The organism is Nocardiopsis sp. NPDC006139 (genome assembly GCF_040614155.1).
In the GTDB taxonomy this organism is placed as follows: Bacteria; Actinomycetota; Actinomycetes; order Streptosporangiales; family Streptosporangiaceae; genus Nocardiopsis; species Nocardiopsis changdeensis.
Genome location: NZ_JBEXTT010000005.1, coordinates 1 through 112,185 on the forward strand (window position 1 = coordinate 1; position 112,185 = coordinate 112,185).

98 protein-coding genes and 1 pseudogene (1 of these 99 only partly in view) are annotated in these 112,185 nt (G+C 74.5%); 51 read left to right on the forward strand and 48 right to left on the reverse strand.

Annotated features, from left to right (window positions below):
- Positions 1-109: 109 nt before the first annotated feature.
- A complete protein-coding gene (locus ABZ249_RS07805; RefSeq protein ID WP_355258785.1) occupies positions 110-2,413 on the reverse strand; it encodes an FdhF/YdeP family oxidoreductase in 2,304 nt (767 codons plus the stop codon).
- A 559-nt stretch (positions 2,414-2,972) separates the two neighbouring features.
- On the reverse strand, positions 2,973-3,917 hold the full coding sequence (locus ABZ249_RS07810; RefSeq protein WP_220561911.1) for a ribose-phosphate pyrophosphokinase: 945 nt from the start codon (positions 3,915-3,917) through the stop codon (positions 2,973-2,975).
- Between the two features lie 166 nt (positions 3,918-4,083).
- Here ABZ249_RS07810 and ABZ249_RS07815 point away from each other — a divergent pair, with 166 nt between their 5' ends.
- A complete protein-coding gene (locus ABZ249_RS07815; RefSeq protein WP_355258788.1) occupies positions 4,084-4,803 on the forward strand; it encodes a TetR/AcrR family transcriptional regulator in 720 nt (239 codons plus the stop codon).
- A 62-nt stretch (positions 4,804-4,865) separates the two neighbouring features.
- Here the strand turns inward: ABZ249_RS07815 and ABZ249_RS07820 are convergent, their stop codons facing one another.
- A complete protein-coding gene (locus ABZ249_RS07820) occupies positions 4,866-5,657 on the reverse strand; it encodes a DUF4097 family beta strand repeat-containing protein (protein WP_355258790.1) in 792 nt (263 codons plus the stop codon).
- Positions 5,658-5,790: 133 nt separating this feature from the next.
- Positions 5,791-6,795 carry an iron-siderophore ABC transporter substrate-binding protein gene (locus ABZ249_RS07825; RefSeq protein WP_355258793.1) on the reverse strand — a complete coding sequence of 335 codons (1,005 nt, stop codon included), beginning with the start codon at positions 6,793-6,795 and terminating at the stop codon, positions 5,791-5,793.
- Between the two features lie 373 nt (positions 6,796-7,168).
- On the opposite strand from ABZ249_RS07825, the gene ABZ249_RS07830 reads away from it, so the two are divergent.
- The 3 genes from ABZ249_RS07830 to ABZ249_RS07840 all read left to right on the forward strand — a co-directional run bounded on the left by ABZ249_RS07830 (position 7,169) and on the right by ABZ249_RS07840 (position 11,840).
- Positions 7,169-8,917, forward strand: a complete 1,749-nt coding sequence (locus ABZ249_RS07830) for an ABC transporter ATP-binding protein (protein WP_355258796.1) — start codon at positions 7,169-7,171, stop codon at positions 8,915-8,917.
- A gap of 232 nt (positions 8,918-9,149) precedes the next feature.
- Positions 9,150-10,916: an ABC transporter ATP-binding protein gene (locus ABZ249_RS07835; protein WP_355258799.1), complete on the forward strand. Its 1,767-nt coding sequence runs from the start codon at positions 9,150-9,152 to the stop codon at positions 10,914-10,916.
- A gap of 165 nt (positions 10,917-11,081) precedes the next feature.
- Positions 11,082-11,840, forward strand: a complete 759-nt coding sequence (locus tag ABZ249_RS07840) for a thioesterase domain-containing protein (RefSeq protein ID WP_355258802.1) — start codon at positions 11,082-11,084, stop codon at positions 11,838-11,840.
- A gap of 81 nt (positions 11,841-11,921) precedes the next feature.
- On the opposite strand, the gene ABZ249_RS07845 is transcribed toward ABZ249_RS07840, so the two are convergent.
- Both ABZ249_RS07845 and ABZ249_RS07850 read right to left on the reverse strand, forming a co-directional pair.
- Positions 11,922-13,529, reverse strand: a complete 1,608-nt coding sequence (locus ABZ249_RS07845) for a family 10 glycosylhydrolase (RefSeq protein WP_355258805.1) — start codon at positions 13,527-13,529, stop codon at positions 11,922-11,924.
- A 146-nt stretch (positions 13,530-13,675) separates the two neighbouring features.
- Positions 13,676-14,473, reverse strand: coding sequence for a siderophore-interacting protein (locus ABZ249_RS07850; RefSeq protein WP_355258808.1), 798 nt, complete (start codon positions 14,471-14,473; stop codon positions 13,676-13,678).
- 129 nt (positions 14,474-14,602) lie between these two features.
- On the opposite strand from ABZ249_RS07850, the gene ABZ249_RS07855 reads away from it, so the two are divergent.
- Together ABZ249_RS07855 and ABZ249_RS07860 are read left to right on the forward strand one after the other, a co-directional pair.
- A complete protein-coding gene (locus ABZ249_RS07855; protein WP_355258811.1) occupies positions 14,603-15,010 on the forward strand; it encodes a hypothetical protein in 408 nt (135 codons plus the stop codon).
- A gap of 28 nt (positions 15,011-15,038) precedes the next feature.
- Positions 15,039-15,527, forward strand: a complete 489-nt coding sequence (locus ABZ249_RS07860) for a hypothetical protein (protein ID WP_355258814.1) — start codon at positions 15,039-15,041, stop codon at positions 15,525-15,527.
- Between the two features lie 38 nt (positions 15,528-15,565).
- On the opposite strand, the gene ABZ249_RS07865 is transcribed toward ABZ249_RS07860, so the two are convergent.
- Both ABZ249_RS07865 and ABZ249_RS07870 read right to left on the reverse strand, forming a co-directional pair.
- Positions 15,566-17,002 carry a PLP-dependent aminotransferase family protein gene (locus ABZ249_RS07865; RefSeq protein ID WP_355258817.1) on the reverse strand — a complete coding sequence of 479 codons (1,437 nt, stop codon included), beginning with the start codon at positions 17,000-17,002 and terminating at the stop codon, positions 15,566-15,568.
- Positions 17,003-17,015: 13 nt separating this feature from the next.
- Complete coding sequence (locus ABZ249_RS07870) at positions 17,016-17,666, reverse strand: helix-turn-helix domain-containing protein (RefSeq protein ID WP_355258820.1); 651 nt, start codon at positions 17,664-17,666, stop codon at positions 17,016-17,018.
- A 122-nt stretch (positions 17,667-17,788) separates the two neighbouring features.
- Here ABZ249_RS07870 and ABZ249_RS07875 point away from each other — a divergent pair, with 122 nt between their 5' ends.
- The 3 genes from ABZ249_RS07875 (at position 17,789) to ABZ249_RS07885 (ending at position 20,462) form a co-directional block, all read left to right on the forward strand.
- Positions 17,789-18,742, forward strand: coding sequence for an NAD(P)-dependent alcohol dehydrogenase (locus ABZ249_RS07875; protein ID WP_355259579.1), 954 nt, complete (start codon positions 17,789-17,791; stop codon positions 18,740-18,742).
- Between the two features lie 74 nt (positions 18,743-18,816).
- Positions 18,817-19,530, forward strand: coding sequence for a pyridoxamine 5'-phosphate oxidase family protein (locus ABZ249_RS07880; RefSeq protein ID WP_355258823.1), 714 nt, complete (start codon positions 18,817-18,819; stop codon positions 19,528-19,530).
- Positions 19,531-19,643: 113 nt separating this feature from the next.
- On the forward strand, positions 19,644-20,462 hold the full coding sequence (locus ABZ249_RS07885; RefSeq protein ID WP_355258826.1) for an NAD(P)H-binding protein: 819 nt from the start codon (positions 19,644-19,646) through the stop codon (positions 20,460-20,462).
- Between the two features lie 33 nt (positions 20,463-20,495).
- Here the strand turns inward: ABZ249_RS07885 and ABZ249_RS07890 are convergent, their stop codons facing one another.
- The 3 genes from ABZ249_RS07890 to ABZ249_RS07900 form a co-directional block, all read right to left on the reverse strand.
- On the reverse strand, positions 20,496-21,530 hold the full coding sequence (locus ABZ249_RS07890) for a methyltransferase (protein ID WP_355258829.1): 1,035 nt from the start codon (positions 21,528-21,530) through the stop codon (positions 20,496-20,498).
- Between the two features lie 5 nt (positions 21,531-21,535).
- A complete protein-coding gene (locus ABZ249_RS07895) occupies positions 21,536-22,465 on the reverse strand; it encodes a universal stress protein (RefSeq protein ID WP_355258832.1) in 930 nt (309 codons plus the stop codon).
- Positions 22,466-22,594: 129 nt separating this feature from the next.
- Complete coding sequence (locus ABZ249_RS07900) at positions 22,595-22,960, reverse strand: helix-turn-helix domain-containing protein (RefSeq protein WP_355259582.1); 366 nt, start codon at positions 22,958-22,960, stop codon at positions 22,595-22,597.
- A 238-nt stretch (positions 22,961-23,198) separates the two neighbouring features.
- On the opposite strand from ABZ249_RS07900, the gene ABZ249_RS07905 reads away from it, so the two are divergent.
- Together ABZ249_RS07905 and ABZ249_RS07910 are read left to right on the forward strand one after the other, a co-directional pair.
- Complete coding sequence (locus ABZ249_RS07905) at positions 23,199-24,389, forward strand: AI-2E family transporter (RefSeq protein ID WP_355258835.1); 1,191 nt, start codon at positions 23,199-23,201, stop codon at positions 24,387-24,389.
- A 144-nt stretch (positions 24,390-24,533) separates the two neighbouring features.
- The gene (locus tag ABZ249_RS07910; protein WP_355258838.1) at positions 24,534-25,391 is read left to right on the forward strand and encodes an NAD(P)H-binding protein; all 858 of its coding nucleotides are present in this window, start codon (positions 24,534-24,536) and stop codon (positions 25,389-25,391) included.
- Between the two features lie 48 nt (positions 25,392-25,439).
- Here the strand turns inward: ABZ249_RS07910 and ABZ249_RS07915 are convergent, their stop codons facing one another.
- From ABZ249_RS07915 to pcaH, 5 genes are read right to left on the reverse strand one after another with little or no spacing between them, the layout of a single operon-like run.
- Positions 25,440-25,706, reverse strand: coding sequence for a hypothetical protein (locus ABZ249_RS07915; protein WP_355258841.1), 267 nt, complete (start codon positions 25,704-25,706; stop codon positions 25,440-25,442).
- Positions 25,707-25,746: 40 nt separating this feature from the next.
- Positions 25,747-26,940 (reverse strand): 4-carboxymuconolactone decarboxylase, encoded by a 1,194-nt coding sequence (gene pcaC / locus ABZ249_RS07920; protein ID WP_355258844.1) that lies wholly within the window; start codon positions 26,938-26,940, stop codon positions 25,747-25,749.
- Positions 26,937-28,166: a lyase family protein gene (locus ABZ249_RS07925; protein WP_355258847.1), complete on the reverse strand. Its 1,230-nt coding sequence runs from the start codon at positions 28,164-28,166 to the stop codon at positions 26,937-26,939. Before ABZ249_RS07925 ends, pcaC begins: the two co-directional genes overlap by 4 nt.
- Positions 28,163-28,753: a protocatechuate 3,4-dioxygenase subunit alpha gene (pcaG, locus tag ABZ249_RS07930; RefSeq protein WP_355258850.1), complete on the reverse strand. Its 591-nt coding sequence runs from the start codon at positions 28,751-28,753 to the stop codon at positions 28,163-28,165. The genes ABZ249_RS07925 and pcaG overlap by 4 nt, the downstream gene beginning before the upstream one ends.
- Positions 28,750-29,532 carry a protocatechuate 3,4-dioxygenase subunit beta gene (gene pcaH / locus ABZ249_RS07935; protein ID WP_355258853.1) on the reverse strand — a complete coding sequence of 261 codons (783 nt, stop codon included), beginning with the start codon at positions 29,530-29,532 and terminating at the stop codon, positions 28,750-28,752. Before pcaH ends, pcaG begins: the two co-directional genes overlap by 4 nt.
- 68 nt (positions 29,533-29,600) lie before the next feature.
- Here pcaH and ABZ249_RS07940 point away from each other — a divergent pair, with 68 nt between their 5' ends.
- The 4 genes from ABZ249_RS07940 to ABZ249_RS07955 all read left to right on the forward strand — a co-directional run bounded on the left by ABZ249_RS07940 (position 29,601) and on the right by ABZ249_RS07955 (position 34,256).
- On the forward strand, positions 29,601-30,341 hold the full coding sequence (locus tag ABZ249_RS07940; RefSeq protein ID WP_255646673.1) for an IclR family transcriptional regulator: 741 nt from the start codon (positions 29,601-29,603) through the stop codon (positions 30,339-30,341).
- 76 nt (positions 30,342-30,417) lie between these two features.
- On the forward strand, positions 30,418-31,602 hold the full coding sequence (locus ABZ249_RS07945) for a 4-hydroxybenzoate 3-monooxygenase (RefSeq protein ID WP_355258857.1): 1,185 nt from the start codon (positions 30,418-30,420) through the stop codon (positions 31,600-31,602).
- Positions 31,603-32,192: 590 nt separating this feature from the next.
- Positions 32,193-33,515, forward strand: coding sequence for an aspartate--tRNA(Asn) ligase (aspS, locus tag ABZ249_RS07950; protein ID WP_355258860.1), 1,323 nt, complete (start codon positions 32,193-32,195; stop codon positions 33,513-33,515).
- A gap of 210 nt (positions 33,516-33,725) precedes the next feature.
- On the forward strand, positions 33,726-34,256 hold the full coding sequence (locus ABZ249_RS07955) for a type I-E CRISPR-associated protein Cas6/Cse3/CasE (RefSeq protein ID WP_355258863.1): 531 nt from the start codon (positions 33,726-33,728) through the stop codon (positions 34,254-34,256).
- A 43-nt stretch (positions 34,257-34,299) separates the two neighbouring features.
- On the opposite strand, the gene ABZ249_RS07960 is transcribed toward ABZ249_RS07955, so the two are convergent.
- From ABZ249_RS07960 to ABZ249_RS08000, 9 genes are all read right to left on the reverse strand, one after another.
- Positions 34,300-34,755 carry a hypothetical protein gene (locus ABZ249_RS07960; protein ID WP_355258866.1) on the reverse strand — a complete coding sequence of 152 codons (456 nt, stop codon included), beginning with the start codon at positions 34,753-34,755 and terminating at the stop codon, positions 34,300-34,302.
- 89 nt (positions 34,756-34,844) lie between these two features.
- Entirely contained in the window at positions 34,845-36,629 is a 1,785-nt protein-coding gene (locus ABZ249_RS07965) for an FtsX-like permease family protein (protein ID WP_355258869.1), read from the reverse strand.
- Complete coding sequence (locus ABZ249_RS07970; protein WP_220561870.1) at positions 36,629-37,369, reverse strand: ABC transporter ATP-binding protein; 741 nt, start codon at positions 37,367-37,369, stop codon at positions 36,629-36,631. The genes ABZ249_RS07965 and ABZ249_RS07970 overlap by 1 nt, the downstream gene beginning before the upstream one ends.
- The gene (locus ABZ249_RS07975) at positions 37,366-37,902 is read right to left on the reverse strand and encodes a PadR family transcriptional regulator (RefSeq protein ID WP_355258873.1); all 537 of its coding nucleotides are present in this window, start codon (positions 37,900-37,902) and stop codon (positions 37,366-37,368) included. Before ABZ249_RS07975 ends, ABZ249_RS07970 begins: the two co-directional genes overlap by 4 nt.
- A gap of 242 nt (positions 37,903-38,144) precedes the next feature.
- On the reverse strand, positions 38,145-38,603 hold the full coding sequence (locus tag ABZ249_RS07980) for a carboxymuconolactone decarboxylase family protein (RefSeq protein ID WP_220561868.1): 459 nt from the start codon (positions 38,601-38,603) through the stop codon (positions 38,145-38,147).
- Positions 38,600-38,998, reverse strand: coding sequence for a GNAT family N-acetyltransferase (locus ABZ249_RS07985; RefSeq protein WP_220561867.1), 399 nt, complete (start codon positions 38,996-38,998; stop codon positions 38,600-38,602). The genes ABZ249_RS07980 and ABZ249_RS07985 overlap by 4 nt, the downstream gene beginning before the upstream one ends.
- A 157-nt stretch (positions 38,999-39,155) precedes the next feature.
- The gene (locus ABZ249_RS07990; RefSeq protein WP_355258877.1) at positions 39,156-40,208 is read right to left on the reverse strand and encodes a pirin family protein; all 1,053 of its coding nucleotides are present in this window, start codon (positions 40,206-40,208) and stop codon (positions 39,156-39,158) included.
- 242 nt (positions 40,209-40,450) lie between these two features.
- Positions 40,451-40,915: a MarR family winged helix-turn-helix transcriptional regulator gene (locus ABZ249_RS07995; protein ID WP_220561865.1), complete on the reverse strand. Its 465-nt coding sequence runs from the start codon at positions 40,913-40,915 to the stop codon at positions 40,451-40,453.
- Between the two features lie 167 nt (positions 40,916-41,082).
- The gene (locus ABZ249_RS08000) at positions 41,083-42,042 is read right to left on the reverse strand and encodes a DUF5996 family protein (protein ID WP_355258880.1); all 960 of its coding nucleotides are present in this window, start codon (positions 42,040-42,042) and stop codon (positions 41,083-41,085) included.
- Positions 42,043-42,412: 370 nt separating this feature from the next.
- Between ABZ249_RS08000 and ABZ249_RS08005 the strand changes: the two genes are divergently transcribed.
- Both ABZ249_RS08005 and ABZ249_RS08010 read left to right on the forward strand, forming a co-directional pair.
- Positions 42,413-42,721, forward strand: coding sequence for a GNAT family N-acetyltransferase (locus tag ABZ249_RS08005; protein ID WP_355258883.1), 309 nt, complete (start codon positions 42,413-42,415; stop codon positions 42,719-42,721).
- Positions 42,722-42,789: 68 nt separating this feature from the next.
- Positions 42,790-43,737: a VOC family protein gene (locus ABZ249_RS08010; RefSeq protein WP_355258886.1), complete on the forward strand. Its 948-nt coding sequence runs from the start codon at positions 42,790-42,792 to the stop codon at positions 43,735-43,737.
- Between the two features lie 18 nt (positions 43,738-43,755).
- Here ABZ249_RS08010 and ABZ249_RS08015 read toward each other — a convergent pair whose 3' ends face one another.
- Positions 43,756-45,639, reverse strand: a complete 1,884-nt coding sequence (locus ABZ249_RS08015; RefSeq protein ID WP_355258889.1) for a BTAD domain-containing putative transcriptional regulator — start codon at positions 45,637-45,639, stop codon at positions 43,756-43,758.
- Positions 45,640-45,743: 104 nt separating this feature from the next.
- On the opposite strand from ABZ249_RS08015, the gene ABZ249_RS08020 reads away from it, so the two are divergent.
- From ABZ249_RS08020 to ABZ249_RS08045, 6 genes are all read left to right on the forward strand, one after another.
- Positions 45,744-46,622: an alpha/beta fold hydrolase gene (locus ABZ249_RS08020; RefSeq protein WP_355258892.1), complete on the forward strand. Its 879-nt coding sequence runs from the start codon at positions 45,744-45,746 to the stop codon at positions 46,620-46,622.
- 231 nt (positions 46,623-46,853) lie between these two features.
- Positions 46,854-48,608: a SulP family inorganic anion transporter gene (locus ABZ249_RS08025; RefSeq protein ID WP_355258895.1), complete on the forward strand. Its 1,755-nt coding sequence runs from the start codon at positions 46,854-46,856 to the stop codon at positions 48,606-48,608.
- 11 nt (positions 48,609-48,619) lie between these two features.
- Complete coding sequence (locus tag ABZ249_RS08030) at positions 48,620-49,303, forward strand: GAP family protein (protein WP_355258898.1); 684 nt, start codon at positions 48,620-48,622, stop codon at positions 49,301-49,303.
- Between the two features lie 198 nt (positions 49,304-49,501).
- Entirely contained in the window at positions 49,502-49,660 is a 159-nt protein-coding gene (locus ABZ249_RS08035; RefSeq protein ID WP_220561860.1) for an LPXTG cell wall anchor domain-containing protein, read from the forward strand.
- Positions 49,657-51,063 (forward strand): glycosyltransferase family 2 protein, encoded by a 1,407-nt coding sequence (locus ABZ249_RS08040; protein WP_355258901.1) that lies wholly within the window; start codon positions 49,657-49,659, stop codon positions 51,061-51,063. Before ABZ249_RS08035 ends, ABZ249_RS08040 begins: the two co-directional genes overlap by 4 nt.
- Before the next feature lie 172 nt (positions 51,064-51,235).
- Positions 51,236-53,131: an alkyl sulfatase dimerization domain-containing protein gene (locus ABZ249_RS08045; RefSeq protein ID WP_355258904.1), complete on the forward strand. Its 1,896-nt coding sequence runs from the start codon at positions 51,236-51,238 to the stop codon at positions 53,129-53,131.
- A 120-nt stretch (positions 53,132-53,251) separates the two neighbouring features.
- Here ABZ249_RS08045 and ABZ249_RS08050 read toward each other — a convergent pair whose 3' ends face one another.
- The 6 genes from ABZ249_RS08050 to ABZ249_RS08075 form a co-directional block, all read right to left on the reverse strand.
- On the reverse strand, positions 53,252-54,250 hold the full coding sequence (locus ABZ249_RS08050; RefSeq protein ID WP_355258907.1) for a DUF389 domain-containing protein: 999 nt from the start codon (positions 54,248-54,250) through the stop codon (positions 53,252-53,254).
- A 144-nt stretch (positions 54,251-54,394) separates the two neighbouring features.
- Entirely contained in the window at positions 54,395-55,594 is a 1,200-nt protein-coding gene (locus ABZ249_RS08055) for a mandelate racemase/muconate lactonizing enzyme family protein (protein WP_355258910.1), read from the reverse strand.
- 26 nt (positions 55,595-55,620) lie between these two features.
- A complete protein-coding gene (locus ABZ249_RS08060) occupies positions 55,621-56,946 on the reverse strand; it encodes an enolase C-terminal domain-like protein (RefSeq protein ID WP_355258913.1) in 1,326 nt (441 codons plus the stop codon).
- Positions 56,946-58,574 carry an aldehyde dehydrogenase (NADP(+)) gene (locus ABZ249_RS08065; RefSeq protein WP_355258916.1) on the reverse strand — a complete coding sequence of 543 codons (1,629 nt, stop codon included), beginning with the start codon at positions 58,572-58,574 and terminating at the stop codon, positions 56,946-56,948. The genes ABZ249_RS08060 and ABZ249_RS08065 overlap by 1 nt, the downstream gene beginning before the upstream one ends.
- The gene (gene kdgD / locus ABZ249_RS08070; protein WP_255647260.1) at positions 58,575-59,480 is read right to left on the reverse strand and encodes a 5-dehydro-4-deoxyglucarate dehydratase; all 906 of its coding nucleotides are present in this window, start codon (positions 59,478-59,480) and stop codon (positions 58,575-58,577) included.
- Between the two features lie 189 nt (positions 59,481-59,669).
- Entirely contained in the window at positions 59,670-60,545 is an 876-nt protein-coding gene (locus tag ABZ249_RS08075) for a LysR family transcriptional regulator (protein ID WP_355258919.1), read from the reverse strand.
- 142 nt (positions 60,546-60,687) lie between these two features.
- Here ABZ249_RS08075 and ABZ249_RS08080 point away from each other — a divergent pair, with 142 nt between their 5' ends.
- From ABZ249_RS08080 to ABZ249_RS08090, 3 genes are read left to right on the forward strand one after another with little or no spacing between them, the layout of a single operon-like run.
- Entirely contained in the window at positions 60,688-61,704 is a 1,017-nt protein-coding gene (locus ABZ249_RS08080; protein WP_355258922.1) for a tripartite tricarboxylate transporter substrate binding protein, read from the forward strand.
- Positions 61,704-62,381, forward strand: a complete 678-nt coding sequence (locus ABZ249_RS08085; RefSeq protein WP_355258925.1) for a tripartite tricarboxylate transporter TctB family protein — start codon at positions 61,704-61,706, stop codon at positions 62,379-62,381. Before ABZ249_RS08080 ends, ABZ249_RS08085 begins: the two co-directional genes overlap by 1 nt.
- A 9-nt stretch (positions 62,382-62,390) precedes the next feature.
- Positions 62,391-63,917, forward strand: coding sequence for a tripartite tricarboxylate transporter permease (locus ABZ249_RS08090; RefSeq protein WP_355258928.1), 1,527 nt, complete (start codon positions 62,391-62,393; stop codon positions 63,915-63,917).
- A 108-nt stretch (positions 63,918-64,025) separates the two neighbouring features.
- On the opposite strand, the gene ABZ249_RS08095 is transcribed toward ABZ249_RS08090, so the two are convergent.
- Positions 64,026-65,051 carry a hypothetical protein gene (locus ABZ249_RS08095; protein ID WP_355258931.1) on the reverse strand — a complete coding sequence of 342 codons (1,026 nt, stop codon included), beginning with the start codon at positions 65,049-65,051 and terminating at the stop codon, positions 64,026-64,028.
- Between the two features lie 208 nt (positions 65,052-65,259).
- Here ABZ249_RS08095 and ABZ249_RS08100 point away from each other — a divergent pair, with 208 nt between their 5' ends.
- The 5 genes from ABZ249_RS08100 to ABZ249_RS08120 all read left to right on the forward strand — a co-directional run bounded on the left by ABZ249_RS08100 (position 65,260) and on the right by ABZ249_RS08120 (position 72,326).
- Positions 65,260-66,336 carry a LacI family DNA-binding transcriptional regulator gene (locus ABZ249_RS08100; RefSeq protein WP_355258934.1) on the forward strand — a complete coding sequence of 359 codons (1,077 nt, stop codon included), beginning with the start codon at positions 65,260-65,262 and terminating at the stop codon, positions 66,334-66,336.
- A gap of 122 nt (positions 66,337-66,458) precedes the next feature.
- A complete protein-coding gene (locus tag ABZ249_RS08105) occupies positions 66,459-68,081 on the forward strand; it encodes an FAD-dependent oxidoreductase (protein WP_355258937.1) in 1,623 nt (540 codons plus the stop codon).
- A gap of 50 nt (positions 68,082-68,131) precedes the next feature.
- The gene (locus tag ABZ249_RS08110; protein ID WP_355258940.1) at positions 68,132-70,315 is read left to right on the forward strand and encodes a hydantoinase/oxoprolinase family protein; all 2,184 of its coding nucleotides are present in this window, start codon (positions 68,132-68,134) and stop codon (positions 70,313-70,315) included.
- Positions 70,312-71,016, forward strand: a complete 705-nt coding sequence (locus ABZ249_RS08115) for a hypothetical protein (RefSeq protein WP_355258943.1) — start codon at positions 70,312-70,314, stop codon at positions 71,014-71,016. Before ABZ249_RS08110 ends, ABZ249_RS08115 begins: the two co-directional genes overlap by 4 nt.
- Complete coding sequence (locus ABZ249_RS08120) at positions 71,013-72,326, forward strand: transporter (RefSeq protein ID WP_220561835.1); 1,314 nt, start codon at positions 71,013-71,015, stop codon at positions 72,324-72,326. Before ABZ249_RS08115 ends, ABZ249_RS08120 begins: the two co-directional genes overlap by 4 nt.
- 87 nt (positions 72,327-72,413) lie before the next feature.
- Here the strand turns inward: ABZ249_RS08120 and ABZ249_RS08125 are convergent, their stop codons facing one another.
- Both ABZ249_RS08125 and ABZ249_RS08130 read right to left on the reverse strand, forming a co-directional pair.
- Positions 72,414-72,608, reverse strand: a complete 195-nt coding sequence (locus ABZ249_RS08125) for a hypothetical protein (protein ID WP_220561834.1) — start codon at positions 72,606-72,608, stop codon at positions 72,414-72,416.
- A gap of 403 nt (positions 72,609-73,011) precedes the next feature.
- Positions 73,012-74,214, reverse strand: a complete 1,203-nt coding sequence (locus ABZ249_RS08130) for an MFS transporter (protein ID WP_355258947.1) — start codon at positions 74,212-74,214, stop codon at positions 73,012-73,014.
- Between the two features lie 96 nt (positions 74,215-74,310).
- Between ABZ249_RS08130 and ABZ249_RS08135 the strand changes: the two genes are divergently transcribed.
- On the forward strand, positions 74,311-74,916 hold the full coding sequence (locus ABZ249_RS08135; protein ID WP_355258950.1) for a TetR/AcrR family transcriptional regulator: 606 nt from the start codon (positions 74,311-74,313) through the stop codon (positions 74,914-74,916).
- Positions 74,917-74,990: 74 nt separating this feature from the next.
- Here the strand turns inward: ABZ249_RS08135 and ABZ249_RS08140 are convergent, their stop codons facing one another.
- Complete coding sequence (locus ABZ249_RS08140) at positions 74,991-75,950, reverse strand: NAD(P)H-quinone oxidoreductase (protein WP_355258953.1); 960 nt, start codon at positions 75,948-75,950, stop codon at positions 74,991-74,993.
- Between the two features lie 188 nt (positions 75,951-76,138).
- Here ABZ249_RS08140 and ABZ249_RS08145 point away from each other — a divergent pair, with 188 nt between their 5' ends.
- Entirely contained in the window at positions 76,139-76,861 is a 723-nt protein-coding gene (locus tag ABZ249_RS08145) for a type 1 glutamine amidotransferase domain-containing protein (RefSeq protein ID WP_355258956.1), read from the forward strand.
- Between the two features lie 10 nt (positions 76,862-76,871).
- On the opposite strand, the gene ABZ249_RS08150 is transcribed toward ABZ249_RS08145, so the two are convergent.
- Positions 76,872-78,131, reverse strand: a complete 1,260-nt coding sequence (locus ABZ249_RS08150; RefSeq protein ID WP_355258959.1) for an NADH:flavin oxidoreductase/NADH oxidase family protein — start codon at positions 78,129-78,131, stop codon at positions 76,872-76,874.
- Between the two features lie 93 nt (positions 78,132-78,224).
- On the opposite strand from ABZ249_RS08150, the gene ABZ249_RS08155 reads away from it, so the two are divergent.
- The gene (locus ABZ249_RS08155; RefSeq protein WP_355258962.1) at positions 78,225-78,824 is read left to right on the forward strand and encodes a TetR/AcrR family transcriptional regulator; all 600 of its coding nucleotides are present in this window, start codon (positions 78,225-78,227) and stop codon (positions 78,822-78,824) included.
- A gap of 61 nt (positions 78,825-78,885) precedes the next feature.
- On the opposite strand, the gene ABZ249_RS08160 is transcribed toward ABZ249_RS08155, so the two are convergent.
- The 4 genes from ABZ249_RS08160 to ABZ249_RS08175 form a co-directional block, all read right to left on the reverse strand.
- Positions 78,886-80,619, reverse strand: coding sequence for a succinic semialdehyde dehydrogenase (locus ABZ249_RS08160; RefSeq protein WP_355258965.1), 1,734 nt, complete (start codon positions 80,617-80,619; stop codon positions 78,886-78,888).
- A complete protein-coding gene (locus tag ABZ249_RS08165) occupies positions 80,616-81,557 on the reverse strand; it encodes an acetoacetate decarboxylase family protein (protein WP_355258968.1) in 942 nt (313 codons plus the stop codon). Before ABZ249_RS08165 ends, ABZ249_RS08160 begins: the two co-directional genes overlap by 4 nt.
- Before the next feature lie 169 nt (positions 81,558-81,726).
- The gene (locus tag ABZ249_RS08170) at positions 81,727-82,440 is read right to left on the reverse strand and encodes a class F sortase (protein WP_355258971.1); all 714 of its coding nucleotides are present in this window, start codon (positions 82,438-82,440) and stop codon (positions 81,727-81,729) included.
- On the reverse strand, positions 82,440-82,943 hold the full coding sequence (locus ABZ249_RS08175) for a hypothetical protein (protein ID WP_355258974.1): 504 nt from the start codon (positions 82,941-82,943) through the stop codon (positions 82,440-82,442). The genes ABZ249_RS08170 and ABZ249_RS08175 overlap by 1 nt, the downstream gene beginning before the upstream one ends.
- Before the next feature lie 992 nt (positions 82,944-83,935).
- Between ABZ249_RS08175 and ABZ249_RS08180 the strand changes: the two genes are divergently transcribed.
- A complete protein-coding gene (locus ABZ249_RS08180) occupies positions 83,936-84,715 on the forward strand; it encodes a methyltransferase domain-containing protein (RefSeq protein WP_355258976.1) in 780 nt (259 codons plus the stop codon).
- Here ABZ249_RS08180 and ABZ249_RS08185 read toward each other — a convergent pair.
- Positions 84,649-85,188 carry a hypothetical protein gene (locus ABZ249_RS08185; RefSeq protein ID WP_355258978.1) on the reverse strand — a complete coding sequence of 180 codons (540 nt, stop codon included), beginning with the start codon at positions 85,186-85,188 and terminating at the stop codon, positions 84,649-84,651. The two genes, ABZ249_RS08180 and ABZ249_RS08185, sit on opposite strands and share 67 nt — an antisense overlap.
- A 202-nt stretch (positions 85,189-85,390) precedes the next feature.
- On the opposite strand from ABZ249_RS08185, the gene ABZ249_RS08190 reads away from it, so the two are divergent.
- Together ABZ249_RS08190 and ABZ249_RS08195 are read left to right on the forward strand one after the other, a co-directional pair.
- The gene (locus tag ABZ249_RS08190) at positions 85,391-85,519 is read left to right on the forward strand and encodes a hypothetical protein (RefSeq protein ID WP_355258981.1); all 129 of its coding nucleotides are present in this window, start codon (positions 85,391-85,393) and stop codon (positions 85,517-85,519) included.
- Between the two features lie 169 nt (positions 85,520-85,688).
- A complete protein-coding gene (locus ABZ249_RS08195; RefSeq protein WP_355258984.1) occupies positions 85,689-86,453 on the forward strand; it encodes a class I SAM-dependent methyltransferase in 765 nt (254 codons plus the stop codon).
- Positions 86,454-86,661: 208 nt separating this feature from the next.
- On the opposite strand, the gene ABZ249_RS08200 is transcribed toward ABZ249_RS08195, so the two are convergent.
- Entirely contained in the window at positions 86,662-86,865 is a 204-nt protein-coding gene (locus tag ABZ249_RS08200; protein WP_355258987.1) for a hypothetical protein, read from the reverse strand.
- Positions 86,866-87,063: 198 nt separating this feature from the next.
- Between ABZ249_RS08200 and ABZ249_RS08205 the strand changes: the two genes are divergently transcribed.
- From ABZ249_RS08205 to ABZ249_RS08215, 3 genes are all read left to right on the forward strand, one after another.
- A complete protein-coding gene (locus ABZ249_RS08205) occupies positions 87,064-87,561 on the forward strand; it encodes a hypothetical protein (protein WP_355258990.1) in 498 nt (165 codons plus the stop codon).
- Between the two features lie 292 nt (positions 87,562-87,853).
- On the forward strand, positions 87,854-87,988 hold the full coding sequence (locus tag ABZ249_RS08210) for a hypothetical protein (RefSeq protein ID WP_355258993.1): 135 nt from the start codon (positions 87,854-87,856) through the stop codon (positions 87,986-87,988).
- A 731-nt stretch (positions 87,989-88,719) separates the two neighbouring features.
- Positions 88,720-90,273 carry a serine/threonine protein kinase gene (locus tag ABZ249_RS08215; protein WP_355258996.1) on the forward strand — a complete coding sequence of 518 codons (1,554 nt, stop codon included), beginning with the start codon at positions 88,720-88,722 and terminating at the stop codon, positions 90,271-90,273.
- An 89-nt stretch (positions 90,274-90,362) separates the two neighbouring features.
- Here the strand turns inward: ABZ249_RS08215 and ABZ249_RS08220 are convergent.
- Positions 90,363-90,479 (reverse strand): annotated as a pseudogene (locus ABZ249_RS08220) (IS481 family transposase); the annotation flags it as partial.
- 130 nt (positions 90,480-90,609) lie between these two features.
- Between ABZ249_RS08220 and ABZ249_RS08225 the strand changes: the two are divergent.
- The 4 genes from ABZ249_RS08225 to ABZ249_RS08240 all read left to right on the forward strand — a co-directional run bounded on the left by ABZ249_RS08225 (position 90,610) and on the right by ABZ249_RS08240 (position 97,800).
- Complete coding sequence (locus tag ABZ249_RS08225) at positions 90,610-91,515, forward strand: hypothetical protein (RefSeq protein ID WP_355258998.1); 906 nt, start codon at positions 90,610-90,612, stop codon at positions 91,513-91,515.
- Between the two features lie 803 nt (positions 91,516-92,318).
- A complete protein-coding gene (locus tag ABZ249_RS08230) occupies positions 92,319-93,398 on the forward strand; it encodes a protein kinase family protein (RefSeq protein ID WP_355259001.1) in 1,080 nt (359 codons plus the stop codon).
- A gap of 102 nt (positions 93,399-93,500) precedes the next feature.
- Positions 93,501-94,295, forward strand: a complete 795-nt coding sequence (locus tag ABZ249_RS08235) for an SAM-dependent methyltransferase (RefSeq protein ID WP_355259004.1) — start codon at positions 93,501-93,503, stop codon at positions 94,293-94,295.
- 481 nt (positions 94,296-94,776) lie between these two features.
- Complete coding sequence (locus ABZ249_RS08240; RefSeq protein ID WP_355259007.1) at positions 94,777-97,800, forward strand: serine/threonine-protein kinase; 3,024 nt, start codon at positions 94,777-94,779, stop codon at positions 97,798-97,800.
- Between the two features lie 31 nt (positions 97,801-97,831).
- Here the strand turns inward: ABZ249_RS08240 and ABZ249_RS08245 are convergent, their stop codons facing one another.
- A complete protein-coding gene (locus ABZ249_RS08245) occupies positions 97,832-98,485 on the reverse strand; it encodes a TetR family transcriptional regulator (protein WP_355259010.1) in 654 nt (217 codons plus the stop codon).
- 612 nt (positions 98,486-99,097) lie between these two features.
- Between ABZ249_RS08245 and ABZ249_RS08250 the strand changes: the two genes are divergently transcribed.
- Both ABZ249_RS08250 and ABZ249_RS08255 read left to right on the forward strand, forming a co-directional pair.
- Entirely contained in the window at positions 99,098-100,891 is a 1,794-nt protein-coding gene (locus ABZ249_RS08250) for an NAD(P)/FAD-dependent oxidoreductase (RefSeq protein ID WP_355259013.1), read from the forward strand.
- A 182-nt stretch (positions 100,892-101,073) separates the two neighbouring features.
- Positions 101,074-102,129, forward strand: a complete 1,056-nt coding sequence (locus ABZ249_RS08255; RefSeq protein WP_355259016.1) for an SMP-30/gluconolactonase/LRE family protein — start codon at positions 101,074-101,076, stop codon at positions 102,127-102,129.
- A gap of 254 nt (positions 102,130-102,383) precedes the next feature.
- Here the strand turns inward: ABZ249_RS08255 and ABZ249_RS08260 are convergent, their stop codons facing one another.
- Positions 102,384-103,292: a LysR family transcriptional regulator gene (locus ABZ249_RS08260; protein WP_355259019.1), complete on the reverse strand. Its 909-nt coding sequence runs from the start codon at positions 103,290-103,292 to the stop codon at positions 102,384-102,386.
- A gap of 275 nt (positions 103,293-103,567) precedes the next feature.
- Here ABZ249_RS08260 and ABZ249_RS08265 point away from each other — a divergent pair, with 275 nt between their 5' ends.
- The 5 genes from ABZ249_RS08265 to ABZ249_RS08285 all read left to right on the forward strand — a co-directional run bounded on the left by ABZ249_RS08265 (position 103,568) and on the right by ABZ249_RS08285 (position 108,840).
- On the forward strand, positions 103,568-104,884 hold the full coding sequence (locus ABZ249_RS08265) for an MFS transporter (RefSeq protein ID WP_355259022.1): 1,317 nt from the start codon (positions 103,568-103,570) through the stop codon (positions 104,882-104,884).
- A 139-nt stretch (positions 104,885-105,023) separates the two neighbouring features.
- Positions 105,024-106,373 (forward strand): NAD(P)/FAD-dependent oxidoreductase, encoded by a 1,350-nt coding sequence (locus tag ABZ249_RS08270; protein ID WP_355259025.1) that lies wholly within the window; start codon positions 105,024-105,026, stop codon positions 106,371-106,373.
- Positions 106,374-106,380: 7 nt separating this feature from the next.
- Entirely contained in the window at positions 106,381-106,803 is a 423-nt protein-coding gene (locus tag ABZ249_RS08275) for a RidA family protein (RefSeq protein ID WP_355259028.1), read from the forward strand.
- A complete protein-coding gene (locus tag ABZ249_RS08280) occupies positions 106,800-107,468 on the forward strand; it encodes a DUF1028 domain-containing protein (RefSeq protein WP_355259031.1) in 669 nt (222 codons plus the stop codon). Before ABZ249_RS08275 ends, ABZ249_RS08280 begins: the two co-directional genes overlap by 4 nt.
- A gap of 277 nt (positions 107,469-107,745) precedes the next feature.
- Positions 107,746-108,840: a M20 family metallopeptidase gene (locus ABZ249_RS08285; protein WP_355259034.1), complete on the forward strand. Its 1,095-nt coding sequence runs from the start codon at positions 107,746-107,748 to the stop codon at positions 108,838-108,840.
- 342 nt (positions 108,841-109,182) lie between these two features.
- Here the strand turns inward: ABZ249_RS08285 and ABZ249_RS08290 are convergent, their stop codons facing one another.
- Together ABZ249_RS08290 and ABZ249_RS08295 are read right to left on the reverse strand one after the other, a co-directional pair.
- Positions 109,183-110,850, reverse strand: a complete 1,668-nt coding sequence (locus ABZ249_RS08290; protein WP_355259037.1) for an SLC13 family permease — start codon at positions 110,848-110,850, stop codon at positions 109,183-109,185.
- Between the two features lie 270 nt (positions 110,851-111,120).
- Positions 111,121-112,185, reverse strand: the 3' portion of a protein-coding gene (locus ABZ249_RS08295; protein ID WP_355259040.1) for a mandelate racemase/muconate lactonizing enzyme family protein. 102 nt of this gene lie beyond the right edge of the window; the window shows 1,065 of its 1,167 coding nt (coding positions 103-1,167); its start codon lies off the right edge, out of view; its stop codon occupies positions 111,121-111,123.

Consider the following 112,185-nt stretch of genomic DNA (forward strand, 5'->3'; position numbering starts at 1 on the left):
GGGGGGGCCGGGGGGGGTGGGGGGGGTTTTTGGGGGGGGTGGGGGGGGGGGGGGGTTTTTGGGGGTTTTGGGGGGGGGGGGGGGGGGGGGGGGGGCCCGCCGCGGCGGGTCACAGCCCGCTGTCGGGCTCGAAACGCACCACCACCGACTTGGAGGTGGGCGTGTTGCTGATGTCGGCGGTGGAGTCCAGGGGCACCAGGACGTTGGTCTCGGGGAAGTAGGAGGCGGCGCAGCCGCGGGCGGTCGGGTAGTGGACCACCCGGAAGTGCGGCGCGCGGCGTTCGCGCCCGTCGGACCACTCGCCCACCAGGTCGGTGTAGGAGCCGTCGGCCAGGCCGAGCTCGGCGGCGTCCTCGGGGTTGACCAGGACCACGCGGCGCCCGTCGGTGATGCCCCGGTACCGGTCGTCCAGGCCGTACACCGTGGTGTTGTACTGGTCGTGCGAGCGCAGGGTCTGCAGCAGCAGGCGCCCCTGCGGCACCCGGGGCGCGTAGGTGCCGTTGACGGTGAAGTTGGCCCTGCCGGTGGCGGTGGGGAAGCGCCGGTGGTCGCGCGGCGCGTGCGGCAGGGTGAACCCGTTGCGCTGCCGGGCCCTGGCGTTGAAGTCGTCGAAGCCGGGCACGACGGCGGCGATGTGGTCGCGGATCCGGTCGTAGTCGGCGAACGCGTCCCAGGCCACCGGGCTCTGGCCGAACAAGCGGGCGCCCAGGTCGCGGACGATGTCCACCTCCGAGCGCATGTCCTCCGACAGCGGCCGCAGCACGCCGTGCGAGGCGTGGACGCGGCTCATGGAGTCCTCGACGGTGACCCAGCGCTCCCGCCCGCCGTGGACGTCGCGGTCGCTGCGGGCCAGCGCGGGCAGGATGAGCGCGCGGGTGCCGGTGACCACGTGGGAGCGGTTGAGCTTGGTCGACACGTGGACGGTCAGCCCCACCCGGCGCATGGCGTCCTCGGTGACATGGGTGTCGGGGGTGGCGGCGACGAAGTTGCCGCCCATGGCGAAGAAGACGCGCACGTCGCCCCGGGCCATGGCGCGGATGGCGTTGACGGTGTCGTGGCCGTGCTCGCGGGGCGGCGAGAACCCGAACTCGGCGCCCAGGGCGTCCAGGAAGGCGTCGGAGGGCCGCTCGAAGATGCCCATGGTGCGGTCGCCCTGCACGTTGGAGTGGCCGCGCACCGGGCACACCCCGGCGCCGGGGCGGCCGACGTTGCCGCGCAGCAGCAGGAAGTTGACGACCTCGCGGATGGTGGGGACGGAGTGCTTGTGCTGGGTCAGGCCCATGGCCCAGCACACGACGGTGCGCTCGGAGGCGATGGCCATGGCGGCGATCTCCTCGATGAGCGGGCGCTCCAGGCCGGTGTCGCGCTCCACCCGGGCCCAGAAGGCGTCGGCGGGCTCGTCCAGGAGCTCCTTGGCGAACAGGTCGAAGCCGTGGGTGTGGGCGTCGATGAAGTCGTGGTCCAGGACGCGGGACCCGTCGCGGTCGGTCTCCAGCAGGATGCGGTTGACCGCGGAGAACAGGGCGAGGTCGCCGCCCAGGCGGATCTGCGCGAACACGTCGGTGAGCTGCGTTCCGCGGCCCAGCAGTCCGCCGGGGTGCTGGGGGTTGCGGAATTCGCGCATCCCGGCCTCGGGCAGGGGGTTGACCGTGACGATGCGGGCGCCGTTCCTCTTGGCGCGCTCCAGGGCGGTCAGCATGCGGGGGTGGTTGGTGCCGGGGTTCTGCCCGGCGACGATGATGAGGTCCGCCCGGTACAGGTCGTCCAGGGACACGCTGCCCTTGCCCACGCCCAGGGTCTCGGTGAGGGCGGACCCGGAGGACTCGTGGCACATGTTGGAGCAGTCGGGCAGGTTGTTGGTGCCCAGCTGGCGGGCCAGCAGCTGGTAGGCGAAGGCGGCCTCGTTGCCCGTGCGCCCGGAGGTGTAGAAAACGGCCTGGTCGGGGCCGTCCATGGCGCGCAGCTCGGCGGCGACGAGCTCCAGGGCGTCGTCCCAGCCGATGGGGGTGTAGTGGTCGGCGCCCTCGGCCAAGTGGAGGGGCTGCGTGAGGCGCCCCTGCTGACCCAGCCAGTACCCGGAGCGCTGCGCCAGGGCGCTCACGGAGTGCTCGGCGAAGAAGTCGGCGGTGAGGGGGCGGGTGGTGGCCTCCTCGGCGACGGCCTTGGCGCCGTTCTCGCAGAACTCCGCGCGGTGGCGCTTGTCGCCCTCGGGCCAGGCGCAGCCCGGGCAGTCGAAGCCGCGCTTCTGGTTGAGGGCGAGCATGGCGGGCAGTCCGCGCCGCACCCCGGCGTTCTCCCCGACCTGCCGGACGCTGTTGAGGACGGCGGGCAGTCCGGCGGCGGAGGTCTTGGGCGGGTCGATGCGCGGGGTGTCCTGCGCGGTGTCCGCGGGTACGGGGCGGTGGCGTCTCATGGCCGCATTGTCCCACCGTGCGGGGGCGCGCTTCAAAGGCGCCCCGGGGCGGATCATGTGCCTTCGTCTCGCCGGTCAAGGGATTGACCGTCGCGGCGGCGGATTCCCGTCGTGTATTCGGTTCCGCGATATCCCTTATGTTCCGCGGGCCCGCGGGATATCCCCTTTCGGCGGCGGCTCCGGGTCGCCGGGTGGGCGGGCGGCGGTGCGTGTGAGGTGGGAAGGCGGTGCCTTCTCCCGGCCGCCGGGCCGTGCCGCCCGCGGTTCTCGCGGCGCGCCCGCCCGTGGGCCGGGGCCGCGCGTCCGGTTTTCCCGGTCCGGCGGAGGGACATTTCGATCCGCCGTCAAAGGAGATCGACGCGGAGTCCGGCGCGGCCATTGTCGCCCCTGCCGCCCCGGCGTTTCCGCGGCCCCGACGGTCGGCGGGGTCGCGCGCCCGCACGGGTCGAGGGGGTCTGCACACGCCGGCGTACCGGGCCGGCGGGTCGCGCGCCCGTGTGGGCCGCCGACCCGTCCACCGGTGGGCGGGCCCGGCCGCGTCGGCCCGGGCCCGCGGGCGTCAGGACTGGTCGAACAGGGCGCTCACGGACTCGCCGTTGTGGATGCGGCGGATCGCCTCGGCCAGCGCCGGGGCGATCGACAGCGTCGTGAGCTTGGGCGTGACCTTCTCCGGGGCCATCGGCACCGTGTTGGTGCACACGATCTCGGTGACGTCGTCCATCGCGGTCAGGCGGTCCAGGGCGCCGTCGGTGAACAGGCCGTGGGTGCAGGCCACCCGGATGGAGCGGACCTTGTGCTCGCGCAGCCGCTCGATCAGCTCCACCACGGTGCTGCCCTTGGCGACCTCGTCGTCGAGGATGATCACGTCGCGGTCGGCGACGTCGCCGATGACCGAGGTGATGCTGACCTTGTCGTCGCTGAAGCGCTGCTTGGCCCCGGCGGCCACCGGGGTGTCCAGGCGGCGGGCGAACGCCGAGGCGGCCTTGGCGTTGCCGAAGTCGGGGGAGACGACCACGGTGTTGGACAGGTCGTCGCCGCGGAAGTGCGAGGCGAGCTCGCCCAGGGCGTGCAGGTGGTCGACGGGGACGCTGAAGAACCCGTGGACCTGGGGCGAGTGCATCGTCATGGTGAGCACGCGGTCGGCCCCCGCCGTGGCGAGCAGGTCCGCGACCAGGCGGGCGCCGATGGAGATGCGCGGCGCGTCCTTCTTGTCGGAGCGGGCGTAGGCGAAGTGCGGCATGACCACGGTGGTGCGGGCGGCGGAGGCCCCGCGGGCGGCGTCGAGCATCAGCAGCAGCTCCACCAGGTTCTCCTGGACCGGGGGCACGAGCGGCTGGATGATGAACACGTCGCGTTCGCGGCAGTTGTCCTGGAGCTGGACCTCCAGGCAGTCGTTGGCGAACCGCGAGACGCGGGTGGGGGAGAGCGGCTTGCCGAGGTCGGCACAGATCTCCTGGGCGATCTCCGGGTGGGCGCTGCCGGAGAAGATGACGATGTCGCGCACGGATGTCCCTGTTCGTGGGTGGGATGGGCCGCCACGAGGTTACTACCCGGGTTTTCGCAGGCCGCGGCGCGGGAGGCCGGTGAACGCCCCGGTCCCGCGGCCGGGGCGGGGACGCGGGCGCTAGAAGGGATAACGGGTTGCTGTTACCGCCGATACCCTGGGGTGCATGGGAGACAGGCAGGACACACGGCGGCGCGTGATCGACGCCGCGGCGGACATCCTCACCCGCCAAGGGCGCGAGGCCGTCACGACGCGTTCGGTGAGCGCCGCCGCCGGGGTGCAGCCGCCCACCCTCTACCGGCTGTTCGGGGACATGGCCGGGCTGTTCGACGCCGTGGCGGCCGACGGGTTCGACCGCTACCTGGCCGGGAAGCAGGCCCAGGTCGCCACCGGGGACCCGGTCCAGGACCTGCGGGCGGGCTGGGACCTGCACGTCCGCTTCGGGCTGGACAACCCCGCCCACTACGTGCTGATGTACGCGCCCGGCGCCTCCGGCGGCGGGGGAGGGGAGGCGGCGGCCCGGGCGCAGGAGATCCTGCGGGGGCTGGTCGGCCGGGTCGCCGAGGCCGGGCGGCTGGCGGTCGACGCCGAGACCGCGGCGGAGATGATCCACACCGCCGGCAGGGGTGTGGTGCTGCGCCTCATCGAGCGGGGCGCGGACGACCCGCGCCTGTCGGAGGCGGTGCGCGAGGCCGTGCTGGCCGCCGTGGTCACCGGTCCCGCGCGGGCGGAGGGCGCCGGCGACACCGGGGTGTCCGCCCACGCCAACGCGTTGCGGGTGCTGCTGTCCCGGGGCGGTGCCGACGGGTTGCTGACCCCGGGCGAGGCGGCCCTGGTGGACGAGCTGCTGGTCCGGCTGGCCTCCCACCGGCCCTCGCCCGCCTGAGCCGCGGCGGCGGTCCCGGGTGGGGCGTGCACCGCCCACGGCACGCGGTGGCCCCGATGGATTCAGACCGGGGCGGTGAGCAGGCGGATGCGGCCGCCGCCCGCGGTGGCGTCCACGCGGTGCGCGCTGCCGGGGTCGGTGTCGACCTCGGTGACCACCTCGCCCTCGCCGGAGGAGGCGTCCACGGCGTAGGCGGCCTCGGGCAGCGTGATGTCGGCGTCGCCGTCGCCGGTGCGCACCGTCACGGCGTCGGGGACGGCGGTGAGCTCCAGGTCGACGTCGCCGTCGGCGGTGACGGCCTCCACCTCGTCCGAGGCGAGCCCCCGGCCGATGAGGTCCCCGCCGTCGCTGGCCATGGTGAGGGGACCGATGGTGTCGGAGACCGAGACGCGGCCGTCGCCGCTGGTCGCGGTCAGGGGGCGGACGAAGCCGAAGGCCGTGATGTCGCCGCTGCCGCTCACCACGGTGAGGGTGGTGCCCTCCGGGACGATCACCTCGTACTCGGCCTCGCAGTCGGTGAGGGCCCCGCAGCGCACGCGCAGCCGGAGGGTGTCGCCGGTGAGGCCCCAGTCGGCCTCGGGGGAGCCCAGCAGGGAGCTGGAGGAGATCCAGCGGGTCACCTCGACCTCGTCGACGTCGCCGGGGGAGACGCGCAGGTTGCCGTTGTCGGCGTCGATGGTGAGCAGGTCGGAGGAGGGGGCGAAGCCCGCTTGCTCCGGTTCGGGGGCCCGGTCCGGGGCGCAGGCCGTGGCGGCCAGGAGTACCAGGACGCCTACCGCGGTCGCCGCGGCGGGGCGGCGCAGGGCCGCGCGGACCCTCCGGGTGCGGCGGGACGGGACGCGGGCGTTGCTCATGCCGCGACGTTAGTGCGCCCGCCGGCAGCGGACCCCCACGTGCGGGCACGTGTCGGGTCAAGCGCGGCCCCGGCCGGAACGCCGGGGGCCCCGGGGCGTCCGCCCCGGGGCCCTCGCGCGCTCGCGGAGGACGTCACTCCCGGCCGAGCGCCTCGTGGATGAGGGGGACGATGCCCTCCAGGGCGTAGGAGACGCCCAGGGTGGAGCCGCTGGAGAAGGCGTTGGCCAGCTCCGGGTCGTCCAGGATGATGAGGCGCCCGTCCTGCGCGGAGCCGATGCCCTGCAGGACCGGGTCCTCCTTCAGCGTCTCGGCGACGTCGCCGATCGGGAAGACGATGGTCAGGTCGGCGTCCAGGACCTCCACCAGCTCCGGGCTGAGGTCGACGTAGAACGCGCCGTCGGCCATGTCGGTGATCTCGGACTTGTACTCGAAGCCCAGGTCCTGGAGCACGTCGACGCGGCTGTCGCCGGGCACGTAGGCGCCGTACTGGCCGTCGAAGTAGGCGCCCACGGCGATGGTGACGTCGGCGAAGTCCGGGTTCTCCTCGCGCAGGGCCTCGAACTCCCCCTCCAGCTCGGAGACCAGCTCCTCGCCGCGCTCCTCCTCGTTCAGGGCCAGCGCGACCTGGCGGGTCTGCTCCTGCCAGGTGGTGCCGTAGGTGACCTCCACGCCGGGCGGCGGGCCGATCACCGGGGCGACCGGGGAGAGCAGGTCGTAGCGCTCCTGGCTGTTGTCGGAGCGGGTGTCGAGGATGACGTCGGGCTCCAGGGCCGCGATCTCCTCCAGGTTCGGCTCCAGGGTGGCCAGCTGGGCGGGCTCGGAGTCGAACAGGTCGGCGGCCCAGGGGCCGACGCCGGGGGAGCCGTAGGCCTGCCAGTCGGCGACGCCGACCGGCTGCACGCCCAGGGCGAGCGCGGTCTCGGCGTCGGACCAGCCCATGGCCACCACGTTCTCGGGGCGGTCCTCGACGGTGACGTCCCCGAAGAGGGTCGGGACGGTGACGGGGTAGCCCTCGGCGGCCCCGCCGGAGGGGGAGTCGGGCTCCTCGGCCGCCCCGCCGCCGCAGGCGGCGAGCATCAGGACGGAGAGCGCGCCGGCGGCGATCGCGCCGCCGCGGGTCAGCGGGCCACGGTTCATGGAGCCTCATCATTCTCGGGAAGGTCACGGTCAGCTTAGGCTTGCCTAAGGTGAATCATAGTGATGGACTCCGGGGTGGGTGCAAACCGGGATGAACGGCGCGCCGCGGGGCCGGCGGCGCGGTGAGCCCCCGCCCGCGGGCGGTTCCGGTGCGGCCGGTGCTCCGCACGCCGGTGCGCGTGTGACGTGGGTCATGTCCGGCGGGGCCGCTGCGGGCCGGGCCCGCGGAGCCCTCCCGTGCCCCGCGGGGGCGCGTTCGCGGCGGTGTCCGGGCCTGGCTAGCCTGTTCGCGGCACGACGACAGGGAATGGGACGATCGGATGACCACAGGTTCAAGGGCGGGCGTACGCCCCGGCCCGGACGGGACGGCCGCGTGAGCGCAACCGCCGACGCCCCCGCCGACGTGCGCACCCCCGACGGCGTCCCCGCCGACGTCCGCGCCCTGGGCCGGCGCACCCTGCGCCGCAACCGCCGCGACGCCGCCTGCGCCACCGCCCTGCACTCCCTGCACCAGCTCGCCGAGGCCCTGGTCCCCGTGGCCATCGGCGTCACCATCGACCGGGCCGTCTTCACCGGCGACGTCGGCGCCCTGGCCCTGTGCGTCCTGGGCATGGCCGCCCTGTTCACGGTGCTGGCCCTCGCCTACCGCATCGGCGCCCGGTTCTCCATGCGGGCCGCCGAGAACGAGGCCCACCTGCTGCGGGTGGAGGCCGCCCGCCGGGCCCTGGACCCGCGCGGGGAGCGCAGCGGACTGCGCGCCGGGGAGCTGCTGTCCGTGGCCACCTCCGACGCCGAGCAGGCGTCCCAGTACGTGCGCGCCTGGATCGGGCTCATCGCCATGGGCAGCGCGATCACCGTCACCACCGTCGCCCTGCTGGCCATCGACGTCCCCCTGGGGATCGGCGTCCTGGTCGGGGTGCCGCTGATGATGCTGCTGCTGCGCTTCCCCGCCGCCCGCATCACCCGGCGCAGCGAGGCCAAGCAGGCCACCGCCGCCGGGGCCACCGCCCTGGCCACCGACCTGGTCGGCGGCCTGCGCGTGCTCATGGGCATGGGCGCCCGCCGCGCCGCCGCCGACCGCTACCGCCGGGCCAGCGGCGTCGCCCTCACCGCCTCGGTGTCGGCCGCGGCCAGCAACGGCGTGTACCGCGGCATGGTGTCGGCCGCGGGCGTGCTGTTCCTGGCGTGCGTGGCCGCGGTCGCCGGCTGGATGGCGCTGGAGGGGCGGCTGACCATCGGTGAGCTCATCACCGTGGTGGGCCTGGCCCAGTTCCTGGCCGAACCCGTCCAGGGCCTGGGCATGGTCGGCCAGCTCTTCGCCACCTCCCGCGCCTCGGCCCGCCGCCTGGTCCGGTTGCTGACCGCTCCCGCCGCCGTCACCCCCGGCGAGCGGCCGGTCCCGGCCGAGCCCGTGGTGGAACTGGACGGGGTCGCCTACCGCACCCTGCGCGGGGTCGACCTGCGGCTGGCCCCGGGCGAGACCGTGGGTGTGCTGGCCACCGACCCGCGCGACGCCGAGGCGCTGCTGGAGCTGCTGTCGGGCCGGGCCGTCCCCGAGGACGTCGAGGAGGGCCGGGCCGCGGTGGGCGGGGTGCCCGTGCACGAGCTCGACCTGGCCGCGCTGCGCGTCGCCGTCCTGGTGGAGGAGCACGGGGCGACCCTGTTCGAGGGCACGCTGCGCACCAACCTGGCCACCGGCGGCGACCGCGACGAGGCGCACCTGCGCGAGGCGCTGCGCGCCGCCGGGGCCGAGGACCTGGTCACCGGGCACGCCCAGGGCCTGGACCGGCCCATCGCCGACCGGGCCGCGAACCTGTCCGGCGGGCAGCGCCAGCGCGCCGCCCTGGCGCGAGCCCTGGCCGCGGACCCGCCGGTGCTGGTCCTGCACGACCCCACCACCGCCGTGGACGCGGTCACCGAGGAGGCGATCGCCCGCGGACTGACCCGGGCCCGCGCCGACCGCGCCCCGGCGGGGGCCACCCTCGTGGTGGCCGCCAGCCCGGCGCTGCTCTCCCGCACCGACCGGGTGGTCGTCCTGGAGGAGGGGCGCGTCCGGACCGTGGGCACCCACGCCGAGCTGGTCGGCCGGGACCCCGCCTACGCCGAGGCGGTCCTGCGGTGACCCCCCTTCCCTCCCGCGCGGCCGGGGGCTCCCCCCGCCGTGCGGCGACGCGCCGCCGCGGTCCGGCGGCACGGCCCGGCCGCGGCGTGCCCCGGGGAGCGGCCGCACCACCCCGCGGCCCCGCCCTCCCGGGCACGGCGGCGGACGGCGTACCCGCCCGGGGCGGGGCGCCGGGCACAGAGGCAGGTTCCCCGGGCGCGGGCGCGCCGGGCACGGAAAGGACGGTGACCGCGTGAGCGCGATCGACGAACGCGCGGATCTGCTGCCCACCGCTTCGGCCCGGCGCACCTGGGCGGTGCTCGGCGACGGGGTGCGGCGCAGCGGCTGGGGCACGCCCCTGTCCCTGGTCGTGGTGCTGGCGGGCAGCGCGGTCGGCCTGGTCGCCCCCTGGACGCTGGGCACCATGGTCGACGACATCTCCGGCGGCGCCGGACTGGACGCGGTGCTGCGCGCGGCCGGGATCATCGCCGCGGCGGCACTGCTCGGGGGCCTGCTCACCGGGGCGGGCGCCTGGCTGGTGACACGGGCCGGGGAGCGGATCCTGGCGCGGCTGCGCGAGCGGGTCATGGACCGGGTGCTGCACATGCCCGCCGCGCAGGTGGAGCGGGTGCGCATCGGAGACCTGCTGTCCCGGGTGGGCGACGACGTCGCCGTGGTCACCACGGGCATCGCCCGCAACGGCCCCGACGTGGTGATCGCGCTGGCCATGGTGCTGTCGACGGCGGCCGGGATGACCGCCCTGGACTGGCGGCTGGGCCTGGCCGGGCTGTGCGCCCTGCCGGTCTACGTGTGGGCGGCCCGCTGGTACCTGCCGCTCTCGGGCCCCTACTACGCCCGCGAGCGGATCGCGATGGGCGAGCGGTCGCACGCCATGATGGGCGCGCTGCGCGGGCGGTCGGCGGTGCGCGCCTACCGGCGCGAGGAGGAGCACGAGGGGCGGGTCTCCGACCGGTCCCTGGCGGCCATGGACATCACGCTGTCGGTGTTCCGGCTGCTCACCCGGTTCGGGTCGCGGCTCAACGGCGCCGAGTGCGTGGGTCTGACGGCGGTGCTGGTCGCGGGGTTCTGGCTGGTGCGCGGCGAACTCGTGACGGTGGGCGCGGTCACCGCCGCGGCGCTGTACTTCCACCGGCTGTTCGGCCCGATGATGTTCCTGGTCATGAACTTCAACGAGGTGCAGTCGGCCGGGGCGAGCCTGGCCCGGCTCGCCGGGGTGGTGGACCTGCCCGAGGCCCCCGAGCCGGAACGGCCGCGCGAGCCGCAGGACGCGTCGGTGCGGGTCAAGGAGGTCGCGCACCGGTACGGCCCCGACACCCCGCCCGCCCTGGACGGGGTGTCGCTGGAGATCGCCCCCGGGGAGCGGGTGGCGCTGGTGGGCGCCAGCGGCGCGGGCAAGAGCACGCTGGCGGCGGTGATCACGGGCCTGCGCGTCCCCGACACGGGCGAGGTGTACCTGGGCGGAGTGCCGCTGGCCGACCTGGGCGAGCACCTGCTGCGCGGGCACGTGTACCTGGTCAGCCAGGAGACCCACGTGTTCGCCGGGACCCTGCTGGAGGACCTGCGGCTGGCCCGCCCCGGGGCGGGCGCCGCCGAGGCGGAGGCCGCGCTGGAGCGGGTGGACGCGCTCGGCTGGGTGCGGGCGCTGCCCGAGGGGCTGGACACCGTGGTCGGCGAGGGCGGCCACCCGCTCACCGCCGAACAGGCCCAGCACCTGGCGCTGGCCCGGATGGTGCTGGCCGACCCGCCGGTGGCGGTGCTGGACGAGGCCACCGCGGAGGCGGGCAGCGCGGGTGCGCGCCGCCTGGAGCGGGCCTCGCTGGCGGCCACCGAGGGCCGCACCACCCTGGTGGTGGCGCACCGGCTGACCCAGGCGCAGGCCGCCGACCGGGTGGTGGTGATGGACCGCGGCCGCGTCGTCGAGCAGGGCCCGCACGCCGACCTGGTGGCGGCCGGCGGCCGCTACGCCGACCTGTGGCGCAGCTGGCAGGGCACCGCCTGAGCCCCGGCCCGGCGGGCACCGCGCCGGCCGGCCGTGCGGGGCGCGGGCCCGGCGGAGTCCGGGCCGGGCGGCGGGCGGACGGTGCGGTCCGCGGCGGCGGACCGTCCGCGACAGGCGTCGACGTGACGGACATCGACGCGAAGGACGTTGAAGGGTGGGTGTGCGATGACCGTTCCCGACACGGGGACGCCCTGGCTGCGCCGTTTCCACGCCAGGCCCGGGGCCCGGCTGACGGTGGTGCTCTTCCCGCACGCGGGCGGGACGGCCAACTTCTACCGGGAGTGGTCGGCCGGCCTGCCGGAGGAGTTCGCGTCGGCCGTCGTGCAGTACCCCGGCCGGGAGACCCGGTTCGGCGAGCCCCTGCCCGCGCGGCTGGAGGACCTGGCGGCGGGGGCCGCGGCGGCCCTGGAGGGCCACCTGACCGGCCCCTACGCGCTGTTCGGCCACAGCATGGGCTCGCTGGTCGCCTACGAGGCGGCCCGCCGCCTGGCCGACGGCCCGCTGGGCCCGCCGGTGCGCCTGTTCACGTCGGCCCGGCGCGCCCCCGGCCGTGAGGGGCCCGCCTCCGGCGTCCACCTGCTGGACGACGACGGCCTGGTCGCCGTCCTCGAGAAGCTCGGCGGCACGCCCCCCGGCCTGCTGGACGACCCCGACCTGCGGTCCCTGGTACTGCCCCCGGTGCGCGGCGACTACCGGCTCGTCGACGCCTACCGGCCCGCCGCCCCCGAACCCCTGGACGTGCCGGTCACGGCGCTGGCCGGGGCCGACGACCCCTCCGTCTCACCCGCCGAGGTGGACCGCTGGGGCGATCTCACCACGCGCGGGCACGTCCTGGAGGTGCTGCCCGGCGGCCACTTCTTCCCCGTCCGGCACCGGGCCGAGGTGCTGCGCGTCCTCGTCCGCGACCTCGCCGGCGCGGTCTGACCGGGGCGGCCGCGGTGGGAGGGCCCCCGAGGGGACGGCCCTCCCGCTACGGCCGCGCTCCCGGTCACGGGCGGGGAGCCGTCACAGGCGCGGGTCCACCGGGTCCGCCGCGGGTCCCTCGATCCGGTACCGGTCCAGGGCGGTCACGACGTAGGCGCCCTCCCCGTCGGAGCGGTCGGTCCAGGAGGTGGTGCCGGTGACCCCGAGCAGGGCGTCGGCGGTCAGCGCCTCGCACACGTCCTCGATGTCCCCGGAGGCCACCGCCTCGGCCTGGTCGGCGCCGACGCGGTAGACCGCGTAGGAGCGGGCCCCGTCCAGCTCCTTCCAGGACAGCTCGGTGCCGTCCTCGCCGGTCTCGGCGCTCAGGCCGCGCACCTCGCCGACCTCGGGGTCGGTGTCGGGCGCCACGTCCGCCACGGGCGGCAGCGCCGGGTCGGAGTAGTACTCCTCGCGCAGGTGGCCGAACGCCTCCGCGGCCTCCTCGGTGAGCGACGTGAAGGAGAAGTACACGTCGCCGCCCACCTGCTCGACGCCATCGGAGTAGTCGAGCTGGTCGGACAGGGCGCTCTCGCCGCGCCAGCCGGGCTCGCCCGCCCGGTAGGCGGCCTGGCCGATGTACAGGTCCACGCCGGTGCCCTCCACCTGGTCGGCCCACCAGTCGGTGAGGACCTCGTAGTCGGCCGCGGCGAAACCGCGCTCCCAGTACAGCTGCGGGACCACGTAGTCGATGGTGCCGTCCTGGATCCAGGTGCGGGTGTCGGCGTGCTGGGCGGCGTAGGACTCCAGGCCGTCGGTGTCCGACCCGGCGGGGTCACTGCCCGCGTTGCGCCAGATCCCGAACGGGGAGATGCCGAACCGGACCCAGGGCTTCTCCTCCTCGATGCGCTCGTGGATCCCGGCGACGAACCGGTTGACGTTGTCGCGGCGCCAGTCGTCGCGGTCGTCGAAGTCCCCGCCGTGCGCCTCCCAGGAGGCGTCGTCGTCGAACTCCTCGCCGTCCTTGGGGTAGGGGTAGAAGAAGTCGTCGAAGTGGACGCCGTCGATGTCGTAGCGGTCCACGACGTCCATGATCACGTCGGTGACCCAGGCCCGCACCTCGGGGTTGCCGGGGTCGAGGAACCCCTCGCCGCCGTAGCGGACCATCCAGTCGGGGTGCTCCTTGACGGGGTGGTCGTCGGCGAGGGTCTCCAGGTCGGAGGAGATGCCGACGCGGTAGGGGTTGAACCAGGCGTGCAGCTCCAGGCCGCGTTCGTGGGCCCCTGCGACGGCGTACTCCAGCGGGTCGTAGCCGGGGTCGCCGCCCTGCTCCCCGGTGAGGTAGCGCGACCAGGGCTCCAGGTCGGACTCGTACACGGCGTCGGTGGTGGGCCGCACGTGCAGGAACACGGTGTTCAGGCCCAGCTCGGCGGCCTCGTCCAGGCGCGCGTCCAGCTCCGCCTGCTGCTCCTCGGCGGACAGGCCGGGCTCGGAGGGCCAGTCGATGTTGCCGACGGTGGTCAGCCAGGCGCCGCGCATCTCGCGCTTGTCGTCCGCCGCCCGGCACAGGGAGGCGCCGGGGCCGGGCGCGGGGGCGTCGGCGGCGCCCGCGACCGCGTAGCCGGCGGCGATCACCGCCGCGGCGGCGCCGAAGGCCGCCCACTTCCGGTAGGGGCGGGGAGCGGTGCGGGTGCTGTGTCGGCCGGATGCCACGTGACCTCCTCGGGGCCTGGCTCGGGGCGCCGTGCGGCGCACCAGGCATCAGAGTAGGTCATTGCATAACATTTCAGACACACAGGAGCCTCGAAGAGAATAATTTTACCTTCTCCGGGTAAACCAGTGCGGCTCTGTGCGTCCGGTCAGTCGGTCACCGCCTGGCCGTACTTCCAGTAGCCGATGAAGGTGATGTCGTCCTTGGCCACGCCCCGCTCGCGCACCAGGTGGCGGCGCAGCTCGGTGGGCAGCGCGTTCTCCCCGGCGACGAAGCAGTACAGGCGCTCCTGCGGCAGCTCGGCGGCGCGCACCGCCTCCAGCGCCAGGCGGCCGGGCACCGCGTGCGGGTCGGTGCGGGGCAGCCAGTGCACCTCGACCCCCGGCAGCGACCGCAGCGGGCGGACGTCGTCGGCCGAGGGCACCTCCAGGTACACGCGGGCCCTGAGGGTCTCGGGCGCCTGCTCCAGGATCGACACCAGCGCCGGGAGCGCGCTCTCGTCGCCCACCAGCAGCTGGAACCCGGCTCCGGGGGAGGGCAGGTAGTAGACGCCGTCGGTGAGCAGGCCGATCTCGTCGCCGGGCCGCGCCGCCCGCGCCCACGCCGAGGCCGGGCCGCCCTCGCCGTGGTCGACGAACTCGATGTCCATCTCCCGGGCCGGGGCGTCGAACCGGCGCACCGAGTAGTTGCGCACGTAGGGCTGGCGCTCCTTGGGCATGTCGTACAGCTGCGACACCCAGCGGCGGTCGGTGGCGGTGGGCAGGTGCAGGCGGTCCTGGCCGGGGCGGGGCAGGAACAGGCGCACGAACTGGTCGCGGCCCAGGAACTCGAAGTCCGCGAGCTCCTCCCCGCCCAGGGTGATGTTGATGAAGTGCTTGGTGACCCGCTCGGTGCGCACGACGCGGGCGCGCATGATCGCGCGGTGGGCGGGGTTCTCGACACGCACGGGGCACTCTTCTCGGATCGGACGAACGAGCACGAACGTCCCTGAGGTTAGCCTTACCAACCCGCCCCCGTCGAGCCGGGCCCGCCGACCGGCCCCTCTAGAATCGCTTCTTCCGACCTTGGAGGCCCCATGCCCCCCGACGGCTCCGGCCTGCCCCTGGCCATGTCCGGGCACGTGCGTCCCTGGACGTACGGCGCCAGCCACTCCGAGCTGCGGTTGCGCACCGTGCCTGGAGCGCTCCGCCCGGTGGAGCTGTTCTTCGTCGATGTGCGGGCGGTGCACCTGGCCTCCTCGTACGCCGACCCGACTCTGGACCTCGCGGATGTGCAGGAGAGCGCGCGCATGCTCGAATTCGCAGGGCTCACCCAACGGGCGGAAGGGGACGCCCTGGTGCTGCGGCCGTCCGGTGAGCGCGCACCGGGATACATCGTGTGCGGCGGGTTCACCGCCTGGCGGGTGGGACCCGACGGCGCCCGCCGGGAGGTCGTCGCCCGGGCAGGATCGCTCGTGAGGCCCCGCCGCGGGAAGGGGCGATGACGTGGGCCGGCAGGTGAGGCTGCACCTCATGCCACAGGACGCGCGGGAGATCACCGCGTTGTTGACAGAACGCCACCGGTGCGCGGTGTTCCCCCGGTGGACGGAAGATCCGGAGAGCCCGGCGCAACGGGCGTTCGACCCGCTGGAGCCGTGGTGGTGCATCGCCCGTGTGGACGATCTCGCCGAGCTGCGGCCACGTTCCCTTGGAGCGGGGGACCTGTGGGTCTTCGACGTGCAGGTCGATCCGCTGATCGAGTGGTCGCCCTCCTTGCTGCGCGATGGGCTGCTCCATCCCGGACGCCTCTACTACACGGAGCGCTTCGTGCACGGTGATCGGTTCTGCGACAAGGATCCGGATTTCGTGTCGGCGGCACGGCGGATCCTGGCGGCGGTCCGGCGACACACCACCGTTCTTCGTCACGACGGGCGGATGCTGCGGGTCGGGGCGGCGGCCCGGGAGGCCATCCTGTCCGGGGTGTTGCAGGCGCGGGTCAACCCTCCCGGGGCGCGGGGCTGACGGGCGCGCGGTCGGCGGACCGGCCGGGCCGGAGCGGGTCAGGCGGGGCCGAGGCGGCGGTCGAGGATGTCGGCGAGCACGGCGCAGCCGCGCCGCAGCTGCGGCGCGGACGCCGAGCCGTAGCCCAGGACCAGGCCGTGCACGGTCGGCTCGCCGTGGCTGGTGCGGCCGGTGTCGTCGACCACCACGCCGCGGGCGGCGGCCTCGGCGACCACCGGGGCCACCTCGCGGGCGGGCAGCGGCAGCATCGCGTGCAGCCCCGCGGTGTCCCCGGTCAGGCGCGGCCCCAGGTGCTCGATGAGCAGGGCGCGGCGGCGCGCGTACTCGGCGCGCATCCGCCGCAGGTGCCGGTCCAGGTCGCCGCGCTCCAGCAGCAGCGCCGTGGCGGCCTGCACCGGGCCCGGGGTGCGGTCGGTCAGGTTGCGGCGCACCCGCGCCAGGTGCTCCACCAGGTCGGGTTCGGCGACGATCCACCCGATGCCCAGGTCCGGGGTGAGGGTCTTGGACAGGGTCCCCAGCAGCACCACCCGCCCCGGGTCCATCCCGTACAGGGCGGGCAGCGGGGCCACGTCGTAGCGGAACTCGGCGTCGTAGTCGTCCTCGATGACCACCGCCCCCGTCGCCCGCGCCCACGAGATCAGCAGCTCGCGGCGGGGCACCGGCAGCCGGCCGCCCAGCGGGTACTGGTGGGCGGGGGTGGTGTACACCAGGCCCAGGCCGTCGGGGAGCGCGTCCACGACCAGCCCGTCGCGGTCCACCGGGCACGGGACGACGCGCGCCCCGCGGGCGGCCAGCACGGCGCGGGCCTTCCCGTACCCCGGCTCCTCCACCCCCACCCGGTCGCCCGGGGCGATCAGCGCCGCCCCCGCCAGGTCCAGCCCGTTGCCGGTGCCGCGGGTGACCAGGACGTTCTCCGGGCCCACGGCGATCCCGCGGTACCGGCGCAGGTGCTCGGCGAGCAGGGAGCGCAGCTCCGGCAGGCCGCGCGGGTCCGGGTCGTCGTCCTGGGGCAGGTCGGCGGCGGCGCGCCAGGCCCGCCGCCAGGCCGCCCGGTCCACCGACCCCACCCAGGGCGCGCCCGGGCGCAGGTCGATCAGGCCGCGTTCGCGCAGCTCGGCGCGGGTGGGCCGGTCCTCCGTCGCGGTGCGGCCGCTGCGGGCGGCGGCGGTGCGCCAGGCCGGTTCGATGGGGGCGGGCTCGGCGGGCGCGGGCGCGGCGCCCGGGGCGACGAAGGTGCCCGACCCGTGCCGGCCCTCCAGCCACCCCTCGGCGTACAGCTGCTGGTAGGCGTCGGTGACGACGGTGCGGCTGACCCCCAGTTGGGCGGCGAGGGTCCGGCTGGAGGGCAGGCGCTCGCCCGGGGTGAGGGACCCGCCGGTCACGGCCGCGCGCAGGGCGGCGGCCAGCTGGAGGGTGAGCGGTGCGTCGTCGGAGCGGTCCAGGCGCAGGGCCGGTTCGGCGTGCTGTCGGGGCACGGGCGCGGGCTTCCTAGAGTTCGAGGTGGTACAGGCCGACCGGCGCGGGCGGCGGCAGCGGCGGCGCGGAGCCGGGGTCGGTGCGGAAGGACCGCAGCAGGTGGCCGACCATGCGGCGGGCGGCGGCCAGCGCCGCCTCGGCGGTATCGGCGCGGATGCCGTCGACGGCCATGAGGACCAGGGTGAGGTCGGTGCGCTCGAAGTCGGCGCGCAGGGCCCCGGCCTGTTTGGCGCGCAGGATCAGCCGCGCGAACCCCTCCTCGGCCCGCGCGCGGCGCTCCTCCAGTTCGGGTGAGAGGGGGGAGGCGCTCAGGAACGCGGCGCCGAACCCCCGGTCGGCGACCTGCATGGCGGCGATGCGGTACAGCGAGGACGCGAACCCGCGCCAGGGGTCGGGGTCGGCCAGGGCGTGGTCGACGAGGTCGGCGCAGGCGGAGGCCTGGTCGGCGAAGGCCGCGGCGACCAGGTCGTCGCGCGTGGGGAAGCGCCGGTACAGGGTGGCGGTGCCCACCCCGGCGCGGCGGGCGATGGTGGCCATGGGCACGTCGATGCCGTGGGAGGCGAACGCCTCGCGGGCGGCGCGCAGGATGCGCTCGCGGTTGCGCAGGGCGTCGGCGCGCAGCGCGGGTCCGGCCGACGCCATCTGAGACGGATCTCCGGGCATGTGTCTCACATTACCGCTAAGTGGACGATGCCCTCCGTTTCCCTGGTTACCGTTCACGGGGCACGGGCCGGACGGCGGTCCGCACGCCCCACCGTGAACGGAGGAGACGGGTGGCACAGGAGATGCGCGCGGCGCTGTTCGACCGGTACGGGCCGCCGGAGGTGATCTACCAGGGGCGCCTGCCGGTGCCCGACCACGGCGACGACCGCGTCCTGGTACGGGTGCTGGCCACCAGCGTCAACGGCGGCGAGCTCTCGGGGCGCTCGGGCGCACTGGGCCCGCTGGGCGGCCTGGTCATGGGCGGGCCGCCCCGGCGGCTGGGCCTGGACTTCGTCGGCGACGTGGTCGCGGTGGGCGCGAACGTGCGCGGCGTCGGGGTCGGCGAACGCGTCTGGGGCCTGCTGCGCGCCTTCGGCGCCGCGGCCGAGTACGCGGCGGTGGCGCCCGACCGGATCGCCGCCGTCCCCCGGGGCATGGACCCGCTCCAGGCGGTGGCGATCCCGGTGGCCACCACCACCGTCACCGCCCTGCGCGACAAGGCGCGGCTGCGCCCGGGGGAGCGGCTGCTGGTGCGCGGCGCCACCGGCGGCGTCGGCGTGAGCGGGGTGCAGCTGGGCAGGGCCTACGGCGCGCACGTCACCGCCCTGGCCCGGGCCGAGCACCTGGACCTGGCCCGGGAGCTGGGCGCCGACGAGGCCTTCGACTACCGCACCACCGCCCCGGCCGACCTGGGCCGCTTCGACGTCGTCCTGGACACGGTGGGCACCGACCTGCCCGCCTACCGGGCCCTGCTGGCCCCGGGCGGGCGGATGGTCGCGGTGTCCTTCGACCTGGACCGCCCGCTCCGGTCCCTGGGGTACATCCTGGGCTCGGCGGTGCACGGCCGCGGCCGGGTGCGGTTCTTCAGCGGGAACCCGCGCCGGGACCTGCTGGAGGAGGTGGCCCGCCTGGTCGAGGCCGGCGACCTGCGGCCGGTGGTGGACCGGGTGTTCCCGCTCTCGGACCTGGCCGGGGCGCACCGTGCGCTGGAGGCGGGCGGCGTGCGCGGCAAGGTGGTCGTCGACACGACCGCCTGAGCACCGAAGTGGTCGTGCGTTTCGGGGCGGAAGTGGCCCTGTTCGGAGGGCCACCCGGCTCCTAACGTGAAGGCATGCACTCGACCACCGAAACCGTTCCCGGCCGGGGCCCGCAGGCCCCGGCCGCCCCGGACCCCGCGTCCGCGCCCCTGTCCGCCACCGACCGGACCCGGCTGCGCCGGGGCAGGCACAAGCAGCGCGAGGACCGCGCCGAGCTGTACGCCCTGCTCGACGAGGGCCTGTTCTGCCACCTGGGCGTGGTCGTGGACGGCGCCCCCCGCGTGATGCCCACCGCCTACGGCCGCATCGGCGACACCCTCTACCTGCACGGGTCCACCGGGGCGCGGTCGATGAACGCCGACGGCGAGGTGTGCGTGACGGTCACCCTCGTGGACGCCCTGGTGCTGGCCCGGTCGGCGTTCCACCACTCGGTGAACCACCGGTCGGCGATGGTCTACGGCCGCCCGCGGGTGGTGACCGACCCGGACGAGCGCACGGCCGGGCTGCGGGCCCTGACCGAGCAGATCGCCCCGGGCCGCTGGGAGGAGATCCGCGAGCCCGACCGCAAGGAGATGGCGGCCACCCGGGTGCTGGCGCTGTCCCTGGCCGAGGCGTCGGTGAAGGTCCGCACCGGGCCGCCGGGGGACGAGGAGGAGGACATGGACCTGGACGTGTGGGCCGGGATCGTCCCCGTCCGGCAGGTGTACGGCGAGCCGGAGCCGGACCCGCTGCTCAAGCCGGGCATCGGGGTCCCGCGCCACCTGCGGGAGCACCGCTCGCCCGCCTGACCCCGGGCGGGGCGGGAACCTCCCGGAATCCGTGCGAGTGGAGGACACCAAGTGGCCTCCACCCCCGCGAGAGTGGGGTCACCGAAGCGGAACGCGCGAGACGAGGGAGCGACATGACCGTTCTGGTGACCGGTGCGACGGGGACCGTGGGGCGCCACCTGGTGCGGTGGCTGGCCGACCGGGGGCACCCCGTCCGGGCGCTCACCCGCCGCCCCGACCGGGCCGACCTCGGCCCCGGGGTGGAGGTGGCGGGCGGCGACCTCACCGACCCCGCCACGCTGAAGGACGCCTTCGCCGGGGTGGACGGCGTCCACCTCATCACCTTCGGCGGCGACGACGGGGCCGAGCTGGCCGAGGCCGCCGGCATCGTCGAGCTGGCCGTCGCCTCCGGGGTGCGGCGCGCCACCGTCCTGGGCGCCTTCGGCGGCAGCCCGATGGAGGACGCCGTGCGCACCGACCGCCTGGAGTGGACGGTGCTGGCCCCGATGGAGTTCATGTCCGGCGCCCTGGAGTGGGCCCCCGACGTGCGGGAGGCGGGCGCGGTGCGGACCCTGGCCGCCTGGCCCAGCGCCGTGGTCCACGAGGCCGACATCGCCGCCGTCGCGGGCGCGGCCCTGACCGAGGGCGGCCAGGGCGGCCGCGACCTGGTCCTGACCGGCCCGCAGGCGCTCACCCCCGCCGAGCGGGCGCGCGACCTGGGGGAGGCGCTGGGCACGGAGGTCGGCTGGGTGCACCTGACCGAGGACCAGGAGCGCGAGCGCCTGCGCTCCCAGGGCTTCCCCGAGGATTACGTCGAGTTCGGCGTCGCCCTGGCCCTGGGCCCGCCCGAGGCGGCGGCCCGGGTGCTGCCCACGGTGCGGGAGGTCACCGGGCGCCCCGCGCTCACCTTCGCGCAGTGGGCGCGCGAGAACGCCGACGCCTTCCGGGCCTGAGCCGGTGCCGGGCGGCCTCAGGGCCGCCCGGCCTCACACCGGTACGGCCTCGACCAGCGTGTTCCCCGAGGGCGCGGGCAGCGTGCGCACCGACTCCAGCGCGAACCCGGTCCGGGCGCACAGGGCCTCGAAGTCGGCCCGGGTGCGCTCCCGGCCACCGGTGTTGACCAGCATGTTCAGGTCGCTCAGGAACGGCACCGGCGGACCGGCCGCGCCGGGGCCGTCCGGCAGCATCGGCTCCACCAGCAGCAGCCGGCCGCCGTCGGCGACCGCCTCCCGGCAGCGGGACAGGATCGTCGCCGCGCGCTCGTCGTCCCAGTCGTGGACGATGCTCTTGAGCAGCATCACGTCCCCGGCCGGCAGGGAGCGGAAGAAGTCCCCGGCCACCACCGAGCACCGGTCGGCGACCCCGGCCTTCTCCAGGACCGCCGGGGCGCGGGCGGCGCCGCCGGGCGCGTCGAACAGCACGCCGGCCAGGTGCGGGTGGCGGGCCAGCACCGCGGAGATCAGCGTGCCGTCGCCGCCGCCCACGTCCACCACCGTGGAGAACGGCGCGAAGTCGTAGGCGTCGGGCAGCACCCGGGCGGTGCCGCGGGTGCCGTCGGCCATGGCGGCGTGGAACATCTCCGCCCGGTCGGGGTGCCCGTCCAGGTGCTCGAAGAACGACGTGCCGTGCACGCGCTCGAACGCCACCGAGCCGTCGCGCACGCTCTGCGGCAGCTCCCGCCAGGAGTCCAGCAGCAGCGCGTCGGTGTAGAACCGGGCGATGGCCGCCCGGGAGTCGGGGTGGTCGGTGCGCAGCAGGTGCCCGGCCTGGGTGAGGGTGTACCGGCCCGGGCCGGTCTCGGCCACCAGCTCCACGGCCTCCAGCGCCCGCAGCAGGCGTTCGAGGGTGTCGGCGCGCGCGTCCAGGGCGCGCGCCAGCTCGGCCACGGTCGCCTCCCCCTCGCCCAGGGCGTCGGGCAGGCCCAGGCGGACGGCGCCGCCCACGAGGTGGGCGACCATGCCGCCGAACAGCATCCCGCCCAGGGTGCGGTGGGCGCGGGCTTCCTCGCTCGTGTCACCCAACGGGTTCACTCCTCGCTTCCGGTGTGGTGGGGGAGCACCGCGACCGGGACGGTGGCGGTGTGCAGGACGCCCTGGCTGACCGAGCCCAGGAACATGCCCTGGACGCTGCCGCGGCCCCGGGAGCCGACCACGATGAGGTCGGCCTGCGCCCCGGCCTCCACCAGGGCCTCCACCGGGTTCTTGCGGGTGCGCACCACGGACACGTCCACGTGCTCGACGGCCTCGTCCATGACCTCGGCCAGGACCCCGGCGACGATCTCCTCCGACTGCCGGTCCAGGAAGTCCTCGGGCGGGGTCCACCCCGAGGCGATCAGCGCCTGGGACGCGAACGGGGTGGGCGCCTCCCAGCTGTTGACCACGGTCACCTCGGAGTCCGCGATACGGGCCGCCTCGTGCAGGGCGAAGTCCAGGGCGTGCTGGGAGTCCAGGGACCCGTCGACGCCGACCACGATGCGCCGGGGCTCCAGGGGCACCGGGCGGCCCTCGGCGGGCCGGGGCACCACCACGACCGGGCAGGCGGCACGGGCGGCCAGGCGGATACCCGCCGACCCGGCCAGGGCCGCGCGGACCGGGCCGAAGCCGCGCGAGCCCACCACGACCAGGTCGCCGGGGCCGGACCGGTGCAGCAGCGCCGCCGGGGGCTCCTCCAGGGCGAGGTCGGTGAGGACCTCCACCCCGGGGCGCAGCCCGCGGGCGTGGTCCGCCTCCTTCTCCAGGATGCGCCGGCCCTGCTCGGAGATCTCCTCACTGGGAGGGAACCGGGTGCGCCCGGCGTAGACGCTCACCACGACCGGCATGGACAGGGCGTGCACCACCTTCAGCGGCCACCCTCTCCGCTCGGCCTCGGCGCAGGCCCACTCCAGGCCCGCCCGCGCCTCCGCGGAGCCGTCCACGCCCGTCACCACCGCCGGTGCGCGTCCCTGGTCGTCGGTCATCGCTGCCGCCTCCTTCGCCCCTGGCGCCCCGTTCCGCGCCCTGAGAGGAGTGTGCCCCACGGGCGGTACGGGAACCGGGACCGCGGCTGGTGTGGCGGAGAACTCGGGCGCCCGGGGGCGGGGCACGGGTCAGCCGTGCGCGCGGTCCCCGGTCCCGGAGGTCCGGATCGCGTGCTCCTCGGCCCAGGCGACCAGCGGGACGAGCCGGGCGGTGACCTCGTGCCCGGCCTCGGTGAGGCTGTACTCCACGTGCGGCGGCACCACCGGGCGGGCGTCGCGCAGCACCAGGCCCTCGGCCTCGAAGGAGCGCAGGGTGCGGGCGAGCATCTTCTCGCTGACGCCGCCGATGCGGCGCAGCAGCTCGCTCCAGCGCAGCGGCCCCTCGCGCAGCGCCACCAGGACCAGGACGCCCCACTTGGAGGTGACCTCGCCCAGCAGGCGGCGGGACGGGCAGTCGGCGCTGAACACCTCGCCCTTGGGAAGACCTCCGGTCATGCTCACCCCGCCAACCTACCCGCAGGCGGCCCCGGGCGCGCGGGAGGGACGGCGGGGGCGGACGACGGGGCCGGCGGCCGGGGCGCGCGCGAGCCCCGCGGACCCCTCGGGGCGGCTAGTGTCCGGTAGACGGGACGGGAACGGTCCCGGGCCCGGCAGGGCCAGCGAAGAGAAGGAAGCCCCGGCTTGCAGACGAACACCCCGGCCCCCCCGGGACCCGAGCACCGATCAGCGGACCATGCCCCCGTGGCTGCCCCGCGCGGTCCTGATGGTCATGTGGACCGTCACGGCCTTCGGCGTGGCCCTGTGGCTGTTCCTGGAGCTGCAGGGGCTCATCGTCCTGCTGCTGATCTCCCTGTTCCTGGCGCTGGCGCTGGAACCGGCCGTCAACTGGCTGCACCGGCGCCACTGGCCCCGCGGCCCGGCCACCGGCGCGGTCATGCTGCTGGTGGTGCTGGCGACCGGGGTGTTCCTGAGCATGCTCGGCTCCATGCTGATCGGGCAGGTGCTGTCCCTGGCGGCCGAGACGCCCCGGATGCTGCGCGCGACGCTGGTGTGGGCCAACGCCACCTTCGGCACCGACTACTCGCCGACCAACCTCATGGAGTCGGTCACCAGCGCCAGCGGGGTGGTCCAGCAGTACGCCTCCCGGATCGCCGACAACGCGCTGGGCGCGGGGTCGACCCTGCTGGGGCTGCTCTTCAACGGGCTGGCGGTCGCGCTGTTCACGTTCTACCTGTGCGCCGACGGCCCGCGCTTCCGCCGGGTGATCTGCTCGGTGCTGCCGCCGCGCACCCAGCGCGAGGTGCTGCGGGCCTGGGAGATCGCGATCGAGAAGACCGGCGGGTACCTGTACTCGCGGGCGCTGATGGCCCTGGTCTCGGCCATCGCGCACTACCTGGTCCTGGCGGCCCTGGACGTGCCGTTCGCGTTCGCGCTGGCGCTGTGGGTGGGAGTGCTGTCGCAGTTCATCCCCACGGTCGGCACCTACATCGGCGGGCTCGTCCCGGTGCTGGTGGCGCTGCCGCAGGGGCCCTGGACGGCGGTGTGGGTGCTGGTGTTCGTGGTCGTCTACCAGCAGTTCGAGAACTACGTGCTCCAGCCGCGCATCACCGCCAGGACGCTGGACATGCACCCCGCGGTGGCCTTCGGGTCGGTCCTGGCGGGCGTGGCGATCATGGGGGCGCCGGGCGCGCTGCTCGCCCTGCCGATGGGCGCCAGCCTCCAGGCGTTCCTGGGGTCCTACATCCGGCGCTACGAGGTGGAGGAGCACCCGCTGCTGAGCGCTTCGGAGGAGCCGGCGGAGACGGCGGACGGTGAGCGGGACGGAGCGCCGCCGGGCGGGGCGGAGGGGCCGGCGGAGGGCCCCGGCGGGGACGGCGGCGCTTCCGGGGCGACGGACGCCGCCTCGGGCCCGACACCCCACTGACGTCCTGACCTCCTGACTAACCTTGAGGTGGGTACCTGATAAAAAGGTGGGTACCGGAACCTTGGAATGTGCCTCCCACCTGCGCGGTTGTCCCAGGGCAGCGACCGGGGACGTCCCGGTCCGGCAAGGGAAGGACCATCGCTCATGTCCGTCGTCATCGTGGGTGCCACCGGCCACCTGGGCCGCCTCACCGTGGAGGAGCTGCTGGAGCGGGGGACCCCGGCCGAGGGGATCGTCGCGGCGGGCCGCGACGCCGGGCGCCTGGCCGCGCTCGCCGAACGCGGGGTGCGCACGGCGCGCGTCGACCTGGACGACCCGGCCACCCTGGCGCCCGCCTTCGCCGGGGCCGACACCCTGCTGCTGATCTCCACCAGCGAGCCGGGCCGCCGGGTGCCCCAGCACCGGGCCGCGATCGAGGCGGCGGCCGCCGCCGGGATCGGGCACATCGTCTACACCAGCGCGCCCCGGGCCGACGACACGGTGCTGGTGCTGGCCCCCGACCACAGGGCCACCGAGGAGCTGCTGGCCGCCTCGGGGATCGCCCACACCGTCCTGCGCAACAACTGGTACCACGAGAACTACGTGCCGCAGCTGCACGCCGCCCGCGACCACGGGGAGTTCGGCGGCAGCGCGGGGCAGGGACGGGTGCCCAGCGCCGCCCGACGCGACTTCGCGGCGGCCGCCGCCGCGGTGCTCGCCGACCCGGCGGCCCACGCGGGCGCGGTGTACGAGCTGACCGGCGACACCGCCTGGACCTACGCCGAGCTGGCCGACACGCTCTCGGCCGTGCTGGGCACCGAGGTCGTCTACAAGGACCTGTCGACCGAGGAGCACGTGGCGTCCCTGGTCGGCGCCGGTCTCGACGAGGGGACGGCCTCCTTCGTGGCCGCCCTGGACGGCAACATCCGCGACGGTGCCCTGGGAGAGCCCACCGGCGACCTGCGCCGCCTCATCGGCCGCCCGTCCACCCCGATCGCCGAGACCCTGCGCGACCTGCTCTGACGGATCGCGCGGCGGGGCCGGCCGGATTCCCGGCCGGCCCCTTCTGCCTCACCGCCGCTTCAGCAGGGCCCGCATGTGCTCCATGTACGCCTGGGCCTGCTCGCGGTCCGCGAACCGCGGCGGCGCCTCCGGGAGGTCCGGCCTGCGTTCCGCGGGCAGCAGGGCGTACGCCTCCACCAGGTCGGCGTGGATCCTGTCGCACTCGCGTTGCAGCGCCTCCAGCATGCGCTCCTCGGCCGCGGCGAGCTCCTGCCGGGTCCCGTAGGCCGGGGGCTCACCGCCGGACCTCTTCCCGAACCACCGTTTCAGTCCCATGGGCCGCCGCTCCCTTCCCGATGTCGCAGCGGCCCATTATTCACCCCTCGGCCAGGACGCGCTGGGCGATGCGGAACGCCGAGTTGGCGTCCGGGACGCCGCAGTAGATCGCGCTCTGCAGCACGACCTCCTTGATCTCCTGCTCGCTCAGCCCGTTGCGCAGGGCCGCGCGCACATGCATGGCGAACTCCTCGTGGTGGCCGCGGGCGATGAGCGCGGTCAGGGTGATCATCGACCGGCTGCGCCGGTCCAGGCCCGGGCGGGTCCACACGGTGCCCCAGGCGTAGCGGGTGATGAACTCCTGGAAGTCGGCGGTGAAGTCCGTGGTCGCGGCGACCGCCCGGTCCACGTGGGCGTCGCCCAGCACCTCGCGGCGCACCGCCATGCCCGCCGCGCGCACCTGCTCCTGGGTCGCGGAGCCCGGGTCGGCCGGGGCGGCGGAGGGTCCCGCGAAGTGTCCGCGCAGCAGGGCGGCGACCCGGTCCGGGGCCTCGGCCGGGGCCAGGTGGGCCACCCCGTCCAGGACCTCGACCCGGCCGCGGCGCACCCCGCGGGCGAGGGCCTCCAGCGAGGCGGGCGGGGTGGGGCCGTCCTCGGCGCCCGCGACCGCGAGCACCGGCGCGGTGACCTCCCCGAGCCGGTCGCGCACGTCGAACCCGGCCAGGGCCTCGCAGACCAGCGCGTAGCCCTCGGCGTCGGCGTCCTGGAGCACGTGCAGCAGCGAGGCGACGACCGCCGGCTCGCGCTCGGCGAACCCGGGGGCGAACCACCGCTTCGCCGACGCCTCCACCACGGCCGGGGTGCCCGAGGCGCGGACCGTCGCGGCCCGCTCGCGCCACCCCTCGGGCTCGCCGATGCGCGCCCCCGTGCACAGCAGCGCCGCCGAGCGCACCGCCTCGGGGGAGTCCAGTAGCAGGTGCAGGCCCACGGCCCCGCCCACGGAGTCGCCCGCGTAGCAGAAGGAGCGGTCGGCGTCCCCGCGCGCCGCGGTCACCCCCCGGGCGAACGCCAGCACCCCGTCGGCCAGTTCGGCCAGGGTGAACGGCGCGTCCGCGGCCGGGGCGCCGCCGTGCCCGGGCAGGTTCCAGCCCACCACGTGGAAGGCGTCGCCGAGCCGTTCGGCGGCCGCCGACCACAATGCCGCGGCCGAGGTGCCCAGCGAGGGGCCCACGAGCAGCAGCGGCCGGTCGGGCCCGCCGGCGAGTTCGACTCCGGTGATGTGCGGGATGGTCATGTGTCGGTCTCCATGAAGCGGTCGGCGCGGACCAGGACGGCGTCGACGAGCGCGTCGGCGGCGCCCGCCGTCCCCTCCGCGGGTTCGGTGCCGGCGCCGGTGAACGCGGCGACGGCGCGGGCCTCGGCGGCCAGCCCCTCGCGGGCCCCCTCGGCGGTGGCCGCCATCCGGTCGGCGTCCACCCGCAGGCCCGCCAGCAGCTCCCCGGTCTGGGAGGCCGCCACGGCGGTGCGCCGGGCCAGGGTGCGCAGGGCCGCCCACTCGGCGTGCCAGGCCCCGTCCGGGCGCTCGTCCACGGCCAGCGCCGAGGCCAGGTGCAGGGTCGAGGCCAGCGGGGGAGCGGCCAGGGCCGCCCGCCGGACGAGCACCGACAGCACCGGGTTGCGCTTGTGCGGCATGGTCGAGGAGCCGCCGCGCCCGTCGGCGGCGGGCTCGGCCACCTCGGCGATCTCGGGCCGGGACAGGGTGGCGACGTCGGCGGCCAGCCTCCCCCAGGCGTCGGTGCAGGCCACCAGGGCGTCGCCCAGGGCGGTGACGGTGCCGCGCGAGGTGTGCCAGGGCGGTGCGGGCTCCAGCCCCAGCCGCCGCGCGGTCGCGGCGGCCAGGTCCGTCGCCGCGGCCACCGGGTCGGCGGCGCCGCGCGCCCGGGCCAGGTCCACGACGGCCGAGAGGGTCCCGGCGGCACCGCCGACCTGTACCGGGAACCGGAGCCGGTCCAGGGCGTCGGCGGCGTCCAGCACCCCGCCCAGCCACCCGGCGGCCTTGAGCCCGAAGGTGGTGGGCACCGCGTGCTGGGTGAGGGTGCGTCCCGCCATCACCGTGTTCCGGTGGGCGTCGGCCAGCCCGGCCAGGTGGCCGGCCTGGCGGCGCAGCTCCGCGCGCACCCGGGCGACGGTGTCCCGGGCGCACAGCACCAGCGCGGTGTCCACCACGTCCTGGCTGGTCAGCCCGCGGTGCACCCAGGCGGCGCCGGGACCGTCGGCGCGTTCGCGCAGCATCCGGACCAGGGCGATGACGGGGTTGCCGCCGCCCTCGGCGGCCCGGGCCAGGTCGGGCAGGTCGTCGGCGCCGACCAGGCCGGAGAGGTCGGCCGCGGCCGGGGCGATCCCCGCTCCGGCCAGCGAGTCCGCCCAGGCCTGCTCGACGGCGACCATGGCCGACAGCCAGGCGCGTTCGGTGAACAGGTCGCCCGCGCGCTCGTCCCCGGGCCAGAACAGGTCGGTCATGGCGTCCGCGTCCGGTACCCGGCCAGGTCCAGGAACACGGTCTCGCCCTCGCCCTGGAGGCGGATGTCGAACACCAGCCCCTGGGCGTCGCGGCGGGCGACCAGGGTGGCGCGGCGCTCGGCGGGCAGCGACGCCAGCAGCCGGTCGGCGGCCAGCGCCGCGGCGTCGTCGGGCAGGTAGGCGCGGGTGAACAGCCGGTCCGTCAGCCCGCGCGCGAACACGGTGACCGCGAAGAACGCCGCCGCCCCGGGTTCGGCGGGCCCCGGCTCCAGGGTGCTGAACGTGTACCGCCCGTCGCGGCCGGTCGAGGCGCGCCCGAACCCGGTGAAGGTCCACCCGTCCCGGCGCAGCGACCCCGGCTCGCGCGGCACGGAGCCGTCCGGCCGGGCCTGCCAGACCTCCACCAGGGCGTCGGGGACCGCGTTCCCGGCGCCGTCGGTGACGAGCCCGGTCAGCCGGACCGCCCCGGCCGAGCCCGGCGGCACGAGGTCGCGGTCGCCGTCGTAGGGCAGGCCGTAGTGGAAGAACGGGCCGACCGTCTGTCCCGGGGTGGCGCGCAGCCGCGCCCCCTCGCCGGTGGTGCTCACGCGTCGTCCCCTTCCTCTTGCTCCATGAGCGTGCCGTGCGCGCCGCCCAGGACGATGTCCCACCGGTACCCGGTCGCCCACTCGTGCGTGGTCAGGTCGTGGTCGTAGGCCGCCACGAGCATCTCCCGGTCCCTCGGGTCGGTGACCGACTGCAGGATCGGGTCCAGCGCGAACAGCGGGTCGCCCGGGAAGTACATCTGGGTGACCAGCCGCTGGGCGAACTCCGTCCCGAACAGCGAGAAGTGGATGTGCGCGGGGCGCCAGGCGTTGTGGTGGTTGCGCCACGGGTAGGGCCCCGGTTTGATCGTCTGGAACCGGTAGTACCCGTCGTCGTCGGTCAGGCACCGTCCCGCGCCGGTGAAGTTGGGGTCCAGCGGGGCCGGGTGCCGGTCGCGCTTGTGCACGTAGCGGCCGCCCGCGTTGGCCTGCCAGATCTCCACCAGCTGGCGGCGCACCGGCCGCCCGCGGTCGTCGGTGACCCGGCCGGCGACGACCATGCGCTCGCCGATCGGCTCTCCCGACCCGCCGATGGTCAGGTCGGCCTCCAGCGGGTCCACGTCGCGCTCGCCGAAGCAGGGGGCCCAGCGCTCGATGGTCTCGGGGTCGGTGTGGTGCGGGTCCTTGGTGGGGTGGCGCAGCGCGCTGCTGCGGTAGGGCGGGTAGTCCAGGGCCGGCTGGGGCGCGGCGCCGCGGGCGCGGGCCTCCTCGATGGCGGCGATCTCCTCGCTGACCACCGACTGGGGCTCCAGGCCGGACGCCGTGACGGGGGTGCTGTTCATGGCGGGAGGCTACGGCCGGGGGCGGGGTGGCGTGGCTCTCCTTTCCGCTCAGTGGAAGAATGTCCCCCATGGCGGGGAACACCGGTACGCCCGGGGCGACCGTGGCCGGAAGGGTCATGGCGGTCCTGGGCGCCTTCGACGAGCACCACCGGCGGCTGTCGCTGTCGGCCATCGCCCGGCGCGCGGGGCTGCCGCCGCCCACCGCGCACCGGCTGGTCGGGGAGCTGGTGCGCCACGGGGCGCTGGCCCGCGAGGAGGGCTCCTACGTGGTGGGCCGCCGCCTGTGGGACATCGGACTGCTGGCGCCGGTGCAGACCACGCTGCGCGAGGCGGCCTCGCCGTTCCTGCACGACGTGTACGCGACCACCCTGGCCACCGTGCACCTGGCGGTGCGCGACGGCGACGAGGTGCTGTACCTGGAGCGGATGGCGGGCCGGGCGTCGGTGCCGGTGGTCAGCAGCGTGGGCTCCACCCTGCCGATGCACTGCACCGGGGTCGGCAAGGTGCTGCTGGCGTACGCCCCCGAGGACGTGCGCGCCCGGGTGCTGGGGTCGCTGCGCCGGGTCACGCCGTACACCGTCACCCAGCCCGGGGTGCTGCTGCGGCAGCTGGAGCGGGTCCGCCGCGAGGGGTACGCCACCACGGTGGAGGAGATGACCCTGGGGGCGTGCTCGGTGGCGGTGCCGGTGCGGCGGGGCGAGGAGGTGGCGGCGGCGATCGCGGTCGTGGTGCCCGCGCTCAAACGCGACCGGGGGAGGCTGGTCACGGCCCTCCAGGTGGCGGCGCAGGGCATCTCCCGCAGGCTGTGACCTTTCACCTGCGGTTTTTCACTGAGCGGAAGAAAGGGTTCCGCATTCGGGGCTGTGACACGGTCCAATGGCGGTCATGACCCAGATCACCACCACCGACGTGGCCATCATCGGCGCCGGCCCCGCCGGCATGCTGCTCTCCCACCTGCTCGCCGCCCAAGGGGTGGAGTCCGTCGTCATCGAGGCGCGCTCGCAGGAGTACGTGGCCTCCCGCATCCGTGCCGGGGTGCTGGAGCACTCCACCGTCGAGCTGCTGCGCTCGGTGGGCCTGGCCGACCGCCTGGAGGCCGAGGGCGACGAGCACCGCGGCATCCACCTGCAGTGGCCGGGGGAGCGGCACCACCTCGACTTCGTCGACCTCACCGGCCGCAGCGTGTGGATCTACGGGCAGACCGAACTGCAGAAGGACCTCATCGCCGCCCGCACCGCCGCCGGGCAGCAGGTGCACTACGAGGCCGCCGACGTCGCCCTGCACGACCTGCGCACCGACGCCCCCTCGGTCACCTTCACCGACCCCTCCGGGGCGACGCACCGGGTGCGGGCGCGCGCGGTGGCGGGCTGTGACGGGTCCTTCGGGCCCAGCCGGGGCGCCGTCGGCACCGACCTGCGCAGGACCTGGGAGCGGGTCTACCCGTACTCGTGGCTGGGCGTGCTGGCCGACGTCGCCCCCTCCACCGACGAGCTCATCTACGCCTGGCACCCCGACGGGTTCGCTCTGCACTCCATGCGCTCGTCCACCGTCAGCCGCTTCTACCTCCAGGTCCCCAACGGCACCTCCGCCGACGAGTGGAGCCACGACCGCATCTGGGACGCGCTGGCCGCCCGGCTCGGCCACGGCCAGGACGGCTGGGAGCTCGAACCCGGGACGATCACCGACACGAGCGTGCTGCCGATGCGCTCCTACGTGCAGACGCCGATGCGCGACGGCCGCCTGTTCCTGGCGGGTGACGCCGCCCACATCGTCCCGCCGACCGGCGCCAAGGGCCTGAATCTGGCGGTCGCCGACGTGGCCCTGCTCGCCCCCGCCCTGGCCGACCTGGTGCGCGGCGACAGCCGACAGGCCGACGCCTACTCCGACACGGCGCTGCGCCGGGTCTGGCGGTGCACCCACTTCTCCTGGTGGATGACCACCATGCTGCACACGGGCACCGACCCCTTCGACACCCAGCTGCAGCTGTCCCAGCTCCGCTGGGTCGCCACCAGCGAGGCGGGCGCCACGGGACTGGCCGAGAACTACGCGGGCCTGCCCCTCGGCTTCTGACCCGGGCCCGGTGGTCCCGAGTGCCGCGTGACCGCACCCGGTGGGCGTCCTCCGGTCGGCGGGGCGCGGACACCGGGCGGGCCCGCCCATCGGCGTCGAACGCGTTCTCGAACCGGCTCACCACCCGGCGGCACGGCGGTTCGGGGACGCGCTCGCCGCCGGCGGCGCGCCCGGTCCCGACCGGCCGTGCCGGGGGCCGCCCCCGCCGGGCACCGGCGTTCGACGGGCGGTGCGGCCATGCGGTCGGCCGGGCCCCGAGGCCGCCGGCCGGACCGGCGATCACGAGCGCCGCGGGCGCGGGTGCAGTAGGGTCGGGGCAACGCGATGACGGAGACGAGTAACCGCGGGACCGCGTGGACCCAGAGAGCCGCCGGCGGCTGGGAAGGCGGCTTCACGCCCCGGGGTGAAGACCCTCCCGAGTGCGGGGAGGAACGGTCCGGCCACCGGGCCCGATGCCCCGCCGGCCGGCCCCCGTGACCGGGCCCGAACGAGGCCGCCGCTCCGTCGGCGGCGAAGGCGTGGTGGCACCGCGAGTTCCCTTATCGCCCACGCCCCCAAGGGATCATTCCGAGGTCCTCGGAGGACTTGAGATGATCCGTTCCACGAGCCGTACCCTGGTCCGCGACCTGCGGCGACATCTCGGCGAGACGGTGTCGGTCCGCGGCTGGGCGACCACCCTGCGGCGACAGAGCCGGATGCAGTTCGTCGTCGTGCGCGACCACACCGGCACGGCCCAGATCACCCACCGGCGCCGCGGCGCAGGCGACGCCGTCGAGGCCGCACTGGAGTCCCTGACCGCCGAGTCCGCTGTGCGGATCACCGGCACGGTGGTCGACAACCCCGTCGTCAAACTCGGTGGCCTGGAGCTGGTGCCCCACGAGGTGGAGGTGCTCAACAGGGCCGAGGCGCCGCTGCCGATCGACGACCGGACGGGGATCGAGCAGCGCCTCGACCGGCGCTTCCTCGACGTCCGGCGCCGCCCGGAGGCGGGACTGCTGTTCGCCGTGCAGACGACCCTGGAGCAGGGCATGCGCGAGTTCGCGTACGCCGCCGGGGCCACGGAGATGCACACGCCCAAGCTGATGGGCGCCGCCTCCGAGTCGGGGGCCGACGTCTTCGCGCTCGACTACTTCGACCGTTCCGCGTACCTGGCGCAGTCGCCCCAGTTCTTCAAGCAGATGGCGATCGCGGCGGGGATCGACAAGGTCTTCGAGGTCGGACCGGTGTTCCGCGCGGAGCCGTCCTTCACCTCCCGGCACGCCACCGAGTTCACGGGCGTGGACGTGGAACTGGCGTGGATCGACGGGGTCGAGGACGTGATGTCCTTCGAGGAGCGGATGCTCGCCCACGCGCTGGCGAAGGTCGCCGAGGCGCACGGCGACGCGGTCGCCGAGCGCTTCGGCACCGACGTCGCGGTGCCGGAGACCCCGTTCCCCCGGATGACGATGGCCGAGGCCCAGGAGGTCCTGCGGCGCGGCGGCTGGGACCCGGAGGGTGCCAAGGAGGACCTGGACCCGGAGGGCGAGCGGCGCCTGGCCGCGCACGTCGAGGAGGAGACGGGGCACGAGTTCGTGTTCGTCACGCACTACCCCGCGACGATCCGGCCGTTCTACCACATGCGCTCCGCCGAGCGCCCCGACCTGACGCTCGGCTTCGACCTGCTCTGGAAGGGGCTGGAGATCACCACCGGCGCCCAGCGCGAACACCGCCACGACGTGCTGCTGGAGCAGGCGGCGGAGAAGGGGCTGGGCACCGGACCGCTGCGCGACTACCTCGACTGCTTCCGTTACGGCTGCCCGCCCCACGGGGGGTTCGGCATGGGGCTGGCCCGTGTGCTGATGGTCCTGCTCGGCCTGGACTCCATCCGGGAGGCGGTCTTCCTGTTCCGGGGACCCCACCGCCTCACCCCGTGACCCGCGCCGTCCCCGCCCGCGGCCCCGCGGGCGGGGACGGCGTCCTCCGCTGTGGAAGCGCCCGCCCCCGCCGCGGGGACGGCCGCGCACCGGGCCGACCGGGGGCCGCGGCCTCGTACAGTGGTGGTTTCACCCCGGGCGCGCAGGACCTTCCGCGCCCCGTGACCGAACACGAGCCCCGCACCGGCGGGGACACCCGGAGGGAACCCCTTGTACCTGGCCCGCATCAACCTCGACCCCGCGCGCAGCAGCGGCATGGACCAGTGGGCGGCCATGGGCCAGGCCGTGCGCAGGGCCGTCGACCCCGACCCCGCGTCCGAGGCCCGCGTGCTGTGGGCGCGCACCTCGCCGAGCACGCTGGTGATCAGCTCCGACACCGCGCCCGCCTGGGGCAAGGTCCCCGGCGCGACCTCCGCCGCGATCCACCCGCTGTCGCGGCACCCCGAGGGCGAGAGCGTCCGCTGGGAGCTCATCTCGGCGCCCACCGCCCGGCGCGGCAAGCGGGTCCCGCTGGCCGAGGACGAGTTCGAGGACTGGCTGTCCGGCAAGTTCGCGGGCGCGCTGGACCTCGCCTCGGCGAAGTGGAAGCGCCTGGGCGGCAGGCCCGCCCGGTACCACTTCACGGGGGAGGCCGTGGTGCGGGACAGCGACGCGCTCCAGGAGCTGTGCCTGAACGGGATCGGCGCGGGCACGGCCACGGGCGCCGGGCTGCTCCTGGTCAGTCCGCTGGCACCGCAGTAGGCGGCCGCCCGGACCGCCCCGCCGAGGGGCGCGGGCCGGGCGGTCAGTGGGCCCGGCCGGCGAAGACGACGGAACGGGAGCCGGTCCCGCCCGTGCGGTCCTCCAGGGTGAGCGTGTACACCCACCACCGGCCCGACTCCGGTGACGGGCAGGAGTCCGCGACGCTCGTCGCGAGGAGTGCGGGGAGCCCGACCTCCTCACCGCCCCGCTCCGCCAGGGCGGAGGGGCCGGACTCCTCCCAGGGCGACGCGGCGTGGCGGCAGGTCGAGGAGACGCTCAGGTCCAGCGGCCCGCCCGTCCCGTTGATGACCTCCACTCCCCAGGTGACCCGCTCCTCCCCGCCGACGTCCTCGTGGGAAATGCCCAGCAGCTGGATCCGGATCCCGTCGCCGTACTCGAAGGGCCGGTTCGCCGGTACGAGCACGGACCTGGCACCCAGGACGAGGGTGACGAAGAGGATCACGAGCACGAGCGCGATCCACGGAGCGAATCTCCGCAAGGCGTCCTCCGGGGGGTCGGGGAGGCGGGGCACCGGGGAAGCGTACACACCGCGGCCCGTAGGCTCCTCCGCACCTCCGGGCCGGGCGGTCAGGGGGTCTCGCCGCTGAGGACCCGGGCCACGGGCCGGCGGGCCGCCAGGCGCGCGGGCAGGGCCGTGAGCGCCACCGTCGCCGCGAGGGTCGCCAGCGCCGCGCCGAACAGCCAGGGTGTGGGGGCCTCGACCGCGTTCCGGGCGGCGAAGAGCGAGAGCACGCCGTCGCCGATGAAGAGGCCGACGGCGGCGCCGGGCAGGCCGGGCAGGAGCTGGGCGACCGCCAGGCCCGCGGTGATCTGCCCGGGGGTGGCGCCCAGCGCCCGCGCGACGGCCATGCTCACCCGGGCCTCCAGGGCCGTGGTCCACGTGGACGCGACGGTGTTCACGACGGCGAGCACGACGAGCAGGACGGTGACCACCGTCAGCAGGCGGTGGTCGTGGACGTCCCGGAGGTTGGCCAGGTCCGAGGAGCCGTACACGCCGTAGCTCCGCACGGTCTGGACGGAGAGGGTCAGCGAGGCGGTGAGGGCGATGACCGTGGTGGCCGTGGAGCACGCCTGCAGCACGGCGCGGCCCGGCCGGCGGGCGGTGATCCGCAGCCCCAGCATGAGCGGCGCGGGCAGAAGCGCGGACAGCGCCGTCAGCCGGGAGCGGTCCTGCGGCCGCCGCGCGGTGTCCGCCAGGACGGCGGCGGTCGAGGCGCGCAGGGTCCGCAGCGCGGGACGCACGGTGGCCAGCGCCGCCACGGCCACGGAGAGCACGACCGTCACGGCCACGGCCGTGAAACCGGGCCCGGCGGCCTCCCCGATCCGGCTGGCGGTGGGTGCGGCGACCGCCGGGAGGGCCAGGCGGGCGATCACCAGCCCCAGCGCGTTCGCCAGCAGCGCCAGGGCCAGGAACTCGGTGAACAGCACGGCGGCGACCAGGCCGGGCGTGGCGCCGACGGCCTTGAGCACCCCCGCCCGGCGCGTCTGCTCGACGATGCGCCCTGCGGCCAGCACCGCCACCCCGGTGACGGCCAGGAAGCCCAGCAGCCAGCCGCCGACGGTCAGGATCGGCCGGACGTTGCGGAGCAGGACGGCGTCCTGTTCGGCCATGGACCGCCAGCTGCGGTACGCCACCCCGGGGACGGGGGAGGCGTTGGCCTCGATGAACTCCTCGGCCAGGTCCGGGTCGCGCAACCGCAGGTGCAGGGCCGTGGCCACGGGGAGGTCCCGGGCGGCCAGCTCCCGGGCGTCGGCCTCGGTCAGCCAGGCCAGGCCGCTGTAGTCCGTGGGTCCGCCGCCAGGGCCGACCTGTGCCGCCCAGGGGTAGACACCGGTCGCCGCGGTCACGGCGATCCCCACGACCGGGTACGAGCGGTCGGCGATGGTCACGCGGTCGCCGACGCCCGCGCCCAGGGCGGTGGCGAAGCCCCGCTCCAGCACCACCCCTCCGGGGCTCACCCAGTCACCCGACGTCAGTAGCGGGCGGCCGACCTCGCCCGGGGTCTCGTCGGCCCCGTGCACCACCACCCGCGAGTCGTACCCGCGCGCCGTGAGGGTGGCGTAGACGACGGGGAAGGGCCCGTTGTGGGCGACGACCTCGGGCTCCCGCGCCAGCGGGGACAGGTCGGGGGCCGGGGCGAGGTCCGTCTCGGCCGCGAGCACCACCACGTCCGGTCCGGCCGTGGCCTCCCGGGTCTGCATGTACAGGGCCTCGGTCTCCCCGCGCAGGGACAGCCCCGTCGCCGCGGCGGCCGTGGCCACGGTCATCGCGAGCACCAGGATCACCGCCTGGGTTCGATGCCGGCGGATCCCGGCCCAGGCGAGCCGGGCGACGAGCACGACGCGCCCCATCAGTCCTCCAGTCCGACCAGGCCGCCGAGCCACCCGGTGCCCGTGCCCGCCAGCCGGGTGTCGTCGACGAACATGCCGTCGCGCATCGAGACCACCCGGTCGGCGACGGCCGCGACCCGCTCGTCGTGTGTGACGATCACCAGGGTCTGCCCCGCGGCGCGCAGCTCCTGGAAGATCCGCAGCACCTCCAGCGTCGCCGCGCTGTCGAGGTTGCCGGTCGGCTCGTCGGCCAGGACGGCCAGGGGCTCGTTGACCAGCGCACGGGCGATGGCGACCCGCTGGCGCTGCCCGCCGGACAGCTGCGCGGGCAGGTGCCCCGCCCGGTCCGCGAGTCCGACCCGCTCCAGCAGGCGGCCCGCGCGGCGACGGGCCTCGCGCCGGGAGCGCCCCGCCAGCAGGGCGGGCAGCTCCACGTTCTCCGCCGCCGACAGCTCCTCCACCAGGTGGAAGGCCTGGAAGACGAAGCCCGCGGACCGGCACCGCAGCCGGGCCAGGGCCCGCTCGTTCAGGGTGTCGATGCGCCGCCCGGCGAACCACACCTCCCCGTCCGTGGGCCGTTCCAGTCCGCCCAGCAGGTGGAGCAGCGTGGACTTCCCGCAGCCGCTGGGCCCGGTGACGGCCAGCATCTGCCCCTCGGGCACGTCCAGGTCGACCCCGTCGACGGCACGGAACCCGCCCTGTCCCTGACCGTGGCGCTTCACCAGGCCCCGGGCCCGGATCACGGCACTCGACACGTTCATCTGTCCTCGGATTCGTCGTCGGTTTTCGACCAGGCCCGCTCGCAGGCGGCCAACCAGCGCAGGTCCGCCTGCAACCGCAGGACGACCCCCTCCAGCAGCAGGACGCCGGGGGAGCCCGCGGGCTCGGCCAGTGCCGCCTGCTGCACCTCGTGCAGGCGGCGCAGCAGTTCGCGGCGCTGCGCCGCCACGAGTTCGACCGGGTCGGCCAGCCGGGCCGCGGCGGCCGCGACGAGCTTCAGGTGGAACTCCGCGAGGTCGGGCTTGGGCCAGTTCACCTCGGCCAGCCAGGCGGCCACGCGCTGCTGCCCGGCCGGCGTGAGGGCGTAGACCTTGCGGTCCGACCGCTCGGGGAGGCCGTCGTCCGCCTGCTCGCAGACCACGAGCCCGGCCTTCTCCAGTCGGCCCAGGGTCACGTAGATCTGGCCGGGGTTCATCGACGCGCCCAGCGGCCCCAGGCTCTGCTGGAGCCGGGCGCGCAGTCGGTACCCGTGCGACGGCTCCTTGGCGAGCATCGCCAGCACTGCGTCCTGCACTCTGCCCCCTAACGGTTAGCCAATAGATAGCGGTTATCCGATCCGGGTGTCAAAACGTCCCGGTCGTACGGGTCCGTCCGCGGGGGAGGGGGGAGAGGGGAGGGGAGGACCGGAGGCCGGGGCCGGGCGGCCCGCTCCCCGGCCCGGCACACGACGGCGCCCGCGCCCGGAGCCTGTCGGCAACGGGCGCGGGCGCCGGGCCCGCCGCCGGGCCGGGGGAGCCCCCGGGCGGCGCGGTCGTTCTACCGCCGGACCACCGGGTGGCCGCTGGCGATCGAGATGCGGTTGAACGCGTTGATGAGCGTGGCCGTCCACTCCACCGCGGAGATCTGGGCGGTGCTCAGGTGGGCGGCCGCGCGGGCGTTGACGGCCTGCCGGTCGACGGTCGGGTCGAGCACCGTCAGGGACTCCGCCAGCTCGAACGCGGCCCTCTGCGCGTCGGTGAACAGGGTGGTCTCGCGCCAGGCCGGCAGCACGTCCAGCGTGCTCTGCTCGACACCGGCCTTGCGCGCCTTCGCGGCGTGGATGCTCAGACAGGTCGGGCACCCGTTGATCTGGGACACCCGGATGTTGATCATCTCGATGAGGTCGTCGCCCAGCCCGGCCTCGTTCGCCGCGGTCCGGGAGGCGGCGGCCGCCTTGACCATCGCCCGGTAGACCTCGGGGTGCTCCTTGTCGATGTAGGGGCGTTCCGCGCTCACGCGTCGCCCCCGCCCCTGACGGTCTCCTCGACCAGGGCCAGGTCGGCCGGTCTGGGCCGGCGGAACCGCCCGCCCCCGGCCGTGTACTCCTCGCCGTGCTTCTTCAGGTGCGCGGCGAAGAGCGGGCACACGGGCACGACGGTGAGGTTCCCGCGGACCGCGTCGGCCAGGGCCTCGCGGACGAGCAGCCCGGCCAGGCCGCGGCCGCCGAACTCCGGGGCGACCTCGGTGTGGAAGAAGACGCGCTCGCCGGGGGCACCGGGCGGGTCGACGAAGTCCGCGCGCCCGGCGAGGGCGCCGTCCTGCGTGCTCACGGTGTAGGCGCTGACGGCGCGCGTCCGGTCCAGGGCTATGGACACGGGGGCGCCCGTCCTGTCGGTGTGCTGTTCGGTCATCTCGGCTGCCTCTCTGCGGGGACGGTGCCCGGCCGGGTCGGTGGTGGGGACGGCGGGAGTGGTGGGTGCGGTGGTCGCGTTGGTTCGTGCGCCCGTGCGGGGCGGGTGGCGGCCGGGCCGGCGGGACCGGCACGGCCGACGGGACAGGCGGCGCCGGTCAGCCGTTGAGCTGCGCGTGGGGCGGCGGGTTCTTGCGCGGCCGCATCCGGACCGGGGGCAGCTCCGGGGCGGGGATCCTGGACATCCCCTCGCGGTTCCTGCCCGGGCCGCCGTGACCCACGTACCCCTCGACGCGGCCGAACCGCTCGCCCTGGGCCTCCCACTCCTCGCGGTACCGGCTGATCTCCTCCGTCGTCCGGCCCAGGAAGTTCCACCACATGACGACCTCCTCGCCGAAGGGGGCGCCGCCCAGGAGCACGAGCCGGGCCGGCTCGGAGCCCCCGTTGGCGACGCGCAGCGTCCGGGCGCCGATGCCGGTGTAGCCCAGGGCGTCCTTGGGGACGTGCACCCCTTCGAGGGTGACGCTCCCGCCCGTGTCCACCAGGAGCCCGTGCTCGAACCCGGGGTCGACGGAGAGGGTGAGCTCCGCGCCGGGGTCGAGGCGCAGCTCGGCGCCCACCAGCGGCGTGTACGTGGCCACCGGCGACCGCGAGCCCAGCAGCGAGCCGAGGAAGACCAGCGCGGAGCCCCCGGGGAACCCGACGGGTTCGGGGACGAAGTGCTCGAACCCGCGCTCCGGGTTGTGCCTGGCCTCCTCCGGCAGGGCGACCCAGAGCTGGACCCCGTGGAGTCGGCCGGAGTCCGCGGTGGAGGTCTCGGAGTGGCAGATGCCCGCCCCCGCCGTCATCAGGTTGACCTCCCCGGGGAGGACGTCCGCGCTGTGGCCGCCGGAGTCGATGTGGGCGATGGCCCCCTCGAACAGCCAGCTGACCGTCTGCAGCCCCGTGTGCGGGTGCGGTGCCACGTCCATGCCGCCGGTGGCCGCCACGTCGTCGGGGCCGTAGTGGTCGATGAAGCACCACGCCCCGATCAGCGAGCGCTGGCGCTGCGGCAGGGTGCGGCGCACGTTCATCGCGCGCGGCCCGCCCAGGGGCACGTCGCGGGCGGTGATGATCTCGACCGGCACTCCGTCCTCGCGTGCGGCCAGCGGCCCGGGCAGGCCGCCGTCGGCGCACACGTGCGTGTCCGGCCGGGTCTCTTGGTTGGTCATCGCGCTCTTCCTTCTGGTCGGCGGGCACGGACTCGGTGTGCACGGAGACGGTTCCGTGCTCCCTCCGCCCCGGGCGGTGTGAGGTCCCCTTCGGTGCACCGCGGTGGGGGACGGGACGGGCCGGACGCCCCGCGCCGACGGCCCCGTCTCCCCTGACGGTGCCGCGCGGAGTCCGGGACGGCCCGTGCCGGGCGTACACCCTCCCCGTCCCCTCCAGGCGGGATCCCCGCCGTGGTGTTCGGTCAGTCCGGCTGCTCGGCCATGTGGTCCGAGACGCGCCTGGTGAGCCGGGCGAAGGTGCTGAGCTGGTGCGGCGTCAGGGCGTCGATGAACAGGCGGCGAACGTGCTCGACGTGCTGGGGCGCGGCGTCCTCGATCGCCTCGTACCCCTCCGGGGTGACGACGACGAACGCGCCGCGGGCGTCGTCGGGGCAGTCCTCCTTGGCCACCAGCCCGCGCTTCGCCATCCGGGAGACCTGGTGGGACATGCGGCTCTTCTCCCAGTGCACCAGCCTGGCCAGTTCCAGGAAGCGCATCCGCCCGCCCGCCTCCGTGAGGTTGGCGAGCACGATGTAGTCGGAGGCGGACATCCCCGAGTCGGCCTGGAGGAGCCTGCCCAGGCGCCCCAGCAGCGTCTCCTGCATCCGGATGAAGCCGTCCCAGGCCGCCTTCTCGTCCGGGGCCAGCCAGCGCGGCGTCGCGTTCATGGGCGCAGTGTAACGAAGTGGTTGACACCTCATCCACTTGAACCCGATCGGCGCCGGTGCGCCCCCGGTGGGGAGGCGCCCGCCGACCCGCCCGCCGGGCCCCGCTCCGGTGCGCGGGCCGGCAGGCCGCGGCGGTCCCGCCGCCGAGGCCCGGCGGGCGGCCCCGGTCAGCCCTCGCCGTTCGCCCGGGGCGCCGCCTCCTCCCGCCACCGCAGGGGGTCGTCCTCCAGCGCGGTGCGGTCCCAGCGCCCGAGGTCCGCGGCGGCCTCGTAGGTGGTGCGCAGGAACTCCGCGACCGCGCGGTCGGGGTCGGGCGCGGAGCGGGCGGCCTCGTAGGGGAACAGGAACTGTTGGTACTCGGTGCTGTAGTACGCGCCCTCGGGGCCGACCGGGTGGTCGGCGAAGCCCTCGGGTGCGGGGTAGGCGTAGGAGTAGAAGGCGCCCTCCTCGCCGCCGCCGGGCCAGAACCCGCAGCTGGACAGCTCCCGCGAGTACCCCTCGACCATGACCCAGTCCCCGCAGTTGGGGGCCCCGCCCGGGTGCGGCGGCGCCGACCGCCCGGAGAAGCGGGTGCAGGCGAGGTCCATGGCCCCCCAGAAGAAGTGCACCGGGCTGACCTTGCCGACGAAGTGCGACCGGAACTCGCCCATCACCCGGTTCGCCTGGAGCAGCTGGCGCCAGAACAGGGCGGCCGCCTCGCCGTCGTAGGAGGCGTGCTCGTGGTCCTCGGCGAAGGGGATGGCCGGGTCGACCTCGTTGGGCCGCGGCCGGATCGGCGCCTCGATCCCGAGCCGGTCGAGCATGTCCAGGACGCGGGCGTAGAACTCGGCGACCGCCATCGGCCGCAGCGGAAGGCTCTGCACGCCGCCGTCGCTGCTGCGGACCTCCAGCCGGTGGCCGATGAAGTCGAACTCGATCTCGAAGGCCCCCGAGCGGTGGGGGACGGCCGACGTCGTCAGCCCGCGCGGGCTGACGTAGAGGGTCACCTGCCACCAGTGGTTGACCAGCGGTGTGTGGGCCATGCGGATCTTGCCCACGATCTGGGTCCACATGTGCAGGGTGTCGCGGGTGGGCGTCCAGTCCGAGACCCGCAGGACGGGCCAGTTCGTCGTCGACGGGCCGGTCATGGTCGTCACTTCCTTCGCTGTGTCGCCGGGGTGGCGGGGCGGTCGTGTACGTGTCCTGCGGGCGGGCGCCGCGCCGCCCCTCCTGCGGCGCGGGTGCGACGGCGGTGATCGACGCGCCCTCCGGATGGTAGATGATGAATCAACTTTTCGGTAGCGGGAATCCCCTGTACGTCGGGTTCCGGGGTTTCCGAGGCCGATCGGTTGACACGTCAAGTACCGACCCTGAATAGTGGACGCGTCATCCACTCGGATGGAGCCGGGCCGTCCGTGGCGCGGGCGCCCGACACCGGTTCGCCGCATCGGCGAATCGGTGTGCCGACAGGATCGGGCGGCGCGGGGAGCCGGTCGATCGAACAGAGGGAGGGGCCGCATGGCGGTCGAAGTGAGGGACGCGCCCGAGGCCAAGCGCTACGAGGCCCGTGTCGACGGGGAGTCCGGGGTCGCGGGCGTCGCGGAGTACATCCGTACGCCGGAGCTCATCGCGTTCGTGCACACCGAGGTCGGCCCGGAGTACGGGGGCAGGGGGGTCGGGTCCGCGCTGGCCCGCGCAGCCCTCGACGAGGCGCGGGCCGCGAACCTGCGGGTGCTGGCGACCTGCCCCTTCTTCGCGGGCTGGATCGCCCGCCACCCCGACTACCAGGATCTGCTGTACCGGTCCCGCAGCAGGGTGGAGGACTGAGCGGGTCGGGGGGCGGGCCGTGCAACCGCGACGGGAATGGTTGAACGTTCAAGTTAGTTGACGGGGGCATGAGCACACCGACACGTCTCGCAGCCGGCACCTCGATGGGCGCCGTCACCCTCAACGTCGCGGACCTGGACGCGATGACCGCCTACTACCGCGACGGGGTCGGCCTGTCAGTCCTGGAGCAGGCCGGGCCGCAGGTGACCCTCGGACGCCCCGGCCGACCCGCCGTCGTCCTCGTGCACACCCCCGGCCTGCGCCACGCCTCACCGCGGGACGCGGGGCTGTTCCACACCGCGATCCTCTTCGACACGGAGGCCGCCCTGGCCTCGGCGGTCTACTCCGTCGCGCGCCTGCGCCCGGGGTCGTTCACCGGCTCCAGCGACCACCTGGTCAGCAAGGCGTTCTACTTCGACGACCCCGAGGGCAACGGCGTCGAGCTGTACTGGGACCGCGACCGCACGCAGTGGAGCTGGACCCACGGCCGGGTCGAGATGAACACCCTCTTCCTCGACCCGAACGCCTTCCTGCGCGACCACCTCGACGAGCGCGGGCTCGCCGGGGAGCCGATCGGGGACGCGCGGGTCGGCCACATCCACCTCTCCGTCGGCGACGTGGAGACGGCGCGCGACTTCTACTCCACCAAGCTGGGCTTCGACGTGACGCTGTCCCTGGGGGACCAGGCCGTGTTCGTCAGCGCCGGCGGCTACCACCACCACATGGCGATGAACGTGTGGAACAGCCGCGGGGCCGGGCGGCGCCGGCAGACCCTCGGCCTGGGGCGGGTGGACATCGAGGTGCCGTCACCCGACGACGTCGGCGAACTCACCGAGCGCATGCGGCACTACCGCGTCCCGGTCCGCGACGACGGCCGGACGGTCGCCTTCGAGGACCCGTGGGCCAACGCCGTCCGCCTCAGCGTGGCCACGACCCCGCCCGCCACGGCGGAGACCCCGACCCCGGAGCCCGGCCCGGAGGCCGAGCCGACCGGAACCGGCCCCGACCAGGACTAGAGTCCCCGGGCGGGCGGGTCACCGGGGCGGGGCGGGGAGCCAGGGGGCGATGGGGCCGAGGTCCAGGAGGGCGCTGCCGGCGGCGCGCTCGGCGGCGGCCGGGCGCAGGGCGTCGGCGGCGCGGCTCAGGGCCTCCGGGTGGCCGGCGAGGCGGGCGGCCTTGAGTACGAGGAGCCACAGCGCCTCCTGGAGGAGGTCGTGCGGGGGAGCGGGAACGGCGTCCAGGAGGGCCCGGGCGCGGTCGCGGTCGCCGGCGCGGGCGGCGAGCCAGGGCAGGACCCAGGGTGCGTACGAGCCCGGGTCCAGGTCCGGGGCCGGGCCGGCCCCGCCGCCGTCGGGGAGGGACGCGGCCTCCAGGAGCGCCGCGGTGCCCTCGGCCAGACCGGCCATGCCGGAGCGGGCCAGGACCGCGGCGGCCTCGGCGGGCGGGCGGTCCTCGCGCATGCGGCGGTAGAGGGCCGTGAAGACCCCGGCGAGCGGCCGGTCGAACCGGTCGGCCAGGGCGTCCACCCGCTCCGCGTCCGCGTCCGCCTCGGCGAACAGCCCCAGCGCGCTGAGCGCCTGCATCCGGCTGATCCGCCCGTGGACCTCGAATGTCGCCAGGTCGTGGTCCACCGCCACGTCCACGACCTCCGCCGCCAGGTCGCGGCGCCGCCCCGCCAGCCCCGTGCGCCCGAACTCCTGCATCAGCCGCCCCGCCAGCGCCGTGCACAGCAGCCGCGGGTCCCCCAGCTCCCGGGCGATCCGCTCCGCCTCGCGCGCCTGCGCCCCGCGGTCCGCGGTGCCGCGGCTCTCCATCGCGACGGTCGCCAGCAGCCGCGCCCGCGCCGCCCGGCTCCCGCCGTCGCCGAGCCGGTCCAGGGTCCGCTCCGCCGCGGCGACGACCGACGCCGCGCCCTCCGGGTCGTCCGAGCGCGTCCATACCCCCGGGACGTCGAACCGGCCGATGACGCGCGCCGTCAGTTCCGGGTCGCCGAACCGCTCGGCCGCCGTGATCGCCTCCAGCCGCTGCTCCGCCGCGGCCGCCACCGCCCCCGACACCGCCAGGTCGGAGATGAGCGCGGCCGTCGTCTCCAGCCGGCTGCGCGCCGGGACGGCCGCGTACGCCGCCGCGGCGTTCGACCACACGTCCCGCTCCGACGCCGGCGACCGCAGCGCCGGGTCGCCGCGCAGGATGCGCACCTCCAGCTCCGCCAGCCGGGGGTCGGGGTCCAGCCCGAGTTCGTCGACCAGCCGCGCGCGGGCCCCGGCGAGCGCCGCCAGGGCGTCGCGCCGCCGGCCGCCTCGGTACAGCCCCAGCGCCAGCAGCCGCCAGGCCTCCTCGCGCCAGGGGTGGGAGCCCACCAGGGCGCTCAGCGAGGCGACCGCCTCGTCGATCCGCCCGGTGTCCAGCCGCGCCCGGGCGAGCCGTTCGACCGTGCGCACGCGCAGCTCCGCCAGCCGGGCCCGCTCCGCCCGCGCCCATTCCGCGTCGGCGAACTCCTCGAAGGGCTCCCCGCGCCACTGCGCCAGGGCGTCACCCAGAAGGCGGGCCGCCTCCTCGGGCGGCGCCCCGCCCGCCTGCTCCGCCCACCGCTCCGCCCGGCGGACGTCGACGCACTCCGGCGGCGGCCGCAGCGCGTACCCCGCGCCCTCGGTGACCAGCACCCGCGGCCGCCGCCGGTCGGCCTCGAGCGCCCGCCGCAGGTCGGAGACGAAGGTGCGCACCGCGCCCTTGGCGCGCGGCGGCGGGTCGTCCGGCCACAGCTCGTCGACCAGCCGCTCCACGCCGACCACCCGCCCGCGGGCGGTCAGCAGCAGGCAGAGCAGTTCGCGCTGGCGCCGGCCGCCCAGCGCGACCGGCCGCCCGTCGGCGCCGACGACCCGCACCGGGCCGAGGACGCGCAGATCCCAGGTGTGCACCGTCGTGACGCTAGCACCGGTGCCCGGCACCGGTACTGATCGGACACTGATCGGCGCCCGCGATGCTCGTCGGTGTCAGGCTCCACGCACCGAGAGAGGTATCCATGTCCCGCACCATCCCCGGCTCCGAGACCGTCACCGTCGAGGTGGCCCCCGGCGTCCCGATCACCGCCGCCGTCCTGGGCACCGGCCCCGCCGTCGTCCTGCTGCACGGCTTCCCGCAGACCCACCTGATGTGGCGGCACGTCGCCCCCGCGCTGGCGGCCGACCACACCGTCATCTGCCCCGACCTGCGCGGGTACGGGGCCAGCGGCAAGCCCGCCGAGTCCGGCCCCGACACCTACGCCAAGCGCACCATGGCCGCCGACGTCGTCGCGCTGGCCGCTGCCCTGGGGCACGAGCGCTTCGCCCTGGCCGGGCACGACCGGGGCGCGCTCGTCGCCTTCCGCGCCGGGCTCGACCACCCCGGCACCGTCACGCACCTGCTGTCCCTGGACGTCCTGCCGACCCTGGACATGTGGGACGTGCTGCACGGCGCCGACGCCCGCGTGGCCTTCCACCTCTACCTGATGGCCCAGCCGCCCGGGTTCCCGGAGCGCATGATCTCCGCGGTCGCCGACGACTTCTTCGCGAGCTTCATCGACGGCTGGGGGGCCGACGACCGGGCGATCCCCGCCGACGTCCGGGCCGAGTACCTGCGGGCCTCGCGCGAGGCCGTCCCGTCGATCGTGGCCGACTACCGCGCCTCCGCCGGGATCGACCTCGAACACGACCGCACCGACCGCGCGGCCGGGCGGACCCTGGACATGCCGGTCACGGTGATCCAGCAGGACTGGGGCGCGGCGCTCGGCTACGACGCCGCGGGCCTGTGGGGCCGGTGGGCCACCGACCTGGAGCACCGCACCCTGGACGCCGGGCACTTCATGGCCGAGTCGGCGCCGGAGGAGATCACGGAGGCGATCCGCGCCCTGCTGCGCAGGTGAGCGGGCGCTCCCCGGGGGCGGGGCGTTCTTTGCCGATCCCGTACCGAACCGGGATGTGCCCGCGCCCCGCCCTCGGGGACACCTGACCCTGCCGCCGCGTCGGGATCCGAGCCCGTCGCGGCGCGTGCGCCCGCCCCCCACCGCCGACGGCAGAGCCCCGGCACGACCGCCCCGCCGCCCGCGCGCGGCGGGCCGGCACGGGGCCGGGGCGGGACGACGAAGGGTGAGGGTATGGATTCCACCGGGACGGCTCCCGGGGACCGCCGGCGTTGGGTTCCGCCGGGCTTCCGGGGGTTCCGGCGGGCATGGCTGCGCGGCGACGTGGTCGCGGGGCTCACCGTGTGGGCGGTCCTGGTCCCGGAGTCCATCGCCTACGCCACCATCGCCGGGGTCCCGCCGATCGTCGGCCTGTACGCCGCCCCCGTCGCCCTGGTCCTGTACGCCCTGCTGGGGTCCTCCCGCCAGCTGGTGGTCGGGCCGATGTCCTCCACGGCCCTGCTGTCCGCGTCCGTGGTGGCCGCGGCGGTCGGCGGTGGCGGGGACGCGGTGGCCATCACCGCGGCACTGGCCCTGGTCACCGGTGTGATCGCGCTGGTCGCGGGCCTGCTGCGCCTGGGGTTCGTGGCCTCCTTCATCTCCGAGCCCGTCCTCAAGGGGTTCGTGATCGGCCTGGCGCTGACCATCATCGTCGGCCAGCTGCCCAAGCTCACCGGGACGGAGGGCGGCGAGGGCGAGTTCTTCGGCAGGCTGTGGGGGTTCCTCTCGGGCCTGGGGGACACCGACCCGCTCACCCTGGCCGTGGGCCTGTCCGCCCTGGCCGCGCTGCTGCTGCTCAAGCGCTTCCTTCCGGTGGTCCCCGCCTCCCTGGTGGTGGTGATCCTGGCCGTGGGCGCCACCTGGGTCTTCGGCCTGGACCGCCACGGCCTGGACATCGTGGGCCCGCTGCCCGGCGGGCTCCCGCCGGTGGGGCCGCCGGACCTGGCGCTGTCGCAGTACGGGGCCCTGGTCGCGGGCGCGGCGGGCATCGCCCTGGTGGGGTTCGCCGAGGGGCTCGGGGCGGCCCGCACCTACGCCGCCAAGTCGGGGGACCGCATCGACCCCGACCGCGAACTCCTCGGCCTGGGCGGCGCCAACCTGGCCTCGGGGCTGTGCTCGGGCATGGTGGTCAACGGCAGCCTGTCCAAGACCGCCGTCAACGGCGCGGCCGGGGCCCGCTCCCAGGTGTCCGGGCTGACCGCCGCACTGCTCACGGTCCTCACCCTGCTGTTCCTCACCGGCCTGTTCGAGAAGCTGCCCGAGGCGGTGCTGGCCGCCGTGGTGGTCTCCGCCGTCCTGGAACTGGTGGACGCGGCCGCGCTGCGGGAGCTGTACCGGCTCGCCACCCCGGCGCTGACCGCCGTCTACGGCCTGGCCGCCCGGACCGACTTCCTGGGCGCCGTCGCCGCCCTGCTCGGCGTGCTGCTGCTGGGCACCCTCCAGGGCCTGCTGGTCGGCGTGGGCATCTCGCTGCTGCTCCTGCTGCGCCGCTCATCCCGCCCCCACCTGGCCGAACTGGGCAGGGTCACCGGGCCCGGGGGTGCCTCCCCCCGGTGGGTGGACCGCGCGCGCGACCCCGCCGCGGCCGCCGAGGACCGGGTGGCCGTACTGCGGGTGGAGAGCGGCCTGTACTTCGCCAACTCCGAGTACGTGCACGACCGGCTCGTGGACGCGGCCCGCCCGCGGGACGTGCGGGCGGTGGTTTTGGACATGCGCGCGGTGCCCTTCGTGGACGCCACCGCCGCGCGCATGCTCGACCGGCTCGCCGACGGGCTGTCCGGACACGGGGCCGACCTGTTCCTCGCCCGCGACCTGGGCCAGGTCCGCGACCTGCTGCACCACCCCGAGGTGCTGTACCCGTCGGTGGAGGAGGCGGTGCGGGCCGCCCGCGCCCGCATCCGCGGCGGCCCGGGGACCGGAACCGAACGCCGTCCCGCATCCGACGACTGACCGGAGGAACCGTGCTCAACGCACTCGCGCAGGTCCTGCCGTTCGCACTGGGGCTGATCGCCGCCCCGCTGCCGATCGTGGCCGTGATCCTGCTGCTCATGGCCCCGGGCGGCCGGGGCAAGGCCCTGGTCTTCGTCCTCACCTGGGCGGGCGTCGTCTTCGTCGTCTCCACCGCGGTGGCGCTCATCGCCGGAGCCGGGGACACCACCGCCGCCGGGGACTCCCCGGCGTGGGTCGGCTGGGTGCAGCTGCTGCTGGGCCTGCTGTTGCTGCTGGTCGCGGTCAAGAACCTGAGGGACCACATGAAACGGCCCGAGGGGGCCGACCCCGCGCCGCCCGCCTGGCTGACCGCCATCGACTCCATGGGCGCCGGCAGGGTCGTGGGGCTGGCGGCGCTGCTGGCCGGGGCCAACCCCAAGAGCCTGGCGATGGCGGCCGGCGGCGGCGTGGCGATCGCGGCGTTCGGCCCGGGGGCCGGTGGGACACCGGCGGCCGCCCTGGTCTTCGCCCTATTGGGCAGCCTCGGCCTGCTCGTGCCGGTGATCGCGGCCGCCGTTTCCGGGGAGCGCGGGCGCCGGGCCCTGGAGCGGGCGCGCACCTGGCTGATCGCCAACAACGACACCGTCACCATGACCGTGCTGTTCGTCTTCGGCGGCGTCTTCGCCGCCAAGGGGCTGGGGACCCTGCTCTCCTGAACGCCCTGCCGGACCCTCCTTCCTCATGTGCGGATATCCGGCATTTCTTCGAAGGATCGCCCTGTCCTTTTCGTCCCTTCGAATTTGCGTTTTCCTTGGGTTCTCTTGGTGTGAAACTTTCACCGCCGGACCGAAACCCCGTAAAGGGGGATGGAACAGTGGGAGCCGTTCCATCGGGAAAGCATGAAAGGGAGGGCCATGCCCTACGGATCGGCAACGGGGTCGGGAGCCACACTGGCGGCCACGGGCCTCGCCACGGGACACCTGTGGCTCATCGCCATCGGGCTGGTGCTGACGCTCGTCGGAGCGCTCTTCATCAGGTTCTCGTTCCGTCCGGACCGGGGTCCGACCGAGTGACGACGGAACACGGCCCCGAGGAGCTTCCGACCGCGCGCTGCGTGCGCCCCGGAATGGCCGCCGCGCTCGCGGCGCTGGCCCTGAGCGGATTCTTCGCATGGGGTGCGGCGCACCTCGTGGTGACGGTCCGCCACGGGATGGGATCCGAGACCAGTCTGGGGCTGGTGTGGCTCGCGTGCTTCGCCCTGCTGTGGTGGGTCCCGCTGGCCTGGTTCGAGCGCCCGATGCGGGCCACCGGCGAGCAGGCGGCCGAACTCGACCGCCTGTTCGTCACCGTGCAGATCCCGGTCTACAACGAGGACCCCCGGGTGCTGGAGATGTGCCTGCGCTCGGTCCTGGAGCAGAGCCGCCCGGTGGACCGGGTCCGGGTCGTCGACGACGGCTCCGCCGACCCCGACACCGGGGAGGCGGTCGACTACGCCGACATCCGGGACCGGTTCCTGGAGCGGGCGGCCGCCGCGGGGGTGGAGGCGACCTGGGACCGCACCCCGAACCGGGGCAAGCGCTACGCCCAGATGCACGTCCTCGCCCAGGACGACGCGGACGTCTTCGTGACGCTCGACAGCGACTCGGTCATGGACCGGCACGCCGTGCGGGAGGGGCTCGCGCCCTTCGCCGACCCGAAGGTGCAGTCGGTCGCCGGGCACGTCATCGTCCTCAACCGGAGCACCAACCTGCTGACCCGGATGACCGGCCTGCTGTACCTGCCGTTCACCCGGGGGCTGCGCAGCGCTCAGTCGGTCCTGCGCCGGGTCACGATCAACTCGGGGACGCTGGCCTTCTACCGGGCCCACCTGGTCCGCGACCGGGCCGGGGTCTACGAGAACGAGACCTTCATGGGCCGTCCGATGCAGATGAACGACGACTCCATGCTCACCTTCTACGCGCTGCTCGAAGGCGACACGGTCCACCAGCCCTCGTCGCTGGTCTTCACCCTGGTGCCCGAGCGCGCCGGGCACTACTTCGGCCAGCAGCTGCGCTGGATGCGCGGCACGACCGTCCGGCACCTGTGGTGGCTGCGCTACATGCCGGTGCGGGGCGTCGTGTTCTGGGTGACGGTGCTGGAGTACCTCCACCTGTTCCTGGGGTACGCGATCCCCCTGCTGATCCTGGCCCACCCGGGGCTGCGGGCGCAGGCGGGGGACATCGCCGTGGCCGCGCTGGTGATCGGGACGGCCGTCGGCTACCTGATGACGCTGCGGATCTTCACCATCGTGCGCTCGGACGAGACGGTGCTCCAGAGGTTCCTGCTGTTCCTGCTGGCACCGGTGGCCACGCTGTGGAGGCTCGTCCTCCTGAGGCCCCTGTACCTGTACGCGATGCTCACCTGCGGGCGCATCGCCGACTGGGGGACCCGCGACCGGGTCGAGGTCTCCCTGCCGTCGGAGGCCGCGGCGCGGTGAGGCGCCGGAGGGCGGCCCCCGGACCCGGGCGCCGCCCTCCGCGCCGCCCCGGCAAAAGAGACGTTGACCGCCCCTTGGCCCTGATCCGGGCGCGGGACGGGTAGATCCGACCCGGAACTTTCACGGTTCGGGGGTTGCCCCGGACCGAACAGCGCATCTTCAGGAGGGGTCCATGGCGCGTGCCACCGAGACCGGGAGCAGGACCGCAGGCGTTCCGCGGACCAGGGCGGGGGACGACCACACCGCCTCCGCGGAGCCCTCCCCGGACGACACCGCGGACTTCGACAACGCCGGCCGCGGGTTCATCGCCCCCGGCCCACAGCACATCACCGGTGAGGACGGCAGGACCGTCTGGGACGTGCGCGACTTCTCCTTCCTCCTCGACGGCGCCGAGACCGCGCCGCCGACCGTCCACCCGCACCTGTGGCGGCAGAGCAGGCTGACGGCGATCAACGGCCTGTTCGAGGTCGTCGAGGGCGTCTACCAGATCCGCGGCATGGACCTGTCCAACATGACCCTCATCGAGGGCGACACCGGGGTGGTCGTCATCGACCCGCTGGTCTCGGAGGAGGTCGCCGCCGCGGGGCTGAAGCTGTACCGCGAGCACCGCGGCGACCGCCCCGTCACCGCGGTCGTCTACACCCACCCGCACCTGGACCACTTCGGCGGCGTGGCCGGGGTCGTGGACGAGGCCGACGTCGCCTCCGGCAGGGTGCCGATCGTGGCCCCGGAGCACTTCATGGAGCACGCGGTCTCGGAGAACGTCTACGCCGGCACCGCCATGATCCGGCGCGGCATGTACTTCACCGCCTTCGCGCTCGACCACGGCCCCGAGGGGTTCGTGGGGGTGGGCCTGGGCCCGGGCACCTCCCAGGGGAAGGTGGGGCTGATCCCGCCGACCCTGGAGATCACCCGCACCGGCCAGGAGGAGACCCTGGACGGGGTCCGGTTCGTCTTCCAGATGACCCCGGGCACCGAGGCCCCCGCGGAGATGAACTTCCACCTCCCCGAGCGCCGCGCCCTGTGCACCGCCGAGAACGCCTGCCACACCCTGCACAACCTGCTCACCCTGCGCGGCGCCCAGGTCCGCGACGCCCGCATGTGGTCGCGCTACCTCAACGAGACCATCGAGCTGTTCGCCGACGACTCCGACGTCGTGTTCGCCTCCCACCACTGGCCGACCTGGGGCACCGAGGACATCCGCGGGTTCCTCACCGAGCAGCGCGACATGTACGCCTACCTGCACGACCAGACGCTCCGGATGATGAACAAGGGGTCGACGGGCATCGAGATCGCCGAGGAGCTGCCGCTCCCGCCCGGTCTGGAGCGGGCGTGGAGCATCCGCGGCTACTACGGCTCCGTCTCGCACAACATCAAGGCCGTCTACCAGCGCTACATGGGCTGGTTCGACGGCAACCCCGCCCACCTGTGGCAGCACCCGCCCCAGGCCCAGGGGGAGCGCTACGCCAAGGCCATGGGCGGGGTCGACGCCCTCGTGGACCGGGCCCGCTCCTTCGCCGAGGAGGACGACCTCAGGTTCGCCGCCGAGCTGGCCTCGCACGCCGTCTTCGCCGACCCCGACCACGCCGGGGCGAAAGACCTGCTGGCCGAGGTGCTGACCCGGCTCGGCCACGGGGCCGAGTGCGCCACCTGGCGCAACTTCTTCCTGGTCGGCGCGCAGGAGCTGCGCGAGGGGGTGCCGCCCACGGCCATCGCCCTGGCCGAGAGCATGGCGTCGGCGCTCAGCGTCACCCAGATCCTCGACTCGGTGGGCATCCGCGTCGACGGGCCGCGCGCCTGGAAGGAGAAGCTGTCGCTGGACCTGCACATGACCGACAGCGGCGAGCGGTACCGGGCGCTGCTGTCCAACGGGGTGCTCATCCACTACCCCGACCCCAAGGGCGGCGGCGCCGACCTGACGCTGACCCTGTCCAAGCCGGAACTGCTCGAGCTGCTGTCCACGGGCGACCTGGACGGGATCGAGCACGAGGGGGACGCCGGCGTGCTCCGGCGGCTGACGGCCGTCCTGGACGAGGCGCGCCCCGACTTCCCGATCGTCACCCCCTGAGGGGAGGCGGGCCGGGCCGGCGCCCCCGGCGGGCGCCCGGGACCCGCACCCCGCCGACGGAGCGGCCCGGCGGCCGGGGGCGTTCGTACGCCCCCGGCCGCCGCGTCGCGCCGGCCCCGGTCACCGTCCGACCGGCCCGGCCTCGACGAACTCGCCGCGCGTGGTCTCCACCACGATCACGAGCCGGTCGGGGACCCGGCCGCGCAGGTCGGCCAGGAGGGAGCCGACCGGCGGCACCTCCCGGGCGCGCACCTCGACGTGCATCGTCCGGGAGGCGGTGTACACGCGGGTGACCGACGCGTCCGGCTGCCGCGCGATCCAGCGGTCGGCGGCCTCCTCGACCCGGTGCGTCCACACCGCGATCAGGATGGTGGCGGTGGTGTTGACGGCCAGCAGGACGAACACGACCGCGAACAGCGCGCCCAGGACGATCCGCGGCCTGCGCCCGGACCGGGCGGCCCCGTCCCCGTCGGGGACGCCGTGCCCGGAGGCCGCGAACACCACCATGCCCGCGAAGACCAGGGCGAGCAGGTTGGACAGGAACAGCACCGCGGCCCCCGCCGACAGCCACAGCGCGCCCTGCCCCAGGCACACGCCCACCACGACCAGGGGCGGGACCAGGGAGATCGCGATCGCCACCCCCGGCAGGACCGCGGCCACGTCGCGGCGGCACAGGCCCACCGCCCCGGCCGCCCCGGTGGCCAGGGCGGCGACGAGGTCCAGCAGCCCCGGGGAGGTCCGCCCGGCGACCTGGCCGTTCTGGAGCAGGTCGTAGCCCCCGGGCACGACCAGGGAGAACACCACGCCGACACCGATCACGAGCAGGCACCCCAGCACGACCGTCCGGACCGAGTCGGTCCGGCTCCGGCGGACGATGCCCAGGGCGATCCCCATGATCGGGGTGGACAGCGGCGCGATGATCATCGCGCCGATCACCGTGGCCGTGGAGTCGGTCAGGACGCCCCCGGCGGCGATGAGCGCGGACAGCGTGAGCATCGTCCAGAACGCCGATCTCTTGGCACGGCTGTCCCCCGTGGACAGGTCGAGGTCGTCCAGCAGGTCGTCCGGGCTGCGCAGTTGCGAGGCGGGCAGGACGCGTTCGAGGATTCCGCTGAGCATGGGTCGAGTATCGCGACGCGCGTCCCGGGAGCGGCGAAGGCACGACGGGGGCGCCCGCGGCGGTCCGGACGGCGGCCGGGCACACGGAGCGGCCCCGCGCCCGGCCGGAGCCGGAGGCGGGGCCGCGCCCGGGCGACGCGGGGGTCAGCCCCGCACGTCCCGCACCCCGTCGGCGTCCACGAACGCCTGCTGCGCGGTCCACTCGCGCGCCCGCTCGCTGAGCGAGAACCCCAGCCCCGGCCGGTCCGGGACGCGCATGCGCCCGTCCGCGATCTCCAGCCGCTCCTCGAAGAGCGGCTCCAGCCAGTCGAAGTGCTCGACCCACGGGTCGATCTCGTAGGCCGCCGCCAGGTGCAGGTGGATCTCCATCGCGAAGTGCGGGGCCATGCGCACCCCGGCCCGCCGGCCGCGCGCCATGATCTCCAGGAAGGGGGTGATCCCGCCGACGCGCGGCGCGTCCGGCTGCATGAAGTCCACCGCGCCGGCCCGCAGCAGCTCCTCGTGCTCGGCCACGCTGGTGAGCATCTCGCCGGTGGCGATCGGCGTGGCCAGCTCGCGGGCCAGGGCCGCGTGACCCTCGGCGTCGTAGGCGTCCAGCGGCTCCTCGATCCAGACCAGGTCGAACTCCTCCAGCAGCCGCCCCATGCGCACCGCCGTGCTCCGGTTCCACTGCTGGTTGGCGTCCACCATGAGCGGGAAGTCGCCGAGCTCCTCGCGGACCGCGGCCACCCGGGCCAGGTCGACCCGCCTGTCGGGGTGCCCGACCTTGATCTTGATCCCGCCGATGCCCGCCGCCCGGGCGGCCCGGGTGTTCTCCACGACCTCCTCCAGCGGCGAGGACAGGAACCCGCCGGAGGTGTTGTAGCAGTCCACGGCGTCCCGGTGCGCGCCGAGCAGCTTGGCCAGGGGCAGGCCGGCCCGCTTGGCCTTGAGGTCCCACAGCGCGATGTCCATGGCGGCGATCGCCTGGACCGCCAGGCCGCTGCGGCCCACCGACGCCCCCGCCCACACCAGGCGGGTCCACAGGCGCTGGATGTCGCTGGGGTCCTCGCCGACCAGCTCGTGCGCCACCTCGCGGGCGTGGGCGTACTGGCCCGGCCCGCCGGCCCGCTTGGAGTAGGTGTAGCCGATCCCCTCCAGCCCCTCCTCGGTGCGGATCTCGGCGAACAGCATCGACACCGAGGTGAGCGGCCGCTGGCGCCCGGTCAGCACCTTGGCGTCGCTGATCGGGGCGGCCAGGGGGAGGTCGACCCGGGAGAGGGAGACCGAGGCGATCCGGTCGGCCGCGCCGCCGCGCTCCGGCGCGGCGCTCGGGGTCCCGGCGGACGGTGAGGGGGTGTTCATGAGGGCTCCAAGGGAAGGGGGCGGTGTCAGCGGACCAGGGCCGGGCGGTCGGGGTCGAAGGCCCATCCGGGGATCAGGTACTGCATCGCTGCGGCGTCGTCGCGCGCGCCCAGCCCGTGCTCCAGGTAGAGCCGGTGGGCCGCGTCCAGGGCGTCGCGGTCCAGCTCCACGCCCAGGCCGGGCGCGGTCGGGACGGTGATCCCGCCGTCCTCGATGCGCGGCGGCCGCCGGGTCAGCGCCTGTCCGTCCTGCCAGATCCAGTGCGTGTCCAGGGCCGTGATCGGCCCGGGGGCGGCGGCGCCCACGTGGGTGAACATCGCCAGGGAGATGTCGAAGTGGTTGTTGGAGTGCGACCCCCAGGTGAGCCCGAAGTCCCGGCACAGCTGGGCCACCCGCACCGAGCCGCGCATCGTCCAGAAGTGCGGGTCCGCCAGCGGGATGTCCACCGCGTGCGTGCGGACGCTGTGCGCCAGCTGCCGCCAGTCGGTGGCGATCATGTTGGTGGCCGTGGGCAGGCCGGTGGCCCGCCGGAACTCCGCCATCACCTCGCGGGAGGAGTAGCCGTCCTCGGCGCCGCACGGGTCCTCGGCGTAGGCGAGCACGCCGTGCAGGTCCGAGCAGAGGGCGACCGCCTCGGCCAGCGACCAGGCGCCGTTGGGGTCCAGGGTGATGCGGGCGTCGGGGAAGCGCGCGGCCAGTGCCCGGACGGCGGCCACCTCCTCCTCCCCGGAGAACACCCCGCCCTTGAGCTTGAAGTCGCGGAACCCGTACCGGTCCGCGGCGGCCTCGGCCAGCGCCACCACGGCCTCCGGCGTGAGCGCGGGTTCGCGCCGCAGCCGCTCCCAGTCGTCGGCGGGCTCCTTCTCGGCGAGGTAGGGGAGCGGTGTCAGGGCCCGGGCCCCGATGTAGAACAGGTAGCCCAGCATGGGCACCCGGTCGCGCCTGCGGCCCTCGCCGAGCAGGTCGCACACGGGCACGCCCAGGTGCTGCCCCAGCAGGTCGAGCAGGGCCGACTCCAGGGCGGTGACCGCGTGCACGGTGGTGCGCAGGTCGAAGGTCTGCCGCCCCCGACCGCCCCGGTCCCGGTCGGCGAAGGCGTCCTGCACCCGTCGCAGGAGCGGGTTGAGCTCGGCCACGGGGCGGCCGACGACGAGGTCGGCGGCGTCGGCGATCGTGGACCGGATCGCCTCTCCGCCCGGCACCTCGCCCAGCCCGGTGCGCCCCTCGCTGTCGGTGAGGATCGCGATGTTGCGGGTGAAGAAGGGGCCGTGCGCGCCGCTGAGGTTGAGCAGCATGCTGTCGTGCCCGGCGACGGGGACGACCTCGACGGAGGTGATGACGGGTGTGCTCATCAGGCCTGTCCTCCCGGCACCAGCGTGCCGTCGATCCGCCGGTCCAGCCGCCAGGGGTCGCCCTCCCGCAGCGCGGGCGGCAGCAGGGCGTCGGGCATCCCCTGGTAGGAGACCGGCCGCAGGAAGCGGTTCAGGGCGAGGCCGCCCACGGAGGTGCCGCGGGAGTCGGAGGTGGCGGGGTAGGGGCCGCCGTGCACCATGGCGTGCGCGACCTCGACCCCGGTCGGCCAGCCGCCGAACAGCAGCCGCCCGGCGCGCCGCTCCAGGACCGGCAGCAGCGCGTGCGCCGCGGCCAGGTCGCCGGGGTCCCCGGCGTCGGCGTGCAGGGTGGCGGTGAGTTGGCCCTCCATCCGCTCCAGGGTCCCGGCCAGCGCCTGCGCCGAGGAGTGGCGGACCAGCAGGCCCGCGGCGCCGAACACCTCCTCCTGGAGGCGGGGGTCGGCGGCGAAGGCATCCCCGTCCACGGTGAACAGCGCGGGGGCCGGGGCGTTGGGGCCGGGTCCGGCCTCGCCCCGGGCGGCGGCCTCGGTGTCGGGGTGGTCCTCCAGCGCCCGCACGCCCCGGTCGAAGGCGGCGGCGATGCCGGCGGTGAGCATGGTGTTCCCGGCCGCCTCGGACACGAGCCGCGCGGCGCGGTCGACGAACCGGTCGCCGTCCGGGCCCTCGGGGACGAACACCACCCCGGGGTTGGTGCAGAACTGCCCCGAGCCCAGGGTGAGGGAGGCGACGTAGGCGTCGGCAAGCGCGGTCGCGCCCTCGCCGGCGCGGGCGCCGGGGAGGATCACGACCGGGTTGACCGAGGACATCTCGGCGAACACGGGGACGGGCTCGGGCCGGGCGGCGGCGAGGTCCATCAGGGCCCGGCCCCCGGCCCGCGAGCCGGTGAAGGCCACGGCCCTGATCCGGGGGTCGGTCACCAGGGCCCGGCCGATGTCGTTCCCCGCGCCGAACAACACGGAGAACACGCCCGGCGGCAGCCCGGAGGCGGCGACGGCGTCCGCCACGGCGCGTCCGACCAGCAGCGCGGTGCCGGGGTGGGCGTTGTGCCCCTTGACCACCACGGGGCAGCCCGCGGCCAGCGCCGACGCGGTGTCGCCGCCCGCCGTGGAGAAGGCCAGCGGGAAGTTGCTCGCGCCGAAGACGGCGACCGGCCCGACCGGGATGTGCACGAGGCGCAGGTCGGGGCGGGGCAGCGGGGCGCGGTCGGGCAGCGCGGGGTCGATCCGGGCCTGGAGGGCGTCGCCCCGCTCGACGATGCCGGCGAACATGCGCAGCTGGCCGGTGGTGCGGGCGCGCTCGCCCTCGATGCGGGCGCGGGGCAGGCCCGTCTCGCGCACCGCCCGGTCCACCAGCTCCTCGCCCAGCCCGTCGATGTTGTCGGCGGCGCGGCGCAGGAAGGCGGCGCGCTCGGCCGGGGTCTGGGAGCGGAAGGCGTCGAACGCCTCCTCCGCGGCCCGGGTGGCCTCCTCGATCTGGGCCGCGTCCACCAGCCCGATGGGCGGGCCGAACTCCTCGCCGGTGGCGGGGTCGACCGCGAGCAGGGAGCCGGCGGCCCCCTCCACGGGCCGCCCCGCCACGAGGGGGCGGCCGTCCAGGGCCGCGGTCGCGGAGGCGGTGTGCTCGGACATTCAGGAGACCTTTCGGATCAGGGCGGCGAGTTCCGCGCACTCGTCCTCGGCGAGGGCGGTCAGCGGCGGGCGGACCGGCCCGCCGTGGCGGCCGACGGCGTCCAGCCCGGCCTTGACGATGGAGACGGCGTAGCCGCGGCCCCGGTCGCGGATCTCCAGGTACGGCAGCACGAACTCGTTGAGCCTGCGGTAGACCTCCGCCCGGTCCCGGGAGCGGACCGCGGCGAAGAACTCCAGGGCGAACCCGGGGACGAAGTTGTACATCGCCGAAGAGTAGGTGGTCACGCCCAGCTCCGTCAGGGGCAGGGCGAAGGTCTCGGCGGTCGGCAGGCCGCCGATGTAGATGAGGCGGTCCCCGACGGTGGCGTAGGTGCGCGTCATCGCCTCGATGTCCCCGACGCCGTCCTTGAGGCCGATGAGGTTGGGGTTGCGCTCGGCGAGGGCGGCCACCGTGTGGTGGGTGTACACGGCGTTGGCCCGGCTGTAGACGATCACGCCCAGGTCGGTGGCCCGGCACACGGCGCTCACGTGCTCGATCAGGCCCTCCTGCCCGGCCTCGGTGAGGTAGGGCGGCAGCAGCAGGACGCCGTCCGCGCCCGCCTCCTGGGCGGCGCGGGCCTGGGCGGCGGCCGCGGCGGTGCCGCCGGTCGCCGGGGCGAGCACGGGCACGCGCCCGCCGACCTCGCCGACCGCGGCGCGCACCACGCGGTCGATCTCCTCGGGGGTGAGGGAGAAGCCCTCGCCGGTGCCGCCCGCGGCGAACAGGCCCGCCACGTCGTGCTCGGCCTGCCAGGACAGGTGCTCCCGGTAACGGTCCTCGTCGAAGGCGAGGTCGGCGTCGAAGTGGGTCACGGGGAAGGACAGGAGGCCCAGGGAGAGCCTCCGTGCCAGGTCATCGGGGTGCATCGGGTTCACGCGTCGTCCTCGCGTAGGTGGGGGCGGCCCGGTGGGCCGGTGCCCGCGGGTGTGTTGCCGTTACCGTACGGAGTGAGTTTCGATGCTGTCCAAGACTGGTTTTGCATCAACTGATACCGGGGGGGCATCAAGGTCCTCGTGTTCCGGGCCGGGTCCCGCCGACGGGGGAGGCGGGCGCCCTCAGCCGGGGCCGATCTCCAGGACGCGCCGGACGACGGGGTTGCGCGTGGCCCGCGGCCAGATCAGGTGCAGCTCCACCGGGTCCTCGGGCAGCCCCTCCAGCGCCTGGTAGACCACGCCCTCCACGCCCAGGCCGGTGGCCGAGGCCGGCACGAAGGCGATGCCCCGGCCCGCCGCGACCAGCCACACCATCGTCAGCACCTGGCTGACCGTGTGGACGACGTTCTGGTGGGAGATGGGCAGCAGGCTCACCACCAGGTCGTAGAAGTACCGCGCCTTGATGGGGGAGTGCATGATCAGCGGCACGTCGATGAGGTCGTCGGGCCGCAGCGGCCCCGGCCGCGCCGCCAGCGGGTGGTCCCGCGGCACGGCCACGAGCAGCTGCTCGCGGTGCTGGACCCGGGATCCGAAGAGCTCCGAGTCGAACGGCGGGCGGCCCAGGCCCAGGTCGAGCTCCCCGGAGGAGAGCGCCGCGACCTGCTCGCGGGTGACCATCTCCGACAGCTCGATGTCGATCTCGGGGAGCTGCTCCTCCACGGTGTTGAGCAGGCGGCCCAGGACCCCGTAGGAGGAGGCCGCGGTGAACCCGATGTGCAGGGTGCCGCTGGACCCGGCCGAGATCCGCCGCGCCAGGTCGGGGGCGCGCTCGGCCAGGGCGAGCAGGCGCCGGGCCTCGGCCAGGAAGGCCTCCCCGGCGGCGGTGAGGACCACGTGGCGGCGGTCGCGCTCCAGGAGCAGGACCCCGACCTCGCGCTCCAGCTTCTGGATCTGGCGGCTCAGCGGGGGCTGGGTCATCGACAGGCGCTCGGCGGCCCGGCCGAAGTGCAGTTCCTCCGCGACCGCGACGAAACCCCGCAGTTGCTCGAAAGAGAACATGATGCCCTGAAGGTATCAGCTTATGCCGCATTCGACTTGGACATGCATGATCGAGGCTTTCTATGCTGCCACTCACCCGAACGCGTGACCCCGTTCACAGATGCGCCGGCCCCCCGGTACGGCATCGCAAGCAGGAGGAAACATGACCCACACACCGCGCGGGCGTTACGCGCGCCGCACGGCGGCCGCCGCCGCGGCCCTCGGCCTCTCGCTGACCGCCTCGGCCTGCGGCGGGAACCTGTCGGGCGGGGGCGGCGGTGGCGGCGACTACCCCCGGGGTCCGATCGACCTCCTCGTCGGCCAGGACCCCGGAGGCAGCACCGACCTCATCGCCCGCGCCCTGGCCGAGGGCGCCCAGGAGCCGCTGGGCGTCGCGATGCCCGTCGTCAACACCCCCGGCGCCAACGGCGCCCTGGCCGCGGGCGAGCTCGCCGCCCAGGAGCCCGACGGCCAGAACCTCATGGTCATCAACGCCTCCCTGGTCGCCATCACCCCGCTGGCCGTGGCCGAGGACGAGGCCGTCGACCTGGCCGACTTCGAGGTGGTCACCGGCATCTCGCGGGACGACTACGTGCTCGTCACCGCCGCCTCCTCGGACTTCGACACCCTCCAGGACCTGGTCGACGACGGCGACGGCATCAAGTACGGCACGACCGGCGTCGGCACCGGCAGCCAACTCGCGCAGGAGCTGCTCTTCGCGCAGGCGGGCGTGGAGGGCACCCCCGTTCCCTTCGACGGCGGCTCGCCCACCCTGGTCGCCGTCCTGGGCTCGCAGGTGGACGTGGGCGTGGTGCAGATCGGCGAGGCCATGCCGCAGATCGAGGCGGGCGAGCTGACCCCGCTGGCCACCTTCGCCGACGAGCGCAACCAGTACCTGCCCGACGTGCCCGCCGCCGCGGAGGAGGGCTACGACGTGCTGGTCTCCCAGTACCGGGCCGTGGTCGCCCCCGGCGGCACCCCGCAGGAGGTCGTCGAGACGCTGCGCTCGGCGTTCGACGAGGTCTTCGCCGGCGAGGCGTACCGGACCTTCAACGAGGACAACTTCTTCACCCCGCACGAGACCGAGCCCGCCCAGGTGGTGGAGGAGTGGAACGCCTCCCGGGAGTCCTACCGGGCCATGGTCGAGGAGTACGGGATCGACATGCGCGGAGAGGGCTGATGGGGGCCGGACCCGGAAAGCCCGTGGTGCCGGAGGCCGGACCGGCCTCCGGCGGGGCGCCCGCCCCGGACGCCGCCCCGCAGGCTCCGGACACCGCCGCCGCGCCCTCCGAGCCCGCCATGGGCACGAAGGACCCCGGAGCGCCGGAGGCGGAAACGGAGAGCGTGGAAGCGCAGGACGCGGAAGTACAGGACGCGGAAGTACAGGACGCGGACGCCGGGCCCGAGGACGCCCCGGAGCCGTTGGGCCCGGCGGCCAACGTCGCGGTCGCCCTCGTGGTCACCGCCTTCGGCGCGGCCGGGTGCCTCGCCTCCTGGTTCCTGGGCGTCGGCACCCCGGCCGAGCCCGAGGCCGGCACCTGGCCCCTGGTCGTCTGCGCCGCGATCACCGTGCTGGGGTGCGTCCTGCTGGGGACGGCCCGCCGCACCGCGGACACCGAGGCCTTCTCCGCCGCCTCGTGGAAGATCCTCGCCGGGGTCGGCACGATGGCCGGCTTCATCGCCCTGATCGGCACGATCGGCTTCGAGATCCCCTCGGCGCTGCTGGCGTTCGTGTGGCTGCGCTTCCTCGGCGGCGAGTCCTGGCGGCTGTCCGCCGTGGCCTCGGTCCTCATCGTCGCGGCCTTCTACGCGGTCTTCGTGGGCCTGCTGTCCGTGCCGATCCCCCACCTCTTCTAGGAAGTGCCGATGGATTCCCTGGCCCCCATGATCAACGGGTTCGGCGTCGTCCTCGAACCGACCAACCTGCTCTACTGCCTGATCGGCGTCCTGATCGGCATGCTGGTCGGGGTGCTGCCCGGACTGGGCCCCGCGGCCACCATCGCGATCCTGCTGCCCCTGACCTTCGGCATCGAGCCCGTGACCGCGATCATCATGCTCGCGGGCATCTTCTACGGCGCCCAGTACGGCGGCACCATCACCTCGGTCCTGCTCCGCCTGCCCGGCGAGGCCTCGTCGGTGGTGACGGTGTTCGACGGCCACATGCTGGCCAAGCAGGGCCGCGCCGGGACCGCGCTGGGGATCGCCGCCATCGGGTCCTTCGCGGGCGGCACGGTCTCGATCGTCGCCCTGTCCGTGGTGGCCCCCCTGGTCGCGGGCTTCGCGCTGGACTTCGGCCCGCCGGAGTACACGGTGCTGGCCCTGCTGGGCATCCTGCTGGTGGCCACCGTCGGCAACGGCGGGCGGGTCAAGGCGCTGGTCGCCGCCGGGCTCGGCCTGCTGCTGGCGACCGTGGGCCGCGACACCTTCACCGGCGCCGAGCGGTTCACGTTCGACTCCCTGGCCCTGGCCGACGGGCTCGACTTCGTGCCGATCGCGATGGGCCTGTTCGGCATCGGGGAGATCCTGCACAACCTGGAGCAGCGCCACCGCGCGATCTCCGGCCCGGTGAAGGTCGCCAACACCTGGCCCTCCCGCTCCGACCTGCGCCGGTCCTCCGGGGCGATCGCCCGCGGCTCGGTCCTGGGCTTCGTCCTGGGCATCCTGCCGGGCGGCGGCGCCACCCTGGCGTCGATGGCCTCCTACGCCCTGGAGAAGCGCCGGTCCCGCACCCCGGAGCGGTTCGGCCGGGGCGCGGTGGAGGGCGTGGCCGCCCCGGAGACCGCCAACAACGCGGCGGCCACCTCGTCGTTCATCCCCCTGCTGACGCTGGGGATCCCGGCCAACGCCACCATGGCGGTCATCTTCGGGGCGCTGCTCATCCAGGGCGTGCCGCCGGGGCCGCAGCTGGTCTCCCAGGAGCCGGAGCTGTTCTGGGGGGTGATCAACTCGATGTACATCGGCAACATCCTGCTGCTGATCATGAGCATCCCCCTGGTCGGCCTCTTCGTGCGGATCCTGCGGATCCGCCCGGCGGTCCTCGCCCCGATCACGGTGCTCATCACCCTGGTGGGCGTGTACACGGTGCGCAACAGCGTCTTCGACATCGTCCTGGTGGTCGTCTTCGGGGTGCTGGGCTACCTCATGAAGAAGTTCGGGTTCGAGCCCGGGCCCCTGGTCCTGGCGTTCGTGCTGGGGTCGCTGCTGGAGAGCTCGCTGCGCAGGTCCCTGCTGCTGTTCGACGGCGACGTCCTGGGCTTCGCCACGCGCCCCATCTCGGGAACGCTGCTGGCGCTGCTGCTCGTGGTCGTCCTCCTGCCGGTGGCGCGGATGCTGTTCGCCCGCCGCGCGGCCGCTGCCCCGGCCGAGCGCGAGAAGGTCGGCGACGGGGCCTGAGCCCCGCACCCGCCGCGAAGGCCCCGGGATCCCCCGGGGCCTTCCCCCTGTCCGGGGCCGCCCCCGCCCCGGGTACGGGACGGGGGCGGCGCCGCGGGAGGCGCGGCGTCAGTCGGCGCGGGCGATGGCGATGGTCGCGCCCAGGCGGTGCCCCGCCTCGTAGAACATGTACTGCACGCCCCGGTCGGAGCCGAAGGACGGCGCCGCCGACCTCCCCGAGTCCGGGGGACCGGCCATCGGCGTGTGGACCACCCCCAGGTGGTCGCGCCGGGAGAAGTCCGCGCCCACCTCGGTCGCCCGGATGTCCCCGGCGCTCGTGTGGTAGACGACCAGCGTGCGCCCGCCCCGGACCACCAGGTGGGGGCCGGACAGGTTCGCCACCCCCACGTCGGAGTGCCGGACCAGCGGCTCGCGGGCGAAGTCGAAGGTGATCCCGTCCGCCGACCACCCCCACCCGATGTCGCGGTGATTGTTCGTCCCGTTGCGCATGAACACCATGACGTAGTCCGCGCCCCGGTCCGCCAGCCGGTGCTCGAACACCCGGGCGTAGGAGGCCTCGGTGGTGCCCGGCACCATCGCGGTGTTCAGCACCACGCCGTGGTAGGTGAAGTCGATCCCGTTGCGGGAGCGGGCCAGCCGGGTGGTGGTGTTCTCGCCGTGGAAGTACAGCCACATCTCCCGGTGCCGGGTGTTCCACATGACGTGCGGCGAGGACACGTGGCTCACCGAGTAGTGCGGCGACCAGTCCCGGGACACGATCGGGTTGCCCGGGTGCTCGGTGAACGGGCCCTCGGGGCTGTCGGCGTAGGCCAGGCAGATCCCGCCCGGGGCGTCGTGCGGGGCGTAGTAGAGCAGGTAGCGGCCGGGGGCGTCGGACAGGCGGCCGACCGTCCCCCGCAGGCAGGGGAAGATCAGCTCCCCGGTCGGGTTGTAGGCCAGGTTCGCGGTGTCGAGCGCCTCGCGCACGAACCGGTAGGCGGGCAGCGCTTTCGCTGTGGAGGGCGCCGGGGGAGCGGCGGGGGCGGCGGCCGCCGGGACGGCCGCGCCGCCGGCGATCAGGGCGCCGGCGGCCAGGGTTCCGGCGCCCAGCAGGGCGGTCCGGCGGTCGATTCCCCGGGGGTTCGGTTCGGACATCTCGGGTTCCTTCGGGAGGGGGCGGGGGTGCACCGATGGCCACCGAGTCTCGACCAGGCGCGATGCGCTGGTCAAGGTTCTAATACGTATTAACGAAACTCTGCGGATACCGGCCGGAAATCTCCGCGGACCCCTTGACGAAACCCTGAGACGCGGCTCACAGTCATGGACTAATGCGCATTAGGACGCCGTATCGGAGGAGAAGCCGGTGGAGAACACTCGACAGCCCGCTGCCAGGGGACGGCGCAGGCCGCGCCAGTCCGACATCGCGCGGGCGGCCGGCGTCTCCCAGACCACGGTCTCCCTCGTCCTGCGCGGCACCACCGTGGGCATGTCCCTGGCCCGGGAAACGCGCCAGCGGGTCCTGGACGCCGCCGAGCGGCTCGGGTACGTGCCCGACCCCGTCGCCACCCGCCTGGCCTCGGCCGCCAACGCCATGCTCGGCCTCTACACCTTCAGCACCACCTTCCCCACCGACGTGGCGCACTCCTACTACCCGGTCCTGGTCGGGGTGGAGGAGGAGGCCGCCGCCCAGGGCCAGGACCTCATCCTGTTCACCGGCTCCTCCCGGGCCGGGACCGGGGCCGACGACCCCGCCGCGGTGCGGCGGGTGCGGGTCGCCGACGGCTGCCTGTTCTTCGGCCGCCACGTGCCCGACGAGCCGATCCGGCACCTGGTCGAGGACGGCTTCCCCTTCGTCTACATCGGCCGCCGCGACGAACCCGACGTCCCCTACGTGGGCGCCGACTACGTCTCGGCCTCGGCCGCCGTGCTGGAGCGGCTCGCCGCCGCCGGGCACCGGAACATCCGCTACCTGCGCGAACACGACCAGGCCCCGGCCTCCACCGACCGCGAGGAGGGCGTGCTGCGCGGCGCCCGCGCCGCCGGGGCCGGCACCGCAGGCCTGGTGGTGCGCACCGACGGCACCGACCTCGACGCCCTGCTGGCCGCCTGGCTCGCCGACGGCGTCACCGCGGTCGTCGTCGAGCAGACCGACACCGGCGCCGCCCTGTCCGGGCTGGGCGCCGCCATCGAGCGCGCCGGGCTGCGCTGCCCGCGGGACCTCTCCCTTGCCGTGCTCGGGGCGCCGGTCGGCGCCCGCGGCCGGGCACCCGGGGGAGGCGCGGTGTTCAGCGGGTTCGACGTGCCGATGCGCGAGATGGGCCGCGACGCGGTCCGCCTGCTGCTGCGCCTGATCGCCGGCGAGGAGGGGCTGCGGACCCGGAGGCTGCTGCCCTGCGAACCGGTCGGGGGCGGCACCATCGCCGCCCCGCGCCCGCGGTGACCCCCTCGCCCCATGGACCGATCCCCCGCCACACGTGCCGCACCGGCGCCACCGCCGCGTGCGACGAACGGAAAGGAGAAGGGCGCCGCCCCGCCACCCGGGGCACCGCGCCCGACCACCCCATGACCGAGAGCAGAACCGAGATCCTCGTCGTCGGCGCCGGACTGGGCGGTGTCGCCGCCGCCCTGGCGGCCGCCGACTCCGGCCGCAGGGTCGTCCTGACCGAGCCGACCGACTGGATCGGCGGGCAGCTCACCTCCCAGGCCGTCCCCCCGGACGAGAACCCCTGGATCGAGAAGTTCGGCGCCACCGCCTCCTACCGCCGCCTGCGCGAGGGCATCCGCGACCACTACCGCCGCGTCTACCCGCTGCGCGCCGAGGCCGCCGCCGCGCGCACCCTCAACCCGGGGGCGGGCCGTGTCAGCAAGCTCTGCCACGAGCCGCGCGTCGCCCTGGCGGTCCTGGAGGAGATGATCGCCCCGCACCGCTCGGCCGGGCGGATCACCGTCCTGGAGCGGCACCGCCCGGTCGCCGCGCTCACCGACGGCGGCCGCGTGCTGGCCGTGACCCTGCGCGACGCCGAGGGCGGCGAGCACACCGTCCACGCCGACTACGTGCTGGACGCCACCGAGGACGGCGACCTGCTGCCGCTGGCCGGCATCGACCACGTCACCGGGGCCGAGGCCCGCTCCGAGCACGGCGAGCCGCACGCCCCGCAGACCGCCGACCCGACCAACCTCCAGGGCATCACCTACTGCTTCGCGGTCTCGCACCACGAGGGCGAGGACCACACCATCGACCGGCCGGCGATGTACGGCTTCTGGCGGTCCTACCGCCCGGACTTCTGGCCCGGCCCGCTGCTGGGCTTCCAGGCCCCGGACCCGCGCACCCTGGAGCCCGTCGCGCGCACCTTCGCGCCCAACCCCGACACCGACCCCCTGGCGGTCGACGCCGACCAGAGCGCCGACGCCGGGGACAAGGAGCTATGGGGGTTCCGCCGCATCCTGGCCCGCCGGCTGCACCGGCCCGGAGCCTTCGACTCCGACATCACCCTCGCCAACTGGCCGCTCAACGACTACTGGCTCACCCCGGCCCTGGAGATCGAGGGCCTGGTGGACGCCGCCACCGTCCGCCGGGCCCACGAGGAGGCCCGCCAGCTGTCCCTGTCGGTCCTGTACTGGCTCCAGACCGAGGCCCCGCGGCCGGACGGCGGCACCGGGTTCCCGGGGCTGCGGCCCCGCCCCGACGTCACCGGCGCCGAGCTCGGCCTGGCCAAGGCCGCCTACGTGCGCGAGTCGCGGCGCATCCGGGCGGTCACCACCGTCACCGAGCACGACGTGTCCCTGGACATCCGCGGCCCGCACGGCATCCTGCGCCGGCACGACTCGGTGGGCGTCGGCAGCTACCGGATCGACCTGCACCCCTCCACCGGCGGCGACAACTACATCGACATCGCCAGCGTGCCCTTCGAGATCCCGCTGGGGGCGCTGCTGCCGCGGCAGGAGACCAACCTGCTGCCCGCCGCCAAGAACATCGGCACCACGCACATCACCAACGGCTGCTTCCGCCTGCATCCCGTCGAGTGGAACATCGGCGAGGCCGCCGGGCGGCTGGCCGCCTTCGCCCTGGACCACGACACCACCCCGCACGCCGTGCACGCCAAGGACGAGCTCCTGGAGCGGTTCACCGCCCTGCTGGACCGCACCGGCGTCGAGCGCCACTGGCCCGACGTCCGCGGCTACTGACCCATCCCTCCATCCCCCCGCACCCTCCCCACCCACGAAAGGGGACCACCATGAGCGACCCGGGCACACGGCCGGCACGCGACCCCGTGCGCGTCGGCATCGACGTCGGCGGCACCTTCACCGACGCGGTGGCGGTCAGCGCCACGACCTTCGAACTCCTGGGCCAGGTCAAGGTGCCCACCAGCCACGACCACGAGGACGGGGTCGCGCACGGCATCATGACCGCCCTGGAGCGCCTGCTGGCGGAGGTCGGCGTGGCCGCCGACGACGTCGGCTTCCTCGCCCACGGCACCACCCAGGCCACCAACGCCCTGCTGGAGGGCGACGTGGCGACCATCGGCATCGTCGGCGTCGGCTCCGGCCTCGACGGCCTGGCCGTCGGGCGGCTGCGCTCGCTGGGCAGGCTGCGCCTGGACTCCGGTCACCGGCTGCCCGTCCGCTACGCCGCCCTGCGCCGCCCCGACGACCCGGAGGCCGCCCGGGCCGCCGTCGACGCCGTGGTGGACGCGGGCGCGGACGTGGTCGTCGCCGCCGAGCCCTTCAGCGTCGACGACGCCGAGGGGGAGCGGGCGGTCCTGGAGGCGGCGGCCGCCCGCGGGGTGCCCGCCACCGCCACCCACGAGATCACCCGGCTCTACGGCCTCACCAAGCGCGCCCGCACCGCCGCGCTCAACGCCGGGGTCATGCCGCGCATGCTCCAGACCGCCGACCTGGTCGAGAGCAGCATCCTCAAGGCCGGGATCACCGCACCGCTCATGGTCATGCGCTGCGACGGCGGCGTGATGTCCCTGGGGGAGATGCGCAACCGGCCCCTGCTCACCGTGCTGTCCGGCCCCGCGGCCGGGGTCGCGGGGGCGCTCATGGGGGAGAAGGTCAGCGAGGGCGTCTTCCTGGAGACCGGCGGCACCTCCACCGACATCAGCGTCATCCGCCGCGGCCGCGTCCAGATCAGGCACGCCGAGCTGGGCGGACGGGAGACCTACCTGTCGGCCCTGGACGTGCGCACCGTCGGCATCGGCGGCGGGTCCGTCGTCCGCCTGGGCGGCGGGGAGGGCGACGGGGCCGCGGTCCTGGCCGACGTGGGCCCGCGCAGCGCGCACATCGCCGGGCTGCCCTACGCCTGCTTCGCCGACCCCGCCGAACTCGACGGCGCCCGGCTGGTCCGCGTCGCCCCGCTGGAGTCCGACACCGCCGACCACGCCGTCCTGGACAACGGCACCCGGCGCTTCGCCCTCACCGTCACCTGCGCGGCCAACGCCCTGGGCCGGGTGCCCGAGGGCGACCACGCGCGGTCCGACCCCCGGGCCGCCCGCGCCGCCCTGGAACCCCTGGCCCGCGCCCTGGGCACCGACGTGGCCGGGGCCGCCCGGGCCGTCCTGGACAAGGCGACCGAACGCGTCGAGGCCGTCGTGGAGGCGCTGATCGGCGACTACGGCCTGGACCGGTCGGTGGCCGCCCTGGTCGGCGGCGGGGGAGGCGCCGCCACCGTCACCCCGCACCTGGGCGAGCGCATGGGCCTCACCGCCCGCATCGCCGCGCACAGTGAGGTGATCAGCCCGCTGGGCGTCGCCCTCGCCCTGGTCCGGGAGTCCGTCGAGCGCATCATCCCCGGCGCCACCCACGCCGACGTCCTGTCGGTGCGCGCCGAGGCCGAGGCGGCCGTGGTCGCCCAGGGCGCCGACCCCGACGGGGTGGAGGTCGACGTCACCGTCGACCCGCAGCGCAACCTCGTCACCGCCGTGGCCACCGGCGCCACCGAGCTGCGCACCAGGGACCGCACCGCCGCCGTCGCCCGGGAGCAGGCCCGCGCCGCGGCGGCCGACAGCCTCGGCGCCGACGCCGCCGACCTCACCGAGTACGCCGCCAACGGGCGCTACCGGGTGCTCGGCCTGGTGCGCAGGCCCCAGGGGCCGTTCGGGCGCCTGTCCCGCGAACGCCGCCACATCCGGGTCGTCGACAGCGAGGGCGTGGTGCGCCTGCACAACGGCGACGCCGAGGTGGACACCCTGGTCGCCGGGCAGGCCGAGGGCCGCCTCAAGGACCTGGTCGAGGAGCGCACCTCCTACGGCGACGGCGGGGCCGTCCCGCCCGCCGTCTGGCTGCTGCTCGGCCCCAAGATCGCCGACCTGTCGGGGGTCATGGACGCCGGGCACCTGCTGGCGTTGGCCGGGACGGAGATCGCCCGGCGCGCCCCCGACGAGGAGGTCGTCGCGATCATGGAGCGGCGCCGATGAACGGCCCCGCGCACCAGGACGGCCCCGGCGGACCCGCCGGCCCCGGGGCGCCGTACGCGGAGTACGCCCGCATCGGCGCCGCCGACGAGGTCGACCTCGCCGCCGGCCTGCTGTCCCTGATCCCGCTGCACGAGGACCGCGACCCGGAACGGCTGCGGGAGTGGGCCGCCCGCGCCCTCGCCTTCGGCCGCGAACTGGCCGCCTCGGCCGAACGGGCCCCGGCCGCGGACACCGCCCGGACCGAGGTCGTCGAGGAGGCCGTCGGCGGCCTGGCCCCGGGCGAGGTCCTGCTGGCCGAGTACCTGCACCGCCCCTCCGGCGACCGCATCGTCGTCTACACCGACGCCCTGCGCCACGCCCACCGGGTGGCCCGCGCCGCGGGCTGGGGCCGGGACTTCCCGCCCTCCGCGGTGCGCCGGGCCGCGCTGGCCCACGAGGAGGCCCACCGGATGCTGCACGGCGCCCGCGGCCGGGCCCTGCGCGACCGGCTCGGCCACGACCTGCTGCGCCTGGGGCCCCTGCGCCTGCGCGGCCACGTCGCCGGGGCCGACGAGATCGCCGCCCACGCCTACGCCCACGCCCGCTGCGGCCTGCGCCGCAGCCCGCTCGCCCTCACCGCGGCCATCGCCGCGACCCTCGAACACCAGGGGACCGCTCCCGGCGGACCGGACCCCGGCACACCCCTCGGAGACCGCCCGTGACCGCCCTGGGAATCCTTCTCGCCATGGCGGTGGGCGTCGGCCTGATGCTGACGCGCCGCCTGCCCACCGCCTTCGCCCTCGTCCTGCTCGCCGTCGCCATCGCCCTCATCGCCGGAGCACCGCTCACCGGCGAGGAGGAGAGCGTGGTCGGCACCGTCCTCCAGGAGGGCGCGCCGCGCCTGGCCGCGACCATGGTGGCCATCCTGCTGGGCAGCTGGCTGGGCACCCTCCTGTCCGAGACCGGCATCGCCTCCACGCTCGTCCGCAAGATCGTGGAGTTCGGCGGGGAGCGCCCCTCCCTGGTGGCGGTCGGCATCTTCCTGGTCGCGATCCTGTGCGGCAGCATCACCGGCTCGGCTCCGGCGGCGATGCTCGCCGGGGTGGTGGGCATCCCGGCGATGATCGCCGTGGGGGTCACACCCACGGTCGCGGCGGGCACGGTGCTGGTCGGCATCGCCGCCGGCCTGCCCCTGGAGCTCATCAACTGGCAGTTCCTGTCCGACGCCATCGGGGTGCCGGTGGCCACCGTCCAGCACTTCCAGCTGCGCATGTTCCCGATCGCCCTGCTCGGCGGGCTGGCCTACATCCTCGTGGAGATGCGCCGCAAGGGCGTGCGGCACACCTGGGCGGTGCGGGTCGGCGGGGGCGCCGGGACGGGCTCCCGGCGCGAGCGGGCCGCCCGGCGGCGGCAGCGCCGCGGGGACGCGCCCTGGTACGCCCTGCTCACCCCGCTGGTGCCCATCGTCCTGGCCCTGGGCCTGGAGATCCCCATCGTCCCGGCGCTGCTGGCCGGTGTGGTGTTCGCCCTGGCCACCGCCGTGCCCTGGCGGGAGATGACGACCACGGCCCTGCGCACGCTCTACCGGGCGTTCGACGTGGCGGCGCCGCCCATCGTGCTGTTCATCGCCATCGGCATGCTGCTGGCCGCGGTGAACCTGCCCGGCGCGGTCGCGGCCCTGAGCCCGGTCGTGGTCGCCGTCAGCCCGGGCCACGTCGCCCTGTTCGTGCTGGTGTTCGCCCTGCTGGTGCCGCTGGCCCTGTACCGGGGGCCGATGAACATCTTCGGCCTCGGCGCCGGTGTGGCCGGGGTGCTGGTGGCCGGGGGCATCTACCCCGCCCCGGCGGTGGTGGGGCTGATGGCCTCCTACGGCCAGGTCCTGGGCGTCTCCGACCCGACCAGCACGCAGACCGTGTGGAGCTCCCAGTACGCGGGGGTGCGCCCGGAGCGCTCGATGCTGTCCACCCTGCCCTACACCTGGGCGATCGCCGTCGCGGGCCTGTGCCTGACCGCCTACCTCTACCTGCTGTGACCGCCCGCCCGGCGGCCCCGGCCCCGCCGGGGCCGCCGGCGACGCGGCCCCGACGGGACCGCGCGGGCCCGCGCCCGCGCGGCCGTGCTACGCCGACCGCTGCTGCGCCTTCCACGCCAGGTGGAGTTCGCGCCGGCGGTCGTACTCCTTCTTGGCCCGCCGCCGCGGGTCGGCCTCGGGCGTCAGCGCGGCCGGACCCATGATGTGCAGGAGCGCGTAGTTGATACGGAACCCCGTCCTGTACAGCAACGAGAACGAGTCGTTCCCACTCGGCTTGTCCATGGCCGTCCACCTCACTGGTCTGCGTGATCGCGGATGCACGCCGCAGGAGGGGCCCGGGTGGGAGATCCACCGCCCTGAAGTCCGCGGCCACCCGCCCGGCCAGCGTACCGGCCCGTTTCCGGACGCCCCGGCCACCCCACCCCGGGCGGGTCGGCCTCCGGAAGGCCGCCCGCCGGGGGAGTCGGCCCGCCCCTCCCCGGAGGAGCCGTCCGGCCCTCCTGGAGGAGCGCTCCGGGCCGTACGGGCGGGCGTCGGAACCCCCGGTCGGGGGCATCGCGCTGATCGGGCCCGGCGCGGACCTCGCGGACCTCGCCCGGTCGAGCCGTGCGGCGCACGGCCTACGGCCGTCTCCACCCGGGGCGACGGCCCGGCCGGCCTCGCACGCGCGGAACAGGGATTTTGGTCATCGCAGGTTCCCGTCGGTGCGGGCGCTCCAGACCACCAGCGCGGCAACGAGGACACAGGCGGCGCCCAGCCACAGAACGCCCTGGAGGGCGAACGAGTCGACGACGACGCCGCCGACCAGCGCGCCCAGGCCGATGGACAGGTTGAACACCGACACCCACAGGGCGGAGGCCGCTTCCACGGCCTTCGGCGCGGCCTTGATCATCCACGTCTGCAGGCCGACCGACACGCCGCCGAACGCCAGTCCCCAGGCGATCAGCAGTGCGGCCCCGCTGCCCGGCCCCCGGCCCAGCAGTAGGTAGAGCAGCATCGCGGCCGTCAGGGCCGCGGTGATGACCAGCACGGTCCGGTGAGTGTTGCGCGCCAACGCCGCCCCGGCGACGAAGTTGCCGACCATGCCCGCCAGGCCGAACGCGAACAGCACCGGGCCGACGAGCCGCTCATCGATCCCGGACAGGCTCTGGAGTGCCGGGCTCACGAAGGTGTAGGCCGAGAAGTGGCCGGTCACCATGAGGAACGTGGCGAGGATGCCGACGCGCACACCCGGGTTGCGGAACTGTTCGGCCAGGAGGCGCGGGCGGACGGGCCGGGCGGCGGTCAACGGCGGCAGCACGGTCAGCAACGCGAGCAGGACGACGAGCGCCAGGCCGCCCAGCGTCGCGAAGGCGATCCGCCAACCGGTGAACTCGCCCAGCAGCGTGCCGATCGGAACGCCGAACACGTTCGCGGCGGCGACGCCTCCGAAGATGACCGCGGTGGCCCGTGGCACGTTCGCGGTGGTCACGAGCCGGACGGCCAGGCCGCCGGCGACGGCCCAGAAGCCTCCGATCGCCACTCCGACCAGTACCCGGGAGGCCACCAGGACGGTGAAGTCCGGGGCCAGGGCCGAGGCCGCGTTGGCAAGGGTCATCAGCCCCATCAGGCCGAGCAGCAGGAGCCGCCGGTCCATCGCGCCGACGAGTACCGGGACCAGCGGTGCCGAGACCGCGGCGACCAGACTGGGCACCGTGACCATCAGCCCGGCCGTCCCTTCGGAGACCGACAGTGCCGACCCCACACCGGTCAACAGGCCGATCGGCAGCTGTTCGGCGGTGACCAGCAGGAATGTTCCCAAGGCCACCGAGGCGACCGCCGTCCAGCGGTTCCTCGTCGGGGTCTGTTGATCGGCCGCCTGGGCGGCGGACTGCTCCGGGGTCGTCACCGGTGCCTCCTCGCATATTTGGGAGCGATCGCTCCCATACTTCGGTGAACCCTAGTATGGGAACGATCGCTCCACAAGCCGGGTAGGATGGCGGCCATGGGACGCCCTCGGCAGTTCGACGAGCGGGAAGCGGTCGTCAAGGCGACCGATCTGTTCTGGCGCCGCGGTTACAGCGCCACCTCGGTGCGCGATCTGGGTGATGAGCTCGAACTCACGCCCAGCAGCCTGTACCGGACGTTCAAGGACAAGCACACGCTCTTCCTGCGTGCGCTCGACCACTACCGGGCCACCGAGTCCGCCCAGGCCGAGCAGTGGCTGAGCGCCGACGGCCGCCCGGTTCGCGACGTGCTGCGGGACTGGATGCTGTGGCTGGTCACCTGCCCGGCCGGCGGCGAACCGGGGCGGGGCTGCCTCGTGGTCAACACGGCCACCGAACTCGGCACCGCAGACGACCAGGTCAGCCGGCGGACCGAGGCCGCCTTCGATGTCACCCGTCGGGCGCTGCGATCGCTGCTGCTCGAGGGACGCGCCAGCGGCGAACTGCCCGCCGGCCTCGACATCGACGCCGCCGTGGAACTGCTGTTCACCACGGTGCTCGGGCTGCGGGTGCGCGAGCGCGCCGGTCACGACGCCGCACGTCTGGCCACCGCGATCGACGCCGCGATCCGGGTGCTGGGGCCCCCGGCCGCGGACCCTTCCTGACCACCGGCCGTCCCGCCCCCGGTGTGCCGCAGGCCCCACGGGCAGGGACCGCCCCGTACCCCGGGCGGTGGGTCCTAGCCGTTGACCAACAGGATCTTGCCGAAGTGCCCGCCCGCCTCCAGCAGCCGGTGCGCCTCGGCGGCCTCGGACATGGGCAGGGTGCGCTCGATGACCGGCTCGACGGCCCCGTTCGCGACCAGCGGCCAGACGTGCTCCTGAACGCCGGCCACGATGGCGGCCTTCTGCTCCGCGGAACGCGAGCGCAGGGTGGTGCCGTGGACCGACAGGCGCTTGAACACCAGGTCGGCGAGGTTGAGCGGTGCCTCGATGCCGTTCTGGAGGCCGATGACGACCAGGCGCCCGTCGGCGGCCAGGGAGCGGATGTTGCGCTCCAGGTAGCTCCCGCCGATGATGTCGAGGACCACGTCGTAGGGTCCGTGGTCGGCGAAGTCCTCGGTGCGGTAGTCGACGACCACATCGGCGCCCAGCTCCCGTGCGCGGGCGGCCTGCTCGGGGCCGCCGACGGTGGTGGCCACGCGGGCGCCCCGCGCCTCGGCGATCTGGATCGCCATGGTGCCGATGCCCCCGGCCCCGCCGTGCACGAGGAGGGTCTCCCCCTCGCGCAGGTGCGCGGTCATGAAGAGGTTGGACCACACGGTCGCGGTCGCCTCGGGCAGGGACGCGGCCTCGACCAGGCCCACCCCCTCGGGGACCGTGAGCAGCTGGCCCGCGGGGACGGCGACCTTCTGGGCGTAGCCGCCGCCGGTGAGCAGGGCGGCGACCTCGTCGCCCACCTTCCATCCGGTCACGTCGGCGCCGAGCGCGGCGATGCGGCCGGAGACCTCCAGGCCCGGGTAGGGGGAGGCGCCTTCGGGCACGGGGTAGAGGCCGATCCGCTGGACGGCGTCGGCCCGGTTGAGGGCGGCAGCCGCAACGTCGACGACGACCTCGCCGGGCGCGGGCACCGGGTCCTCGACGTCGGTCCACTCCAGCACCTCGGGGCCGCCGAACTCCTTGATCGTGATCGCCTTCATGGCATCTCCTTCGTGGCCGGGACGATTGGATGTGTGCGCTGCTTACATTAGGTACGCGAGTGTGCAGTGTCAACATTGGATCGCGCTCCCGGCCGGTGGTCTGCGCCACGCCGTGCGGTGCGGCGCCATTGATCGGGGTCGGCCGCCGAACTAATGTGAGCGCTGTAAACACATTGGGGAGCGGAACGATGACGAGCGTGCTCTACGTGATCAGTGCGGCCGACCGCTGGACGCTGAACGACGGAACGGTCCATCCCTCCGGCTACTGGGCCGAGGAGGTCGCCGTCCCGCACCGGATCTTCACCGAGGCCGGATGGGACATCACCATCGCGACCCCCGGCGGCAGGGCCCCGACCCTGGACCGCCTCAGTCTCGGCCTCGCGGGCGGGACCCCGGGCAAGCGCCGCGCGGTCGAGGCCTACCTGGAGGGGATCAAGGACGCCCTCGACCACCCGGTCGCGCTCGACTCCGTCGACGCCGACGACTTCGACCTGGTCTTCTACCCGGGCGGGCACGGGCCGATGGAGGACCTCGCCTACGACGCGACCTCCGGCGCCCTGCTGGCCGACCGGCTGGCCTCGGGCCGCCCCCTCGCCCTGCTGTGCCACGCCCCGGCGGCGATCCTCGCCGCGACCGGCCCCGACGGCGCCTCGCCGTTCGCGGGCCGCCGGATGACCGGGCTGTCCAACCGGGAGGAACTGCTCAACCGGTTCGCCAGGAAGGCGCCCTGGCTCCTGGAGGACCGCCTCAAGGAGGCGGGCGTGGAGTACTCCAAGGGGCTGATCCCGCTGCGCCCGCACATCGTGGTCGACGGCGGCCTCTACACCGGGCAGAACCCGCAGTCCTCGGAGAAGCTCGCCGAGCGGCTGGTCGCCGACATCACCGCCGCGTCCTCCGGGGGCGGGCGCTGACCCGGGCGCGTCAGCGGCCGGCCCCTGCCGGCGCGGTCCGCGGGGCGGACAGCCAGGCCCGGTAGCGGCGCAGCGCCCGGCGCTGCCCGACCTGCTCGCGGAACAGGGCGTACGCCGGGAGGGTGCCGGGCCGGGTCGACCTCCCGCGGGCGATGCGCCGCAGCTGGTGGCGGACCTGCGCCATGCTCGCGGCCGAGGCCAGCGCCTTGTTCGACCAGGTGACCGGCCGCATCGGCCGGTCGGCCTCGCGCCCGTCGCGCCAGCGGGCGGGCAGGTCCGGGGTGACGGCCAGTGCGGTGCCCATGCCGACGACCGCGACGCCGCTCGCCAGCACCGCCTCGGCGGTGGCGCGCCGGGTGACGCCGCCGGTGAGCATCAGCGGCAGCGGGCTGGTCTCCACCAGTTCCCGGGCCAGGTCCAGGAAGTACGCCTCGCGGGCCCGGGTGCGCTCGTCGGCGGAGCGGCCGGTCATCGCCGGGCTCTCGTAGCTGCCGCCGGACAGCTCCACGAGGTCGGTGCCGAGGGGTTCGAGCATCGCGATCACCCGTCGCGCGTCGTCCACGTCGAAGCCGCCGCGCTGGAAGTCGGCGGAGTTGAGCTTCACCGCCACCGCGAAGGACGGCGAGACGGCGGCGCGGACCGCGCGCACCACGTCCAGCAGCATCCGCGCCCGGTTCTCCAGCGACCCGCCCCAGGCATCGGTGCGCTGGTTGACCAGCGGGGACAGGAACTGCGACAGCAGGTAGCCGTGCGCGGCGTGGACCTCCACCCCGTCGAACCCGGCCTGCTCGGCGCGGGCCGCCGTGACCGCGAACCTCTCCACGGTGGCTCGGATCTGCTCGGGGGTCATGGCGGTGGGGCGGCCGAAGTTCCTGCTGAGGCGGCCCAGGTCGACGCCCACCGCCGACGGTCCCCACACGACGCCGGGCATGTCGGCCTGCACCTGGCGCCCGGGGTGGTTGATCTGCATCCACACCGCGGCGCCGCCGGACTTGGCGGCCCGCGCCCATTCGGTGAAGGGCTCCAGCGGCGCGGCCTCGTCGAGCACCACGCCGGCGGGCCCGGTCAGGGCCTCGGCGTGGACCATGACGTTGCCGGTGATGAGCAGGCCGGTGCCGCCCGCCGACCAGCGCCGGTACAGCGACACCAGCCGCCCGTCGGGCAGCTGGCCCTCACCCGCCATGTTCTCCTCCATGGCCGCCTTGGCGATCCGGTTGGGCAGAACCGCCCCCGAGCGCAGGCGCAGGGGGGAGTACAATCCGCCGGTCATCACAGTCCTCTTTCCTCGGGTGCGCATATGATGTGTGCAATGCTCACATTAGAGGGGGGATGTGGGCACTGTAAACATGAGGGAGCGTGATCCGTGTCGCAAGCGAACAGCAAGTACCACCACGGCGACCTGCGGGCCGCCTGTCTGCGCGCGGCCCGGGAACTGCTCGAGGAGGACGGCGGAGCCGCGCTGTCCCTGCGGGCGGTGGCCCGGCGGGCCGGGGTGTCGGCCACGGCCCCCTACCGCCACTTCGCCGACCGTGACGCGCTCGTCTCCGCGGTCGCCGCCCAGGGGTACCGCGAGCTCGCCGAGTACCTCGCCGGAGCCCACCCCGCGCCCCGGACCCCGGACGACCTGGCCGAGATCACCATCGCCTACGTCCGCTTCGCGCTGGAGCGCCCGGCCCTGTTCCGCGCGATGTTCGCCGAGCCCTGCGATCCCGACAGCGAGGAGCGGGTCGCCGCGACCGCCGCGATCTGGGAGTACGTCCACGGCATCGTCCACGGGGTCTTCCCCGGGGCCGACCCCGAGGCGCTCTCCGTCGGGGTGTGGTCGTTCGTCCACGGACTGGCGTTCCTGCACCTGGACGGCAAACTCGACGCCGACGACCCCGGGGTGGTCGCCGACCGGGTCCGGGAGGCCGTCCGGGCGCTGCTCACGGCCTCCGCCGCGATGCGGGGGGCAACGGCGTGACGGAGGGCGGCACCGGCCGTCGAAAGCCGGTGCCGCCCTCCGTCGCGGGGACCGCCGCGCCTCAGCGCATGCCCAGGCGCCTCATCGCCTTCAGCGCGACCGTCAGGCCCTGCGCCCAGGTCCGGTAGGAGACCCCGGCGGGCGGGGTGAACCCCAGCAGGCGCTGGTGTGCGACCGTCTGCGGCTCGGTGTACTTGAGGATGCCCTCGGCGCCGTGGCGGCGGCCCAGCCCCGAGTCGCCCATGCCCCCCATCGGCGCGTCGATGCTGCCCCAGGCGGCCGCGAAGGCCTCGTTGACGTTGACCGTCCCGGCGTGCAGCCGGGCGGCCACCGCCCGCCCCCGGGCGCCGCTGCCGCTCCACACGCTGGCGTTGAGCCCGTAGGAGGTGGCGTTGGCCCGGGCCACCGCCTCGTCGACGTCGCGGTACCGGTAGACCGACACGACCGGCCCGAAGGTCTCCTGGGCGTACAGCGCCATCTCCGGGGTGACGCCGGCGAGGACGGTCGGCTCGTGGAACAGCGGTCCCAGGTCCGGCCGCGCCCGGCCGCCCGCCAGCACGGTCGCGCCCTTGGCGACGGCGTCCGCCACGTGCGCGGTGACCGTCTCCAGTTGGGCCGGGGTGGTGAGGCTGCCGACGTCGTAGCCGTAGTCGTACCCGGCCCCCACCCGCAGCGCCCTGGTGCGGGCGGCGAACTCGGCGACGAACGCGTCGTAGAGGGCGTCGGCCACGTACATGCGCTCGATCGAGACGCACAGCTGCCCGGCCGAGGGGAACGCCGCCGCGATCGCCCCGTCCACGGCGCGGTCGAGGTCGGCGTCGTCCAGCACGACCATGGCGTTCTTGCCGCCCAGCTCCAGGGAGGCGCCGATCAGGCGCTCCCCGGCGTCGCGGGCGATCCGGCGCCCGCTCGCGGTGGACCCGGTGAACATCACGTAGTCGGCGTTGTCCATGAGCACCCCGCCGATGGAGCTCCCGCGGCCGACCACCATCTGCCACACGCCGGCGGGCAGACCCGCCTCGTGCATCAGGTCCAGGGCCCACAGCGCGGTCAGGGCGGTCTGGGTGTCGGGCTTCTGGACGACGGCGTTGCCCGCCATCAGGGCGGGGATCGCGTCGCCCGCGGCCATGCTCAGCGGGTAGTTCCACGGTGAGATGACGGTGACGACGCCCTTGGGGTGGCGCAGCTCGGTGGTGCGGGTCAGCAGCGGCATCGCGCCGCGGCGCCGCTTGGGCGCCAGCAGCCCCGCCGCGCTGCGCGCGTAGTACCGGGCGGTCAGCGCGATGTCGGTGACCTCCAGGAAGGCGTCCCGGCGGGTTTTGCCGTTCTCGGCCTGCATCAGGTCCAGCGCCTCGTCGCGGCGCTCGATGACCAGGTCGTGGAAGCGCAGCATGATCCGCCTGCGCTCGCGCGGCGTGGTCGCGGCCCATGCCTCCTGGGCGATGCGGGCCCGCGCGAACGCCGCCTCGACGTCCGCGGGCGCGGAGACCGGCAGGTCCGCCAGCGGGCCGCCGGTGTAGGGGGCCGTGGTGGCCACCCGGTCGGCGTCCTGGGCGGCCGCGACGCGGGCGGTCAGCCGCCGGAGCAGGGCCGGGGTCAGCGTCGGCGGCAGCCCGGGCCCGTCGGCGGTCGGCGGTACCGGGGTGAGGGGAACGGTGGTGCTCCGGTGCCCCCGACCGGTTGACGGGGCGGACGGAGTGAGCGGAGCGGTCGGGGTGATCGGGGTGAGCGGTGCGGCCGGGGCCGTCTCGGGGCCGGGCGTTCCCGGCCCGGCCACCGGGGTGGTGTCGGTCATCGCCGCCCCCTCCCGTCTCCGCGCCGGCGGTCCGGGACCGAGACCGGCACCGGCATGTGCAGCGCGGCCTGGCCCTCGGTGGTGACGTCGAGCCGGAGCGTCCGGATCGGGTCGAGCGAGCGCAGGTCGTCGGACATGCGGCCGCGGCCCGCCTTGAGGACGAGTCCGCGCGGCGAGCGGGTGCCGCCCGCCGAGAGCACGTTGGTCTGGTTCAGGGTGGCGTGCCAGGCGCCGCCGATCGTCGTGTAGGAGGTGAGCGTCGAGACCCGCTCACCGGACGGGTACGCGGTCTGGGCGGGCGTGGGCGCCGACAGCGTCAGGTCGTCCCCGCCGGCGTCGTCGAGGACCCGGGCGGTGGTCCGGTCGGCGTCGATGTCGACGTCGAGGCCGGTGACCCACTTGGGGAAGCCGTAGCCGTCGTGCCCGCGGACCTGGGCGATGTCGCTGCTGACCGGCAGGGACAGGACGTAGGCGTGGAGGTCGTCGTTCTTGAGCCCCCAGGCGAGGTCGACGAACCCGAGGCGGCCGTGCCGGGCGGGCCGGACCGGGATCGCGACGGCGGCCTCGGTGTAGAAGTCGATGTCGCACACGTCGTAGCGGAAGAACACGACCGAGGCCAGGCCGAGGCCGGGTGCGACCTCCAGCGGGTCCAGTTCCGCGGGCAGGCGGGAGCGGAGCGCGCGGGACCGGGCGAGCATCGTGACCCGGGCCGTGGAGATCCGGTAGTAGAAGTTCGGCGTGAGCGTCGGGCCGATGGGCGACTCGACCCTGGTCTTGGGCAGCCGGCGGAAGAAGTCGACGCCGCTGACACGCGGATCGCGGGCGACCTCCTCCAGGTCGGTGTCCATCCGGTAGCGGTCGTACAGGCCGCCCCTGGGAACGGCGACCGTGCGGCCGCCGAGGTCGACCTCGACCGTGTCCTGCGGGTTCGGTGACATCGGGCATCTCCTCGAACAGCTGATGTGTGCGGTGCTCACATGAGCGTAGGCGCCTGATGTATGCACTGTCAACAATGACTGCGGTCACACACGACGAAGCCCCGTCCCGCTACCGGGACGGGGCCCCGTCGCAGGTCGCAGGGGTGCGCGGGCGCGAGTGCGCACGCCGTCATTCCGTGACGGGGTCCGTTGCGGGCGCCCCGGCGTCCCCGGCGGGCTGCGCGGCCTCCACGAGGGCGGCGAAGACCACGACGTTGTCCGTGTAGTGGCCGGTGGCGGCGTCGAAGTCGCCGCCGCACGTGATGAGCCGCAGTTCGGGGCGTTCGGTGTCCCCGTAGACCTCCTCCGTTGGGAAGTCGTCCTTGGCGTGGCGCTCCACCGCGTAGACGGCGAAGTCCACCACGGTGCCGTCGGCGCGTTCGACCGAGACGGTGTCCTGCTCCCGCAGCCCGCCCAGCCGGTGGAAGACGGCCGGCCCGGTGGGGGAGTCCAGGTGGCCCGCCAGCACGGCGGGCCCCTCCTGGCCGGGCGCGGCACCCAGTGAGTACCATCCGACGGCGTCCCACTCCTCCGGGGCCTCGAGGCGGCGGTCGTGGCCCAGACCGAGTTCCACCATGTGCGAGGTGCGCAGGCCGATCGCCGGAGCAGCCAGGGACATCGGAGCCGACCTCCCTAGCGCCGCAGGGGCCTCGGCCTGCGCCGAGGCCCCCGCCCAGGCCGGAGCCTCGGGGGCCGGCGCGCCCACTGCGAAGGACGGCGGGGGCGGAACGAAGGTCTGGCCCAGCCCCACCGTCAGGAGCGCGACACCGATCCCCGCGTACGCCGCCGTGACCGCCGCGGCGCTGGAATCGCCGCGGCGGTCGGGTCGCGTGTGGCGGCCCATCAGCCTTCGTTCCCCGGCCTGCGGGCCACGACGATCCCGCCCACCGCGGCCGCGACGAGAACGCCTCCCGCGGTGATCAGCCAGAAGTCGGAGCCGCCGTCGGCGGTCCCCCCGGCCCCGGTGTCGACACCGCCGACCGGAGTCTCCTCGTCCCCGCTCGGCTCCTCCCCGGTCGTGTCGTCGGGCTCCTCCGAGGCGTCATCGGCGGTCCCGTCCGCGGTGTCGTCGGAGGTCTCCTCCGTGCCGTCGTCCTCGGTGTCGTCGGACTCCCCGCCCATGTCGTCGCCCTCCTCACAACCGATGCCGTCCTCGTCGGCGTCGAAGTTGTGCGGGTCCCCCGGGCTGACCTCGAAGTTGCGCTCGGTGACGTCCGGGCAGTCCACATCCGGCCCCGTCGGCGGGACCGGGTCCTCCGCGAAGGCCGGCGCGGCGGTGCCCAGGGCGAGTGCGGTGCCGAAGACCAGGGTCGCGGCAGCGGCCGTGGCGGTACGCGTCATGTCCATGTGTTCCCCTTGTGCTCCTGAGGGGCCCGGCGTCGTGCGCCTCGTGCGCACCGGCCCCCGATTCAGCTTTCGAATCCGACATAAAGCAACAATCCGGGGGAAACTGCTTTTGCCCGTGGTGCTGAAAGGCCAAACTTTGTCGACATTCCCGGGGGCTTCATTTCCGGTGATCACGCCCCTTGAAGGGGTGATAGGGAACCGGACGCCGGTTTTCACGGTTCGGCCGTTCACCGTGAAAGAGGGGGCGTGCGGGCGGGTGCGAAAGGCCGGTGTCGGGGAAGCACGACACCGGAGCGGTCCACCGCCCGGCGCTGCGAACCGGTGCGGGGCCGTTCCGCCGATGCCGTGTGGATGCGCAGTGGTTTCCCGTGCGCCATCCGGATGGCGGGGGAACCCGCGTACGCCGCCGTGACCGCCGCGGCGCTGTACTCCCACGGCCCGGCGGTCGTGAGGGCCCGGCCCGGACCCGGTTCAGGTCCAGGCGCGCTCCTCGAAGATGGGCCGGTAGTCCCGGGCCCATTCCTCCATCGTGCTGCACGGCACCCTCACCCCGGAACCGGGACAGGACACCTGAGCGCCGTCTCCCCGTTCCCGGTGCGCGCCACCACGGTGGCCGCGGCCGCGCGGGCGGTCCCCGCCTTCCAGCACGCGCCGGTCGGCGTCATCACCGGGTTTGCCCGGCCCCGCGTACCTGACACCAGCCGGGGCCGGTGAGCACGTCCACCCGGAGAGGATCCGGCAGGGCCGCAGAGCCCGTTTCGGTGCGGCCGAGTCCAGGGCGGGTGTTTCCTCTGTCCCTTTTCCGGCCTGTCCCGCCCCTCCGTCATGACCGTCTGTGGTCGGCGCGGTGCCCCCGGGAACGGCGGCGGGTACGGCTCTCTCGGGCCGGGCCGCGTGGCCGGAGCCCGACGAGCACACCACCCTGGAGGGCCCTTGCAGAAACGGATCGCGCCACCACCGCAGCAGCCCCCGAGAGGGAGGGGTTGAGGCCCGTGTTCATCAGCGCACGCTCCTTCGAGGAGTACCGGGCCATGTTCGCCCTCACCGAGCACGACCTCTCCCTGCGGATCCTGGACTGCCCCGGCGGCGCGGCCGGCTTCGTGGCGGAGGCCGGGGCCCGGGGCGCGGACGCCGTGGCCGTGGACCCCCAGTACGGGGCCGACCGCGGTCGACTGGGCGAACTGGCGCTGCGGGAGATCGAGCACAGGCACACCGAACTGGTCGACGGCGGCGCCGACTTCGTGTGGACCTGGTTCGAGGGCCCTGAGCAGTACACGCGGATGCGCTCGCAGGCGGCGCGCGCGTTCGCCCGCGACATCGCGGCCCGCCCGGACCGCTACGTCGAGGGCTCCCTTCCCCACCTGCCCTTCCCCGACCGCTCCTTCGACCTGGTGCTCAGCTCCCACCTGCTGTTCTCCTACGGGGAGCAGATGGGTGAGGACTTCCACCGCGACGCCCTGCTGGAGCTGGTACGGGTGTCCCGGTGGCAGGTGCGCCTGTACCCGCTGTTCCTGCACACGCGCTTCCGGCGCTACCCGGCGCTGGAGGAGATGCGGGAGGCCCTGGCCGAGTACGGGATCGCCTCGCGGGTGGAGCCGGTGGACTACGCCTTCGACCCCGGAGACCAGGAGATGCTGGTCCTGGAGTGCGCCGACCGCGGGGCCCTGCCCGCCCGGGAGCCGGATCCCGACACGGCCCGGCGCCATCACGACCCGGTGCGGTGGCGCCACCTGGACGCCGCCTCGGAGCGAACGGCCCCGTCCGAGGCGTAGACGGTCTCGGTCGCGACGAGGACGTGCAGACCATCGGAGGCCCGCCGCCGAACCCTGGGGTGGCTTCCCGGGCCCCGCCCCGGGCCCCGGCTAGGCGGATGTTGTGCTCCAGGGGCTCTCGCCGATGATCTCGAGAACCACGTCGTAGGGGCCGTGGTCGGTGACGGCCCGGTGCAGGGTGGGCCGGGGATGTAGGCGGTGGCCAGCCAGGGCGGGGTGGCGCTGGTGTCGGCGTCCACGACCTGGGCGGTGTAGAACCCGCCGACCTTGCGGGCGGCGGCCACCTCGGTGGCGAACCGGCGCCGGAACTCGGAGTCCTGGGCCAGGTCGGGGCGCACGACCTTGACCGCGACGGTGCGCCCGCCGGGGGAGCGGCCCAGGGACACCCGGCCCATCCCGCCGCCGCCCAGACGTGCGTGCAGGGTGTAGGGGCCGATCCGGGCGGGGTCGCCGGGCAGGAGGGGGTCGGGCATGGCACCGCTTCCAAGGGGGGTCGGGTCCGGTCCAGAACCGATGTTCCCAGCGAACCCCTCCGTCATGCCCCTTTCGGAGGCGGGCCGAGTACGCCGAAAGGGGCCGTGGCCTGTCCCGGCCAGGTCGGCCTGTCCGCCGTCGGCTCGGGGTAGGCCACGCCCGTGGCGGGCGCACCCGGCGCCCCCAGGGAAGGAGACCCCCGTGCACAGATCCAAGGGCGGCGGCCCGGCCAGCGGCGGCCGGGTGCCGTGGGACCCGCTCGACCCGGTCCCGGCCCCCGAGCCGGAGCCGGAGGCGGAGAGGCCCGGCACCGAGCGCAAGCCCGCCTGAGTCCGCGCCCCCGTCACGGCGGCCCCCGTGCAACCCCCGGTTGCGCGAGGGCCGTGCACGCGTCCGGACCGATCGGTCCCGGAGGCCCACACCCGGTCGCCGGTGCCCGCACGTCGGAACGGCGCAAAAACCATTGGCCCCGGGGCCCGTCTTGGCCGATCATGCCCGGATGGTCGATCGACACTTCTCCGAGCCGGACCTGGCCGATCTGTACGACTACTTCAACCCCTGGGGCTCCACACCCCAGGACGATTTCTACCTCGATCTGGTCCTGCGGTCCCGTGCGGTGCTGGACGTGGGCTGCGGGACGGGCAAGATCCAGCGGGTGGCCCGCGAACGCGGACACACCGGGCGCCTCGTGGGCCTGGACCCGGCCGCGGCGATGCTGGAGGTCGGCCGCCGCGACCGCGGGGACGTCGAGTGGATCCACGGCGACCTGCTCGCCGGCCCCTACGACGACCCCGGCCACGGCCCGTTCACCGGGGCGTTCGACCTGGTGATGATGTCCGGGCACGCCTTCCAGGTGTTCACCTCCGACGAGGAGCTGCACGCCGTGCTGGCCGCGGTGCGTCGGGCGCTGGTGCCGGGGGGACGGTTCGCCTTCGAGACCCGCAACCCCGCGGTCCGGGGCTGGGAGGCCTGGACCCCCGAGCGGGTGCGCACCGTGCAGGGCCCCGGCGGGCGCCGGGCCACCTGCGTGCACCGGCTGCGGGAGGTGCGCGGCGACCTGGTGACCTTCACTTCGGACTACCGCCTGGAGAATTGGGCCGAGCCCGTGGTCAGCCGCAGCACCCTGCGGTTCCTGGACGCCGGGACCCTGGACCGCTTCCTGGCGCGGGCCGGGCTCGTCGTGGACGAGCGGTACGGCTACTGGGACCGCACCCCGCTAACCGCGACCAGCACGGAGATCATCACCCTCGCCCGCCCTGCCTGATCCGCGCCGTTCGTGTGGCCGGAAGGCATGTCCTGCTCCTTCTGGTGGTGGGGTCTACTCGAACAGGAGTGGGCTCCATCGGAGCGGAGAACGACGAAGATGCCTGACCTGGGACCTTCGCCACCAGCGTCATGACCTGCCCGGCCCCGGGCAATAGGCGCGAGTGCCGCCAGGGGGAGCGGCGCCGGCGGTGAGGGGGCGCGTCGCCTCAGTCGGCCGCGGTGGCTTTTCGGACGCAGTCGCGGAGCAGGGCGCGGCGCTGGTCGTGTACGTCATCGGCTTCCCGACTGCTGGCCGCGTACACGTTGCTGACCGGCGACCAGGCCATGGACATGGCGATGACCATGGCCATGATGTCGAACGGGTCGCCCGCGCGGACCCGCCCGGCGACAGCCGAGAAGTTCCGATCCAAGAACGGCGGCCCGTCGGCGGGCACGCGGATGCCATGGGACCCGCTCGACCCGGTCCCGGCTCCCGAGCCGGAGCCGGAGACGGACAAGCCCGGCACGGAGCGCAAGCCCGCTTGAGGCCATGCCTGGATCACCCAGGGCCCCGCGCGCCGTGCGGGGCCTGGGCGAGTGTCAGGTGCCGACGCGGGAATAGACCCCCCATGACCGCACACCCCCTTCGCGCCCCCGCGGCGGCCCTGGCCCTGACGGCCGCACTGACCGCCTGCGGCGCACAACAGACCCCCGCGCCCGAACCGGACACCGCACAGTCGCTCTCACCCTCTCCCTCTCCCACCGGCCCCTCGCAGGAGGAGCTGCAGCAACAGGAGATCGACACCGTCTCGGCGTGTGTCCACGGCCACCTGGCCGAACGTGCCTACACGATGGCTGAGGGGAGCGCGGAGGAGGACGAGTCCGGCGCGGACAGCGGTGACCTGGCGGAGGCCTTGCTGGCCGTCGGCCACAGCTACGCCGCGTCGGCCCAGGCGTTCCTGGACACGGCGCTGCCCGAGGCCGGTGAGGCGGTGGCCGACCAGACCGACAGCGAGGGCCTGGCCATCGCGCTGACCCAGTGGTGCGTCGACACCGGGGTCATCGACGCCGAGGGCGAGCCGATCGACCCGCCGCCGGGGTACGAGCCCCCTGACGACACCGAGTGAGCCCCGGTGTCGGGACCCGGGGTCCGAGCAGGGGGGCGAGGTTAACAGGAGCAGGGGCAGGCGCTATGACCTCCCGCGAGGCCGTCGGGGCTCGGGCTGCCCGAGAATCGGCGCGGGCCCCGGAACGCCCGGGGGCTGTGCCGGTCGCTGCGGAACAGGGCCGTGCCCGATTCCGGCGGCAGGGCCGCTTGCGGTCGTGGCCCGTCCCGGCCACCGGGGTCTGCCCGCGGTCGGCGCGAGGTAGGCCGCTTCGCGGCGGACGTACCGGACGCCCGCAGGGAGGGAGATCCCGGTGTACAGATCCAAGGTCGGCTCAGGCGTCGGCAGCCGCGGGTTCGATCCGCTCGATCCGGTCCCGGTCCCGGTCCCGGTCCCCGAGCCGGAACCGGAGGTGGAGAAGCCGGGCACCGAGCGCAAGCCGGGCTGACACCGCACGCTCCCAGGCCCCGCGTTCCCGCCGCCAAGATCCCCCGATCCCTACAGCAGTAGAAGGCACTGACCCGCCAGGGCCCGGGGTCCACGTCCGGCACCGGCCTGAAGGCCGCGGACCTGGGCCCGCTCGCGTGTGCCCGCGAGCTCGAAGCATTCGCGTTCCTCCGGATCGGCCTCGCCATGACCGGCCGGACCTCTCGTACCAGCGGCTTCGCCCCGTACTTCTGACCGGCGAGCCCCGCCGGGCCACCGGTACCGATCACAGCCCGTCGCCCCTGAGAGGGCACCCGGGGATACCGTGACGTGAACCATCGCCGGTGGCCCGGCGGCCGCATCTGCCGTCGCCGGAGGCCCTCGGCACGCCGGCCCGGCCGCCACCGCCGACAGTCGCCGGCCTCGCGCCCCCATGTTCGCCGCGACCGCCGTACATGACCGCCGCGGTGAGCCGGCGGGCATTCCCATCACCCTCGCACCGGCCGCGTTCGTCGCGGTCCTGCGTGTCAGCCCTCGCGCGCTGTCCGAGCGTGGAAAAGGAGCACCGCGATGGCCCCCTTCTCCACCACGCCCCGGCCTGCGGGGGCCATGACGCCCTCCCACCCGCACGCGCACGCACCCGACCGGTCATGAACCTCTTTCGCCTTTCGCGCATCTGATGTCGTTGTCCGTCCGGGAGACGGACACCCCGGTTCCCAGACCTTGCCACCCCCTCCAACGCAAGGAGCAACTGTGAGATCCCCGATCGCGGACCGCTACCGCCTCGACGAGGTCATCGCCGCAGGCGGTATGGGAACGGTCTGGCGAGGCCACGACACCCGGCTGAACCGCCCGGTCGCGGTCAAGCTTCTGAGGGATACCACCGCCGCGGACACCGAGGGCGCGCGCAGGCGGTTCGAGCACGAGGCCATGGCCGCGGCCAGGCTCCAGGGCCCCGGCTTCGCGGCCGTGTACGACCACGGCGAGGCCGTCGCCGATGGGGAGAAGATCGCCTACCTGGTGATGGAACTGGTCGAGGGGGCGTCACTGTCCACGCTGGTCGGGGGCGGGGAGCCGCTCGCGCCCGAGCGGGCGATGGAGATCGTCGCCGCGGTCGCCGACACCCTCCAGGTCGTCCACGGCGCGGGGATCATCCACCGCGACATCAAACCCGGCAACGTCCTCGTCACCCAGGACGGGGAGGTCAAGCTCGTCGACTTCGGCATCGCCCGGATCAACGACGTGACCTCGCTGACGTCCACCGGTGTCGCGCTGGGAACGCTCTCCTACGCCTCCCCCGAACAGCTCAACATGCGTGGACTCACCCACGCCACCGATATCTACTCCCTCGGCGCGGTCGCCTACCAGTGCCTGGCCGGGAAGCCGCCCTTCGACTCCAACGACCACGCCGCCGTCATCGCGGCCCACCTGACCGCCGAACCGCCCCCGCTTCCCGACCGGGTCCCGGCTCCGATCCGGCACGTGGTCCTCAGAGCGCTCGAGAAGGATCCGCGGGACCGGTGGGCCTCGGCGGAGGAGTTCGCCACGGCCTGCCGGGACGCCGCCGCCGGGGACCCGACGGTGCTGAGCCGGCGCGCCCCCGGCAGGGGTCGGAAGGGGCACGGAATGTGGTCCTGGCGAGGCGGGTTCGTGGCGGCCGCCGTGGCCGCCCTGCTGCTCCTGACCACGGCACTGGCCTGGTCCCCGCTGACGGGGGGCGACGACCCCTCGGCCGTCGCGGACGGGGGCGGCACCGTCGCGGCCACCGGGACCGACGACGACCCGACCGGTGGCGGGCCGTCGGATCCCGACCCGAGCGGCGATGCGCGGGAGACGCCCGGCGAGTCGGCCTCCCCCGCGGACGGCGGGGAGGCGTCGGCGGAAGGTACGTCGGGCGGGGCCGACGATGAGTCGGACGACGGCTCCGGGGAGGAGCCGGACGGCTCCGGCGGCGGGGGTGGAGAGGAAGGGGACACCTCTGGTTCCGGCGGCGGGGGAGGCACCGCCGGTTCGGGGGGCGGGGGTGGCGGCGGAGGCGGTTCGGGCTCGACCGACGGCACGGTTCCCGCCGTCGTCGGGATGTCGACGAGCGAGGCCAAGAGCGCCCTCCAGGCGAGCGGCTTCACGAACATCCAGGGCACGGCCGGCTACGGTCCCCCCAGCGGCGAGGGCAGGTTCATCCCCGAGTCGTGCGAGGTGCTGAGGCAGTCCCCTGAACCCGGTACGACCCTGGACAAGAGCGAACCGGTGCAGCTGACCTACTACTACGTGGGCAGCAACTGCGGCTTCCCTCCCTCCTACAACTGACGGACCCCGGCCGGGTGCCGACGGCGGCCCGGACGGTCCGGTGCACGTCGAATCCGTTGGACGGACCGCTCCACCCGGGGTGATGAGGTGTGGGCGCGTTGCCGGAACACGGCCACGGACTCCTCCTCGTCGGTCGGGATCTCCGAGTAGGCCGACCGGGCGTGGTCGTCCACGGCGTTGTGCGGGTAGGCGTACCCGGCCCCGGAGAGGTGTCCGCCCCTGGGCACGTCCCGGGGTCTTGTGTCCGCCTCGGTTCTTCTTTGAGAATCCCTCCGAGTGTCAGGAGCCCCTGGCATGCTGCTCGCCGGGTGATCCTGACGCGAACGGAGTCCTGTCATGGGATGGATCCACGACGCCTGGTACCTGCCCGCCCGCGAGCACGAGGGCGGCATCGAACCCGCTGCCGACCCCGGGGCCGCGGCCACCGGGTGGCGGGTCGCCTGCACCTGCGGATGGCGCTCGGAGACGGTGCGCGCGGACCGCTCCGCCCCCGGCTCCGCGGAGGAGGGTTCTGCCCGAGCCGAGTGGCGCGGGCACGTCGAGGCGGCCGTTCCCGAGCTGCACCTGCGCGCCCTGGCCGGGCGCGCCGCCACGTCGGCGGCCGCGGTCGAAGCCGAGGTGCGGGTGCTGCGCATGCGCGGAGTGTCCTGGGAGCGCATCGGCGCCGCCACCGGGATGGCCCGCCAGAGCGCCTGGGAGAAGTGGCGCCACCTGGAGCCGGCCGAGCGTGAGCGCGTCGGCGCCGATACCCGCCCACCCGAGGAGGCGTTCCTGCCCGCCCTCCAGGAGCTGAAGGCGCTGGCGGGCCCGCACCTGCTGTGTCAGGACGTCGACCCGGCGGTGGCCGCGGTGGAGAACGCCGCCATCGGACTGCGGCGTCTGCTGGCCCCCGCGGGCCCCGAGGACACCGACGACGCCGTGGCCCGCTTGGATCGGGCCGCCGACTACGCCCGCGCCGTCCACGCCGACATGGTGGACGACGTCCAGGCCTTCACCGACGCCCTGGCCGAGGAGACCGCCGACCCCGACCTGATCAGCGTGGAGCGGGCGACCGTGGCCGCCTACGATCCCGCCACCGGCGACACCCACGTGTTGGACGTGCGCTGGGAGGGCGGCCTGAACCGCCCCACCACCCTGCGCATCGGTGATCGCGCGCTCACCGACCCCATCGAGATCCAGCGGGTCGCGCACGCCCTGGCGGTGCTGGCCGAGGCCGCCGCGAACACCGTCCACCCCGAGTGACCCCCGGCAGGGAACGCACCGGGTGGTCGGGCGCAGGGCCCTGGCCGCAGTCGCCGCTGGCGGGACCCTGAGCCGGGCTGCGGGAAATCGCGCTATCGCGCATTGCGGCCTCTCCCGGTGGCCCGGGGCCGGTCGCGGTCGCCTTCACCCCGAAGTCGACCTGGGGGTTGGAGAGCCTGGAACGGATGTCGGCTTCCCTTTCGGACCGTGGTCATGGGCCTTCGGTCAGAGGCGAACACCTTGCTTGAGGCTGACGGTGCAGGTCACAGGGGTTTTGGGTGGGCTGACGGCAGGGCCGAAAGGTAGTGCCCTGATGGGCTCTCCTGAAGGGGTCGGGAAGGGCGGGTGTCCAATCTCGGCGGTGGGGTGGCTTCTTTCCCGGGTGGAAGGTTTTTCTGCTGGAGGGAGGGGTCGGTATGCGGGAGCCGGGGAGGGTGCGGCGGTGCCGGCACGGGGTGCGGCTACAAGCGGTCGGCGAGCGAGGGGAGGCCGGGGCCGGATGGTGAGGGAACAGGGGAAGGCGTGCCCAGGCCGTGTACGGTCCGGGGCGTTCCGGTTCCGGGACGCTCGGGTGCGGATCGTCGGGGAACCACTGAGGGGGAGGGGCGGCCGCTCACGGTGGACCGATGCCGCCCGGTCGGCGGCGGGCAGGGGGCACAGGTCTTCTCACCGGCTCTCGCAGGAGCCGCTCCGGGGCTCCTTCGGCGGCATACCGCCGCTCGGGAGGCCGAACGGCCTCCGCGGGTAGAGTCGGCGGCGTTCGAGGGATCACCGATGCCGAGGGTTCGGGAGATGAGGATTCGTTGTCGGAGCACCCGGACCCGCGGTACGCCGCACGCATGGCCGCCTACGGGACCGTGTCCACACACCTGGCGCTGCTGAGCGACCGCAGGCTCGGTGAAGCCGTGGCCGCGGCCGCGCCCCTCGGGTCCGGGATCGGGGGCAGGTCGGCGGAGCTGGAGGTCGCCGGGTCCCGCGTCTTCGTCAAGCGCGTCCCCCTGACGGACCTGGAGCTGCGGCCGGAGAACGCGCGGTCCACGGCGAACCTCTTCGGGCTGCCGCTGTTCTACCAGTACGGAGTGGGCTCGGCCGGGTTCGGGGCCTGGCGCGAGCTGGCCGTCCACACGATGACCACCGGCTGGGTCCTGGGGAACGAGTACGGAGGCTTCCCGCTGATGTACCACTGGCGGGTCCTGCCGGACTCCCCGCCGCAGGGGTTCGCCGACGAGTTCGGGGGCATCGACGGGGCGGTCGCGCACTGGGAGGGCTCGCCGGCCGTGCGCGGGCGCCTGGAGGCCGTCGGCCGGTCCTCCTCCAGCCTGGTGCTCTTCCTGGAACACGTGCCGCGAACACTCGCCGCGTGGCTGGGCGAGCGCCGCCAGGACGCGCCGGAGGGCGGGGACGGCTCGCCGTACGCGTGGGCGGAGGAGGAGCTGGCCCGCGGAGCCGACTTCATGGGCTCCCGCGGACTCGTCCACTTCGACGCCCACTTCGACAACCTCCTGACCGACGGCCGGGCGGTCTACTTCGCGGACTTCGGCCTCGCCCTGAGCTCGGGGTTCGAGCTCTCGCGGGAGGAGGCCGGGTTCCTCGCCGACCACCTCTCCTACGACCGCTGCTACACAGTGGGCCACCTGCTACGCCATTACCTGCCCGACGGTGTGCGCGGCGGCGCGGAGCACGGGGCGTTCCTGCGCGACTGGATCGCGGGGGCGAGGCCCGAGGGGGTCCCGCCCGCGATCGCCGGGGTCATCGACCGGAATGCCCGGGCCGCCCTCGTGCTCGACGGGTTCCACCGCAGGCTGCTCACGGTGAGCAAGCGGACGCCCTACCCGGCCGCCGACATCGAGCGGGCCGGGCCGGGTCCCCGTCCGGCGGGGTAGGGCCGGGCGTGAGCCCGGGAGCCGTGGCGGCCGCCGGAGGGAACGCCCCGAAATCCCCTAGGCTGGGCGGTGCCCCCCGACCCCTGCGTGAAACGCGGTGCCATGAACACCCCGCCCCCCATCGACACCTCACAGGCCCACTCCGCCAGGATCTGGAACTACTGGCTGGGCGGCAAGGACAACTACCCGGCCGACCGCGAGGCCGGGGACCGGATCGTCGCGGTCCTGCCCGAGATCGTCGACATCGCCGTCGCCACCCGTGCCGTCCTGGTCCGTATGGTCACCCACCTGGTCCGGGACGCGGGTATCGACCAGTTCCTGGACATCGGGACCGGGCTGCCCACCGCGAACAACACCCACGAGGTCGCCCAGCGGGAGGACCCGGCCGCCCGGGTCGTCTACGTCGACAACGACCCCCTGGTCCTGACCCACGCGCGCGCCCTGCTCACCGGCACCCCCGAGGGGGCCACCGACTACATCCACGCCGACCTGCGCGACCCGGACACCATCCTGGACCGGGCGGCCCGCACCCTGGACCTGAAGCGCCCGGTCGCGATCACCCTGTTCGGGGTGCTGCCGTTCGTGGGGGACGACGCCGAGGCGAAGCGGATCATCGACCACCTGATGGGGGAGCTGCCCGCGGGCAGCCACCTGGCGATCGTGCACAGCACCAGCGCGGTGACCGGCGAGGCGATGGAGGAGGCGGTGCGCCGGTGGAACGAGGCGGGCTCGGCCGTCTACCACCTGCGCACCCCGGAGCGGATCCGCGCCCTGTTCGACGGACTGGAGCCGGTGGAGCCCGGGGTGGTCTCGTGCCCGCTGTGGCGGCCCGACCCCGTGGAGGTGGGCCGGGCACGGGAGATGGACGAGTTCTGCGGGATGGCCCGCAAGGGGTGAGCCGGGGCCGGAGCCGCCGGGGCCGGGCGCACGGGACCCGGGTCGGCGTTCGGAATCCCCGGATTCCGGGAACCGGAGGCGCCCCGGGGACGACGTACAGGGCGGGTACGGCGAATGTGCACCCCACGGGCCCCGCGGTCCCGTGGCGGGGACGGGGGAGGAGCGGAACGCGGGTCCCGCTCCGGCCCCCGGTCCCGTCGCCGTCCCGTCGGTCGGGCGGCCCACCGGTCGTCCCCGGTCGTGCCGCGGCGGTCACTCCGGTCACCGCGCGGCGGCACCGGGAAGGGACTCCCGGTCCGGTGCGGTCCCCCGGCAGGGGGTGTTCGGGCGGCGCGGCCTCCGAGCACCCCCTTCTCCCGTGCCCCACCTCCCGGGACGGATACCTGTGGCCGGAGCGGGACGGAGCTCCCGGACGGCAGGGTGTTTTGGCATCATCGACGCTGACGACCGGACGAACACCCCCTCACCCGGAAGCGGTGCCATGCCCGACCCCCTGTACGACGGCGATCCCGCCCGGATCGGCCCCTACACGCTGCGGGCGCGCCTGGGCGGCGGCGGGATGGGCCGGGTGTTCCTGGGGACCTCGCCCGGCGGGTACCCGGTGGCGGTCAAGGTGGTCCGCCCCGAACTGGCCGAGGACGCCGGCTTCCGGCGCCGGTTCGCCGCCGAGGTGGCCGCCGCCCGCAAGGTCGGCGGACTCTACACCGCCCCCGTCGTGGACGCCGCCACCGACGCCGACCCGCCGTGGATGGCCACCGCCTACATCCCCGGCCCCTCCCTGGACCGGGCCGTGCACGAGCAGGGGCCGCTGCCGCCGGAGGCGGTCGCCGCGCTGGGCGCCGGCCTGGCCGAGGGCCTGTCGGCGGTGCACGCCCAGGGGGTGGCGCACCGCGACCTCAAACCGGGCAACGTGCTGCTGGCCGAGGACGGTCCGCGGCTGATCGACTTCGGGATCGCCCGAGCCTTGGACTCCACCTCCCACACCCACTCCTCCGCCGTGCTGGGGACCGCGGCGTTCATGTCGCCCGAGCAGGCGCGTGCCCAGAAGGTCGGCCCGGCCTCGGACGTGTTCTCCCTCGGGTGCGTGCTCGCCTTCGCGGCCACCGGCGCCAGCCCCTTCGGGGACGGCCCGGTGCACGCGGTCGTCTTCCGCATCGTGTACGAGGAACCGGACCTGTCCGCCCTGCCCGGGCCCCTGGCCGCTCTGGTCGCCGACTGCCTGGTCAAGGACCCCGCCGCCCGCCCCGGCCTGGACCGCGTACTGTCCGCCCTGGCCCCGCGGGCACCGGACGCGGGGCCGCGCGCTGCGGGCCGGTGGCCGGACGGGGACCTGACCGAGGCCATCACCCGGCACCGGACCCGGCTGGTGACCGTGGCCCGGACGAGGGCGGACCCGGACGGGTCCGCGGAGGACGCCCTCCTGGCCCTGATCGCCCTGCCCGAGGACCGGGTGCGGATGTTCGTGCTGCTGGGCTCGGCCCCCGGCCCCGACATCTCCACCGGGGCGGCCGCGGCCCTGGCCGGGTTCCCGGCCGACGAGCTCTCACGGGCGGAGGAGGTGCTGCGGGACCTGGCCGCGGCGCACCTGCTCACCGAGCGGACCGGCGGCCGCTGGTCCATGGACCCCGCGTTCGCCGACCGCGCCCGCACCCTTGCCCTCCGGCCCGGAACCGACGCGGAGGAAGGGGAGGGGGACGCCCGGGAGCGGGCCCTGGACCGGCTCCTGGACTTCTACACCACACGGGCCTATGCCGCGGACGCGCACGTCCGCGCCACGGACGGCGGCGCTCCGGCCGAGGTGTTCGCGGACCGCGAGGCGGCGGTGGCGTGGCTGGACGCCGAGCGGGAGAACATGGCCGCCGCCGTGCGCACCGCCCACGACACCGGACGCGCCTCCACCGCCGTCGACCTGTCCGGCGCCCTGGCCGCATACCTGTACGTGCAGGAGCGGTTCGAAGAGGCCGTCACCGTGTACACCCTGGCCCGGGAGGCCGCGCACCGGGCCGACGACGGCCACGGCGAGGCGTGGGCGTGCAACAGCCTCGGCATGACGTTGGGCGAGGTACGCCGGTTCGACGAGGCGGTGGACGCCTACACCCGCGCACGCGACCTCTACCGACAGCTCGACGACACCTACAACGAGGGCCGGGCGTGCCTCCGGCTCGGCTCGGCGCTGCGCGAGGTGCGCCGGTTCGAGGAGGCCGTGGACGCCTGCACCCGTGCGTGCGACCTCTGCCGACGGTCCGGCGACACCGACGGGGAGGCCGTCGCGTGGAACAACCTCGGCAAAGCCCTGAGGGGGGTCTTCCGGTTCGATGAGGCGGTCGACGCCCACACCCGTGCCCGCGACCTCTACCAACAGCTCGGTGACACCTACAACGAGGCCGTGGCCTGGAACGACCTGGGCCTGGCGCTGTACGACGCGCACCGGTTCGACGAGGCGGGCGGCGCCCACACCCGGGCGCGCGACCTCTACCGGTGGATCGGCGATACCGTCGGCGAAGCCGACGGATGGGACTTCCTCGGTTCGGCGCTGCGCATGGTGCGCCGGTTCGGGGAGGCGGTCGAGGCGCACACGCGTGCCCGTGACCTCTGCGAACGGCTCGGCGATACGCGGGGCGAGGCCAGGGCTTGGAACAACCTCGGCAACGTCCTTCAGGACACCTTCGCGGCGGGGGAGGCGGTCGACGCCCACACGCGCGCCCGCGATCTTTACCAGGGGCTCGGTAACACACAGGGCGAGGCTCTGGCGTGGAACAACCTCGGTTCGTCGTTGCGCGAGGCACGCCGGTTCAAGGAGTCGATCGATGCCCATACCCGGGCACGCGACCTCTACCGGCAGGTCGGGGATGAAGCGGGTGAGGCCCTGGCCTGGACGAACCTCGGTTCGTCCTTGGACGAGATGTACCGGTTCAAGGAGGCGATCGACGCTCACACTCAGGCCCGTGAGCTCTCCGAGCGGCTCGGCGACGGCCAGGGGGAGATCCTGGCGTGGAACCGACTCGGCCTCGCACTGCGCGAGGCGCGCCGGTTCGATGAGGCCCTGGACGCTCACACCCGGGCCCGTGAGCTCTCCGAGCGGCTCGGCGACACCAAGCAAGAGGCCGACGCGCGGAACAACCTCGGCAACGTCCTGTTCAGCATGCGACGGTTACCGGAGGCCGCCGACGCCTACACCGGGGCGCGTGACCTCTACCAGCGGCTCGGGCACACCCACGGCGAGGCCCTGGCCTGGAACAACCTCGGCCTGGTGCTGCGCAGATCGGACCGGCTCGACGAAGCGGAGGACGCCTACACCCGCGCACGCGACCTCTCCCGACGGTCGGGCGACATCCACAGCGAAGCCCAGGCCTGGGAGGGCCTCGGTGACACCTGGAGGGTGACCCGGCGCAGGGACGAGGCCCGCCACGCCTACGCGCAGGCGGTCCGGGGCTACCAGGCCACGGGGGACGCCCGGCGGCTCCGCGGGCTCAAACTGTTCCTGTTCCTGCGCGGGCCGCGGTAGGGGCACCGGCCGTGCAGGGAGCGGCCGGTGCTCACGGGCGGGGCAGGGCCACCGGGGCGGTCCACAGGCCGGCGAGGGCGTCGGCCAGCCCGGACGCCGCCCGCTGCCAGGAGTCGTGCGCCGTGTGCGCCCCCTCGGCCAGGGCGCGCTCCCGCTCGGCGATCATGTGGACCATGAGGATGCGGACCATCTCCTGGCGCTCCTCGCGAACCTCCTCGGGCAGGTCGGGCAGGCACCGGAGCAGCTCCCTGCCCGCGCGGGCCAGGGATGCGGAGTCCAGGGCCTCCAGCGCCATGATGTCGCGGTAGGCGGGGTCGGCCATGACCTGGGCGCTGAACCGCCCGAACCAGGAGGGGACGCCCAGGTCCGCCAGGTGCTGGGCGAAGGGCGCCACCATGCAGGCGATCCAGTCCCGGACGTCGTCGGAACCCTCGGTCCGCAGCACCATGTGGCTGCGGATCTCCTCGATCCGGTCGGTGTGCCTACGCACGATGGCGCGCACCAGACCCTCCCGGGAGCCGAAGTGGTAGGTGACCGCCGTGTTGTTCCCCTGCCCGGCCTCCTGGCCGATCTGGCGGTTGGAGACGCCGGAGATCCCGTGCTCGGCGAAGAGCCGCTCCGCCGCCGCCAGGATCGCCTCGCGTGTCGTGACGACACGTTCCGACCTCGTCCGCCTCTCGCTCATGGGGACCACCGTACCGATCCCGTCCGGCAGGCCCGTTCCGGCGGTCGGCGGCGCGGCCCGGAACACGGATCGAGGCGCGGTCGGCCCGGACGGTGACGCTGACCACACCGCGATCGCTCCGGCCCAGCTGACGGCGCTACCACGGCCCCTCCCCTCCTCCATGTCCGGCCGAAAGGGGATCCGGTCCGGTACGCACTGTTATCTTAAGTCAGGCGACTGACTTAAAAGTCGGTATCGGTGCACGTCAGGAGACGGGGGTCCCCTCATGGGCAGTGTCCGCGCCCGGGTGCCCGCAGGGCCGCCGCGCGTACGGCCCGGACCGGTCGTCCCGGTCCTGGCCTTCGGCGGGGCCGGTGGTCCGCTCACGCGGGTCCAGGCATCCAGCCCGTCTCCCTGCCGCCCGAGCCACCGGGGGTTGCCGTCGCCGACACCGCCAGGGCGGTCGCCGCCACCCTGTCCGTCCGCCCCTACCGCCCCCGCTGCCCGTACCGCCGAGGACCGCTGAGCCCGGCCCCGGCGCATCCCCCTCCCGCCCGCCCCGGACCCGAGCCGGGGCGCGACCCCTGGGCGCCGCACCCGACCGGCGCCACAGAGAGACCGAGAGGAAACCGCATGCCGGCCACGGACCACACCCCGGAGATCGACCTCGACGCGCTACGGGCCAGGTACGCCCGCGAGCGGGACCGCCGACTGCGCCCCGACGGCGCGGTCCGGTACCGCTCCGCCGCCGGAGAGTTCGGCTACTACGCCACCGACCCCTACACGCCGCGGAGGGAGCGCGAGCCCCTGACCGACACCGTGGAGGTGCTGGTCGTCGGCGGCGGGTTCGGCGGCCTCGTCACCGGCGCCCGGCTGCGCCAGGCGGGCGTGGAGTCGATCCGGATGACGGACGAGGCCGGGGACTTCGGCGGTACCTGGTACTGGAACCGCTACCCGGGCATCCACTGCGACATCGAGTCCTACTCCTACATGCCGCTCCTGGAGGAGGTCGGCTACGTACCGAAGTGGCGCTACGCCCCCGGCGAGGAGATCCGCCGCCACGCCGTGGCGATCGCCGAGACCTTCGACCTGTACCGCGACGCGCTGTTCCACACCCGGATCACCTCCCTGGACTGGGACGATCGGGCGCGGGAGTGGACGGTGGGGACCGACCGCGGGGACCGGATGCGCGCCCGGTTCGTCATCACCTCCTCCGGCACGCTGACCCGGCCCAAACTGCCTGGCATCCCCGGGATCGAGGACTTCGCGGGCCACACCTTCCACACCAGCCGCTGGGACTACGGCTACACCGGCGGCGACCAGGACGGCGACCTGGTCGGCCTGGCCGACAAGAGGGTCGCGGTCGTGGGCACCGGGGCCACCGGCGTGCAGGTCATCCCGCACCTCGCCCGCGACGCGGAGCACCTGTACGTGTTCCAGCGCACGCCCTCCACGGTGGACGTCCGCGACAACCGCCCCACCGACCCGGAGTGGGCGGCCTCCCTCAAGCCCGGCTGGCAGCGCGAGCGCATGGAGAACTTCCTCGCCGTCGTCTCCGGCGAGCCCGTGGAGACCGACCTGACCCGGGACGGCTGGACCGCCACCGCCCGGCTCCAGCGCAAGGTGGTCTCCGGAGCGCTGGACACGAGCGTCCCCCCGCAGGAGCGCGAGCGCCTCGACGAACTCGCCGACGCGCGCACGATGGACCGGATCCGGGCCCGTGTGGACGAGATCGTCGACGACCCGGCCACCGCCGAGCTGCTCAAGCCCTGGTACCGGTACATGTGCAAGCGGCCCTGCTTCAGCGACCACTACCTCCAGACCTTCAACCGGCCCGACGTCACCCTGGTCGACACCGCCGACCACGGCGGCATCACCCGCATGACCCGGGACGCGGTCGTCGTCGGCGACGCCGAGTACCCGGTCGACTGCGTCGTCTTCGCCACCGGGTTCGACGTGGGCGTCTCGGGGGTGCTGTCCGGCGCGCTCCCCGTGCGCGGCCGCGACGGCCGGGAGCTCCTCACCTCCTGGAGCCGCGGACCCGTGACCCTGCACGGCTTCTACAGCCCGGGCTTCCCCAACCTCTTCCACCTGGGGGCGCTGCAGAACGCCAACTCCGTGAACTTCGCCCACATCCTGCTGGAGCAGGCCGAGCACATTGCCGCCGTCGTCGCCGCGGCCCGCAAGGCCGGTGATGTGGTGGTCGAACCCTCCCCGGAGGCGGCCGAGGCGTGGGGGCGTGAGGTGCGCGAGACCGCCCACGACAACTCCGCGTTCCAGGCCGAGTGCACGCCCGGCTACTACAACCGCGAGGGCGCCGGCGTCCACGGCGGCACCTCCTACAGCCCCGGACCCGTGGCCTTCCACCGGCTGCTCGGACGGTGGCGTGAGGAGCGCCTCCACGAGGTCCTCAAGCCCGGGGACTGATCACCGGACGGGCCAGGGGTGCGGGGCCGTGCGCCGGCCCCGTGCCCCTGGCCCGCACCCCCGCACCTGTGGTCCGCACCTCGCGACGACCCTGACGAGCGTCACCGCCGTCGCCGCCCCCGCACGAGTGGTCCGCACTCGCGCCACCGAACGCACAGAGCAAGAAGAGGAAGAGAGCCCCCATGCAACAGCCCCCCTCCGCCGGGCGGCGCGCGGCGGCCGCCCGAGCGCTCGCGGCGCCCGTCCTGGCGGTCGTGGTGACGGCCTGCTCTGCCCCCGAGCCCCCGGACCCGGATCCCGCCCGGGCCCCGGCACCCGGGGCGGCGGCGCACGTGACGGCCGAGCTCCTCACCCGGGTGACCTCCGTCCACGAGGAGACCGGGATGACCCTGCTGGAGGGGCCCGTCCTCGCCCCCGACGGAGGGCTGCTGGTCGTCGACGTCACCGCCCCCGAGGGGGAGCCGAAGGTGCTGCGGGTGGACACCGGCTCCGGCGAGGTGGAGGCCGTCTTCACCGAGGGGGACGGCGCGTACACCTCCGCCCAGTTCAGCCCCTCCGACGGGCGCCTGTACCTGACCGACTTCGCGGGCGGGAGGATCGACAGCCTCACCGCCGACGGGGAGGACCACACGACCTTCTTCTCCGGCGAGGTCGACGGGGCGGTCATGCGGCCGGACGACCTCGCCTTCGACGAGGACGGGAACCTGTACGTCAGCGACTCCACCGGGTTCGACGGGCCGGTCTGGGAGGCCCGGGGCCGGGTGGTCCGGATCGACGGGGAGACGGCGGAGGCGACCGTCCTGGCCGGGGACCTGCCCGCGCCGAACGGCATCTCCTTCACCGAGGACTTCACCGGGCTGTGGGTGAGCCAGTACGCGGCGAACCGCGTCGACCACCTGGCGCTCGACGGGGACGGCACCGCCGTGGAGACGGCCCACACCGCCCTCCACTTCAATGGCGGTACGAGCCGGGTGGACTCCAACGCGGTCGACGCCGCCGGGAACCTCTACCAGGCCGTCCACGGCCGGCCGGGCATCCTCGTGTACAGCCCGCTCGGCGAGCACCTGGCGACGGTCGAGGTGCCCGCCGACGACGCCGAGGGCCTGGACTCGGCGACCAACATCGCCATCGCACCGGGGGAGACCGACGCCTACATGACGGTCAGCGGCCGGGACGGCGGGTTCGTCTACACCTTCGAGGCGCTCGCCGAGGGCATCCGCCAGTCCAACGGCGGCTGATACCCGTCACGGACGCGGGGGCGGGCCGGGCCCCTTCCGGTGGTCGGGGGCCGATCGCGGGGTGTGCGGGGGCGGCACGTCCGCTCCCGCGATGCAGTGAGGGCGGAGACGGCGGTGCCCGGAGCGGCGGGAGCACAGCGCTCCCACCGCCCCGGGAGCCCCGCCGGTGTCGCGCGACAGCGACGGCACCGGGCCGGACCCCGCCGCCCCGGGCGAACCGGAAGCCGTTCCGGACCGCGGTCCCGGCCCCGGGGTCAGGCGACGGCCTCGCGGCAGACGTCGATGAAGGCCTGGACCCGGCGCACCGGCTTGCGCCCCGCGAGCCGCATGATCTCGATCCCCAGCCCCTCCGAGCGGATGTCCAGCTCCCGGGTGGCGTACGGCAGGTTCTCGTAGCTGCGCTCCAGCACGGTGCGCTGGGTGAGCAGGGCGTTGCCCAGGCCGCGGGCGACCAGGGCGCGCACCATCTCGAAGCTGCCGGTGCGGAAGCGCACGTTGGGGGTGAGCCCGGCCCGGTCGAACAGGCCGAGGAAGTAGTCGCCGCCGGGCGGCAGGTCGAAGAGGATCAGCGGCTCCGTGGCCAGGTCGGCCAGGGTCAGCTCCTCCTTCGCGCTCAGGGCCCCGTCCACCGGCACGAGCGCGTACGGCGGGTCGGACCGCAGCCACTGCGTGGCCACCCCGGTCGGGGGACGGACGGAGGCCAGCTCGTAGTGGTAGGTGACGGCCAGGTCGATGCGCGAGCCGAGCAGGTCGTCCAGCAGGGCGCCGTGGGCCGCCTCCACGAACGAGAGCCGCACCCGCGGGTACCTGCGCGAGAACTCCGCGATGACCTTGGGCAGCAGGATCGGCGCGATGGTCGCGTAGCAGCCGACCGTGAGGTCCCCCTCCACCTCCTCCCGCTCCCGGTGCGCCGACTCCCGCAGCTGTTCGAGGCTGGCCCGCACGTCGTCGGCCACCGCCAGGGCGTGCCGGCCCGACTCCGTGAGCCGCATCCCCCGGGGCGTGCGGACGAAGAGGGCGATCCCCAGCGCCGCCTCCAGGTCGGTGAGCGCCGTCGACACCGTCGACTGCGAGACGAACAGCTCCCGGGCCGCAGCCGTCACCGACCCCAGCCGCGCGATGGCCCTCAGGTACTCCAGCTGCCGCAGGCTCACGTCGCTCATCAGGGGGTTCCGTTCTCCGGGGTATCGGTTTTTCCGAAGGGGAGCTTCGGATCTATGTGTTTTACAGATCGTACAGAGCGCCCCGATAGTGGTGACCCATGACACAGGCGGGTCGGACCCGCGGCCCCCGGGCGCCCCCGGCGCCCCCGCGGACCTCGACCGCACACCCCGTGTGCGAGCGGCCTCCTGGTCATCGAAGGAACCTCCCGCGGCGGCGGGGCCGCCACGGCCCCCGGGCCCGGGGGAGGACCAGGACCGCACCCCCAGGAGGACGGATGACGAGTGAGCTCTCGGAGCGGGTGGACCGCAAGGACCTGCGGAGGAGCGTGTTCGCCGGAGCGGTGGGCGTCTTCGTCCACTGGTTCGACTGGGCCGTCTACGCGTACCTGGCGACCACCATGGCGCAGGTGTTCTTCCCCGAACAGGACGGCACCACCGCGCTCCTCTCGGTCTTCGCCGTCTTCGCGGTGGCGTTCTTCGTGCGCCCGCTCGGATCGGTGCTCTTCGGCCACCTCGGCGACCGCTTCGGCCGCAAGGCCACCCTGTCGATCGTCATCATCTCGATGGCGGCGGGCACGCTCATGCTCGGACTGCTGCCCGGCTACGACTCCGTCGGCATCCTCGCGCCGATCCTGCTCGTGGTCGCCCGCATCATCCAGGGGCTGGCCGCCGGCGGCGAGTTCGGCTCGGCCGCGGCCTTCCTCGCCGAGTTCTCCCCGCCCAAGCGCCGCGGATTCGGCTGCTCCTGGATCGAGTTCGGCTCGGTCGCCGGGTTCCTGTGCGCGTCGTTCGTGGTCTGGGCGCTGCACGCGGCCTTCCCCGCCGAGACCGTCCTGGACTGGGCGTGGCGGATCCCCTTCCTGCTCACGGTGCCCCTGGCCGCGGTCGGCCTCTACATCCGCCTGCGCATCGAGGACACCCCCGAGTACCGCGCCCTGGAGGACATGAACAACGTCCCCAGCCAGCCGGTCGTCGAGGTGTTCCGCTCCAACCGCAGGCAGTTCCTCCAGACGGTCGGCATCGAGACCTTCATGAACTCGACCTTCTACATCGTCCTCGTGTACCTGATCACCTACCAGGAGGAGATCGTCGGCATCCCCGCCGACCGGGCGGCCCTGCTCTCGGCCGCGGCGTCGGTGGTGGCCATGGGGGTCATCCCGCTCTCGGGCATCGCCTCCGACCGCGTGGGCCGCAAGCCCGTGCTCTACACCGCCGCCGCCCTGCTGGTCGTCGCCACCGTCCCGCTGTTCCTGCTCATGCAGGCGGACGCCTCGTGGGCGGCGTTCGCCGCGACCTTCGGCCTGGCCGTGATCCTGGCGATCATCCTGGGCACGCACGCCTCCGCGGTGGCCGAGCTGTTCCCGACCCGGACCCGGCAGAGCGGCCTGTCGATGGCCTACAGCGTCGCCGGGGCGTTCTTCGCCGGCACGCTCCCGTACCTGATGACCTGGCTGATCTCGCTCACCGGCAGCTCCATGGTCCCCGCCTTCACCATGATCGTCATCGGCGTCATCGGCGCGGTCACGCTGCGCACCATGCCCGAGACGGCGGGCTCCAGCCTGCTGCACGAGAGCGACCGGGCCCCGCGCTGAACCGTCCACGGCCCGGACACCGGCGGGCCCCGCCCCGCGGACCCCCCTCGCGGACGGCCGCCGGACGGTCCGGAGAGAACACGCGGGGCGCGCCCGCCCCGCGACACCACACGCGTTGATCGAACCCCGGAGGTTCCGCATGTCAGTCGAAGAGATCGAGGTCGTCGTCGTGGGAGGGGGGCAGGCCGGGATCGCGATGAGCGAGCACCTCGGCGACCGCGCGGTGCCGCACGTGGTCCTGGAACGGCACCGCGTCGCCGAGCGCTGGCGCTCGGAGCGCTGGGACTCGCTGGTCACCAACGGCCCCGTCTGGCACGACCGCTTCCCCGGCCTCGAATTCCCCGGCCTGGCCCCCGAGGACTTCGCCACCAAGGACCAGGTGGCGGACTACCTGGCCGACTACGCCGAGAAGATCGGCGCGCCGATCCGGTGCGGGGTCGAGGTGACCTCCGTGCGCAGGCGCCCCGGCGGCCGGGGGTTCCGGGTCCGGACCTCGGACGGCGACATCCACGCCCGCTACGTCGTGGCCGCCACCGGCCCGTTCCAGAAGCCGGTCGTCCCCCCGATCATCCCGGAGGGGGCAGTCCCGTACCAGCTCCACTCCAGCGCCTACCGCAACCCCGCCCAGCTGCCCGAGGGCGCCGTGCTCGTGGTCGGATCCGGCTCCTCGGGGGTGCAGATCGCCGACGAGCTCCGGGCCGCCGGCCGGCAGGTGTACCTCTCCGTCGGCCCGCACGACCGCCCGCCGCGCAGGTACCGCGGACACGACTTCGTCTGGTGGCTCGGCGTCCTCGGCAAGTGGGAGGCGGCCACCCCTCCCCAGGGCGCCGAACACGTCACCATCGCGGTCAGCGGCGCGCACGGCGGCCACACCGTGGACTTCCGCACCCTGGCCGCGCGCGGCATCACCCTGGTCGGCCGGACGGAGTCCTTCGACGCCGGGACCGTCCGCTTCGCCCCCGACCTGCGGGACAACATCGCCCGGGGCGACGCCGACCACCTGGCCCTGCTCGACGAGGCCGACGCCTACATCGAGCGCAACGGCCTCGACCTGCCCGAGGAGCCGCAGGCCCGGGAGCTGGGGGAGTACCCGGAGTCGGTGACCGACCCCGTCCTCGAACTCGACCTCGCCGCCGCCGGGATCACCACCGTCCTGTGGGCCACCGGCTTCACCGCCGACTACTCCTGGCTCCAGGTGGACGCCCTCGACGCCGACGGCAGGCCCCGGCACCAGCGCGGGGTCTCCTCCGAGCCCGGCGTCTACTTCATGGGGCTGCCGTGGCAGTCCCGCCGCGGTTCGAGCTTCATCTGGGGGGCCTGGCACGACGCCAGGTACGTGGCCGACCAGATCTCGATCCAGCGCGGCTACATGCGGCACCACGACGCGCGGCCGGACCCGCGACGGCGGCCGCAGTCGCAGTCGCAGCCGCCATCGGGTTCGCACACGAATCCGCGCCCGTTCCCGTCTCCGTCCCACGCCCAGGGGTGATCACACCATGACCACGCACACGCGCATCCGCAAGTTCAACACCAGGGACACCTACCCCGAGCAGAACCTGGACAACGACCTGTGCCAGGCGGTGGTGGCCGGAGGGGTCGTGTACCTGCGCGGCCAGATCGGCCAGGACCTGGACACCGGGGAGTCCGTCGGCGTCGGCGACGTCCGCGCGCAGACCGAGAAGGCCATGGCCAACATCGACCTCCTGCTCAGGGAGGCGGGCAGCGGACTCCAGGACATCGTCAAGGTGACGGTCTACCTCGTCGACCCGCGCTACCGCGAGGAGGTCTACCGCGAGATGGGGCGCTGGCTGAAGGGCGTCCACCCGGTCTCCACCGGCATCGTCGTCCAGGCCCTGGCCCGGCCCGAGTGGCTGGTGGAGATCGACGCGACCGCCGTGATCTCGGGAGGCGGGGCATGACCTTCTCCATCGCGGCCCACCAGGACGGCAGGTTCGGCATCGCCGTGTCCTCGTCCTCCCCGGCCGTCGCCGCACGCGTCGTCCACCTGCGCGACCGCGTCGGCGCGGTCGCCTCCCAGAACATCACCGACCCGAGGCTGGGGACGGCGCTGCTGGACCGGCTTGCCGCGGGGGAGGGGGCGCGGGAGGCGCTCGACTCCGTGGTCGGCGGCGAACCCAACGCCGCGTACCGGCAGCTCACCGTGGTGGACGCCTCCGGCGCGGCGGCCGCGTTCAGCGGTGGGCACACCCTCGGCGTCCACGGCGAGGCCACCGGGCCGCACTGCGCCGCCGCCGGGAACATGCTCGCCGACCCCGGCGTCCCCGCGGCCATGTGCGCCGCCTTCGGCGAGGCCGGGGGAGAGCTGGAGGAGCGCCTGCTCGCCGCCCTCGCCGCGGGCCTGGCCGCCGGCGGCGAGGCGGGGCCGGTGTACTCGGCGGGGCTGTCCACCGTGTCGGCGAACGGCTGGCGGGACACCGACCTGCGCGTGGACTGGCAGGAGGACCCGGTGGGGGCGCTGGACGGGCTGCTCGGCGTCTGGCTGCCGCAGCGCGACGACTACGTCCGGCGCGGCCTGGACCCGGCCGCCGCACCGGGATACGGGGTGCCCGGCGATGACCGCTGAAGCGGGGGCTGTGGGTGGGGGCGGGGGTGCCTCCGGTGGGTCCGAAGCCACCGGCGTTTCCGGCGAGACCGTCGTCCCGGGAGTCTCACGTGTACCGGGCATCGCAGACGGCTCCGGAGCCCCTGGCGTCCCCGGCGGGACCGGTGTTCCAGGTGCCCCGGATATCTCAGGCAGCGCCGGTGACTCCGGCACCTCCGATATCCCCGGTGTCGCCGACCACTCCGGTCCCCTACCGGACGCGACCGGACACCTCGACCGGCTGATCGCCTACTCCGAGATGCTGCACGCCCACCCGGAGACCGCCTGGGAGGAGCACCGCGCGGCGCGTTGGACGGCGGAGCTGCTGGAGGAGTTCGGCTTCGCCGTCCGGACCTCCTACCTCGGCTTCCCCACGGCGCTGCACGCCTCCTACGGCTCCGGGCGGCGCCGGGTCGGCTTCATCGTCGAGTACGACGCGCTGCCCGGCCTGGGCCACGCCTGCGGACACAACCTGATCGCCGCCATGTCCGCAGGCGCGGCGATCGCTCTGCGGCCGTGGGCCGAACGGCTCGACCTGCGCGTGGACGTCATCGCCACCCCGGCCGAGGAGGGCGGCGGCGGCAAGATCGAGATGCTCGACGCCGGCGCCTTCCGGGACCTGGACCTGGCGCTGATGGCCCACCCCGCGCCGGTCGACGCCCCGCGGGCCGAGCCCTACGCGGTCGCCCACGACCACGTCCGCTTCACGGGCCGGGCGGCGCACGCCGCCGCCTACCCGCACGAGGGCCGCAATGCCAACGACGCGTTCGTCGTCGCCCAGGTCGCCCTGGGGCTGCTGCGCCAGCAGCTCCCGCCGGGCACCCGCGTCCACGGGATCCAGACGGTGGGAGGCCAGGCGCCCAACGCCATCCCCGAGGTGACCGAGGGGCGCTGGTACACCCGCGCCGAGACCCTGGCCGAACTGGAGCCGTTGCGCGGCCGGGTGCGGCGCTGCTTCGAGGCGGGGGCGCTGGCGACGGACACGGCGCTGGAGTTCACCCCGGAGTCGCAGCCCTACTCCGAGTTCCGCACGGACGAGCGCGCGCTGGAGATCTACACGCGCCACGCCCGCGCGCTCGGGCGGCGGCTGGACGCCCCGGCGGAGCAGCAGACGATGAACCGGGCCTCGACCGACATGGGCAACGTGTCCCGGCACGTGCCGGCCATCCACCCGTACATCGGCCTGGGGTGCTTCCCGGTGAGCAACCACCAGCCCGGGTTCGCCGCCGCCTGCGTGGGGGAGGCCGCGAACCGGGTCATCGCGGACGGCGCCACCCTGCTCGCCCGCACGGCCCACGAGTACTTCGGCCCGCCGGCCGACCCCCCGCCCGGCCGCGTTCCCGACCCGGCCTGAGCCCCGCGAGTGCGCTGTGCCCGCCCCGCCCCCGGGACGGGCACAGCGCGCTCGGCGGTGGATGGGCGGAGCGGGTTGAGAGCCCATCTCATTTGGCGAGTCCGCGGTACCGAATGAGGATGCGGGCGATGCCGGCGAAGGTGAGGAGCCGGCCGCTTCCGGCCCTCGCCGGCATCGCGCGCGCTCTGGTCCGCCACCGCCCGTCCACCACAGGGGATGAGCCCTGGGGTGTGCGTTCGGGCCGGGGGCCGAGCGCGGGGTTCCCGGCGGGTGGCCCGGTGGAGAGACGCTCCACCGGGTTCGGTCGACAGAGCCGACCGGCTTAGCCTCCCGGCGTTGCGGTTAGCGGAACCCGGCGGGGAGGGTCATGAGGTCGATCCCCCACAGCAACGGCAGCATGAACAGCACCCCGGCGACGATGAGGGCGAGGGCGATGACGTTCAGCCAGAACCCGGACCTGACCATCTCCATGATCTTCACCCTGCCGGTGCCGAACATGATCGCGTTCGGAGGGGTGCCCACCGGGAGCATGAACGCGCAGTTCGCGGCCATCGCGCAGGGGACCATCAACGCGTACGGGTGGATGCCCAGGGAGACCGCGAGGGCCGCCATGACCGGGAGGATCATCGTCGCCGTCGCGGCGTTCGAGGTGATCTCCGTCAGGAACAGCACGAGCGCGGTGGCGATGACGATGGTCAGGATCACGTCGACCCCGTCGAGCACGCGCAGCTGCTCGCCGATCCACGCGGAGAGGCCGGTGTCGACGAACCCCGCGGCGATGGCCAGCCCGCCGCCGAACAGCAGGAGGATTCCCCAGGGGATCTTCTTAGAGTCCTCCCACCGGAGGATCCTCTTCTCCCCGGCGCTGCGGGTCGGCAGGGTGAACAGGACCACCGTGGCGACGATCGCGATCACCCCGTCGCTGATCCCCGGAAGGAGGTCCTCCCAGAGGAACGACCGGGTCACCCACATGAACGCCGTTCCGAGGAAGACGGCGAGCACGACCTTCTCCTCGGTGGACATCCGGCCGAGGGACCTGCGCTCCTCCCGGATGATCTCCCTGCCGCCGGGAAGCTGCTTGAACCGGACCCTGAGCTTGACGCCCGTCAGGTAGAACCACGCCAGGGCCAGCAGGAGGACGGCGGTCGGGACCCCGAACACCATCCACCCGCCGAACGAGATGCTCTCGCCGAAGAGCTCCCCGACGGTCGCCGAGAGAACGGCGAGCGGAGGTGTCCCGATCAGCGTCCCGAGGCCGCCGATGGTGGCCGCGTATCCGATGCCGAAGACGATGGACTTCTCGAACCTGGGCAGGTCGTCGGCGAACTCCCCTCCCCGGAGCGAACGGGCGGCCTGGTACACGACCGCCAGCCCGACGGGGATCATCATCATGGTGGCGGCCGTGTTGGAGACCCACATCGACAGGAAGCCCGTCGCGACCATGAAGCCGAGGACGATGCGGCGCGGACTCGTCCCGATCGCCGCGACGATCGAGAGGGCGATGCGCTGGTGGAGGTTCCATTTCTCCATCGCGATCGCGAGCGAGAACCCTCCGAGGAAGAGGAAGATGATGTCGTTGCCGTACGCCGCGACCACGGTATCGCCGTCCAGTGCGCCGGTCAGCGGCAGGAGTACGACCGGGAGCAGGGACGTGACCGGGATGGGGATCGCCTCGGTGATCCACCAGGTCGCGACCCACAGGGTGGTGGCGAGGACCGCGAGCCCCGCCGGTGAGAGCCCCTCGGGTTCGAAGAACAGGAGTGTCACCACGAACAGCAGCGGGCCGAGCACCAGCCCGGTGACGCGGGCGGGCGTGTAGCCGGGGCCGGGGCCGCCGGACTCCGCGGCCGGCCCGGTGGCCTCGGGGCCCTCATGTGCGGCGGATCCGCCGGAGGCCGCCGACTCCGCCCGCGGTGGTTTCCCGCGCTCGGAGAACATCAGGAGCCCTTTGATCTGCCGGTGGGACGCCCACAGGCTCTCCCACAGGGGGTACGGGTACGAGGTCGCCATTGCTGCACCTTCTCTGCTCTTCGGCCCGGCGCGGACCGCGGCGAAGAGACGGGGTCGGGGGGTGGGCGGATCGTCCCCGGCCGTGTTCGGGAACAGGGCCGAGGGGCTCCGCGGGGAGGTAGGGGACCGTCGCCGGTCGTGGCACCGGCTCCGTCGGCGGCGCCCGTGGTCCGGGCGGTCGTTCGCGCCGCCTCGGAGGCGCGGTGCGCGGTGTCGGAGACGGCGGCTCCCGTGCGTGCGACCGTCGCGGGAGCCGCCGGTCTCGGGCGGTCAGCCGTGCAGGTCGCGGAGGACCTTGTAGAACTCCGCCTTGCCCTCGAGGCCGATGCCCGGGAGGTCGCCCGGCGCCACACGGCCGCGGGTGACCACCGCGTCGTCGGTGAAGCCGCCCGTGGGCTGGAACTCTCCGGGGTAGGACTCGTTGCCGCCGAGCTTGAGGGCCGCGGCGATGTGCAGTGAGAACTGGTGCCCGCCGTGCGGGATGCACCGGCGGGAGGACCAGCCGTGCAGGGCGAGCATGTCCAGGATCCGGCGGTACTCCGTCAGGCCGTAGCTCAGCGCCGGGTCGACCTGGATGAAGTCGCGGTCCGGGCGCATCCCGCCGTAGCGGATCAGGTTCCGGGCGTCCTGCAGGGAGAACAGGTTCTCTCCGGTCGCGATGGGGTTGCGGTAGTTCTCCGACAGCGTCGCGTTCAGCGCGTAGTCCAGCGGGTCTCCGACCTCCTCGTACCAGAAGAGGCCGTACCGGTCGATGGCCCGGCCGTACTCCAGGGCGGTCCGCAGGTCGAACTTGCCGTTGACGTCGACCATCAGCCGGGACCCGTCGCCGTCCAGGACGTCGATGACCGCCTCGATGCGCCTGAGGTCCTCGGCCAGGTCGGCGCCGCCGATCTTCATCTTGACGATCTCGTACCCGGCGTCGAGGAAGCCCCGCATCTCGTCCCGGAGGTCCTCCAGGGTCTTGCCGGGCGCGTAGTAGCCGCCGGCGGCGTAGACGAAGACGTCCTCGTCCGGGGCGCCGTCGCCGTAGTGGTCGGAGATCCACCGGTACAGCGGCACTCCGGCGGCCTTGGCGGCGAGGTCGTGCAGCGCCATGTCCACCACACCGACGGCGACGGAGCGTTCGCCGTGGCCGCCGGGCTTCTCGTTGCGCATCATGACGTCCCACGCCTTGGCGGGGGAGAGGTCGCCGTTCGCGTCCAGCAGCTCTTCCGGCGCGGCGTTCCGCAGCCGCGGCAGCATCCGCTCGCTCAGGATGGCGGTGGCGTTGTACCGGCCGTTGGAGTTGAAGCCGTAGCCCACCAGGGGCCTGCCGTCGACCACCACGTCGCTGAC

Bases quoted from the DNA above. Each gene is read 5' to 3' on its own strand.
- ABZ249_RS07990 (WP_355258877.1), bottom strand. From the start codon at position 40,208: ATGACCAACCAAGAGACCCGGCCGGACACGCACGTGTGCGCCGACGGC.
- ABZ249_RS08085 (WP_355258925.1), top strand. From the start codon at position 61,704: ATGGGGGCCGGACCCGGAAAGCCCGTGGTGCCGGAGGCCGGACCGGCC.
- ABZ249_RS08175 (WP_355258974.1), bottom strand. From the start codon at position 82,943: ATGGACATGACGCGTACCGCCACGGCCGCTGCCGCGACCCTGGTCTTC.
- ABZ249_RS07925 (WP_355258847.1), bottom strand. From the start codon at position 28,166: ATGACCGACCTGTTCTGGCCCGGGGACGAGCGCGCGGGCGACCTGTTC.
- ABZ249_RS08170 (WP_355258971.1), bottom strand. From the start codon at position 82,440: ATGGGCCGCCACACGCGACCCGACCGCCGCGGCGATTCCAGCGCCGCG.
- ABZ249_RS08005 (WP_355258883.1), top strand. From the start codon at position 42,413: ATGGCGGTCGAAGTGAGGGACGCGCCCGAGGCCAAGCGCTACGAGGCC.
- pcaC (WP_355258844.1), bottom strand. From the start codon at position 26,940: ATGACCATCCCGCACATCACCGGAGTCGAACTCGCCGGCGGGCCCGAC.
- ABZ249_RS07895 (WP_355258832.1), bottom strand. From the start codon at position 22,465: ATGACCGACGACCAGGGACGCGCACCGGCGGTGGTGACGGGCGTGGAC.
- ABZ249_RS08080 (WP_355258922.1), top strand. From the start codon at position 60,688: ATGACCCACACACCGCGCGGGCGTTACGCGCGCCGCACGGCGGCCGCC.
- ABZ249_RS08135 (WP_355258950.1), top strand. From the start codon at position 74,311: ATGGGACGCCCTCGGCAGTTCGACGAGCGGGAAGCGGTCGTCAAGGCG.
- ABZ249_RS07905 (WP_355258835.1), top strand. From the start codon at position 23,199: ATGCCCCCGTGGCTGCCCCGCGCGGTCCTGATGGTCATGTGGACCGTC.
- ABZ249_RS08150 (WP_355258959.1), bottom strand. From the start codon at position 78,131: ATGACCGGCGGATTGTACTCCCCCCTGCGCCTGCGCTCGGGGGCGGTT.
- ABZ249_RS08240 (WP_355259007.1), top strand. From the start codon at position 94,777: ATGCCCGACCCCCTGTACGACGGCGATCCCGCCCGGATCGGCCCCTAC.
- ABZ249_RS07805 (WP_355258785.1), bottom strand. From the start codon at position 2,413: ATGAGACGCCACCGCCCCGTACCCGCGGACACCGCGCAGGACACCCCG.
- ABZ249_RS08060 (WP_355258913.1), bottom strand. From the start codon at position 56,946: ATGAGCACACCCGTCATCACCTCCGTCGAGGTCGTCCCCGTCGCCGGG.
- ABZ249_RS08245 (WP_355259010.1), bottom strand. From the start codon at position 98,485: ATGAGCGAGAGGCGGACGAGGTCGGAACGTGTCGTCACGACACGCGAG.
- ABZ249_RS08160 (WP_355258965.1), bottom strand. From the start codon at position 80,619: ATGACCGACACCACCCCGGTGGCCGGGCCGGGAACGCCCGGCCCCGAG.
- ABZ249_RS07825 (WP_355258793.1), bottom strand. From the start codon at position 6,795: ATGAACCGTGGCCCGCTGACCCGCGGCGGCGCGATCGCCGCCGGCGCG.
- ABZ249_RS08250 (WP_355259013.1), top strand. From the start codon at position 99,098: ATGCCGGCCACGGACCACACCCCGGAGATCGACCTCGACGCGCTACGG.
- ABZ249_RS08225 (WP_355258998.1), top strand. From the start codon at position 90,610: ATGGGATGGATCCACGACGCCTGGTACCTGCCCGCCCGCGAGCACGAG.
- ABZ249_RS07820 (WP_355258790.1), bottom strand. From the start codon at position 5,657: ATGAGCAACGCCCGCGTCCCGTCCCGCCGCACCCGGAGGGTCCGCGCG.
- ABZ249_RS07970 (WP_220561870.1), bottom strand. From the start codon at position 37,369: ATGAACGTGTCGAGTGCCGTGATCCGGGCCCGGGGCCTGGTGAAGCGC.
- ABZ249_RS08105 (WP_355258937.1), top strand. From the start codon at position 66,459: ATGACCGAGAGCAGAACCGAGATCCTCGTCGTCGGCGCCGGACTGGGC.
- ABZ249_RS07945 (WP_355258857.1), top strand. From the start codon at position 30,418: ATGACCCAGATCACCACCACCGACGTGGCCATCATCGGCGCCGGCCCC.
- ABZ249_RS08260 (WP_355259019.1), bottom strand. From the start codon at position 103,292: ATGAGCGACGTGAGCCTGCGGCAGCTGGAGTACCTGAGGGCCATCGCG.
- ABZ249_RS07855 (WP_355258811.1), top strand. From the start codon at position 14,603: ATGCCCCCCGACGGCTCCGGCCTGCCCCTGGCCATGTCCGGGCACGTG.
- ABZ249_RS08285 (WP_355259034.1), top strand. From the start codon at position 107,746: ATGCTGCACGCCCACCCGGAGACCGCCTGGGAGGAGCACCGCGCGGCG.
- ABZ249_RS07910 (WP_355258838.1), top strand. From the start codon at position 24,534: ATGTCCGTCGTCATCGTGGGTGCCACCGGCCACCTGGGCCGCCTCACC.
- ABZ249_RS08020 (WP_355258892.1), top strand. From the start codon at position 45,744: ATGTCCCGCACCATCCCCGGCTCCGAGACCGTCACCGTCGAGGTGGCC.
- ABZ249_RS08115 (WP_355258943.1), top strand. From the start codon at position 70,312: ATGAACGGCCCCGCGCACCAGGACGGCCCCGGCGGACCCGCCGGCCCC.
- ABZ249_RS08110 (WP_355258940.1), top strand. From the start codon at position 68,132: ATGAGCGACCCGGGCACACGGCCGGCACGCGACCCCGTGCGCGTCGGC.
- ABZ249_RS08255 (WP_355259016.1), top strand. From the start codon at position 101,074: ATGCAACAGCCCCCCTCCGCCGGGCGGCGCGCGGCGGCCGCCCGAGCG.
- ABZ249_RS08075 (WP_355258919.1), bottom strand. From the start codon at position 60,545: ATGTTCTCTTTCGAGCAACTGCGGGGTTTCGTCGCGGTCGCGGAGGAA.
- ABZ249_RS08275 (WP_355259028.1), top strand. From the start codon at position 106,381: ATGACCACGCACACGCGCATCCGCAAGTTCAACACCAGGGACACCTAC.
- ABZ249_RS08055 (WP_355258910.1), bottom strand. From the start codon at position 55,594: ATGAACACCCCCTCACCGTCCGCCGGGACCCCGAGCGCCGCGCCGGAG.
- ABZ249_RS08025 (WP_355258895.1), top strand. From the start codon at position 46,854: ATGGATTCCACCGGGACGGCTCCCGGGGACCGCCGGCGTTGGGTTCCG.
- ABZ249_RS08050 (WP_355258907.1), bottom strand. From the start codon at position 54,250: ATGCTCAGCGGAATCCTCGAACGCGTCCTGCCCGCCTCGCAACTGCGC.
- ABZ249_RS08290 (WP_355259037.1), bottom strand. From the start codon at position 110,850: ATGGCGACCTCGTACCCGTACCCCCTGTGGGAGAGCCTGTGGGCGTCC.
- ABZ249_RS07870 (WP_355258820.1), bottom strand. From the start codon at position 17,666: ATGCCCGGAGATCCGTCTCAGATGGCGTCGGCCGGACCCGCGCTGCGC.
- ABZ249_RS08000 (WP_355258880.1), bottom strand. From the start codon at position 42,042: ATGACCGGCCCGTCGACGACGAACTGGCCCGTCCTGCGGGTCTCGGAC.
- ABZ249_RS08185 (WP_355258978.1), bottom strand. From the start codon at position 85,188: ATGCCCGACCCCCTCCTGCCCGGCGACCCCGCCCGGATCGGCCCCTAC.
- ABZ249_RS08270 (WP_355259025.1), top strand. From the start codon at position 105,024: ATGTCAGTCGAAGAGATCGAGGTCGTCGTCGTGGGAGGGGGGCAGGCC.
- ABZ249_RS07885 (WP_355258826.1), top strand. From the start codon at position 19,644: ATGACCGTTCTGGTGACCGGTGCGACGGGGACCGTGGGGCGCCACCTG.
- kdgD (WP_255647260.1), bottom strand. From the start codon at position 59,480: ATGCACCCCGATGACCTGGCACGGAGGCTCTCCCTGGGCCTCCTGTCC.
- ABZ249_RS08095 (WP_355258931.1), bottom strand. From the start codon at position 65,051: ATGTCCGAACCGAACCCCCGGGGAATCGACCGCCGGACCGCCCTGCTG.
- ABZ249_RS07860 (WP_355258814.1), top strand. From the start codon at position 15,039: ATGCCACAGGACGCGCGGGAGATCACCGCGTTGTTGACAGAACGCCAC.
- ABZ249_RS08035 (WP_220561860.1), top strand. From the start codon at position 49,502: ATGCCCTACGGATCGGCAACGGGGTCGGGAGCCACACTGGCGGCCACG.
- pcaH (WP_355258853.1), bottom strand. From the start codon at position 29,532: ATGAACAGCACCCCCGTCACGGCGTCCGGCCTGGAGCCCCAGTCGGTG.
- ABZ249_RS08195 (WP_355258984.1), top strand. From the start codon at position 85,689: ATGGTCGATCGACACTTCTCCGAGCCGGACCTGGCCGATCTGTACGAC.
- ABZ249_RS07940 (WP_255646673.1), top strand. From the start codon at position 29,601: ATGGCGGGGAACACCGGTACGCCCGGGGCGACCGTGGCCGGAAGGGTC.
- ABZ249_RS08165 (WP_355258968.1), bottom strand. From the start codon at position 81,557: ATGTCACCGAACCCGCAGGACACGGTCGAGGTCGACCTCGGCGGCCGC.
- ABZ249_RS08045 (WP_355258904.1), top strand. From the start codon at position 51,236: ATGGCGCGTGCCACCGAGACCGGGAGCAGGACCGCAGGCGTTCCGCGG.
- ABZ249_RS07900 (WP_355259582.1), bottom strand. From the start codon at position 22,960: ATGACCGGAGGTCTTCCCAAGGGCGAGGTGTTCAGCGCCGACTGCCCG.
- ABZ249_RS07880 (WP_355258823.1), top strand. From the start codon at position 18,817: ATGCACTCGACCACCGAAACCGTTCCCGGCCGGGGCCCGCAGGCCCCG.
- ABZ249_RS07875 (WP_355259579.1), top strand. From the start codon at position 17,789: ATGCGCGCGGCGCTGTTCGACCGGTACGGGCCGCCGGAGGTGATCTAC.
- ABZ249_RS08235 (WP_355259004.1), top strand. From the start codon at position 93,501: ATGAACACCCCGCCCCCCATCGACACCTCACAGGCCCACTCCGCCAGG.
- ABZ249_RS08140 (WP_355258953.1), bottom strand. From the start codon at position 75,950: ATGAAGGCGATCACGATCAAGGAGTTCGGCGGCCCCGAGGTGCTGGAG.
- ABZ249_RS08090 (WP_355258928.1), top strand. From the start codon at position 62,391: ATGGATTCCCTGGCCCCCATGATCAACGGGTTCGGCGTCGTCCTCGAA.
- ABZ249_RS08125 (WP_220561834.1), bottom strand. From the start codon at position 72,608: ATGGACAAGCCGAGTGGGAACGACTCGTTCTCGTTGCTGTACAGGACG.
- ABZ249_RS07915 (WP_355258841.1), bottom strand. From the start codon at position 25,706: ATGGGACTGAAACGGTGGTTCGGGAAGAGGTCCGGCGGTGAGCCCCCG.
- ABZ249_RS07840 (WP_355258802.1), top strand. From the start codon at position 11,082: ATGACCGTTCCCGACACGGGGACGCCCTGGCTGCGCCGTTTCCACGCC.
- aspS (WP_355258860.1), top strand. From the start codon at position 32,193: ATGATCCGTTCCACGAGCCGTACCCTGGTCCGCGACCTGCGGCGACAT.
- ABZ249_RS08065 (WP_355258916.1), bottom strand. From the start codon at position 58,574: ATGTCCGAGCACACCGCCTCCGCGACCGCGGCCCTGGACGGCCGCCCC.
- ABZ249_RS08145 (WP_355258956.1), top strand. From the start codon at position 76,139: ATGACGAGCGTGCTCTACGTGATCAGTGCGGCCGACCGCTGGACGCTG.
- ABZ249_RS07815 (WP_355258788.1), top strand. From the start codon at position 4,084: ATGGGAGACAGGCAGGACACACGGCGGCGCGTGATCGACGCCGCGGCG.
- ABZ249_RS08265 (WP_355259022.1), top strand. From the start codon at position 103,568: ATGACGAGTGAGCTCTCGGAGCGGGTGGACCGCAAGGACCTGCGGAGG.
- ABZ249_RS07985 (WP_220561867.1), bottom strand. From the start codon at position 38,998: ATGACCGAACAGCACACCGACAGGACGGGCGCCCCCGTGTCCATAGCC.
- ABZ249_RS08205 (WP_355258990.1), top strand. From the start codon at position 87,064: ATGACCGCACACCCCCTTCGCGCCCCCGCGGCGGCCCTGGCCCTGACG.
- ABZ249_RS07965 (WP_355258869.1), bottom strand. From the start codon at position 36,629: ATGGGGCGCGTCGTGCTCGTCGCCCGGCTCGCCTGGGCCGGGATCCGC.
- ABZ249_RS07995 (WP_220561865.1), bottom strand. From the start codon at position 40,915: ATGAACGCGACGCCGCGCTGGCTGGCCCCGGACGAGAAGGCGGCCTGG.
- ABZ249_RS08010 (WP_355258886.1), top strand. From the start codon at position 42,790: ATGAGCACACCGACACGTCTCGCAGCCGGCACCTCGATGGGCGCCGTC.
- ABZ249_RS08280 (WP_355259031.1), top strand. From the start codon at position 106,800: ATGACCTTCTCCATCGCGGCCCACCAGGACGGCAGGTTCGGCATCGCC.